Origin of the sequence: Glycomyces harbinensis, from assembly GCF_900101745.1 — a bacterium.
GTDB lineage: Bacteria > Actinomycetota > Actinomycetes > Mycobacteriales > Micromonosporaceae > Glycomyces > Glycomyces harbinensis.
Genome location: NZ_FNAD01000003.1, coordinates 223617 through 338959 on the forward strand (window position 1 = coordinate 223617; position 115343 = coordinate 338959).

At 70.7% G+C, this 115343-nt stretch carries 97 protein-coding genes (2 of these 97 cut by a window edge); 49 read left to right on the forward strand and 48 right to left on the reverse strand.

The genetic code is table 11. The annotated features are described in order from the left end of the window. From BLQ63_RS07180 to rnc, 7 genes are all read left to right on the forward strand, one after another. Window positions 1-234 carry the 3' end of an ATP-dependent DNA helicase RecG gene (locus BLQ63_RS07180; RefSeq protein ID WP_091030907.1) on the forward strand. It extends 1929 nt beyond the left edge of the window, so only the last 234 of its 2163 coding nucleotides appear in the window; the start codon falls outside the window, past its left edge; the stop codon is at window positions 232-234. A 97-nt stretch (window positions 235-331) separates the two neighbouring features. After that, a complete protein-coding gene (rsmD, locus tag BLQ63_RS07185; protein ID WP_091030912.1) occupies window positions 332-889 on the forward strand; it encodes a 16S rRNA (guanine(966)-N(2))-methyltransferase RsmD in 558 nt (185 codons plus the stop codon). Then, the gene (coaD, locus tag BLQ63_RS07190) at window positions 886-1377 is read left to right on the forward strand and encodes a pantetheine-phosphate adenylyltransferase (RefSeq protein WP_091030916.1); all 492 of its coding nucleotides are present in this window, start codon (window positions 886-888) and stop codon (window positions 1375-1377) included. Before rsmD ends, coaD begins: the two co-directional genes overlap by 4 nt. 63 nt (window positions 1378-1440) lie before the next feature. Further along, window positions 1441-1953, forward strand: a complete 513-nt coding sequence (locus BLQ63_RS07195; protein ID WP_091031558.1) for a hypothetical protein — start codon at window positions 1441-1443, stop codon at window positions 1951-1953. 340 nt (window positions 1954-2293) lie between these two features. Next, entirely contained in the window at window positions 2294-2866 is a 573-nt protein-coding gene (locus BLQ63_RS07200) for a YceD family protein (RefSeq protein ID WP_091030918.1), read from the forward strand. 26 nt (window positions 2867-2892) lie between these two features. Beyond that, window positions 2893-3066 (forward strand): 50S ribosomal protein L32, encoded by a 174-nt coding sequence (rpmF, locus tag BLQ63_RS07205; RefSeq protein WP_091030920.1) that lies wholly within the window; start codon window positions 2893-2895, stop codon window positions 3064-3066. A gap of 12 nt (window positions 3067-3078) precedes the next feature. Continuing rightward, complete coding sequence (gene rnc / locus BLQ63_RS07210; RefSeq protein WP_091030924.1) at window positions 3079-3795, forward strand: ribonuclease III; 717 nt, start codon at window positions 3079-3081, stop codon at window positions 3793-3795. A gap of 187 nt (window positions 3796-3982) precedes the next feature. On the opposite strand, the gene mutM is transcribed toward rnc, so the two are convergent. The 3 genes from mutM to BLQ63_RS07225 form a co-directional block, all read right to left on the reverse strand. Beyond that, window positions 3983-4813: a bifunctional DNA-formamidopyrimidine glycosylase/DNA-(apurinic or apyrimidinic site) lyase gene (mutM, locus tag BLQ63_RS07215; RefSeq protein WP_091030927.1), complete on the reverse strand. Its 831-nt coding sequence runs from the start codon at window positions 4811-4813 to the stop codon at window positions 3983-3985. Between the two features lie 64 nt (window positions 4814-4877). Continuing rightward, window positions 4878-5501 carry a helix-turn-helix transcriptional regulator gene (locus tag BLQ63_RS07220; protein ID WP_245680893.1) on the reverse strand — a complete coding sequence of 208 codons (624 nt, stop codon included), beginning with the start codon at window positions 5499-5501 and terminating at the stop codon, window positions 4878-4880. Window positions 5502-5699: 198 nt separating this feature from the next. Next, window positions 5700-6440: a CAP domain-containing protein gene (locus BLQ63_RS07225; RefSeq protein WP_091030933.1), complete on the reverse strand. Its 741-nt coding sequence runs from the start codon at window positions 6438-6440 to the stop codon at window positions 5700-5702. A gap of 350 nt (window positions 6441-6790) precedes the next feature. Here BLQ63_RS07225 and BLQ63_RS07230 point away from each other — a divergent pair, with 350 nt between their 5' ends. From BLQ63_RS07230 to BLQ63_RS07245, 4 genes are all read left to right on the forward strand, one after another. Next, window positions 6791-6979 (forward strand): hypothetical protein, encoded by a 189-nt coding sequence (locus BLQ63_RS07230; RefSeq protein WP_091030936.1) that lies wholly within the window; start codon window positions 6791-6793, stop codon window positions 6977-6979. 210 nt (window positions 6980-7189) lie between these two features. Continuing rightward, complete coding sequence (gene smc, locus BLQ63_RS07235; RefSeq protein ID WP_091030939.1) at window positions 7190-10744, forward strand: chromosome segregation protein SMC; 3555 nt, start codon at window positions 7190-7192, stop codon at window positions 10742-10744. Window positions 10745-10837: 93 nt separating this feature from the next. Next, a complete protein-coding gene (ftsY, locus tag BLQ63_RS07240; protein WP_218125111.1) occupies window positions 10838-11962 on the forward strand; it encodes a signal recognition particle-docking protein FtsY in 1125 nt (374 codons plus the stop codon). Between the two features lie 31 nt (window positions 11963-11993). Beyond that, on the forward strand, window positions 11994-12782 hold the full coding sequence (locus tag BLQ63_RS07245) for a phosphotransferase enzyme family protein (RefSeq protein ID WP_091030943.1): 789 nt from the start codon (window positions 11994-11996) through the stop codon (window positions 12780-12782). Between the two features lie 358 nt (window positions 12783-13140). Here the strand turns inward: BLQ63_RS07245 and BLQ63_RS07250 are convergent, their stop codons facing one another. Both BLQ63_RS07250 and BLQ63_RS29590 read right to left on the reverse strand, forming a co-directional pair. Continuing rightward, window positions 13141-14427, reverse strand: coding sequence for a vanadium-dependent haloperoxidase (locus BLQ63_RS07250; RefSeq protein ID WP_091030947.1), 1287 nt, complete (start codon window positions 14425-14427; stop codon window positions 13141-13143). Between the two features lie 674 nt (window positions 14428-15101). Beyond that, complete coding sequence (locus BLQ63_RS29590) at window positions 15102-16340, reverse strand: transglutaminase domain-containing protein (protein WP_091030950.1); 1239 nt, start codon at window positions 16338-16340, stop codon at window positions 15102-15104. 268 nt (window positions 16341-16608) lie between these two features. Here BLQ63_RS29590 and BLQ63_RS07260 point away from each other — a divergent pair, with 268 nt between their 5' ends. Next, window positions 16609-16833: a hypothetical protein gene (locus BLQ63_RS07260; RefSeq protein ID WP_091030954.1), complete on the forward strand. Its 225-nt coding sequence runs from the start codon at window positions 16609-16611 to the stop codon at window positions 16831-16833. Window positions 16834-16922: 89 nt separating this feature from the next. On the opposite strand, the gene BLQ63_RS07265 is transcribed toward BLQ63_RS07260, so the two are convergent. Beyond that, a complete protein-coding gene (locus tag BLQ63_RS07265; protein WP_218125112.1) occupies window positions 16923-18329 on the reverse strand; it encodes a cellulase family glycosylhydrolase in 1407 nt (468 codons plus the stop codon). A 363-nt stretch (window positions 18330-18692) separates the two neighbouring features. Here BLQ63_RS07265 and BLQ63_RS07270 point away from each other — a divergent pair, with 363 nt between their 5' ends. After that, window positions 18693-21122 carry a glycoside hydrolase family 2 protein gene (locus tag BLQ63_RS07270; RefSeq protein ID WP_091030957.1) on the forward strand — a complete coding sequence of 810 codons (2430 nt, stop codon included), beginning with the start codon at window positions 18693-18695 and terminating at the stop codon, window positions 21120-21122. Between the two features lie 78 nt (window positions 21123-21200). Here BLQ63_RS07270 and BLQ63_RS07275 read toward each other — a convergent pair whose 3' ends face one another. Further along, window positions 21201-22481: a nicotinate-nucleotide--dimethylbenzimidazole phosphoribosyltransferase gene (locus BLQ63_RS07275; RefSeq protein WP_091030960.1), complete on the reverse strand. Its 1281-nt coding sequence runs from the start codon at window positions 22479-22481 to the stop codon at window positions 21201-21203. Window positions 22482-22531: 50 nt separating this feature from the next. Here BLQ63_RS07275 and dapF point away from each other — a divergent pair, with 50 nt between their 5' ends. Beyond that, entirely contained in the window at window positions 22532-23314 is a 783-nt protein-coding gene (gene dapF / locus BLQ63_RS07280) for a diaminopimelate epimerase (protein ID WP_091031568.1), read from the forward strand. 256 nt (window positions 23315-23570) lie between these two features. Here dapF and BLQ63_RS07285 read toward each other — a convergent pair whose 3' ends face one another. Beyond that, window positions 23571-24959: an NAD-dependent malic enzyme gene (locus BLQ63_RS07285; RefSeq protein ID WP_091030964.1), complete on the reverse strand. Its 1389-nt coding sequence runs from the start codon at window positions 24957-24959 to the stop codon at window positions 23571-23573. A 216-nt stretch (window positions 24960-25175) separates the two neighbouring features. Between BLQ63_RS07285 and hflX the strand changes: the two genes are divergently transcribed. Both hflX and BLQ63_RS07295 read left to right on the forward strand, forming a co-directional pair. Then, window positions 25176-26573 (forward strand): GTPase HflX, encoded by a 1398-nt coding sequence (hflX, locus tag BLQ63_RS07290; RefSeq protein WP_177154818.1) that lies wholly within the window; start codon window positions 25176-25178, stop codon window positions 26571-26573. Window positions 26574-26644: 71 nt separating this feature from the next. After that, window positions 26645-28396, forward strand: coding sequence for a hypothetical protein (locus BLQ63_RS07295; RefSeq protein ID WP_143014799.1), 1752 nt, complete (start codon window positions 26645-26647; stop codon window positions 28394-28396). A 77-nt stretch (window positions 28397-28473) separates the two neighbouring features. Here BLQ63_RS07295 and lexA read toward each other — a convergent pair whose 3' ends face one another. Continuing rightward, on the reverse strand, window positions 28474-29130 hold the full coding sequence (lexA, locus tag BLQ63_RS07300) for a transcriptional repressor LexA (protein WP_230600610.1): 657 nt from the start codon (window positions 29128-29130) through the stop codon (window positions 28474-28476). Between the two features lie 402 nt (window positions 29131-29532). Between lexA and nrdR the strand changes: the two genes are divergently transcribed. From nrdR to BLQ63_RS07325, 5 genes are all read left to right on the forward strand, one after another. Continuing rightward, window positions 29533-29997, forward strand: a complete 465-nt coding sequence (gene nrdR / locus BLQ63_RS07305) for a transcriptional regulator NrdR (protein ID WP_091030975.1) — start codon at window positions 29533-29535, stop codon at window positions 29995-29997. Window positions 29998-30056: 59 nt separating this feature from the next. Next, window positions 30057-32939, forward strand: coding sequence for a vitamin B12-dependent ribonucleotide reductase (locus BLQ63_RS07310; protein WP_091030978.1), 2883 nt, complete (start codon window positions 30057-30059; stop codon window positions 32937-32939). 357 nt (window positions 32940-33296) lie between these two features. After that, window positions 33297-34544: an Hsp70 family protein gene (locus BLQ63_RS07315; protein ID WP_091030981.1), complete on the forward strand. Its 1248-nt coding sequence runs from the start codon at window positions 33297-33299 to the stop codon at window positions 34542-34544. Between the two features lie 45 nt (window positions 34545-34589). Beyond that, entirely contained in the window at window positions 34590-35171 is a 582-nt protein-coding gene (locus tag BLQ63_RS07320; protein WP_091030985.1) for a TetR/AcrR family transcriptional regulator, read from the forward strand. 41 nt (window positions 35172-35212) lie between these two features. Beyond that, complete coding sequence (locus tag BLQ63_RS07325) at window positions 35213-36121, forward strand: alpha/beta fold hydrolase (protein WP_091030988.1); 909 nt, start codon at window positions 35213-35215, stop codon at window positions 36119-36121. Between the two features lie 67 nt (window positions 36122-36188). Here the strand turns inward: BLQ63_RS07325 and BLQ63_RS29595 are convergent, their stop codons facing one another. Genes BLQ63_RS29595 through BLQ63_RS07350 form a run of 5 tightly spaced genes read right to left on the reverse strand, consistent with a single transcriptional unit; the run spans window position 36189 to window position 43176 of the window. Then, window positions 36189-37403: an FHA domain-containing protein gene (locus BLQ63_RS29595; RefSeq protein ID WP_091030992.1), complete on the reverse strand. Its 1215-nt coding sequence runs from the start codon at window positions 37401-37403 to the stop codon at window positions 36189-36191. Further along, on the reverse strand, window positions 37400-38467 hold the full coding sequence (locus tag BLQ63_RS07335) for a PP2C family protein-serine/threonine phosphatase (protein WP_091030995.1): 1068 nt from the start codon (window positions 38465-38467) through the stop codon (window positions 37400-37402). The genes BLQ63_RS29595 and BLQ63_RS07335 overlap by 4 nt, the downstream gene beginning before the upstream one ends. Before the next feature lie 12 nt (window positions 38468-38479). Next, a complete protein-coding gene (locus BLQ63_RS07340; protein WP_091030998.1) occupies window positions 38480-40864 on the reverse strand; it encodes a serine/threonine-protein kinase in 2385 nt (794 codons plus the stop codon). Window positions 40865-40873: 9 nt separating this feature from the next. Next, entirely contained in the window at window positions 40874-41830 is a 957-nt protein-coding gene (locus BLQ63_RS07345) for a glutamate ABC transporter substrate-binding protein (protein ID WP_091031002.1), read from the reverse strand. Continuing rightward, the gene (locus BLQ63_RS07350; RefSeq protein WP_091031005.1) at window positions 41827-43176 is read right to left on the reverse strand and encodes a CHASE3 domain-containing protein; all 1350 of its coding nucleotides are present in this window, start codon (window positions 43174-43176) and stop codon (window positions 41827-41829) included. The genes BLQ63_RS07345 and BLQ63_RS07350 overlap by 4 nt, the downstream gene beginning before the upstream one ends. A gap of 173 nt (window positions 43177-43349) precedes the next feature. On the opposite strand from BLQ63_RS07350, the gene BLQ63_RS07355 reads away from it, so the two are divergent. Genes BLQ63_RS07355 through BLQ63_RS07365 form a run of 3 tightly spaced genes read left to right on the forward strand, consistent with a single transcriptional unit; the run spans window position 43350 to window position 45215 of the window. Beyond that, window positions 43350-43805, forward strand: a complete 456-nt coding sequence (locus tag BLQ63_RS07355) for a deaminase (RefSeq protein ID WP_218125114.1) — start codon at window positions 43350-43352, stop codon at window positions 43803-43805. A gap of 10 nt (window positions 43806-43815) precedes the next feature. Beyond that, window positions 43816-44610: a sulfurtransferase gene (locus tag BLQ63_RS07360; RefSeq protein WP_091031012.1), complete on the forward strand. Its 795-nt coding sequence runs from the start codon at window positions 43816-43818 to the stop codon at window positions 44608-44610. Beyond that, window positions 44607-45215 carry a hypothetical protein gene (locus BLQ63_RS07365; protein WP_091031015.1) on the forward strand — a complete coding sequence of 203 codons (609 nt, stop codon included), beginning with the start codon at window positions 44607-44609 and terminating at the stop codon, window positions 45213-45215. Before BLQ63_RS07360 ends, BLQ63_RS07365 begins: the two co-directional genes overlap by 4 nt. A gap of 299 nt (window positions 45216-45514) precedes the next feature. Here BLQ63_RS07365 and BLQ63_RS07370 read toward each other — a convergent pair whose 3' ends face one another. The 5 genes from BLQ63_RS07370 to BLQ63_RS07390 all read right to left on the reverse strand — a co-directional run bounded on the left by BLQ63_RS07370 (window position 45515) and on the right by BLQ63_RS07390 (window position 48839). Beyond that, on the reverse strand, window positions 45515-46201 hold the full coding sequence (locus tag BLQ63_RS07370; protein ID WP_091031018.1) for a metal-dependent transcriptional regulator: 687 nt from the start codon (window positions 46199-46201) through the stop codon (window positions 45515-45517). A 136-nt stretch (window positions 46202-46337) separates the two neighbouring features. Then, on the reverse strand, window positions 46338-47306 hold the full coding sequence (locus BLQ63_RS07375) for a sigma-70 family RNA polymerase sigma factor (RefSeq protein ID WP_091031021.1): 969 nt from the start codon (window positions 47304-47306) through the stop codon (window positions 46338-46340). A gap of 50 nt (window positions 47307-47356) precedes the next feature. Next, window positions 47357-48094: a trimeric intracellular cation channel family protein gene (locus tag BLQ63_RS07380; RefSeq protein WP_245680883.1), complete on the reverse strand. Its 738-nt coding sequence runs from the start codon at window positions 48092-48094 to the stop codon at window positions 47357-47359. Window positions 48095-48160: 66 nt separating this feature from the next. Beyond that, a complete protein-coding gene (locus BLQ63_RS07385; protein WP_091031575.1) occupies window positions 48161-48442 on the reverse strand; it encodes a DUF3039 domain-containing protein in 282 nt (93 codons plus the stop codon). Between the two features lie 91 nt (window positions 48443-48533). Then, on the reverse strand, window positions 48534-48839 hold the full coding sequence (locus BLQ63_RS07390; RefSeq protein ID WP_245680885.1) for a DUF3099 domain-containing protein: 306 nt from the start codon (window positions 48837-48839) through the stop codon (window positions 48534-48536). A gap of 62 nt (window positions 48840-48901) precedes the next feature. On the opposite strand from BLQ63_RS07390, the gene dtd reads away from it, so the two are divergent. After that, the gene (dtd, locus tag BLQ63_RS07395) at window positions 48902-49324 is read left to right on the forward strand and encodes a D-aminoacyl-tRNA deacylase (protein WP_091031023.1); all 423 of its coding nucleotides are present in this window, start codon (window positions 48902-48904) and stop codon (window positions 49322-49324) included. 60 nt (window positions 49325-49384) lie between these two features. Next, window positions 49385-51097, forward strand: a complete 1713-nt coding sequence (locus BLQ63_RS07400; RefSeq protein WP_091031026.1) for a DEAD/DEAH box helicase — start codon at window positions 49385-49387, stop codon at window positions 51095-51097. Between the two features lie 159 nt (window positions 51098-51256). Here BLQ63_RS07400 and BLQ63_RS07405 read toward each other — a convergent pair whose 3' ends face one another. From BLQ63_RS07405 to BLQ63_RS07415, 3 genes are all read right to left on the reverse strand, one after another. Continuing rightward, entirely contained in the window at window positions 51257-51496 is a 240-nt protein-coding gene (locus BLQ63_RS07405) for a DUF7455 domain-containing protein (protein WP_030162469.1), read from the reverse strand. Between the two features lie 310 nt (window positions 51497-51806). Next, window positions 51807-53390 carry an RNA polymerase sigma factor gene (locus BLQ63_RS07410; RefSeq protein ID WP_091031029.1) on the reverse strand — a complete coding sequence of 528 codons (1584 nt, stop codon included), beginning with the start codon at window positions 53388-53390 and terminating at the stop codon, window positions 51807-51809. A 210-nt stretch (window positions 53391-53600) separates the two neighbouring features. Continuing rightward, window positions 53601-54113, reverse strand: a complete 513-nt coding sequence (locus BLQ63_RS07415) for a LytR C-terminal domain-containing protein (RefSeq protein WP_177154819.1) — start codon at window positions 54111-54113, stop codon at window positions 53601-53603. A 353-nt stretch (window positions 54114-54466) separates the two neighbouring features. Between BLQ63_RS07415 and BLQ63_RS07420 the strand changes: the two genes are divergently transcribed. Beyond that, window positions 54467-54763: a DUF4193 domain-containing protein gene (locus tag BLQ63_RS07420; RefSeq protein ID WP_091031036.1), complete on the forward strand. Its 297-nt coding sequence runs from the start codon at window positions 54467-54469 to the stop codon at window positions 54761-54763. 69 nt (window positions 54764-54832) lie between these two features. Here the strand turns inward: BLQ63_RS07420 and BLQ63_RS07425 are convergent, their stop codons facing one another. Continuing rightward, window positions 54833-55333, reverse strand: a complete 501-nt coding sequence (locus BLQ63_RS07425) for a DUF3093 domain-containing protein (RefSeq protein WP_218125115.1) — start codon at window positions 55331-55333, stop codon at window positions 54833-54835. 216 nt (window positions 55334-55549) lie between these two features. On the opposite strand from BLQ63_RS07425, the gene dut reads away from it, so the two are divergent. From dut to BLQ63_RS07445, 4 genes are read left to right on the forward strand one after another with little or no spacing between them, the layout of a single operon-like run. Then, window positions 55550-56041, forward strand: a complete 492-nt coding sequence (gene dut / locus BLQ63_RS07430; protein ID WP_091031042.1) for a dUTP diphosphatase — start codon at window positions 55550-55552, stop codon at window positions 56039-56041. After that, window positions 56034-56777: a DUF3710 domain-containing protein gene (locus BLQ63_RS07435; RefSeq protein WP_177154820.1), complete on the forward strand. Its 744-nt coding sequence runs from the start codon at window positions 56034-56036 to the stop codon at window positions 56775-56777. The genes dut and BLQ63_RS07435 overlap by 8 nt, the downstream gene beginning before the upstream one ends. A 25-nt stretch (window positions 56778-56802) precedes the next feature. Further along, window positions 56803-57180, forward strand: a complete 378-nt coding sequence (locus BLQ63_RS07440) for an OB-fold nucleic acid binding domain-containing protein (RefSeq protein ID WP_218125116.1) — start codon at window positions 56803-56805, stop codon at window positions 57178-57180. Window positions 57181-57213: 33 nt separating this feature from the next. Next, on the forward strand, window positions 57214-57930 hold the full coding sequence (locus BLQ63_RS07445; RefSeq protein ID WP_091031051.1) for a DUF3159 domain-containing protein: 717 nt from the start codon (window positions 57214-57216) through the stop codon (window positions 57928-57930). 59 nt (window positions 57931-57989) lie between these two features. On the opposite strand, the gene BLQ63_RS07450 is transcribed toward BLQ63_RS07445, so the two are convergent. The 4 genes from BLQ63_RS07450 to BLQ63_RS07465 form a co-directional block, all read right to left on the reverse strand. Next, entirely contained in the window at window positions 57990-59135 is a 1146-nt protein-coding gene (locus tag BLQ63_RS07450) for a lytic polysaccharide monooxygenase (protein WP_218125117.1), read from the reverse strand. Window positions 59136-59319: 184 nt separating this feature from the next. Then, window positions 59320-60378, reverse strand: coding sequence for a lytic polysaccharide monooxygenase (locus BLQ63_RS07455; protein WP_177154821.1), 1059 nt, complete (start codon window positions 60376-60378; stop codon window positions 59320-59322). A 96-nt stretch (window positions 60379-60474) separates the two neighbouring features. Next, on the reverse strand, window positions 60475-61140 hold the full coding sequence (locus BLQ63_RS07460; RefSeq protein ID WP_091031056.1) for a potassium channel family protein: 666 nt from the start codon (window positions 61138-61140) through the stop codon (window positions 60475-60477). Beyond that, window positions 61137-61805: an NAD-binding protein gene (locus BLQ63_RS07465; protein WP_091031059.1), complete on the reverse strand. Its 669-nt coding sequence runs from the start codon at window positions 61803-61805 to the stop codon at window positions 61137-61139. Before BLQ63_RS07465 ends, BLQ63_RS07460 begins: the two co-directional genes overlap by 4 nt. 338 nt (window positions 61806-62143) lie before the next feature. On the opposite strand from BLQ63_RS07465, the gene BLQ63_RS07470 reads away from it, so the two are divergent. The 3 genes from BLQ63_RS07470 to BLQ63_RS07480 all read left to right on the forward strand — a co-directional run bounded on the left by BLQ63_RS07470 (window position 62144) and on the right by BLQ63_RS07480 (window position 66569). Then, window positions 62144-64117, forward strand: a complete 1974-nt coding sequence (locus BLQ63_RS07470) for an APC family permease (protein WP_091031063.1) — start codon at window positions 62144-62146, stop codon at window positions 64115-64117. 303 nt (window positions 64118-64420) lie between these two features. Then, window positions 64421-65599, forward strand: coding sequence for a class I SAM-dependent RNA methyltransferase (locus BLQ63_RS07475; RefSeq protein ID WP_091031067.1), 1179 nt, complete (start codon window positions 64421-64423; stop codon window positions 65597-65599). A 199-nt stretch (window positions 65600-65798) separates the two neighbouring features. Continuing rightward, entirely contained in the window at window positions 65799-66569 is a 771-nt protein-coding gene (locus tag BLQ63_RS07480; protein ID WP_091031070.1) for a hypothetical protein, read from the forward strand. A 6-nt stretch (window positions 66570-66575) separates the two neighbouring features. Here BLQ63_RS07480 and BLQ63_RS07485 read toward each other — a convergent pair whose 3' ends face one another. The 6 genes from BLQ63_RS07485 to BLQ63_RS07510 form a co-directional block, all read right to left on the reverse strand. Further along, complete coding sequence (locus BLQ63_RS07485; RefSeq protein WP_091031073.1) at window positions 66576-67760, reverse strand: DUF5685 family protein; 1185 nt, start codon at window positions 67758-67760, stop codon at window positions 66576-66578. 248 nt (window positions 67761-68008) lie between these two features. Then, the gene (locus tag BLQ63_RS07490; RefSeq protein WP_091031077.1) at window positions 68009-69334 is read right to left on the reverse strand and encodes an alginate lyase family protein; all 1326 of its coding nucleotides are present in this window, start codon (window positions 69332-69334) and stop codon (window positions 68009-68011) included. A 178-nt stretch (window positions 69335-69512) separates the two neighbouring features. Beyond that, the gene (locus BLQ63_RS07495; RefSeq protein WP_091031080.1) at window positions 69513-70424 is read right to left on the reverse strand and encodes a glycine betaine ABC transporter substrate-binding protein; all 912 of its coding nucleotides are present in this window, start codon (window positions 70422-70424) and stop codon (window positions 69513-69515) included. A gap of 71 nt (window positions 70425-70495) precedes the next feature. Further along, complete coding sequence (locus BLQ63_RS07500) at window positions 70496-71395, reverse strand: ABC transporter permease (protein WP_091031083.1); 900 nt, start codon at window positions 71393-71395, stop codon at window positions 70496-70498. Further along, the gene (locus BLQ63_RS07505; RefSeq protein WP_177154822.1) at window positions 71392-72447 is read right to left on the reverse strand and encodes a quaternary amine ABC transporter ATP-binding protein; all 1056 of its coding nucleotides are present in this window, start codon (window positions 72445-72447) and stop codon (window positions 71392-71394) included. Before BLQ63_RS07505 ends, BLQ63_RS07500 begins: the two co-directional genes overlap by 4 nt. Window positions 72448-72750: 303 nt before the next feature. Further along, the gene (locus BLQ63_RS07510; RefSeq protein ID WP_091031087.1) at window positions 72751-73650 is read right to left on the reverse strand and encodes an amidohydrolase family protein; all 900 of its coding nucleotides are present in this window, start codon (window positions 73648-73650) and stop codon (window positions 72751-72753) included. A 294-nt stretch (window positions 73651-73944) separates the two neighbouring features. Here BLQ63_RS07510 and dxs point away from each other — a divergent pair, with 294 nt between their 5' ends. After that, window positions 73945-75870, forward strand: coding sequence for a 1-deoxy-D-xylulose-5-phosphate synthase (gene dxs / locus BLQ63_RS07515; protein ID WP_091031090.1), 1926 nt, complete (start codon window positions 73945-73947; stop codon window positions 75868-75870). Window positions 75871-75956: 86 nt separating this feature from the next. On the opposite strand, the gene BLQ63_RS07520 is transcribed toward dxs, so the two are convergent. The 5 genes from BLQ63_RS07520 to BLQ63_RS07540 all read right to left on the reverse strand — a co-directional run bounded on the left by BLQ63_RS07520 (window position 75957) and on the right by BLQ63_RS07540 (window position 84643). After that, on the reverse strand, window positions 75957-78662 hold the full coding sequence (locus BLQ63_RS07520; protein ID WP_143014800.1) for an SCO7613 C-terminal domain-containing membrane protein: 2706 nt from the start codon (window positions 78660-78662) through the stop codon (window positions 75957-75959). Window positions 78663-78914: 252 nt separating this feature from the next. Further along, window positions 78915-79733 (reverse strand): hypothetical protein, encoded by an 819-nt coding sequence (locus BLQ63_RS07525; protein ID WP_091031098.1) that lies wholly within the window; start codon window positions 79731-79733, stop codon window positions 78915-78917. Window positions 79734-79976: 243 nt separating this feature from the next. Continuing rightward, window positions 79977-82061 carry a 3-hydroxyacyl-CoA dehydrogenase NAD-binding domain-containing protein gene (locus tag BLQ63_RS07530; RefSeq protein WP_091031105.1) on the reverse strand — a complete coding sequence of 695 codons (2085 nt, stop codon included), beginning with the start codon at window positions 82059-82061 and terminating at the stop codon, window positions 79977-79979. Next, on the reverse strand, window positions 82061-83248 hold the full coding sequence (locus BLQ63_RS07535; RefSeq protein ID WP_218125118.1) for a thiolase family protein: 1188 nt from the start codon (window positions 83246-83248) through the stop codon (window positions 82061-82063). The genes BLQ63_RS07530 and BLQ63_RS07535 overlap by 1 nt, the downstream gene beginning before the upstream one ends. 177 nt (window positions 83249-83425) lie before the next feature. Continuing rightward, the gene (locus BLQ63_RS07540; RefSeq protein WP_245680886.1) at window positions 83426-84643 is read right to left on the reverse strand and encodes a ribonuclease D; all 1218 of its coding nucleotides are present in this window, start codon (window positions 84641-84643) and stop codon (window positions 83426-83428) included. Window positions 84644-84874: 231 nt separating this feature from the next. On the opposite strand from BLQ63_RS07540, the gene hemE reads away from it, so the two are divergent. The 11 genes from hemE to BLQ63_RS07595 all read left to right on the forward strand — a co-directional run bounded on the left by hemE (window position 84875) and on the right by BLQ63_RS07595 (window position 97982). Further along, the gene (hemE, locus tag BLQ63_RS07545; RefSeq protein WP_218125119.1) at window positions 84875-85924 is read left to right on the forward strand and encodes a uroporphyrinogen decarboxylase; all 1050 of its coding nucleotides are present in this window, start codon (window positions 84875-84877) and stop codon (window positions 85922-85924) included. Beyond that, window positions 85921-87324 carry a protoporphyrinogen oxidase gene (gene hemG / locus BLQ63_RS07550; protein ID WP_245680887.1) on the forward strand — a complete coding sequence of 468 codons (1404 nt, stop codon included), beginning with the start codon at window positions 85921-85923 and terminating at the stop codon, window positions 87322-87324. The genes hemE and hemG overlap by 4 nt, the downstream gene beginning before the upstream one ends. Window positions 87325-87337: 13 nt before the next feature. Beyond that, window positions 87338-88051: a hydrogen peroxide-dependent heme synthase gene (gene hemQ, locus BLQ63_RS07555; protein ID WP_218125120.1), complete on the forward strand. Its 714-nt coding sequence runs from the start codon at window positions 87338-87340 to the stop codon at window positions 88049-88051. 21 nt (window positions 88052-88072) lie between these two features. Further along, window positions 88073-88531 (forward strand): S26 family signal peptidase, encoded by a 459-nt coding sequence (locus BLQ63_RS07560; protein WP_091031117.1) that lies wholly within the window; start codon window positions 88073-88075, stop codon window positions 88529-88531. 201 nt (window positions 88532-88732) lie between these two features. Continuing rightward, window positions 88733-90577 carry a dihydroxy-acid dehydratase gene (gene ilvD / locus BLQ63_RS07565; protein WP_091031121.1) on the forward strand — a complete coding sequence of 615 codons (1845 nt, stop codon included), beginning with the start codon at window positions 88733-88735 and terminating at the stop codon, window positions 90575-90577. A gap of 238 nt (window positions 90578-90815) precedes the next feature. Then, window positions 90816-93545 carry a putative bifunctional diguanylate cyclase/phosphodiesterase gene (locus tag BLQ63_RS07570; protein WP_143014801.1) on the forward strand — a complete coding sequence of 910 codons (2730 nt, stop codon included), beginning with the start codon at window positions 90816-90818 and terminating at the stop codon, window positions 93543-93545. 227 nt (window positions 93546-93772) lie between these two features. After that, window positions 93773-95632, forward strand: coding sequence for an acetolactate synthase large subunit (locus BLQ63_RS07575; protein WP_091031130.1), 1860 nt, complete (start codon window positions 93773-93775; stop codon window positions 95630-95632). A 1-nt stretch (window position 95633) separates the two neighbouring features. Further along, complete coding sequence (gene ilvN, locus BLQ63_RS07580) at window positions 95634-96155, forward strand: acetolactate synthase small subunit (protein ID WP_091031133.1); 522 nt, start codon at window positions 95634-95636, stop codon at window positions 96153-96155. Window positions 96156-96173: 18 nt separating this feature from the next. Continuing rightward, window positions 96174-97184: a ketol-acid reductoisomerase gene (gene ilvC / locus BLQ63_RS07585; protein WP_091031136.1), complete on the forward strand. Its 1011-nt coding sequence runs from the start codon at window positions 96174-96176 to the stop codon at window positions 97182-97184. Between the two features lie 118 nt (window positions 97185-97302). Further along, entirely contained in the window at window positions 97303-97557 is a 255-nt protein-coding gene (locus BLQ63_RS07590; RefSeq protein ID WP_091031138.1) for a type II toxin-antitoxin system VapB family antitoxin, read from the forward strand. Beyond that, window positions 97554-97982 carry a type II toxin-antitoxin system VapC family toxin gene (locus BLQ63_RS07595; protein ID WP_177154824.1) on the forward strand — a complete coding sequence of 143 codons (429 nt, stop codon included), beginning with the start codon at window positions 97554-97556 and terminating at the stop codon, window positions 97980-97982. The genes BLQ63_RS07590 and BLQ63_RS07595 overlap by 4 nt, the downstream gene beginning before the upstream one ends. A gap of 137 nt (window positions 97983-98119) precedes the next feature. Here the strand turns inward: BLQ63_RS07595 and BLQ63_RS07600 are convergent, their stop codons facing one another. From BLQ63_RS07600 to BLQ63_RS07625, 6 genes are read right to left on the reverse strand one after another with little or no spacing between them, the layout of a single operon-like run. Further along, window positions 98120-98545 carry a roadblock/LC7 domain-containing protein gene (locus BLQ63_RS07600; RefSeq protein WP_091031145.1) on the reverse strand — a complete coding sequence of 142 codons (426 nt, stop codon included), beginning with the start codon at window positions 98543-98545 and terminating at the stop codon, window positions 98120-98122. Next, entirely contained in the window at window positions 98542-101100 is a 2559-nt protein-coding gene (locus BLQ63_RS07605) for a sensor histidine kinase (RefSeq protein ID WP_091031148.1), read from the reverse strand. The genes BLQ63_RS07600 and BLQ63_RS07605 overlap by 4 nt, the downstream gene beginning before the upstream one ends. Before the next feature lie 31 nt (window positions 101101-101131). After that, window positions 101132-101842 carry an ABC transporter ATP-binding protein gene (locus BLQ63_RS07610; RefSeq protein ID WP_091031151.1) on the reverse strand — a complete coding sequence of 237 codons (711 nt, stop codon included), beginning with the start codon at window positions 101840-101842 and terminating at the stop codon, window positions 101132-101134. Continuing rightward, a complete protein-coding gene (locus BLQ63_RS07615; protein WP_091031155.1) occupies window positions 101835-103526 on the reverse strand; it encodes a branched-chain amino acid ABC transporter ATP-binding protein/permease in 1692 nt (563 codons plus the stop codon). The genes BLQ63_RS07610 and BLQ63_RS07615 overlap by 8 nt, the downstream gene beginning before the upstream one ends. Further along, window positions 103526-104404: a branched-chain amino acid ABC transporter permease gene (locus tag BLQ63_RS07620; RefSeq protein WP_218125121.1), complete on the reverse strand. Its 879-nt coding sequence runs from the start codon at window positions 104402-104404 to the stop codon at window positions 103526-103528. The genes BLQ63_RS07615 and BLQ63_RS07620 overlap by 1 nt, the downstream gene beginning before the upstream one ends. Window positions 104405-104442: 38 nt before the next feature. Next, window positions 104443-105627 carry an ABC transporter substrate-binding protein gene (locus BLQ63_RS07625; RefSeq protein ID WP_091031159.1) on the reverse strand — a complete coding sequence of 395 codons (1185 nt, stop codon included), beginning with the start codon at window positions 105625-105627 and terminating at the stop codon, window positions 104443-104445. Window positions 105628-105987: 360 nt separating this feature from the next. On the opposite strand from BLQ63_RS07625, the gene miaB reads away from it, so the two are divergent. Together miaB and BLQ63_RS07635 are read left to right on the forward strand one after the other, a co-directional pair. Beyond that, a complete protein-coding gene (miaB, locus tag BLQ63_RS07630) occupies window positions 105988-107493 on the forward strand; it encodes a tRNA (N6-isopentenyl adenosine(37)-C2)-methylthiotransferase MiaB (RefSeq protein WP_091031162.1) in 1506 nt (501 codons plus the stop codon). Between the two features lie 35 nt (window positions 107494-107528). Continuing rightward, complete coding sequence (locus BLQ63_RS07635) at window positions 107529-108335, forward strand: class I SAM-dependent methyltransferase (RefSeq protein ID WP_091031165.1); 807 nt, start codon at window positions 107529-107531, stop codon at window positions 108333-108335. A gap of 132 nt (window positions 108336-108467) precedes the next feature. Here BLQ63_RS07635 and BLQ63_RS07640 read toward each other — a convergent pair whose 3' ends face one another. The 4 genes from BLQ63_RS07640 to BLQ63_RS07655 all read right to left on the reverse strand — a co-directional run bounded on the left by BLQ63_RS07640 (window position 108468) and on the right by BLQ63_RS07655 (window position 114549). Then, on the reverse strand, window positions 108468-110324 hold the full coding sequence (locus BLQ63_RS07640; RefSeq protein WP_091031169.1) for an ABC transporter ATP-binding protein: 1857 nt from the start codon (window positions 110322-110324) through the stop codon (window positions 108468-108470). Continuing rightward, complete coding sequence (locus BLQ63_RS07645; protein WP_091031173.1) at window positions 110321-111988, reverse strand: ABC transporter ATP-binding protein; 1668 nt, start codon at window positions 111986-111988, stop codon at window positions 110321-110323. The genes BLQ63_RS07640 and BLQ63_RS07645 overlap by 4 nt, the downstream gene beginning before the upstream one ends. Window positions 111989-112295: 307 nt before the next feature. Further along, a complete protein-coding gene (locus tag BLQ63_RS07650) occupies window positions 112296-113039 on the reverse strand; it encodes a tyrosine-protein phosphatase (RefSeq protein WP_091031176.1) in 744 nt (247 codons plus the stop codon). Between the two features lie 292 nt (window positions 113040-113331). Continuing rightward, window positions 113332-114549, reverse strand: a complete 1218-nt coding sequence (locus tag BLQ63_RS07655; RefSeq protein ID WP_091031178.1) for a DUF349 domain-containing protein — start codon at window positions 114547-114549, stop codon at window positions 113332-113334. 164 nt (window positions 114550-114713) lie between these two features. On the opposite strand from BLQ63_RS07655, the gene miaA reads away from it, so the two are divergent. Further along, a protein-coding gene (gene miaA, locus BLQ63_RS07660; protein ID WP_091031181.1) for a tRNA (adenosine(37)-N6)-dimethylallyltransferase MiaA crosses the window boundary here: on the forward strand, window positions 114714-115343 show its 5' portion. 339 nt of this gene lie beyond the right edge of the window; the window shows 630 of its 969 coding nt (coding positions 1-630); the start codon lies at window positions 114714-114716; its stop codon lies beyond the right edge, outside the window.

The following is a 115343-nucleotide window of genomic DNA, read 5'->3' on the forward strand; positions in this document are numbered from 1 at the left end:
GAACTCGACCTGGAGCAGCGCCGCGAGGGCGACGTCCTCGGCGCGGCACAGTCGGGCGTGAAATCGCACGTGAAGCTCTTGTCCCTGCTCAAGGACGCCGACATCATCGAAGCCGCCCGCGCCGAGGCCACCGCGCTCATCGACGCCGACCCCGACCTGCGCGGCGAGCCGGCGTTCGCGGCCCTCGTCGACGACCTGGCCTCCGACCGCGGGGAGTACCTGGAGAAGGGCTGACCGGGCCCCGCGGCGAAGGCTTTGCGCGCGAACGCGGACCGATACCGCCGCGGCAAGGCTTCTCCCATGCTGCGGGCGCGGATTACAGTAGTGCCAAATGACTAGGATCATCGCCGGCAGCCTCAAGGGCCGCCGCCTCTCCACGCCGCCGGGGGACCGCACCCGGCCCACGTCGGACCGGGTCCGCGAGGCGCTGTTCAACTCGCTCGCCCCCGGCGGCGACCTCGACGGCCTCCGCTTCGCCGACCTCTACGCCGGTTCCGGAGCGGTCGGACTGGAGGCGCTCTCCCGGGGCGCCTCGGCCGCCCTGTTCGTCGAGTCCCACGTCCTGACCGCGAAGCTCCTGCGCAAGAACATCGCCGACCTCGGCGCGGCCGGCGCCGAAGTGATCTGCGCCCCGGTCGAGAAGGCCCTCCAGAGCGAACCGGCGCTGCCCTTCGACATCGTCTTCGCCGACCCGCCCTATGCGGTCACCGACGCCGAGATCGGCGACCTCCTCGAATCGCTGGTCGCGCAGGGATGGCTCGCACCGGACGCCGACGTGGTGGTCGAACGCGGCGGCAAGGACCCGTCCGTGCCCTGGCCCGCGCAGATCGCAGAAGACCGCGTCCGCCGCTACGGCGGCACGGCACTTTGCTACGGTCACGCCCTGTGAAACCTGAAGCCCGAATCGCCGTCTGCCCAGGGTCATTCGATCCGGTGACGTACGGTCATCTCGACATCTTCGGACGCGCCGCCCAGCTGTACGATGAGGTGTGGGTCGCGGTCTTCCACAACGCTTCCAAGAAGGCGCTGTTCAGCGTCGAGGAACGGGTGGAACTCCTCGGCGAGACCACCGTGGACATGCCGAACGTGCGTATCGCGTCCTTCCAAGGCCTGACCGTCGACTTCTGCCAGAAGCACGGCGCCGGTGTCATCGTCAGGGGCGTCCGTGCGGCCTCGGACTTTGACTACGAACTGCAGATGGCCCAGATGAACTACGGAATGGGAGGCATCGAGACGGTGTTCATCCCGACCAACCCCTTGTACTCCTTCCTGTCCTCTTCGATGGTCAAGGACGTGGCGAAATGGGGCGGCGACATCTCGCCCCATGTGCCTGAAATCGTCCAATCCCGACTGATTGAGCGTTTGCGGCAGGATTAGCCACGTTTCCAACCCTCATCCGGGACAATGTCCCCTATGAATGACATCGACGGGAGCAAATCGGTGGGTGCGCTCGACCGGATAGAAGAGATCATCGCCTACGTGGAGCAGGCCAAGGCCGTGCCCATGTCCCGCGCCTGCAAAGTGGACCGGGCCGAGATGATCGCCATGCTCGAAGAGCTCCAGAACGAACTCCCCGGAGACCTGCGCCGCGCGGAGGCCATGCTCCAGGAGCGCGACAAGATCATCGACGCCGGCGAACGCGAGGCCGAGCGCATCATCACCGAGGGCGAGACCGAGCACGCGCGCCTGGTCTCGCGGCACGAGATCACCGTCTCGGCCGAGCACGAGGGCAACCGCATCGTCGGCGAGGCCCGCGGCGAGGCCCAGCGCCTGCGCGACGAGGTGGACGAGTACGTCGACACGACGCTCGCGAACTTCGAGCAGTTCCTGCACCGGGCCCTCTCGGGCGTCGAGCGCGGACGCGACAAGATGCACACCCTCCGGGAGATCGGCACCTTCGCGCCCTCGCAGCAGGAGCAGTTCGAGGACGAGAAGCCACTCCCGCAGCTTTAGCGGAGGGAGCATGGGCTCAGTCGCAGCTTTAGCTGAGGGAGCATGGGCTCTGCCGCAGCTGTAGCGGAGGGAGCGCGGGCCCGGTCGCAGATCTAGCGGGCGCGGACCGGGAGATGGCGGTCCACCCGCCCAGGGCGGGCAAGCCGTGCTCCCCGCCGAAACTCCCACCCGGGTCCGACATCCCCGCGCCGGTTCCGGCCGCCGTGTCGGCGAAATCACGTCGGCGCGGCGCTCGGACTCGGGCCGCGACCTGGGTTGGAGCCGCCACCAGTGCTGATGTAGCATTACCGGTCGGCCTCGATCGAGGCGCATCTCCCTATCGAAGGACCGCAGTACACCCATGACGAAAGCCGCACTGGATCCCGCCGCGCCGCTGGTGTTCGACACCGCGGAGCTGGGGCGCAGCTCGGGTACGACCATGCACATCGAGCGCGGCGTCCCCGCGCCCGACGCGTTCGGTCTCGCATCGGTGTACGCCGTCCCCGCCTCCTCCAACGTCGACCTCGACCTCGACCTGACCGCGGTCAGCGAAGGCGTCCTCGTCGACGGCGAGGTCGAAGCGGTCGCCGAGGGCGAGTGTGCGAGGTGCCTCGCACCCGTGCAGGACACCCTCAGGGTCCAGGTGCAGGAGCTGTACGCTTATGAAGGCTCCGTCACCGAAGCGACCACCGACGCCGATGAGATCATGCGGCTCGATGGGGATCTGCTCGATCTGGAGCCCGCGGTTCGGGACGCGCTGGTACTGGCAATGCCGGTCACGCCGCTGTGCCGACCCGACTGCCCGGGGCTGTGCGCCGAATGCGGCGTCCCCTGGGACGAACTGCCCGACGACCACGTTCACGAGACCGTGGACCCCCGTTGGGCGGGCTTGGACAAGCTTCGGCTCGCCGACTCCGATGGCGAATCGAAATAGCACGCGTATAGGTATGGAGTTCTGAAGTGGCTGTTCCGAAGCGTCGTATGTCGCGCAGCAACACCCGGCACCGTCGGTCGCAGTGGAAGGCTGCGCCGATCCAGCTGGTCGAGTGCCCGCAGTGCCACGCCAAGAAGCGCGGCCACCAGGTCTGCGAGGTGTGCGGCACGTACAGGGGCCGTCAGGTCCTCGAGGCCTAAGTCCTCCCTCTCATGGGCGACAAGGCTGTACAACATTTCGAAGCGGTGTTCGGGGTCAGGGATATCGACCCCGAACTGCTGCGTCTCGCCCTGACCCACCGGTCGTACGCGTACGAGCACGGCGGACTGCCCACCAATGAGCGCCTGGAGTTCCTCGGGGACTCCGTGCTCAGCCTGGTGATCACCACCGCGCTCTACCGCAACCACCCGGACCTGCCCGAAGGGCAGCTCGCGCGCCTGCGCGCGTCCGTGGTGAACATGAAGGCGCTGGCCGGTGTGGCGCGCCGCATGGGCGCGGGCGGCATCGGCCCGCACCTCCTGCTCGGCAAGGGCGAGGAGAGCTCGGGCGGGCGCGGCAAGAACTCGATCCTGGCCGACGCCGTCGAGGCGCTGCTGGGCGCCGTCTACCTCCAATACGGGGTGGAGATCGCCAAGCGCGTGGTCCACTCGTTCTTCGACTCGCTCATGGAGGCCGCCGCCGGGCAGGGCGCGGCCCTGGACTGGAAGACCAGTCTCCAGGAGTTGACGGCCGACTCCGGTCTCGGTGTGCCCGAGTACCGGATCACCGAGTCCGGGCCCGACCACGCCAAGCAGTTCACGGCCTGGGCCGTGGTGGCCGGCGAGGAGTTCGGCGAGGGCTCCGGCGGTTCCAAGAAGGACGCCGAGCAGATCGCCGCGCAACTCGCCTGGCAAGTGTTGTCCGATCGCCTTGGCGTCAAACAGCGGTGACGATTCACTGATACTTCGCAAGGGGCGGGGGCCGGAGATCCGGTTCCCGCCCTACGCGTATACCGTCCCTATCCCCCACCCACCCGGGGGAAAGGTAGTCTCCACTCTCCCGCGCGGGTCCGACAAGAACCCGCCTCCGCGGCCGCGGTGTCACCCGAAAGCGGGACGCCGCCCCGGTGCGACCGAGTCAGCGCTGGCACTTGGGGCAGTAGTGGGCCGAGCGGTCGCCGATGACCTCGCGCAGGATCGCGGTGCCGCAGCGCTTGCACGGCTGGCCCGCGCGGCCGTAGACCGCCAGTTCCCTCGCGAAGTACCCGGCCTCGCCGCGCGCGTCCACGTACAGCTCGTCGAACGACGTCCCGCCCACCGCCAGCGACTCGGTCAGCACGTCCTTGACGTGCCCCAGCAGCTCCAGGGCCTTGCGCCGCGACAGCGAGTCGCCGCTGCGCCGGCCGCGCAGGCGTGAGCGCCACAGCGCCTCGTCGGCGTAGATGTTCCCGACCCCGCTGATCCATCCCTGGTCCAGCAGGGCCTTCTTGACCTCGATGCGGCGCCGCAGCAGCCGCGTGGCGCTCAGGGCCGCGTCGAACTCGGGCTCGAACACGTCCGGCGCGATGTGCCCCATCGTCTTGGGCACCGCGCCGTCCAGATCGGCCAGCTCCCAGTACCCGAAGGTCCGCTGGTCGATGAACCACAGCTCGCGGTCGTCGGTGAAGCGCATCCGCCCCCGCAGGTGCCGGTGCGCCTCGCGGCCGTCGGTGACGACGTGCAGCTGCCCGCTCATCCCCAGGTGGCAGATGAGCGCGCGGCCGTCGTCGAGGCCGAGCCACATGAACTTGCCCCGGCGCCCTGAGCCGGTGACCTGGAGCCCCGCGAGGCTCCGCTGGAAATCGGCGATGCCGGGGACGTGGCGGCGCACGGTCCTCGGGTTGTAGACCTCGACGGCGCTGATGCGTCCGCCGCGGAAGGCCGCGTCGACCCCGCGGCGGACCGTCTCGACTTCGGGAAGCTCTGGCACGTTTCAAGTATGCCCAGGGGTCGGCCGGGCGCCTCCGCGGCCCGTCGGGACGCCCGGCCGCCCGCTAGCTCAGTTGCGGGTGCTTCTCCCTGACCGTGTCGATGCCGTAGTTGATCGCGAAGGCGATGGCCGCGAGCCGCGAGTTCACGCCGAGCTTGCCGAGCACGTTCTGCACGTGGGAGCGCACGGTGGAGACCGAGACGCCCATCTGGTCGGCCATGTGGCTGGTCGGCTCGCCGCGCACGATGCGGCGCAGCACGTCGTCCTCTCTGGGGGTCAGGTGATGTGCGAGTTCGAGTGCGTCGTCGTCGCCCAGGAGCGGCGCGGGCTGGAGCGCCGCCCGCAGCAGCTGCGGATCGTAGTAGGGCGGGCTCGTGAGCCCGCGGTCGATGGCGTGCAGCAGCTCGCCGGGCATGATGTGGGTGTTGGCTATCCCCGCTGCCGAGACCGAGACGGCCTTGCGCAGGACCGACCCGTCGTCGCGGTCGGTGATGAGGAAGACCGGACGTTTGCAGTCGGTCAGGACCCGGTTGCGGGACACCGCTTCGAGGGCTACCAGGCAGCAGTCGATCTGCGCATCCGCCGACACGAGCGCCCGGGCGCTCCTCGCCTCGACTGGGATGTCACCGCGTCGGTGGAGCAGGGGTCGAATGCTGGCGGAGAAGACCTGATTCGGGTCGTACAGCATGACACGCACGGTTGGCACCTCATCCTTCAGGTTTTTCGCGCCTCCCCAGATGCGCGCCCGTTCAGGCGGCCAACCCAGCATGACTGTTGGTAATCGTTCAGTCCAGCGTTGAGTCGGATGGACGACAGTAAGAGGTCTGCGCCGGGTCTGCCTGCGATAATGCTGGGCCCCTGAAGGATCGGACCCTGCCGCCCGGTGTCAGCCGAAGGCCTGGACCCAGTAGATGGTGCCGTTGCGGTCCGCCGCTCCCACGCCGATGTCGTCGTAGTCGCAGTTGAGGATGTTCGCGCGGTGCCCCTCGGAGTCCATCCACCCCTGCATGACCGACTCCGCGTCGGGGTAGCCGGCGGCGATGTTCTCGCCGACGCCGCCGTCGTAGCCCTGCGCGTTCGCGCGGTCGGTGGGGCTGCGCCCGTCCTGGGACTCGTGGCTGAAGTAGTCGTTCGCGGCCATGTCCTCGGCGTGGAGCAGCGCGGCGGTGTCGAGGCGCGAATCCCGCTCCAGCGCACCGCAGCCGTTCTCGGCGCGGCGGTCGTTGACGAGGTCGAACACGGCCGCCTCGGCGTCGGCGTGCGCTGACCCGCCCCCGCCCGAGTCCCCGCCGCCGCTCCCGCCGTCGTCGCCCCCGCCCTCGTCCTCTTCGGCCGCTTCGGTGGTCTCCTCGGCGGCCTCGGTCGTCGGGGCCTCCTCGGCGTCCTGCGCGCGGATCTCGGCCTCGTCCAGGAGCAGTTCGGGGAGGACCGGCTCCGTGGCGCTGTCGCGCACGGACTCGGGAGTCGTGGCGCCCTCGGTGGAGGCGGCGTTCCCCTCGAGTGGCGAATCGAGCGCCCACAGTGAGGTCGCCGCGGTCGCGAGGACGGAGGTCGCCAGGATCGCCAGAAAGATCCGGCGCCGAGTCTCGGCGAAGTCGCGGTGGTGCCCGCCCTGGAGTCGTCGCATGGAGGTACAGCCTCATCACGTGGGGTTACGTGTGGAATGTTCGGATTTTCCGCGGACATTATCAGGTCCAGGCGCGGTTTGCACGGTCCGATCGGCCGCTTCGGGCGTGACGCACCCCCCGCAGGTGTGACCCCCGTCGAATCCGGTGCGCAAAGCATGTGCAAAGCTTGACGAGAACCGCCGATCAGGCGGATGATGTTGAGAGACGGCCAGTGTTCACGAGCCGTGCTCCACTGGTCCGGCGAGGGGCAATCGGCCCCGGCGGCTAAAAAAATTCACTCAGCAGAATGCGACGTTTTTCATGGTGCGTACGCCAACGCCACCAGACGACGTGATCGCAAGGAGAAACCATGGCGAAAGCCCTCTATGGCCACCTCGGCCAGGCACCGAACAAGCGCCTGCTCGAAGAAGTGGTCCAGCTACGTGCGCGAGTACGGAATCTCGAGACCGAGCTCGCCGAGCTCCGGGCACGAGAGGACGAGATCGAACACGATCAGGTCGAGGAGCTGATGCGGCTGCATGAGCCCGCGCTGACCTAACCGTCTCGCGACAACGGAACATACGCGCGCCAGCTGCCAGACAGCCGGCGCGCATTGCCATGTCCGGGGCCCTTCAACGGGAGGGCCCGCAGCACCGACCGCCCGAGTTCGGCCCCTTCGGGGCCTTTGATCTGCCGGGTTCGGTCACAGCGGCCTTGTAGGCTGGGACGGTCCCGCACCACGCCGACGCACACCAGCCCGGAGCGACCGTTGTACCTCAAGAGCCTCACGCTGAAGGGATTCAAGTCCTTCGCCTCGGCCACGACCCTGCGTTTCGAACCGGGGATCACCTGCGTGGTGGGGCCCAACGGCTCGGGCAAGTCCAATGTCGTCGACGCCATCGCGTGGGTCCTCGGCGAGCAGGGCGCGAAGTCCCTGCGCGGCGGCAAGATGGAGGACGTCATCTTCGCCGGCACCACCGGCCGCCCCGCCCTCGGCCGCGCCGAGGTCACCCTCACCATCGACAACACCGACGGCGCCATCCCCATCGACTACTCCGAAGTCTCGATCACCCGCCGCATGTTCCGCTCCGGCGAAGGCGAATACGAGATCAACGGCGACCGCTGCCGCCTCCTCGACGTCCAGGACCTCCTCTCCGACGCCGGCATCGGCCGCGAGATGCACGTCCTGGTCGGACAGGGCAAACTCGACTCCTACCTGCACGCCCGCCCCGAGGACCGCCGCGCCTTCATCGAAGAGGCCGCCGGCGTCCTCAAACACCGCAAGCGCAAGGAGAAGGCCCTCCGCAAGCTCGAAGGCATGCAGGGCAACCTCGACCGCCTCGCCGACCTCACCGGCGAACTGCGCCGCCAGCTCAAACCCCTCGGACGCCAGGCCGAACTCGCCCGCCGCGCCCAGACCATCCAGATGGACCTGCGCGAGGCCCGCCTGCGCCTGCTCGCCGACGACCTCACCTCCCTGCGCGGCAACATCGCCAAGGACCTCGCCGACGAAGAGGCCCTCAACGAGCGCAAGGCCGTGCTCGCCGACGAGCACGAGCGCCTCACCGCCCAGGTCGGCGGGATCGAGGGCGCCCACGCCGCCGACAAGCCGCGCCTGGCCCGCCTCCAGGAGACCTGGTACCGGCTCCAGGCCGTCGCCGAGCGCCTGCGCTCCACCGCGCAGCTCGCCGCCGAGCGCCGCCGCTACCTCTCCGAAGAGCAGGACGACCGCGCCGGACGCGACCCCGAGGTCATCGAGACCGAGGCCCAGCGCATCCGCGAGCAGGAGATCGAACTGCGCGAGTCCATCGCGGAGGACTCCGAGCGCCTCGCCTCGGCCGTCGAGGCCCGCGAGGAGACCGAGACGGCCCTCACCGACGCCGAGCAGCGCATCGTCACCGCCGTCAAGGCCGCCGCCGAACGGCGCGAAGCCCTCGCCACCCTCCGCGGGCGCGTCGACGCCCTCCGCACCCGCACCGCCGCGGCCGCCGAAGAACTCGAACGCGCCGCCATCGCCCTCGCCGAAGCCCGCGAACGGGCCAAAGCCGCCGCCGAAGCGGTCGCCGAAGCCGAGGCCGAAGGCGAAGCGGTCGAGACCGACACCGAATTCGACGACGCCGTCGCCGCCGCCAAGGCCCGCGTCGCCGCCGCGAAAGCCGAAGCCGACCGGCTCCAGGCCGCCGAACGCGAAGCCGACCGCGAAGCCTCCCAATGGGCCGCCCGCGAAGAAGCCCTCGCCGTCGGCCTGCGCCGCAAGGACGGCGCCGCCGCCCTCCTCGCCCGCGCCGACGCCGTCCCCGGGATGCTCGGCTCCGTGGCCGCCCTCCTCACGGTCGAACCCGGCTACGAAGCCGTCCTCGCCGCCGCCCTCGGCCGCCTCGCGGACGCCATCGCCGTCACCGGCGCCGACAGCGCCGCCCGCGCCCTCCAACTCCTCCGCGACGAAGACGGGGGACAGGCCGGCTTCGTCTACGCGCACAACCTCATCCCGGCCGCCCCCGCAGTAGACGTCCCGCCCGGCCTCAAAGCCGTCGCCGACACCGTCTCGGCCCCCGCCGAACTCGCCGGCACCGTCCGCGCCGTCCTCGCCGGCATGGTCGTCGCCGACGACCTCGACGCCGCCCGCGCACTCGTCGGCGCGCACCCCGGCATCACCGCCGTCACCCGCGACGGCGACGTCCTCGGCGCGACCACCGCCCACGGCGGCTCCGCCAAAGGACAGTCCTACATCGAGATCCAAGCGGCCGTAGACGAGGCCCGCGACCGCAAGATCGCCGCCGAATCCCTCGCCGCCCATCTCGCCGGGCAGCTCGACGCCGCCCGCGAAGCCCACACCGAAGCCGAAGCCGAAGCCGAAGCGGCCCGCGCGGCCCAGCGCCAGGCCGAAGCCGCCCAAGGCGTCGTCCAGCGGCGGCTCGCCGAACTCGGCGCCGCCGCACGCGGCGCCGAAGCCGAAGTCGCCCGCCTCGCCCAGGCCAAGGACCGCGCCCAGGCCGCCCGCGAGACCGACACCGCCGGACTCACCGGCCTCGAAGCGCAGCTCGACGACCTCGAATCCCAACCGGAGATCGAAGAGCCCTCCACCGACGAGCGCGACGTCCTCGCCCGCGAACTCGAGGCCGCCCGCCAGAACGAGATGGAGACCCGCCTCTCCGTCCGCACGGCCGAAGAGCGCGCCTCCGCACTCGCCGGACGCGCCGACGCCCTCGCGCGCCAAGCCCAGTCCGAGCGCGCCTCCCGCGCCCGCGCCGAAGCCCGGCGGGCCGCCCGCGCCCGCGGCGCCGCCGTCGCCGCCCTCGTCGCCGAAGCCGCCGAGAACGCCGGCGTCCAGCTCACCGACTCCCTCGAGACCGCCGCGATCGAACGCGACTCGATCGCCGCCGAGCAGGCCCGCCGCGAGGCCGCCCTCGCCGAACTGCGCACCCGCGCCGGCGCCACCGCCGCCGAACTCGAACGCATCACCTCCGCCGCCCACCGCGACGAGGTCGCCCGCGCCGAGCAGCGCCTGCGCATCGAACAGCTCGAAGAGAAGGCCGGCGACGAGTTCGGCGTCGACATCGAGACCCTCCTGGCCGAATACGGGCCCGACCAGCCCGTGGCGCCCAGCACCGAGGAGATCGCCGCCGCCGAGGAGCAGGGCAGGCCCGAGCCGCAGCCGGCCGAGTTCGACCGCGCCCTCATGGAGAAGCGCGCCGCCCGCGGCGAACGCGAACTCAAACTCCTCGGCAAGGTCAACCCGCTCGCACTCGAGGAGTTCGCGGCGCTCGAGGAGCGCTACAAGTTCCTCAACGAGCAGCTCGAAGACGTCAAGAAGACCCGCGCCGACCTCCACACCGTCGTCAAGGAGGTCGACGACCGCATCCAGCAGGTCTTCGCCGAGGCCTTCGCCGACACCGCCCGCGAGTTCGAGGACGTCTTCCAGACCGTCTTCCCCGGCGGCGAGGGCCGCATCCTCCTCACCGACCCCGACGACCTGCTCAACACCGGCGTCGAGGTCGAGGCCCGCCCGCCCGGCAAGAAGGTCAAGCGGCTCTCGCTGCTGTCGGGCGGCGAGCGGTCCCTGACCGCGCTGGCGCTGCTGTGCGCGATCTTCCGCGCGCGTCCCAGCCCGTTCTACCTGATGGACGAGGTCGAGGCGGCGCTCGACGACGTGAACCTCGGGCGCCTGCTGGACCTGCTGCGGCGGCTCCAGGAGAACTCGCAGCTGCTCATCATCACGCACCAGAAGCGCACCATGGAGATCGGCGACGCGCTCTACGGCGTCACGATGCGCTCGGGTGTCACGCAGGTCATCAGCCAGAAGTTCACCCGCGAAGAGGACTGAGGGCAGCCCAGTAGAGTGGTTCTGCGTGCGCGCAGACTGCCAGGGGTTTTCCTGTGCGCGCGGACAAGCGAAACCATTGCTGGAGGACTACCTGTGGACAACCTGTGGATCTGGCTGGTCGCCGCCGTCGTGGCGATCGCCGTCGTCGTCGGCGTCGTGTTCGCCGTGCGCGGCCGTGGGAAGTCGGCTCCGATCGAGGCGGCCGAGCCGGAGCCGCAGGTGGAGGCCGAGACCGCGACGGCCGAACCGGAGGCCGTCGCACCCGCGGCCGTCGAGACCCCCGAGCCCGTCGCGGGCCGGCTGGTGCGGCTGCGCTCGCGCCTGGCCCGCTCGAACAACGCCCTCGGCAAGGGCCTGCTGGCCCTGCTGGCGAGCGACAAGCTCGACGACGACGTGTGGGACGAGGTCGAGGAGACCCTCCTGACCGCCGATGTGGGCATGGCCGACACGACCGCGGTCGTCCAGCGCCTGCGCGAGCGCGTGAAGGTCCTCGGCACCCGCGACCCCGAGGAGCTGCGCCGCCTGCTCAAGTCCGAGCTCACGGCGGTCCTCGAACCCGACCTCGACCGGTCGATCGCGACGGTCTCGCCGACGGGCGAGGGCCCGGCCGTGATCCTCATGGTCGGCGTCAACGGCTCGGGCAAGACCACGACCTGCGGCCGCGTCGCCCGTGTGCTCATCGCCGAGGACAAGACCGTCATCATGGGCGCGGCCGACACGTTCCGCGCGGCCGCCGCCGAGCAGCTGGAGACCTGGGGCGCCCGCGTGGGCGCGAAGGTCGTCCGCCGAGGCGAGGGCGCCGACCCGGCCTCGGTGGCGTTCGACGCGGTCAAGGCCGGCGCCGAGGAGGGCGCGGACGTCGTCCTGGTGGACACCGCGGGCCGCCTCCAGAACAAGGCCGGGCTGATGGACGAGCTCGGCAAGGTCAAGCGGGTGGTGGAGAAGCAGGGGCCGGTGGCGGAGACGCTGCTGGTGCTCGACGCGACCACCGGGCAGAACGGGCTCCAGCAGGCGAAGGTGTTCGGCGAGGTCGTCCAGGTGACCGGCATCGTGCTCACCAAGCTCGACGGCAGCGCCAAGGGCGGAATCGTCATCGCGGTACAGCGGCAGTTGGGGGTACCGGTTAAGCTGGTCGGACTCGGAGAAGGCCCGGACGACCTGGCCCCGTTCGAGGTCGGAGCGTTCGTCGACGCGATCGTCGACGGCGCCGAGAGCTGACATTGATACCGAACGGGCACAGCGGGGACCGGTGAGCCAAGACGAGATTCCGCTGATCGGCGGCAACACGAGCACGGTCATCCGGCTGGGGGACACGGTCCGCCGGAACACTGGACCGTGGACGCCGGCGGTGCACGCCCTCCTGCGCCATCTCGACGGCGCCGGTTTCGGGGGCGCGCCGAGGGTGCTGGGCATCGACGAGCACGCCCGGGAGGTGCTCTCGTTCGTCGAGGGCGAGCCCGGGAAGTACCCGCTGGCGCCGCACTGGACGACCGACGAGACCATGAGCGCGGTGGCGAAGATGCTGCGCATGTACCACGACGCGCAGTACGGCTTCCGGCCGCCGGCCGGCTCGACGTGGCGGTCCTTCGGGCCGCCGCCGCCGGACACCGAGGTCATCTGCCACCACGACGCCGCGCCGCACAACGTGGTCTGGCGGCCGGACGGGACGCTGTCGCTCATCGACTTCGACCTGGCGAGCCCGGGCGCGCGGATCTACGACGTGGCCTACGCGGCCTGGACCTGGGTGCCGATATTCACCGACCGGGACTCGATCACCCTGGGCTGGAAGAAGCCCGATCGGGCGCGGCGGCTGCGCATGTTCGCGGACGCGTACGGCCTCTCCGACCGCGACCGCCAGCGCTTCATCAAGGTGATCCGCAAGCGGATCGTCGACCACATCGAGGGCATCCGGCGCATGGCCCAGGCGGGCGATCCCGCGTTCGAGCGGATCGTCCAGAAGGGGCACTTGCGTCGTCCCGCGCGGGACCTGCGCCTGCTGGACGCCGAGCGGTACATCCTCGACGAGGCGCTCCGCTGATTGAGCGCTCTACAGGGCCCTTCGGCCTGGGGGCCAAGTGGAACGAAGACTCTCCGACGAGCCGGGAGCCGGAGGTCTCCGTCCACTGGAGCGCTCCCATCGAAGGACGATGCCGCCTCCGCCGAGATTTCAGTGGAGGCCGCGCTTCCATGAGGAGTGCCGAGCTGCGATCGCACGATGGATTTTGAGGGAATTGCAGCAAATTTACCGTGCTAGCGTTTGCCTGTCAATACATTGTTAAGCGTCAATGTTAAGTGGTCGGCGGGAGCCTCGCGCCCTCGCCCCGGACATCAGGTCGGGCGCCCCGACCGGCTGCACACACCGCGGTCGAAGCGCCCGACTCCTCAGGAGTGCGGCATCAGGCGAGCAGGTCGTCCGCTCGGCTCAGGACGTGGGCCGCGACGTTCCGGCTCAGTTCCACGCCCGCGAGGTCCGCGGACCGGGAGTGGATGCCCGACCAGACCCGGGCGTCGATGTTCTCCGTGGTCAGCGGGTGCCAGGTCGTGTAGGTGCGGGTCACGCCGGGCGCGCTCGGGCTGGGGATGGTGAAGGCCTCGCCGGGGCCGTCGCCGACGAGCTGGGTGAGGACCTCCTCGGCCGAGCCCGAATAGGTGTTGTGCCCGCTCGGGTAGTCCGGGTGCGACGGCGTGGTGTGCAGCGGCGCCCAGTCCGGGTCCTGCACGGTGGCCGGGTCGCCGTCCTCGACGGCCCCGGCGATCGCGGTGACCGGACGCCACCACAGGTGCGCGTACTTCGAGTCCGAGGTCGCGATCTGCGTGTCGACCGAGGCGACGTGGAAGAGCGCGACCAGTTCGACCTTGTCGCGCACCGAGCCGTCGTGGTGCTCCAGCGCGGCCCGGACCACCGGGTTGTAGAGCACGAACGAGCTGCCGAGCCAGAACTGGGCGGTGTCGGTCTGCGCCTGGGTGCGGGCGGTGCTGCCCAGGCCGCCGTAGGCGTGGACCTCGTCGAGGTCGGCCCGGTACTGCGGGGTGCCGAGCGCCGGGGGCGCCTCCAGCCGGAACTGGTCGGCGCTGTCGAGCGCGAACGGGACGGCGAACCGGGTGCCGGCCTGCTGCGCGGGGCCGAAGGCGGGCGGGGTCGGCTGCCACACGCCGGGTGCGGCGGCCGGGGGCGTGAACGCCGGGCTCACCGAGGCCGGGTCGAGGCCGTCGCCGGTGCGGTCGGCGAGCAGCGCGTCGGCCCGCTCGACGCCCGCGGCCACGCCCTTGCGCTTCGCACGGCCGTCGGGGACGAGCGCGAGCGCCGTTTCGAGGGCCGCGTCGAGCGCGTCGGCCTGGGTCGGCGCGAGGGCGTAGAGCGCCCGGTGGACCGCGGCGGCGAGGGCGGCCTCGCGGTAGTGCTTCGCGTTGACGCCGTGGGGGACCCGTCGCACCGCGCGGGCGGCGGCGAGCCAGGCGACGGCCCAGGTGCGGCTGTTGGTGACCTGCGTCGAGGCGGGTGCGGCGGTGACGGCGGCGTCGGTCGCGTCGAACCAGTGCAGCACCGCGGCCGAGGCGGCGGTCCCGGAGCCGGCCGAGGCCGGGGCGGCGGTGCCGACGGCCGCGCCGGCCGCGGCGACGGGCGCCGCCGCGAGGACCGCGCGGCGGGACAGGGAGATTCGGGTGTCGTCGGTGGAGGACATGGTGCTCCTTGCGATGCGGTGGGATGAAGGCAGCGGGGAACGGAGGCTCGGGGCGCGCTGTCGAAGCGGCGCTGTCGGAGTGGCGTCGTCGAGGAGGTCCGCGGGGTCGGCGGCGCCCGACGGACCCGCGGTGCGGGTCGGGCGCGGCAGCGCCGCCGGCGAAGCCGGGACGGTTCAGGGGCGCTGGGGGAGACGGGGGCTCGCCGGTCCTGGAGCCGTCGCAGGGGAGGAGCGGTGTGCTCGGACCGGCGGGGGAACGGTCAGCGACAGAGGGCGCTGGCGACGCGCATCTGGTCGACCTCGCGCCGCTGTGCGAGTGCGTTGGCGGGCTTCATGCCTCGACTATATCAGTATTCCTATCGGAATACTAGATATTAATGAAAGGGAATCGCATCGGGTCGTGTCCGCAGGTGAGCGGACCAGGGCGGTCGACAAGCGCGGGCGGGACGACCGCGCGCGAGACGACGGGCCGAGTGGAGCGGGCGGCGAATACGAGTGCCGGTGACGGGAAGACGGCGGGCGGGCGTGGGCGCTTCTCCCACCCAGGGTAGGCAGAGGCTGCTGCCGCTGCCCACGTTCCCTCCCGGGTCCGACAAGAACGCGCTCTTCACCGTTCGAATGTGGCGACTCTCATGCCGCGAGCGGGCTTCCAAGCAGGCCCTCGCGCTCCGGCTTCACGCCGCGGTCCAGCGCAGTTCCCGACTCGGCAAGGGGCCGTAAGGCGTCAGTGCCGCCAGTTCCGCCCGGTGCTCGCCCCGGCCGGTGTCGAGCGCCCGCGTGAAGCGCCGCTCGGCCGCGTTCGGGCCCGGGGCCGCCGCGATCGCGGCGCCGTTCCACACCCCGCCGACCGCGTACGGATGCACCGGACTGATCCGCACCGCCGCCGCCCCGTCCAGGGCCACCACCGCCACCCCGAGGTCCGACAGCCGCGGGTAGGCGTCCTCGGGCTCCCGCAGCAGCAGCTCGGTCGGGAGCACCTGCCCGTCCTGGAACACCGGCACGTACCCCTTCGGGGCCCACGCGACCCCGCTGACCGAGGCGTGCGCGAAGTACGCCGACCACAGGGCCGGGTCCTGGATCGCCGTCCGCGGCCCCACGTGGACCGGCCGCGCCGGATGCTCCCGCGCCTGGAGTTCGGGCAGGCTCAGCGCCCGGCCCTCCTCGTCGACCCAGTACGCCCCGTGCTGGCCGTCGAGCAGGACCCACCGGTCCAGGTCGTCGATCCACGCCTCCGCGACGGCGTGCCCCTGGCCCACCCCGTCGTGGTAGTCCCCGCGGCGCAGCCACACCCGCCGCGCCGGAATCCGCAGCGCGTTCAGGCCCTGCGCCAGCACGATCGAGTACTCCACGCACGAGTACCGCGCGCCGTTCGCGACCTGCTCCAGCACGTCCACCGCGTCGCCCGCGTTGATGCGCGCGTTCGCGTGCCGCCACAGCGCCGACGTCCACGCGAGCAGCCGCCTGGCCGTCTGCCAGGCCCCGCCGGACGGGCGCGGCAGACGCGTCAGCAGCTGCGGCTCCCGGTGGGGCTCGACGCGGTCGAACCGCAGGGGCGCGGCGGGGCCCGGCTCGGGCCACGCGGTGATCCGCAGCGGCGGCGCCGGCACGTTCGCCCGCGCCCGCTCCAGCACCTTCGACCAGTCCGGGTCCCGCCCGAACGCGGCCGACAGCTCCGGCTCGAACAGGTCGGTCTGGTGGAACCCCGCCTCGATCGCCTCGTCCAGGTGCCCGCGCGCGCCCGCGAGGCCGACCTTGTGCGCGGCGATGGACAGCGAAGGCGCCCAGAGGTCCCGCCAGAACTCCGTGTCGGTGCGCAGCGTCTTCTCCAGGTCCAGGAGCGTCCACCACCGGGCGCCGCGCATCGCGTCCTGGGCGACGGTGCGCACGCGCGCGAGTTGCTGGGGTCGGGCCATGCGTATGAGGGTAGAGTCACCGGCGAACGCGGTGCAATCCCCGTTGTGCGCCGGACCCGGGGAGGCTAGAGTGGGCGGCATGATCCTTTAGAAGAGATTCGGCCGCCCAGAGCGCACGGCGTTCCCGCTCGATCGCGAGCGTCGTCGAGTGCCGGGCCCGGCCAATACGACTGAGTGCAGCTTTCGACAAGCACTGCCATGAGACGTCGAGCGACAGCTCCGTTTCGCGCTCACGTCTCTTCACGCTCTACCCGAAAAGGGGATCCGTATGACCGCCGAAGCTCCCAAGACGCATGACCACGAGCACGACCACGCTCACGAGCACGACGAGCCGGCCGAGCCGCTCAACCGCGAGGAGCGTCGGGCCCTGGCCCGAGGCAAGAAGGCCGGCAACAACGGCCACCAGGCGATCGGCTCGAAGAAGTCGAGCGTGCGCTCGCAGATGCCGAAGGGCGGGCCTGGCAAGTTCCAGCTCCCGACCAAGAACGGCTGACCCGACGACCGCACCCGACCTGCGAACATGACGGAGGCCGCCGGACCGAAAGGTCCGGCGGCCTCCGTTCCTCTGCCCCTCAGCAGGTACTAGATCGCCTCGCAGGTCACGGCCGGAGCCGCGGCCGGGGTCGAGGCGATGAACCCGAAGACCTCGCGGGCCTGGCCGCCGGCGACAGTGCCGTTCCAGCCCACGTCCGAGGCCGTCACGCCCGCGCCCGAAGCGGTCAGGGTCGTGTTCCAGCTGCTGGTGATCCGGGTCGACCCGGGCCAGGTCCAGTTGAGCCGCCATCCGTCGAGCGCGCCGTCGGAGGCCGTCACCGTCACCTTGCCCTGCCAGCCCGAGCCCCAGTCGTTGACCACGCCGATCGCCGCCGTGCAGTCGCCCTCGGTCGGGCCGCCGGTGGTCGGGTCGTCGGTCGGCGTCGTCGTCGGGTCGGTCGGGTCCGGGTCGTCGCCGAAGACGCTCGCGCGCTCGGCGGTGTTCCCGATGCCGTTGGCCGACGTGAAGACCCGCTGCCCCCACGTGGTCAGCTGCGACGGGTCGAAGCTCAGCACCTGGTCGAGGTCGCCGCCGGTGTTGCCCGAGTAGGACCAGGCCAGCCAGCCGATGCCCCTCGCCTGCGCCTCCGACTGGATGGTCTCCCAGGCGACCGTCTGGCCCTGGAACGTGTCCCCGTACTCGCCCACGATGAGCGGCAGGCCCATCTCCTCGAACGCGTCGAAGTAGTCGATCACCGTCTGCGGGCTGCTGTACACCGCGTACATGTGGATCGAGAAGAGCGTGTTGCCGTCGGGGTCCGCCGCGGCCACGGCCGGGGCGTTGTCGCGCATGACGTTCTGCCAGTCCTGGCCCCAGTTCGGGGCGTCGACGACGAGCGTGTGCTCGAAGCCGATGTCGCGCATCCGCTCGATCGCGTCGATGGTCGGCTGCGTCCACTGCTGCGGGTTGGTGTTGCCGATCGGCTCGTTGCCGATGTTGATGAGGACGTAGGCCTCTTCGCCGTCCAGGACGCTGTACAGGCCCTCCCAGAAGTCGACGGCCTGGTCGAGGGTGGCCGCCCCGCTCTCCTCGCCGTAGCCGGTGGTGTCGTGGACTTCGAGGACGCAGATCAGCCGCTGCGCCTTGCACTCGTCGACGATCTGCTGGACCCGCGAGGCGGTCGACACGCCCCAGTTGCGCTGGCCGGAGCCGAGCACGACGCGGACGGTGTTGGCGCCCAGGTCGCTGATCTCGCCGTAGCTGGCGAACTCGCCCTCGTACCAGACGTCGGGATGGGAGGTCCCCCGCATGATGAACGGGTTCCCGTTGGCGTCGATGAGCTGCGTCCCGTCGATCGAGAAGCCGCCCTGCTGCTGCGCGCCCGCGGGGATCAGCTGCCAGACGCCCGCGAAGACGATGGCCAGCGTGGCAGCGGCCGCAGTGAGCCACTTGCGCATCCGACGACGCCGTGCCGGGGCGGCGTCGGTGGTGCCGTGTTCCATGTTGATACTCATCTCGTCGTTCGTGAAGGTGAATCGGTTAATCCCGATCTGAAGATAGACAAGCATAAATATCGACAGTCTTCAAGACGTGCGAGTGATATTGGCCTTGCGGACAGCCTGGGAACGCGGCGAGAACGCCGCCGAATGCGACCCCGGGACCCGCGCTGCGGACCCGTATTAAGTTCAAGTCACTTATTCGGTTAAGCGACAGGCGTCCCTCCCGAACGCCGCGACCCTCGCCGACCACGGGACGACGGGCGTTGCGACGGACGCGACGAAACTGGCTACGCTGCCAACGGCCGTGTTCTTCCTCCTCTCCCGGGAGCGCCCCCTCAAGGGCATCGCCACCTCCGGCATCAAGGCATTGGAGTATTTTTGAGCGCCAAGCGAACCCTGCACGAAGGCTGGACCGTCACCGGCGACCCCGACGCGCCGGTGCCCGTCGACGGCATCCTCGCGTCGGTCCCCGGCGAGGTCGTCACCGACCTGCTGGCCGCCGACCTCATCGCCGACCCGTACGTCGACGACGCCGAACGCGAACTGGCCTGGGTCGGCCGCACCGACTGGACCTACCGCACCGCCTTCACCGTCGACGACGCCGACCGGGACGGCGTCGACCTGGTCTTCGACGGACTCGACACCGTCGCCCGCGTCAGCCTCAACGGCGTCGTGCTCGGCGAGACCGCCAACATGCACCGCCGCTACCGCTTCGACGCGCGCGAAGCGGTCCGCCACGGCGCCAACGAACTCGAAGTGGCGTTCACCTCGCCGTACACCTACGCCGAGGCGCAGCGCGACCGCCTCGGCGACCGGCCCAACGCCTACCCCGAACCCGGCAACTTCATCCGCAAGGCCGCCTGCAACTTCGGCTGGGACTGGGGCCCGAACCTCGCCGGCGTCGGCATCTGGCGCCCCGTGCGCCTCGAGACCTGGCGCACCGCCCGCATCGACGAGGTCGTGCCCCGGACCGCCCTCGAAGACGGGACCGGCGTCGTCGCCTTCTCGGTCCGCCTCCAGAAGGCCGCCGACGCCGACGTCGACCTCGTGTGCTCGGTCGGCCCTCACCAGACCACCGTGCGCCTCAACGCCGGCGCCGAGACCGCCGACGTGCGCGTCGAAGTCCCCGACGCCCGGCTCTGGTGGCCGCACGACCGCGGCGCCCAGCCGCTCTACGACGCCGCCGTGACCGTGCGCGACGGCGCCGAGGACCTCGACTCCTGGACCGGCCGCATCGGCTTCCGCACCGCCGAACTCGACACCGCCCCCGACGCCGAAGGCCGCCCCTACACGCTCCGGATCAACGGCGAGCCCGTCTGGGTCAAGGGCGTCAACTGGATCCCCGACGAAGCCCTCTTCAGCCGCATCGACCCGGACCGCGTCGAACGGCGCCTGCGCCAGGCGATCAAGGCCGGCGTCAACTACATCCGCGTCTGGGGCGGCGGCGTCTACGAGTCCGAGGACTTCTACCGCCGCTGCGACGAACTGGGCCTCCTCGTCGGGCAGGACTTCCCGTTCGCCTGCGCCGCATACCCCGAGGAGGAGCCCTTCTGGTCCGAGGTCGAAGCCGAGGCGCGCGACAACCTCGCCCGCCTCGCCCCCCACCCGAGCCTGGTCACCTGGACCGGCAACAACGAGAACATCTGGGGCTGGCACGACTGGGACTGGCGGCAGGACCTCGGCGACCGCACCTGGGGCGCGGGCTACTACCACGACCTCCTGCCGAAACTCGTGGCCGAAGTGGACGGCACCCGGCCCTACTGGCCCGGCAGCCCCTACTCCGGCGCGACCGAACTCCACCCCAACGAGCAGGCCCACGCCTCCGTCCACATCTGGGACGTCTGGAACAACGACGACTACACCCGCTACCGGGACTGGAGGCCCCGCTTCGTCGCCGAATTCGGCTACCAGGCCCCGCCGACCTGGGCCACCGTGCGGCGCATGGTCACCGACGAACCGTTTCAGGCCGATTCGGCCGCGATGCTGTGGCACCAGAAGGCCGCCGACGGCCAGGACAAGCTCCAGCGCGGCCTCGACGCCCACCTGCCGCCCGTGCGCGACTTCGACGACTGGCTCTACTTCACGCAGGTCAACCAGGCCCGCGCGATCCGGCTCGGCATCGAGCACTTCCGCTCGCTCCAGCCCTACTGCACCGGCTCGGTCGTGTGGCAGCTCAACGACTGCTGGCCCGTGACCTCCTGGGCCGCGATCGACGGCGAGGAGCGCCTCAAGCCCCTGTGGTACGCCCTCAGGGACGCCTACGCCAAGCACTCGGTCTCCTTCCAGCCCGACGGCGACGGCGGTTTGAACCTGGTGGCGGTCAACGACACCGCCTACCCCTGGCACGCGGTCGTCGGGTTCTGGAAGTGCGACGTCGAGGGCCGCATCCTCGCCCGGGCGCTCGTCACCCTCCACGTCGACCCGCGCGACGCGCTGACGCTCGAACTGGAGCAGGGGGCGATCCCGGTCGACGGCGAATTCCTGATCACCGGCCCCGAGGACTTCCCGCGGGCGACCTGGTTCTCCAAGGAGGACAAGGACATGGACTGGCCGGAGGCCCGGTTCGAAGCGGTGGCCGAAGTGGTCGACGGCGGCGTCGCGCTCACCGTCACCGCCGCGACCGTGCTGCGCGACCTGTGCGTGTTCCCCGATCGACTCGACCCGGACGCGGTGGTCGACAAGGCCCTTGTGACGCTCCTGCCCGGCGAGCGGGCCACGTTCACGGTGACCAGCGAGGCCATCGCGGCCTCGCCGGACCTGACGCTGGCGCTGACCCGCAGGCCGGTGCTGCGCGCGGTCAACGACTGATGTTCTGACGCGACGAGAACGGCGCGGGCGGCATCTGCCGCCCGCGCCGTCGTCAGTCCTGGCGCCGCTCCGACCCGGTCAGGCCGGTGCGTCCTTCGTCTGCGGGGCCGCGGTCGGTTCGGTTTCGGCCGCGACGGTTTCCGGTGCCGCTTCGGCGGTTTCCGCGGCATCAGTCGCGTCGGCGACGTCGGCCGACTCTGCGGCCTCGGTCGACCCGGCGTCGCCGGCCGCGGTGGTTGCGGCGGGCTCCGTTTCGGCGGCCGACCCGTCGGACTCAGGCTCGGCGTCCGGCCCGGCGGCGTCCGCGTCTGACCCGTCCTCCATCGTCTCCGCGGCTTCGGCCGCCGGTTCCGGCTCGGGCTCCTCCTTGGCGGGCATCGGCAGCGCCTGCGAGAGGCGCAGGCCCTGCTGGATCAGGTCCCAGCCGATGGGGAGTGCGACGGCGTCGGGCAGGTCGAGGTCGAAGCCGAGGTCGTCGGCGAGGCCGCCCTGCTTGGCGAGCTTGGCCACGACCGGGTGCGCGGAGCGGTTCGGGGCGTAGCACCACTTGGGTGCGGCCAGGCCGAAGTCGCGGGCGATCATCATGGCGGCCATGGCGGCCGGGCCGTCGATGAGCATCGGGGTCGACCGGACCGCGGCGGTGAACATCGCGGCGGCCATGGTGCCGATCGCGGCGCCGCCGAGACGCGAGATGAGCGCCTCGGGGCTGCGCTTGAAGCCCCGGTTGAACGCGACGTGGTCGCGCAGCGCGGCGACGCGGCCCATCCACGCCGAGTCGAAGACCGACCCGCCGGGGGCGTGCAGCTGCGGCTGGAACGTGGTGATGTCGTCCTTGGCGATGAACGAGCAGACGGCGACCGAAGCGGTGGTCGCGCCCGCGCCGAGCGCGGAGATCAGGAGCAGGTCCGCGCCCTCGTCGATCGCGCGGTCGGCGGTCTCGCGGCCGAGCCGCAGCGCCGCGTCCAGCTCCGCCTCGTCCAGGAGGGGGCCGTCGACCCCTTCGCTCGCGCCGGTGCGCACCACGGTCACCGGGAGCCCGGAGCGTGTGGCCTGCTCGGCGAGCGGGCCGCGGCCCTGCTCGAGTTCGGTGGCGTGCTCTTCGACGGGCGTGTAGTCGCCCGTGTCCCAGCCCTGCGGGTAGGCCCCGGCGAACAGGAGCATCCGCGGCGAGGAGAACGGTTCGGGGGCTTCGGTCGCCTGCATCCGGGCGGCCCAGCCGACGGCCGGCTGGAGCCGGCCCAGGCCGGCGCCTTCGATGAGGGCGTCCTGGAGCCGCGCGTTCGCCCGCGTGGTCCACACCCCGTTGGGGAACTTCGCTTTCAGCTCGGCGAGGGGCCCGGCGTCGGTCGTCTGTGTCACGGCACAAGGCTAGCGCGGGAGTCGTGGGGCACAATTGCCAAGTGACCACCATCGACTTCGCCAAGGGCCACGGCACCGGCAACGACTTCGTGATCGTGCCCGACCTCAAGGACGCCCTGCCGTTGAAGGACGCCCAGGTGGCGGCGCTGTGCGACCGCCGGTTCGGGATCGGCGGCGACGGGCTGCTGCGCGTGGCGCCCTCCGAGGACCCGGCGGCCGAGTGGTTCATGGACTACCGCAACGGCGACGGCTCGATCGCGGAGATGTGCGGCAACGGGGTGCGGGTGTTCGCCCGCTACCTGCTGGAACAGGGCCTGGCCGAGGGGCCGGAGATCCCCGTCGCGACGCGCGCGGGCATCAAGACCGTGCACGTCGAGGGGGACGAGCTGCGGGTCGACATGGGTCCGGCCGAGTTCGGGCCGACCTCGGAGGCCTCGGTCGAGGGCTTCACCTGGGCCGGGCAGGCCGTGTCGATGGGGAACCCGCACCTGGTGTGCCACCTCGGCGACGAGGCGGAGCTGGAGTCGCTGGAGCTGTTCCACCAGCCGCGGTTCGACGCGGGCGTGTTCCCCGAGGGCGTGAACGTCGAGTTCGTGGTGGGCACCGCGCCGCAGGTGCGGATGCGGGTCCACGAGCGGGGCGTCGGCGAGACGGCCTCATGCGGCACGGGCGCGTGCGCGGTCGGCGCGGTCGCGCTGCGGCACGCCGGGCAGGACACGGGCGTGTGCAAGGTGGACGTTCCGGGAGGGACGCTCACGATCACCGTCACTGACGAGACGCTGTTCCTCGCAGGCCCGGCCGTCATCGTGGCCGAGGGGACCTTCCGCTTCTGAGGCCGCCGGCCTCCGCGCCTCCGCTCCGCCGCAAGGCGGGCATCGCGGGGGCGACTATTGCGAGGACGGCCCGCGTTCGCCTCGATACCATCCACTAACCCCCACCCACCCGGGGGAACGTAGTCCCACTCTCCCGCGGGGGTCCGACAGAACGCCCCGGAGACCACCGGCCTCCGGGGCGTTAATCGCGTCACGTTCGCTACCGCATGACCGGTTCGGCGGCGGCCGAACCGCGCGGCTCGCGCCGTCGCGGCTCCTACCGCATGACCTGCTTGACCGCGGCCGCCACCGCGGGCGCCACGTTCGGGTCGAACACGCTCGGCACGATGTACGTCGCGTTCACCTTCTCCGTGCCGACGCAGTCGGCGATCGCCTTCGCGGCCGCCACCGCCGCGTCGTCGTTCCAGTCGCGCGCCTGGGCGTCGAGCAGCCCCCGGAACACGCCCGGGAAGGCCAGCACGTTGTTGATCTGGTTCGGCTGGTCCGACCGGCCGGTCGCCACGATCGCCGCGTACCGGGCCGCCTCGGTGGGGCTGATCTCCGGGTCCGGGTTCGCGAGCGCGAACACGATCGGGTCCTTCGCCATCTTCGCCACGTCGGAGCCCTTGAGGATGTTCGGGGCGCTCACGCCGATGAACACGTCCGAGCCCTCGACCGCGCCCGACAGGTCGCCCGAGTAGTCGCCCTTGTTGAAGTGCCGGCCGAGCCACTTCCAGGTCTCGTTCTCGCACTCCATGGTCGAGTGCAGCGCCCCGTCGCGGTCGACCGGGATGATGTCGCCGATCCCGGCCTTCTCGAGCAGCCGCATGATCGCGGTGCCGGCCGCGCCGCAGCCGACCACGGTCGCCCGCACGTCCTTGAACTCCTTGCCGACCACGCGCAGCGCGTTCGTCAGCGCCGCGAGCACCACGATCGCGGTGCCGTGCTGGTCGTCGTGGAAGACCGGGATGTCGAGCCGCTCGCGCAGCCGCGCCTCGATCTCGAAGCAGCGCGGCGCGGCGATGTCCTCGAGGTTGATGCCGCCGTACGTCGGCGCGAGCGCCGCGACGATGTTGACGATCTCGTCGGTGTCCTGGGTGTCCAGGCACACCGGCCAGGCGTCGACGTCCCCGAACTTCTTGAACAGGGCCGCCTTGCCCTCCATGACCGGCATCGCGGCGGCGGGCCCGATGTTGCCCAGGCCGAGCACGGCCGAGCCGTCGGTGACCACGGCGACGGTGTTGCGCTTGATGGTCAGGCGCCGCGCGTCGTCGGGGTTCTCGGCGATCGCCATGCAGACGCGGGCGACGCCGGGGGTGTAGGCCATCGAGAGGTCGTCGCGGTTGCGCAGCGGGACCTTCGGGGTGACCTCGATCTTGCCGCCCAGGTGCATGAGGAAGGTCCGGTCGGAGACCTTCTTGACGTCGAAGTCCGGCATGGCGTCGAGGATGTGGGTGACCTGCTCGGCGTGCGAGGCGTCGGAGGTGTCGCAGGTGAGGTCGACGGTCATCCGCTTGTTGTCCGAGGCGACGACGTCGAGCGCGGTGACGATCGCGCCGGCCTGTCCGACGACGGTGGCGAGGCGACCCGCCGCGCCCGGATCGGCCGAGAGGGCCAGCCGGACCGTGATGGAGAACCCGGCGCTGGGAAGACGGGCTGCAGTCATGCCGCTCCTTATGTGTGCACTTCGTCGTGGACGCGTAGTCGGATGTCTTGAATGATGCCACCGCCTCGCGGTCCGCCGACCCGGCCCTGTCCTGCGAATAGGCTCCGCCACTGCGGCCCGGGCCGGGTCGTTCGGAAGTAGGGGCGCGCGCCTCACGATATTCGTTCGCCGTTGTCACACTCGCGTGTCAAGCTTGTGGAGATGCACGAAGAGCACATGAACTTTCACGAGGACTTTCCGTCCGACGCCCCTTCGACGGGCGAACTGGACCTGGAGGCGCGCCAAGCGCTGCGGCGCGTCTCCGGTCTTGCCTCTACCGAACTCGCCGATGTCACCGACGCCGAGTACCGACGGCTGCGCCTCGAGCGCGTCGTCCTGGTCGGCGTGTGGACCGAAGGCTCGATCGACGACGCCGAGAACTCCCTGGCGGAGCTCGCCCAACTGGCCGAGACCGCCGGCTCCGAGGTCGTCGACGGCCTGATCCAGCGCCGCTCCAAGCCCGACGCGGGGACCTTTATCGGTTCCGGCAAGGTCAAGGAGGTCAAGGAGACCGTCGAGGCCCTCGGGGCCGACACGGTCATCGCCGACGGCGAGCTGTCGCCCGGCCAGTTGATCGCCTTGGAGAAGGTGATCAACGTCAAGGTCATCGACCGCACGGCGCTGATCCTCGACATCTTCGCCCAGCACGCGAAGAGCGCCGAGGGCAAGGCCCAGGTCGAGCTCGCGCAGCTCCAGTACCTCCTGCCGCGCCTGCGCGGCTGGGGTGACGCCATGAGCCGCCAGGGCGGTTCGAACGGCGGCGTGGGCCTGCGCGGTCCCGGTGAGACCAAGCTCGAGACCGACCGTCGCCGCATCCGCGCGAAGGTCGCCAAGCTCCGCCGCGAGCTCGCGAAGCTCACGGTCACCCGCGAGACCAAGCGCGACTCGCGCACCCGGAACCGGGTGCCGGGCGTGGCGATCGCCGGGTACACGAACGCCGGCAAGTCGAGCCTGCTCAACGCCCTCACCGGCGCGGGCATCCTCGTCCAGGACGCCCTGTTCGCGACGCTCGACACCTCCACGAGGCGCTCGCGCACCTCGGAGGGCCGGGAGTACACGGTCACCGACACGGTCGGCTTCGTGCGGCACCTGCCGCACCAGCTGGTCGAGGCGTTCCGCTCGACGCTCGAGGAGGTCGCCGAGGCGGACCTCATCGTCCACGTCATCGACGGATCGCACCCCGACCCGCTCGGCCAGGCCGAAGCGGTCCGCGTGGTGCTCGCCGAGGTCGGCGCCGAAGAGGTCCCGGAACTGGTGGTGGTCAACAAGCTCGACCTGGTCGAGCCCGACGACGTGCTCCAGCTGCGCTCGGACTGGCCCGACGCGGTGTTCGTCTCCGCCCGCTCCGGCGAGGGGATTGACAAGCTCCGCGACGCCATCGAGCACGCCATTCCGCAGCCGGACACCACGCTCACCGTCCTCGTTCCCTACGTTCGCGGAGACCTGGTGTCGCGCATGCGGTCTCGAGGTGAGGTCATCTCCACCGAGCACCGCGGGGACGGCACCGTCATCACGGCGCGCGTCGACGAAGCGCTTGCAGGTGAATTGCGAGCATTCGTCCTGGAAACGGACTGAATCGCAGTGGTCCTGAACATGTCTCATGGGGGTCCCTTCGCTGACCCGGCGTGTTCTGCGACACTTGCGTGATGCGAGAGCGCCGTGTGGGTCGAGTGGCCCTGCCTGCGCGGCTCGTCGCCGGGGCGGCTGGTGCTGCCATCCTGGTCACGGCCGCTCCCCCCGCCTATGCCCAGGATGAAGAGGCCGGCGGCGAGCTGCTGTGCAGTCTCCACGGCACCCAGGCCCCGGCGGGCATCGTCGCCGCGCCCGAAGGCGACGGCTGGTGGATCGTCGCCGCGGGCGCCGAGCAGAACGAGACGCTGTCGATCGACCGCGTCGGCGAGGACTGCAACACCCGTCCCGACGACGAGGCGTTCATCGTCCACCAGTCCCGCGACCCGCAGGCGCTGGCGCTCGACACCGAGGGCGGCGAGTACCTGTGGGTCGGCGACATCGGCGAGGCGGCCGACCGCAACTGGATCACCCTCAACCAGATCGACCTGACCGATTTCGACAACAACGCGATCTTCCGGTTCGTGTTCTCGGACGAGCCGCGCGACATCGGGTCGTTCCTGCTCCTGCCCGGCAAGAAGCCGCTGTTCATCAGTTCCGACGAGGGCGAGGCCACGCTGTTCTCGCCCCCGGGCGACAACCAGACCGATGACACCCCGCTCGACGAGGTCGGGACCGTGGCGCTCCCCGAAGGCGGTTCGGTCTCCGGCGCGGCCCTCAACGCGGACGGCACCAAGGTCGCCCTGCGCACCGAGAACGCCGTCTACGAGTGGGCCGTCGACGGCGACGTGCTCGCCGCGCTGGGCGGCGAGCCCCTCACCACGCCGATCGCCGACGGCGGCACCGCCGAAGGCCTCGCCTACGACGCCGACGGCAACTTCATCACGTTGGCCTCCACCGAAGGCGACGACGGCGTCTTCGGCACCGTCACCCGCTACGCCCCGGCGGCCCCCGCCGCCGAAGAGCCCGCCGAGAGCGAGGGCGAGGCGGCCCCCGCCGAAGAGGCCGGCCCGAGCCTGGTGGACCGGATCCTCGACCTCGGCTTCGGCACGATCGTGAAGATCCTGGCGGCCATCGCGATCCTCGGCCTGCTGGTGATGATCATCGGCATCGTGGTCATCCGCAAGTACAAGAAGGCCCAGAACGGCGACGAGGACGACGAGTCCGAGATGGGCTTCGCCGCGGAGGAGTCCGGCTTCGGCAAGGACGAGCCCTTCATCCCCGACGACCCCGTCGACCTCGGTCTCGACGCCGGCCAGCCCGATCCCGACCTCGGCCGGGTGGCCCGCGGCGGCGTCTACGGCGGGGCCGCCAGGCAGGAACCGTCGGGGAACGTCTACGGCGGCGCCGCTCGACCCGTCGATCCGGCTCCGCCGAGCGGCAACGTCTACGGCGCCGCCGCCCGTCCCGTCGATCCGGCTCCGCCGAGCGGCAACGTCTACGGCGGTGCGGCCCGCCCCGAACCACCGGCACCGCCCCCGCCTCCCCGTCCCGAAGCGTCCGGCCAGGTCTTCGGCGGCCGCGAGGAACCCCAGTACGGGGCCTTCGAAGGCGGCGGCCACGGCAGCGTCTACGACAACTCGGGCCCCGGCCAGTCCTTCACGGCCAAGCCCGAACCCTCAGGGAACGTCTACGGGGCCCAGCCCCGCCCCGCCGCACCCGCGGTCCCGCCCGGCGGGAGCCCGCCGAGCGGGAACGTGTACGGCGCCGGGGGATCGCCGCAGGGCTCCGTCTACGGGGCCGGAAACGGCGAACGGACCCCCGAAGCCGATGAGGGCTACTGGGGTCCGCCTGACAACGGTGGCTCCACTTACGGCCGGGGGCGCTAGCGCGGTTCGCGCAGCATCGAGACCTTGTCGAGTCGGCACGGCACCGCGCCGTCCGAGGACGGCACGGCGGCGCCGGTTCAGATCTTCCGGAGGACGGCGACGACTCGGCCGAGGATCTCGGCCTCCGAGGCGTCGATCGGGTCGTACAGTGCGTTGGCCGGGAGGAGCCATGGCTTGCCGTTCTTGCGCTTCCAGGTCTTCACGGTCGCCTCGCCGTCGATCATCGCGGCCACGATCTCGCCGTTCAATGCGTCGGGCTGCTGGCGCACGACGACCCAGTCGCCGTCGGTGATGGCCGCCTCGACCATCGAGTCGCCCTTGACGCGCAGCAGGAAGTGCACGCCCTCGCCGACGAACTCGGCCGGCAGGGGCATGACGTCGTAGTCGCGCTCCTCGGCCAGGATCGGCTGTCCCGCGGCGATCTCGCCGACCATCGGGACGTAGCGGGGACGCGGGTGCTGCGAGCAGGTCTGGACTCCGCCCGGGGTGGACTGCCGGACCCCGACCGCGCGCGGCCGGCCGGCAAGGCGGTTGAGATAGCCCTTCCGCTCCAGCTGCTTCATCTGGTACGCGACGGAAGAGGCTGAGGCGAGCCCGACTTCGGCGCCGATCTCTCGAACGCTCGGCGGATACCCCTTGTTGTTGATGAACTCCTCGATGTACTCGAGGACTTGCTGCTGCCGACGCGTCAGCTTGCGCGTTTTCGGTCGGGCTGTGGTGGTCTCGCTGGCCACAGGAGGCTCCTGTAAGACAAATGGGACGGTATGTCTGATTCCGACAATGTAACTCAGCTGCGGTGTCAAGTCAAACATTCGTGCGATGTCGGCGTGTCGGCGCGCTGGTCGGAATGTGTTTTGCCCCAGGTTCACCCGCACGGGTGAACGAGAATCCGGTGCTCGATGGTTCACTGAAGCCCGTCCCCGAACTCCACCATGATCTTGGCACATCGATCTGCGCTATCCTTGACACAAGATCTTGTGGTTTGTTGTATCGTCTCTCACTAGGTGTTGGGGTTGCTGCACCGACTGGAACCGCGGAAGGCAGACTGTCCTCCCGGCCGGGCGCCACAGCGGCGGCGCCGCTCCCCGGAGAATGTCAGTCCCCGGAGAGACGATGGCTCAAGAAGGAGACTAGCGATGCGATGCCCTTACTGTCGCCATCCCGACAGTCGAGTAGTCGATTCTCGCGAGGCCGAGGACGGCAAGATCATCCGCCGCCGCAGGGTCTGCCAGCAGTGCGAGAAGCGCTTCACCACCGTCGAGGAATCCATCCTCGCCGTCGTGAAACGAAGCGGCGCAACGGAACCCTTCAGCCGCCGCAAGGTCGCCTCCGGCGTCCTCAAGGCCTGCCAGGGCCGCCCGGTCGACGCCGACGACGTGGCCAAACTGGCCCAGGCGGTCGAAGACGAGATCCGCTCGAAGGGCGTCGCCGAAGTACCGAGCAACGAGGTCGGCCTGGCCATCCTCGGACCGCTGCGCCAGCTCGACGAAGTCGCCTATCTGCGCTTCGCGAGCGTCTACCGCAGCTTCGAGTCGCTCGAGGACTTCGAGGCCGCCATCGCGCAGCTCCGCGCCGAGCACGCCGCCCGGGGCACCGAATAGCACCGTCAGAACACCCGTACGATTCCCGAATACCAGGCATGAGGAGACAGGGGCGAGACATGCCGAAGACCGTGAAGGCCGCCGAGGGCGCCGCGAAGACCGTTACGAGGACCAGTGTGAAGAAGCAGCCGACGGGCGGCCTCAAGGTGGAGCGCGTCTTCACCACGGCGGGGACCCACCCGTACGACGAGGTCGCGTGGGAGTCCCGCGACGTCGTCATGACCAACTGGCGCGACGGCTCGATCAACTTCGAGCAGCGCGGCGTCGAGTTCCCCTCCTTCTGGAGCCAGAACGCCACCCAGATCGTGACCTCCAAGTACTTCCGCGGCGCCGTCGGCACCCCGCAGCGCGAGACCGGTCTCAAGCAGGTCATCGACCGCGTCGTGCACCAGTACCACGTCGCCGGCGAGAAGAACGGTTACTTCGCCTCCGCCGAAGACGCCCAGATCTTCGCCGACGAGCTCACCTGGCTCCTGCTCCACCAGTACTTCAGCTTCAACTCCCCGGTCTGGTTCAACGTCGGCACCGCCGCGCCCCAGCAGGTCTCCGCGTGCTTCATCCTCAGCGTGGACGACACCATGGAGTCGATCCTGGACTGGTACAAGGAAGAGGGCATGATCTTCAAGGGCGGCTCCGGAGCGGGCGTCAACCTCTCCAAGATCCGCTCCTCCGCCGAACTGCTCTCCTCCGGCGGCAACGCCTCCGGCCCGATCAGCTTCATGCGCGGCGCCGACGCCTCCGCCGGCACCATCAAGTCCGGCGGCGCCACCCGCCGCGCCGCGAAGATGGTCATCCTCGACGTCGACCACCCCGACATCGAGGCGTTCATCGACACCAAGGCCCGCGAAGAGGACAAGATCCGCGCCCTGCGCGACGCGGGCTTCGACGTCGACCTCGGCGGCGAGGACATGTTCTCGGTCCAGTACCAGAACGCCAACAACTCGGTCCGCGTGACCGACGAGTTCATGGCCGCCGTCGAGAACGGCACCGACTACGCGCTCAAGGGCCGCCAGACCGGCGAGGAGATCAGCCGCCGCGACGCCCGCGAGGTCTTCCGCAAGATGGCCAAGGCCGCCTGGGAGTGCGCCGACCCGGGCATCCAGTACGACGACGTCATCAACGACTGGCACACCAACCCGAACACGGACCGCATCTACGCGTCCAACCCGTGCTCGGAGTACATGAGCCTCAACGACTCCTCGTGCAACCTCGCCAGCCTGAACCTCATGAAGTTCCTCGGCGAGGACGGCTCCTTCGACGTCGAGCGGTTCGTCAAGACCGTCGAGTTCGTCATCACCGCCATGGAGATCTCGATCTCCTTCGCGGACTTCCCCACCGAGAAGATCGCGGAGACCACGAGGAACTTCCGCCAGCTCGGCATCGGGTACTCCAACCTCGGCGCCCTGCTCATGGCCTCGGGCCACGCCTACGACTCCGAAGACGGCCGCGCCCTCGCCGCGGGCATCACCGCGCTCATGACCGGCGTCTCCTACCGCCGCTCGGCCGAGATCGCCGGCGTCGTCGGCCCCTACGCGGGCTACGAGCTCAACGCGGAGCCGCACCAGCGGGTCATGGCCAAGCACGCCGCCGCCGCGAACGAGGTCCGCACCTTCGGCGACGTCGACGCCACGATCCTCGACGCCGCCAAGGCCGAATGGGCCGCCGGCAACGAGATCGGCGCCGTCAACGGCTGGCGCAACGCGCAGGCCTCGGTGCTCGCGCCCACCGGCACCATCTCGTTCATGATGGACTGCGACACCACCGGCATCGAGCCCGACCTGGCGCTCGTGAAGTTCAAGAAGATGGTCGGCGGCGGCTCCATGGAGATCGTCAACCAGACCGTGCCCCGCGCGCTGGCCAACCTGGGCTACGACCAGGAGCAGAGCGGCGCGATCGTCGACTACATCGCCGAGAACGGCCACATCGTCGGCGCCCCGCACCTGGCCGAGGAGCACTACAGCGTGTTCGACTGCGCCATGGGCGAGCGCTCGATCTCGCCGATGGGCCACGTCAACATGATGGCCGCGGTGCAGCCGTTCCTGAGCGGGTCCACGAGCAAGACCGTGAACCTGCCCGAGTCCGCCACCGTCGAGGACATCGAAGAGGTCTACTTCCAGGGCTGGAAGCTCGGCATCAAGGCCCTCGCGGTCTACCGCGACAACTGCAAGGTCGGCCAGCCGCTCTCCGCGAAGAAGAAGGAAGTGGAGCAGGCCGTCGAGGCCGCGGTGGAGCAGGCGATCGCCACGGTCGAGGCCCACGTCCCGGTGCGCCGCAAGCTGCCGAAGAAGCGCCCGAGCCAGACGATCTCGTTCTCCGTGGGCGGCGCCGAGGGCTACATGACCTCCTCGTCCTACCCGGACGACGGCCTCGGCGAGGTCTTCCTCAAGATGTCGAAGCAGGGCTCGACCCTCGCCGGCGTCATGGACGCCCTGTCGGTGTCGATCTCGATCGCCCTCCAGTACGGCGTGCCGCTGGAGAAGTACGTCGAGAAGTTCACCAACATGCGCTTCGAGCCCGCCGGCATGACCGACGACCCGGACATCCGGATGGCCTCCTCGCTGGTGGACTACATCTTCCGCCGCCTGGCCCTGGACTACCTGCCGTACGACGAGCGGGCCGCGATCGGCATCCTGACGACCGCCGAGCGCACCGCCGAGGTCAACGGCGAGGACCCCGCGAAGGTCTCCCAGCCGGAGGTCGACCTGGAGGCGCTGCGCGGCTCCGCCCCGGTGGACGAGGCGCCGGCCGACGACGACGGCGTCGCCGAAGCCGTTGCGGAGCGTGTGCAGATCGAGTCGAAGAAGTCCCGCCTGGACATCCTCAACTCGGCCCAGGCCCGCAGCGCCGACGCGCCGCTGTGCATGAACTGCGGGACCAAGATGCGCCCGGCCGGCTCCTGCTACGCCTGCGAGGGCTGCGGCGCCACCAGCGGTTGCAGCTAGTCAGCGAGCGAGATCAGGGCCCCAGGCGCATCGCGCCTGGGGCCCCGTTTCACTTACCTGCGATCAGATTAACCCCGGCCGTGGGCCGCGCGCGGCGTTTCGGAGAAAAACTCGGAGCCGCCTCGACGACTTCGCAGCGTAACCGCAGCAAAACTAGACAAGACGGGCCGTAGGCGCCCGATGCCACGGTCATAGACTCCCCTCTATGCACAACGTTCCCCTGGCCCCTCCGGGCTCGGCGACGCCGGCGAGCCCTGCGGAGAGCGCGGTGGCGACGCTTGCGGGCCGAGCCGTGCGCACGGCCCCCGCGCCCGCGAGCCGGACGATGAACCCCGCTGCGACGCCGGCGAGCCGGACATGAGCACGGTCCGGATCGACCCCGCCGCCGCGGCGGCGAGCCTCGCCGACTCCACCGGGAGCCCCCTCGCACCCGGCGCCGCCTTCGCGGTCTACCGGCTCGGCAGGTCCTCCTTCCGCGCGGCCGTGGTCCGCCGCGTCGAGGACGAGTACGTGATCCTCGCCGAGCGGGCCGAGCCCATCGGCGGTGCCGAGTTCGACGGACTGCTCCTCGCCTACCTGTCCGGGCGCCACCCCGACGCCGGGGTCCGCCTCTGGGCCCGCATCGACGACCCGTCCGACCCCGCCGACCAGCGCCTGCGCGCGCTGCTGCTCGACAAGGTCGCCCGCGCCCGCGAGCAGTTGTCGGAGCGCGAGTTCACCGTCATCACCGTTCCGGCCGCCGACGTGAAGCTGCCCGTGACGCGCGAGGAGCTCGACGCGAGCATCCAGCAGCTCATCGACACCACCGCCGACCTCCTCGAGGAAGCCCTCGCCGAGGCGGGCGTCGCACCGCAGGAGCTGGCGGGCCTGCTCCTGGCCGGCGGCGCCGCCCGGACGCCGCTGGCGGCCGTGGCGCTGCGCGGCAGGTTCGGCGTCGAGCCGGTGCTCGCCGCGCCGAGCGCCCCGGCGGTCGAGGAGCCGCCGACCGAGCCGATCCCGACGCGCGAGCTGCCCACGATGGCCGAGGAGACCGAGGCGCCCGCCAAGCGGCGCCGCCCGGCCCGTGCCGTCGTCGTCACCGCCGTCGTGCTGGTCCTCCTGGCGGCCGTGGCCGCCTTCGGGACCCGACTCGGCGACCGGGGCACCCCGACGGGCGGAGAGGGCGCAGGGGACGCCTCAGCGGCCTCCGACGCGCCGTCGTCGAACGACCTCTCCCCGTCGCCGGAGCCGAGCGACGCCGCGAGCGAGGAGGGCGAGTCGGCCTCCGGGCCGCCGAGCCCCGGCTCGGGCGGCGAGGAGCCGGACGAGACCGAGCAGGCCGAGTCCGGCGACGAGGAGGACGAGCAGCCCGTCACCGAGGGCGCGACGACCGCGGCCGTGCCCGACATGGTCGGCATGTCGACCGCCGAGGCCCAGGAGGCCGTCGGCGACGCCGGCTTCGCCGCTGCGGAGCAGACGGGGGAGTGGCGCTCGGTCCTGGACTTCTCGCACGAGGACTGCGAGGTGATCGACCAGGACCCCGCGGCCGGCGAGGTCGTGCCGCTGTCGTCGGCGGTGGCCGTGACCTTCTCGTACAGCGGCTCCGAAAGCGAGTGCGACGTCTGACGCGCCGCGCTTCGAATTCAAGCACGATCGTGCTATTTTTAGTCCATGCGCAAAGGCGAGATGACCCGGCAGGCCATCCTCGACGAAGCGGTCCGCATGGCCCGCTTCTCGGGGCTCTCCGGCCTGACCATCGGCTCGCTCGCCGCCGCCGCCGACATGTCCAAGTCCGGCCTGTACGCCCACTTCAAGTCGAAGGAGGCGCTTCAGCTCGCGTGCATGGAGCGCAACGGCGAGCAGTTCATCGACGAGGTGATCCGGCCCGCGCTCGCCAAGCCGCGGGGGATCGCGCGGCTCCAGGCCATCGTGGAGTACTGGATGCAGTGGTACTCGCACCCGGGCGGATGCCTGTTCCTGGCCTCCGCCGCCGAGTTCGACGACCTGCCCGGACCGCTGCACGACCTCATGGTCGGGCAGCAGCGGGACATGCTCGACTCCCTCTCCCGGATCGCCGCCACCGCGGTCGGGCAGGGGGAGTTCCCCGAAGACACCGACGTCTTCCAAGTGGCGCAGGAGGTCTTCGGCATCCTGCTGTCCTACAACTGGATGAGCCGCATCCTGTCCTATCCCGACGCCGCCGACCGCGCTTGGGCGGCGTTCAACCGCGTGATCCTCAGCCGCACCGACTGACGGACCCGGAAGCGTTCACCCGACCAGGAAGGCCGACACCCATGGCGTCCACCGCACCGACCACCGGCTCGAAGAAGAAAAGCACGACCGTTCGTGCTCCTTGGTACGTCCGCTCCGGCTTCGCCGCCGCCGAGCACGTCGCCCCCGGCCCGGCCGCGAAGCTGCTGTGCGAACTGTGGTTCCGGCTCCCGGCCGGCCCCGAGAAGCGCCTCCGGGGCGAGGCCCCGGCCGGGTCGAGCGTCTTCGAGATCGACTGCCTCGGCTCCACCCTGTGGGGCTACGACTGGGCCCCCGACACGCCCGGCGACGCCCCGCTGGTCTACCTCGTCCACGGCTGGGGCGGCTCGACCGGCGACTTCCGGTTCATCGCCGCGAACCTGGTCGCCTCGGGCTTCCGCGTGGTCGCCTTCGACGCCCCCAGCCACGGCAACGCCGGGCCCGGGCCCTGGGGCGAGCGGCACGCCAACGGCGTCCACCTCATCGAGGCCATGAGCGTCGTCCTCGACAAGTTCGGCACGCCCTACGGGGTCGCGGCCCACTCCATGGGCTGCCTGAGCGCCGTCCACGGGATGGTCATGAACGGCGTCGACCTGTCCGCGGTCCGCCTGGCGATGCTCGCGCCGTTCATCGGCGGCGCCGAGGGCTTCCGCGACACGATCGGCGCGATCGTGCCGGTCGGCCCGCGCATCATGAAGGCCCTCCAGCCGCTCGGCGAGGCCAAGTCCGGTGTGCGCCTCGACGACTTCTCCCTGCGCGGCGTCGACGTCGAGTCCCCGGCGCTCATCGTCCACGACAAGGGCGACCGGCCCAACCCCTTCCGCCACGGCCAGGGGATCGCGGAGGCGTGGCCGAACGCCGAGCTCATGGCGACCACCGGCCTGGGCCACCGCAAGATCCTCGTCAGCCCGGCCGTCAACAGCCGCGTGACGCAGTTCTTCAAGGAAATGTGAAAGCCGAAAGCAGAGCAGCGCAAGCGAAAGGGGCCGGGTCAGCAGACCCGGCCCCTTTCTTCACGTCTTAACCCTCGTAGTGGATCGTCAGGCGCGTCCAGGCGCCGATGTTGATGTAGGTGCCGTCGCCCACCGGGAACTCCACGTTCGGCGCCAGCGGCTCGTCCGAGCCGTTGAGGAACGTGCCGTTCGAGGAGCCGACGTCCATGATCGACCACGAGCCGTCGGGCTTGGCGAACAGCTTCGCGTGCTGCGCGCTCACACCCGGGTCGGCCACGTCGCCCGACAGGTCGATGTCAGGGGTGATGCCCCGCTTGGCGCTGTAGCGCCCGATCGACAGGTCGGGCTTGTCGAGCGGGAAGCGGCGCGGCTTCGCGAACGACGGGTACTGCAGCTGCGAGGCCCCGTCCGAGGCCGCGACCTTGTGGAAGTAGCCCTGGTCGGCGGTCACCGCGACGCCCCAGCGGGTGGCGGAGGCCTGCCCGGGGGGCGCGTAGTTCGAGGCGAGGTCGCTCGGCTGCGCGTCCGGCATCGAGAACCCGCCGGTGCCCGACGCGGGCGGCGCGGAGGTCGGGGCGCCGAACGGCGCGGCCGGAACGCCCGGAGGCGGTCCGGGAGGCGCCGACGTCGGAGCGCCGTAGGCCTGCTGCGCGTACGGGTCCTGCTGCCCGTAACCGCCCTGCTGCGGCTGCCCGTAAGGGTCCGCCTGGGGCTGCGCGTAGGGGTCCTGCGGCTGGGACGGCTGACCGTAGGGGTCCTGGCCGTACCCGCCCTGCTGCGGTTGCCCGTAGGGGTCCTGCTGCTGCGGCTGGCCGTACGGGTCCTGCCCGTAACCGCCGGGCTGCTGTTGCTGCTGCCCGTAGGGGTCCTGGCCGTAACCGCCCTGCTGCGGCTGAGCGTACGGGTCGGGCTGCTGCCCGTAGCCCGGCTGCTGCTGCGCGTAGGGGTCCTGCGGCTGGGACGGCTGACCGTAGGGGTCCTGGCCGTACCCGCCCTGCTGCGGTTGCCCGTAGGGGTCCTGCTGCTGCGGCTGGCCGTACGGGTCCTGCCCGTAACCGCCCTGCTGCGGCTGCTGCTGCGCGTACGGGTCCTGGGGCTGCCCGTAAGGGTCGTTCGGCGCGTAGCCCTGGCCGAAGGCCGGGGACTGCGGGGGCTGGCCTTGCTGCCACGCCGGGTTGGGCGTCCCGCACTGTTCGCAGAACTGGGCTTGCGGGAATGCCCCGCAGGCGCACTGGTACCCGCCCGGCTGTGGGGCACCGCCGTAGGTCGGCTGGTAGGTCAAGGTCGTCCCCCTCCAAGCATTTGGGTGTACTCGGCCTCGCTGACGACACCGAGCAGCGGGGCGGGCCCGTCGCCCTGGTTCTGGACACTTGGAGCCGCATGCTCTTGCGCATGCGCGTCTCCCTGGACCGAACCGGGGGATTCGAGTTCCACCACCGCGACACTGATGTTGTCATGCCCGCCGTTGGCGAGCGCTTGTCGTGTCAACGCTACCGCCTTGTCGCCAACACTGCCGTCCGGCAGTGGCAGAAGGTCGTGATCGTCATTGAAATAGCGCGACAGACCATCGCTGCACACTACGACATGTCCGCCTCCCAGATCCACGCGGAGGAGATTCGGATTCAGGGTCGGCGCGTCCGCCCCGAGCCACGCGAGCAGGGCTTTCGCGTACGGATTCTTGTAGCGGTCGTCCGCGGGGTCGACGCCCTGGTACTCCAGGCGGGCCTGGATCGTGTCGTCCACCGTCAGGCACCGGGCCTCCTTCTCGCCGGCCCAGTAGGCCCGGGAGTCGCCCACCCAGCACAGGATCACCTGGTTCCCCTCGATGACCGCCGAGACGTACGTGGAGGACGGCGGCGAGTTCGGGTACTGCTTGCCCACCGCGGCCACCGCCGAGTGGGCCGCGCCCACCCCGCGCCGTGAGGCGTCCTCCGCCGACAGGCCCTCGCCGAGCGCCGAGCGGATCTCCGTGATCGCCGCTTCCACTCCCGCGAGTGACGCCCGCTCGGAGTCCGAGGCCCCCGAGACCCCGTCGCAGACCACGGCGATCTTGCGCCCGTCGTCGGCCACGGCGATCGCGATCGAGTCCTGGTTGTAGTGGTGCCGCTTGCCCACGTCGGTGGCCGCGCCGATCGCCGGGAGCGCGAACGACAGGTGGTCGTCCGAACCGCCCGGGTGCTCCGGGTTCTCCTCGGCCGCAGCTGAAGAGAGCCACGGGGCCGATTCGGCCGGCACTGCGAACTCCTCCAGGTCCCCGCCGCAGTCCTCGCAGTAGCGGCCGAGGTCGGCGGGCAGTCCGCAAGCGGTGCACCGCTTCGCGGCGCCCATGGTGGGTGAGGGCTGCATAGGGCTCCTTCGCTACAGCATCGTGCGGGGGCGGTGGCGGTTGGCCAGGTCGAAGTAGTACACCTGGTCCTCCCTGCGGGTGCAGGCGTGGGCGAGGTCGCGGTAGGCCCGCTCCAGCGCCAGACGCAGCTCCCGCTCCTCGGGCCGGGCCTCGAAGACCCGCGGCTCCTGCGCCGGACCGGTGCGCAGCACCGTCTCCAGCGCGGAGTGGAGGATGCGGGTCGACACCAGGTGGCGGCGCCTCGGTTCGAGCTTGAGCTCGTCGAGCCTCCCGGCCATGTGGTGCAGGTCCAGCAGCGACGGCGGGGCCGTGCGGCTGTGCAGCGCGGTCTGGATTGCCGCGGTCTGCGCGATCCCGTACTGCGCCGAGGTCTTCGGCACCTGGTGGAGCGTCGTGATCGCGTCCGTGGAGTGCCCTTCGAGGTCCAGCAGGCGCGCCCGGCCGTATGCGGCCGAGACGAACCGGTGGTCGCAGACCCAGATCCGCGTGTAGTGCGGCAGTGCGAGGTCGCGGCGCCCGGCCAGTTCGGCGCAGGCCGCCAGCGCCAGGCGCGGGGCCAGCTCTCCGGGGAGGTGGGAGTAGACGGCGTCGAAGTGCGCCGCGGCGGTGTGGAAGTCGGCGGCCAGCAGCGAGATGGTCCCGCGCAGCCAGGTGACCTGCCACGTGTTGCCCTCGCGCTGGGCGAACTGGTCGAGCGCGGCGGCGGCCTGGTTGAGGTCGCCGGCGTTGACGAGGGTCCGCACGCGCCGCAGCTGCACTTCCGGGCTCTGGGCCGGGGCGGCGGCGAGTTCGGCGAGGATGCCGGCGGCGTCGGTGGCCTGGAGCGTGGCGAGGAACGCGGCCATCGGGTCGGCGAGGTCGACCATCGGCGTCGGCAGCGCGTGCGCGACGTCGAAGGGGTCGCCGACGGCGTGGATGTCGTAGTCCACGTCCGGTTCGCCGAAGACCGACTGCTCGCCGCTGAACAGCGTCGAGGGCTCGTGCCTCGGCTCGCCCCGCTGGACGGACTGGACTTCGTGGAGGACGCCGCGCACCTGGGTGCGCATGTCGTCGGCGTCCTGGAAGCGCGAGCGCGGCTCGGTGTGGGTGGCGCGCAGCAGCAGCCGGTGGAAGGACCCGTATTCGGCGAACACGGGCGCTTCGGCGGCCGGCGGGAGCTTGTCGCGGTAGGTGCTGGTGAAGCCCTTGAAGTCGAGGGCGAGCACGGCCATGGAGCGGCCGATGGTGTACAGGTCCGAGGTCACCGACGGGCCGACGGACAGGATCTCGTCGTTGGGCACCGAGTAGCCGGGGGTGCCGTAGATCGCCGACTCCATGTCGTCGACGTGGCGCACGGCGCCGAGGTCGATGAGCTTGAGCCAGGTCTCGACGTGGATCATGTTGTCGGGCTTGAAGTCGCAGAACAGCAGGCCCCGGTCGTGCAGGTAGCTGAACGCGGGCAGCAGCTCGGCGGTGTAGGTGAGGACCTGCTCGAGGGGGAGGGGCCTCCGCTCGCCGTTCTCGTCGACGGCCTCCCTGATGTCGCGCAGGGACTTCCCGGCCAGGTACTCCATGACGATGTACGACTGGAGCTGGCCCGAGCGGGGGTCGGCGGCGGCGACGAAGTCGTGGATGTCGACCACGTTGGGGTGGTCGATGCCGACGAGGAAGCGCCGCTCGTTGATGGCGGCCTCGATCGCGTCCTCGTCGGAGGTGTTGATGAGGCCCTTGATGACGACCCACCGCTGGGTGAGGTCGTCGGCGAAGTTCTGGTCGTTGGCGAGGTAGATCCAGCCGAGGCCGCCGTGGGCGATCGCGCCGAGCACTTCGTAGCGCTCGGAGAGCACGTCGCCGGGCTGGAGCGCGGGCGTGAACCAGTAGCGGGTGCGGCAGTGGGCGCAGTAGCCCTCGACGCGGCCGGTACGTCCGGCCTGGGGCCGTCCGACGGGTTTGCCGCACGAGGAGCAGAAGCGCTTGTGCTCGGGCACCTGCGGGTGCTCCATGACGGCTTCGGCGGGGTCCCTGGGGGGCACCGGCGGCATGTCGGACAGGCCGCCCCTCTGGCGGGCGCTGGTGGTCGTGGAGCGCGTGACGGGGCCGGTGATCGGCTGCGGCAGCGGTGCGGCGGGCGCCCGGTACGGGGCGGGCGGCGGCGAGACCACCGAGCCGATCGGTGCGACCTGCTGGGACTGCGCCGAGTACGCCACCGGCGGCGCGGCGGGGGACATGGGCGGCACGCTGGTGCCGATCGGCGGCGGCGGCGAGGGCGCGAAGCCCGGCTGCGGCGGCACCGCGGGCGGGGTGTTGAGGCGCTTGCGCACGCGGAGCGTGTCGCTCTCCTCGGCGGTCGGCGGCTGCTGCTGGACCTGGCCCGGCTGGTACCGCTGGGTGTGCTCGGGCGGCGGCTGGTCGCTCATGGGCTCCCCTTAATCCCGGTACTTCGGGCCCGGCGGGGCGCCCTCGACGGCGAGCGGCCCCTTGAGCCACTTGTCGTAGGCGGCCTGCCAGGTGCCGTCGGCGATGATGGTCTCGAGCGCGCCGTTGACGAAGCGCGCGAGGTCGGTGTTGCCCTTCTGGAAGGCGATGCCGTAGGGCTCCACGGAGAACGCGTCGCCGACGACCTGGAGCGTGGGGTCCTGGACGGCCATGCCGGCGAGGATGGTGTCGTCGGTGGTGATCGCGTCGACGGTGCCCTGCTGGAGCAGGACCAGGCAGTCGTTGAAGTCCGGCACGGTGACCGCCTGGGCCTCGGACTGCTCGGCGATGGTGCGCACCGAGGTCGAGCCGTTCCCGGTGCACACCAGGTGGTCGGCGGTGAGGTCGGCGAGGCCGGTGATGCCCGAGGCCGTGGGGACGAGCAGGCGCTGCCCCGCGTGGTAGTACTCGGCGGAGAACTCGACCTCGTTCCACCGGTCGCAGTTCATGGTCATGGTGCGCACGATGAGGTCGACCCGGTCCTCGTCGAGCGAGGGGACGCGCTCGTTGGAGGTCATGGGCACCCAGCGGATGTTCGCGTCGGCGCCGAGGACCGCCTCGGCGACCGCGGTGGCGATGTCGATGTCGAAGCCGGCGAGCGCGTTGGTCTCGGGGTCGCGGTAGCCCATGAGGTTCGTGGACTGGCTGATGCCGATGCTGATCTGCTCGCCGTCGTCGAGCTGGGCGCGGGCCTGCTCGGCGGTGACGGCGCCGGGGCTGTAGGACGCGAGCGGGTCGCAGCTCTCGTCGACCGGCGCGGTCTCGATGTCGGGTTCGAAGTCGATGCCCGAGGGCAGCGGCGTGGGCACGTCGATGTTCGGCGGCTCCATGTTGGCCGGCCCGGAGCAGGCGGCGAGGACGAAGCAGGCCGCTGCCGCGGCCGCGAGTCGGATCTGGTGTCGAATCATGCGTAGTACTCCGCCACTCGCAGCTGGATGCCGACCGCGGCGCTGATGAGCGCGGCCAGGGACAGGACCGCGAGTCCGGCGGCGGCGCCCGAGAGCGACCGCTGGGCGTCGGCGGTGGCCTCGGCGAACCGGTCGGCGCTGACCTCGGTCGCGGCGGTCAGTTCCTCGTTGAGGGTCCTGAAGGACGCCCACAGGCTCGTGTCGCTGTCGCCGACGGCCATCGCGACGGCGTCGGTGTAGCGGCCCTCCTGGGCGAGTTTGATGACCTCGTCGTGGCCCGAGCGCCAGGTGTCGGCGGCCTCGCGGGCCGCGTCGACGCGCGCGGAGAGCTCGGGGTCGTCGGCGAAGGCGTCGTCGAGCCGGTCGAGGAGCTGCCCGGGGTCGGCGAGCGCGGTCATGTGCGTCTCGAAGCGCTCGGCGGCGTCGGAGTCCTCGCCGCGGGCGATGAGCACGAGGGATTCCTCGGCGCGCGCCTGCTGGGCGGTGATCTCGGCCTCGGCGAGCAGTTCGAGCGGCACGGCGCCCTCCTCGTGGGACCGGTCGGTGTGCCCGGCCGAGGCGAGGGAGGCGAACGCGAGCCATCCGGCGAAGCCCACGAGCAGCAGCGTGGCGCCCACGAGTCCGAGGTTGAACACGCGGTTGGTCTTGCGCGACAGCCACAGCTGGGCCCATACGAGCGTCGCGAGCGCGGCGACGGCGAGGACCGCGGCGGCCCACGGGAACGCCTCGGCGTCCGAGCGCGACTCGTTGAGCTGCTCGAGCGCGTTGTCCTGCAGGTCGTGCGCCGAGGGCAGCATTTCCTCGCGCATGAGCGTGGAGGCCTGCTCCTGGTAGGTCGCGCCGACCGGTTCGCCGAGCCGGTTGAAGGTCCGGGCGGACTCGACCAGACCGGTGTAGACCGGCAGGCGGGCGTTGAGCTCGGCGATGAGCTCCGTGTCGGCGGGGGTCTTCACCTCACCGGAGGCGGTGGCGATCGCGACGGTGGCGTCGCGCAGGGCCTCGCGGTAGGTGTCGTTCATCTCGTCCGAGGGCGTGCCCGCGGTCAGGTAGGAGGAGGTCGCGGTCGCGTCGGCCTGCGAGAGCGCCTGGTACAGCTGGAGCGCGGCCACCGACAGCCGGCCGGACTGGCCGGTGGTCTCCTCGATGACGGCGGACTTCGCGAGGATCGCGGTCATGCCGGTGACGCCGGCGCCGAGGATGAGCGCGGCCAGGACGGCGAGGATGCCGCGCAGCTGCCCGGGGGTGTACCGCAGCGAGGCCAGGGCGCGGTCGAAGCGCCGTCCCGGAGCGGCTCCGGCGGCCGGTGCGGGCGCTTGCGCCTGCGCTGGAGGGGACTGGACGGACAACTACTGCACCTCACTAGTTTCACGTCCCGCGGGGAACCGCGGCGCCAGCGTCGCGCGCACGTCAACGCGGCTGGAGTGTCGGGGGACTCCCACATGGTATCGGCCCGTGGCAACGAACGCGGACTACCGTCGCGCGGCGGTTCGCGCCGTGTCGGCGACGGTACCGTGGGTGCGTGACGAACGACGAACCGATCTCCACAGTGGATGACGAACGCTGGATGGCCCGAGCCGTGGAGCTGGCCGAACGCTGCCCGCCCTCCGACACCGCCTTCAGCGTCGGGGCCGTGATCGTCGCCGGCGGCGAAATGGTCGGCGAAGGCTGGTCGCGCGCCGAGGACCCCGCCGACCACGCCGAGGAGGTCGCCCTGCGCCGGGCCGGGGCCGCCGCGCGCGGCGCCACCGCCTACTCGTCCATGGAGCCGTGCGGGCGCCGCGCCTCCCGGCCCGACCCGTGCGCGCGCCTGCTCATCGACGCGGGCGTCGCCCGCGTCGTCTACGCCCTCGGCGAGCCCCCGAACTTCGTCGACGCGCCCGGCGGCGACGCGATCCTGCGCGAGAGCGGCGTGGTTGTGGCCGTGATGCCCGAATTCAAGGCGGCGGCCGAACGCCCCAACGCGCACCTCCTATAACCTGGGACGTATGAGGCCACTGATCGACGCAGACCAGGCAGCCGCGCAGGCCGGAGCGGTCCGACTGGACGTCCGATGGACCCTGGGCGGGCCCTCGAGGGAAGCCGACTACGCCGCGGGGCACCTGCCCGGCGCCGCCCGGCTCGACCTCGACCGCGACGTCTGCGGGCCCGCCGGCCCCGTCGGCGGACGCCACCCCCTTCCCGAACCCGAAGCGCTGCAAGCGGTCCTGCGGGCCGCCGGGATCGACGACGACACCACCGTCCTCGTCTACGACGACGGCGACCTCATGGCCGCCGCCCGCACCTGGTGGACCCTGCGCTGGGCGGGCCTGGAGGACGTCCACGTCCTGCGCGGCGGCCTCAAGGCCTGGACCGACGCCGGGCTCCCCCTGGAGACCCAGGCGCCCCAACCCCGAGAGGGCGCCGTCACCGTCAGGCCCGGAAGCCTCCCGGTGCTCGACGCCGAGGACGCCGCCGCCTGGGCCGACGAGCGCGAACTGGTCGACGTCCGCGCCCCCGAGCGCTACCGCGGCGAGTTCGAACCGATGGACCCCGTCGCCGGCCACGTGCCCGGCGCGGTCAACCTCTTCCTCGGCGAAGACGACTTCGCCGACGTCGTCCGCCTGCGCGAACGCTACGCACCGCACGCCGACGCCGCGTTCTACTGCGGCTCGGGCGTGGGCGCCGCCCGCACCGCCCTGGCCGTCACCGCGGCCGGACTGCCGACCCCGCCGGTGTACATCGGCTCGTGGAGCGACTGGGTCTCCCAGGGCCGCGAAGTCGCCCGAGGGGAGGAGCGATGAAGGCCGCTCGCGCACTCCTGCCCGCCCTCATGCTGCTCGCGCTGGCCGCGTGCTCCGACGATGAGGAGCCCGCCGAGGACCCGGCGGACACCGCCGCGAACGAGGCCACCGACGCGGCCGAGGAGACCGGCCCGGTCGAACTGGACCTGGCCGACGCCGAGGGCGCGTGCCCGTTCATCGACTCCGCGCTGCTCAACTCGACCACCGGCGAGGACTTCCGGTTCGCCTCCGGCGGGCCGGGCGAGGACGCCGGCGAGGACACGCCGGCGCAGCTGACCTGCGCGGTCCAGACCGGCGAGGCCGCCTACCCGGACCTGACGCTGTTCGTCATCGGCACCGACGCGAGCGTCGAGGTGTACGAGGAGGAGCTCTCCGACGACACCGAATCGGTCGACGACCTCGGCGAGGCCGCCTACTGGATCGTGCACACCGAGGACACCGGCGCGGGACCGGCCCTGGAGATGGGCTGGTACGACGGCGGCACCATCTTCGAGCTGCGCTACACCACGCCCGAGGGCACCGACCCCGCCGCGGTCGAGGGCCTCGTCGCGGGCTTCACCGACCTGTCCAAGGGGATCGCGACCGCGCACGCCGACGCGGGTTAGGACGGGCCCTGACGCGAACGGCGCCGCCGGGCATCGCCCGGCGGCGCCGTCGTCTCCGCGGAACGCGAGCGCCCTCCCCGCCGGGGGTGCGGGGAGGGCGCTCAGGTGCGGAGTCCAGCTCATCGCGTGCCCGTTTCCGTGATCCCACTGCTGGAAGGCGTGCTTCCATGCGGATTGGAAACGTTTGCAACGCTTTGGACAGCCTACTCTGCGGTAGCCGGTGGGTCAATACTCGAGACGAGAAGCCTTCACGGCCGCAGGTCGGACCGCGGTACCCCTGCGGTGCAAGGGGACCGGTCCTACAGGGCCGGGACGGCGAAGATCTTCGCGGCGTCGTCGACCGACAGCCGGATGGTCGCCTCGCCCGAGGTCACCGCGACCTCGCCGTCGAGGCGGTCGATCGCGACCTCGGCACCCGGGTCCACGCCCGCGTCGTGCAGCGAGGCCAGCAGCTCGGGGTGGGTCTGGGCCGATTCGCACAGGCGCGTCACGCGCACCTTCGAACCGGAGGAGACCACGCTCATCGGGCGCTCGTCGGCCTCGTGGCCGACCGTGACGGCCGCGGCGTCGAGCTCCTTGAGACCGGGGATCGTGTTGCCGTACGGCGACCGGGTGGGGTGCTGCAGCAGCTCGTACACGCGCTTCTCGACCGAGTCGCTCATCACGTGCTCCCACTTGCAGGCCTCGTCATGGGCCTCGGTGTAGGACATGCCGATGACGTCGACGAGCAGCCTCTCGGCGAGCCGGTGCTTGCGCATCACCGCGACCGCCTGGCGGCGGCCCTCCTCGGTGAGCTCCAGATGCCGGTCGCTCTTGACGTTGAGCAGGCCGTGACGCTGCATGCGGCCGACGGTCTGCGAGACCGTCGGTCCGCTCTGCTCCAGGCGTTCGGCGATCCGGGCGCGCAGCGCCGGGACGCCTTCCTCTTCGAGTTCGAGGATCGTCCGGAGGTACATCTCAGTGGTGTCGACGAGGTCCGTGGTCACAGCTTCGTTCCTTCACGTTGTCCGCCCGCAGGGCACCGAGCGGGGTGGATCGAGTAGCCGCCAGACCCCCTGTCCGCCTCAATGGTATACGGCCGTCAGGTCCATTAACCACGCAGAGCCGGGGCGAACACCGCGCTCAGGCCACGTAGTCGGCGAGCCGACCCGCGTAGTCGGGCTGGCGGAGACGGTGCAGCGCGTTCTTCTCGATCTGGCGCACCCGCTCGCGGGAGAGGCCGAAGTCGGCCGACACCTCTTCGAGGGTGCGCTGGCGCCCGTCGTCAATGCCGAAACGCAGACGGAGCACGGTCTGTTCCCGCTCGGGCAGCGAGGCCAGCACGTTCGCGATGTGGCGGCGCAGCAGCGCGTACGACACCGCGTCGTCCCCGGCCCGCTCGCGCGGCAGGTGCGCGACCAGGTCGCCCAGCGCGGTCGAGTCGTCCTCGCCGACCGTCTGGTCCAGGCTCACCGGCTCGCGGTCGTAGGACATGAGCTCCAGCACCTTGCCCGGGGTGACGTCCAGCTCGGCGGCGATCTCCTCGTAGCGGGGCTCGCGCCCCAGCTCGACCATGAGCTCCTGGCGCGCCCGGTTCATCCGCTTGATCTGGTCCACCGTGTGGGCGGGCACCCGGATCGTGCGCGACTGGTCGGTCACGGCCCGGTTGATGGCCTGGCGGATCCACCACGTGGCGTACGTGGAGAACTTGTAGCCCTTCTGGTAGTCGAACTTCTCGACGGCGCGGATGAGCCCGAGGTTGCCCTCCTGGATCAGGTCGAGCAGGCTCATCCCGGCACCGGAGTAGCGCTTGGCGACGGAGACGACCAGGCGCAGGTTCGACTCGAGCATTCGCTGCTTGGCCGCGCGGCCCTCGGCCGCGATCCGGGCCAGGTCCGAGCGGAAGTCGGGGTCGGTGATCTCCGAGATGCGGCACTCGGCCATGAGGCCGGCCTCGATGGCCTTGGCGCACTCGACCTCTTCGGAGGCGGTGAGGAGCCGGTGCTTGCCGATGCCGTTGAGATAGGCGCGAACCGGGTCGCCGGAGTATTCGGTCGCGCGCTGCGCCGGTCGCTGAGCCGGTCGCTGACGGATGCTGTCGACAGGTGCCATCGGTTTCGCCTTTCGCTGCGTGCCCCCCGTGCGGGGGGTGAACCCGCACCTCACCCGGCGGGCACCGGGTGTCGGGTTACCAGCTTGCAGCGGATTTCGAGCTTTGCGATCCCCCGGACGGAAGGGTGGCACGAAGTCGGGAGACAGCGTAAGAATTTCGGTTTAGGGGCCTGCCAGCGATACCTGATGGCCACCATCCGTACAACGAAGACCGCCGCGATCGCGATCAGCATCAGCGTCCAGTGACCGATCTGCGACTCCCACCGCGCGCCCACCGACACGATCAGCGCCCCGATCGCGGACGCCATGGCGTAGAAGTCCTCGCGCAGGACCGCCGGGATCTCCTGGACCAGGACGTCCCGCAGGATGCCCCCGCCGATTCCGGAGAGTACACCGACCGTGCAAGCCGCATAGACCGCGAAACCGTATTCGAGGCCCTTCATGGTCCCGATCACCGTGAACAGCGCCAGACCGGCCGCGTCGAGCACCAGCATCGTCGCCCGCATCCGCGACAGCGCCGGGTGAAAGCGGAAGACGAACAGCGACGCCACGACCGCCACCAGCGGATAGCGCCAGTCGGTGAGCGCGAGCGGCTTGGCGTCGATGAGGATGTCGCGCAGCGCCCCGCCCCCGAGGGCGCACAGCACCCCGATGACGACCACCCCGAACAGGTCCAGCCGCTTGCCGACCGCGGCGCTCGCGCCCGAGGCGGCGAAGACCGCGGTGCCGACCAGTTCGGCGACCAGGCTCACCGCGCCGGGGTCGATGTCCAGAGAAGAAGGCTCCACCCGAGCGTTATAGCAGGTGGAGCCGGATCACACGAGTCATCTCGCCGAAGGTGAGAGGGCGGCCGCCTACTTGCGCATCTTCTCGAAGATGTCCTTGCAGTTCGGGCAGATCGGGAAGCGGTCGGGATCGCGCGTGGGCACCCACATCTTCCCGCACAGCGCCTTCACCGGGATGCCGTCGAGCATGGCGCCCATGAGCTTGTCCTTCGGGACGTAGTGCGAGAATCGCTCCTCGTCGCCGTCCTCGTAGGTGTAGTTCGGGTTGGTCTTGGTCTGCTCTTCGAGCAGGGTCGAGCCGGCTCCGTTCGAACCGGCTCCGGTCGAATCAGATCCGCCGGTGGTGGGCAGCTCGCTCACGTCAACTCACTCCTCAATCGCGGGCAAGAGTCCGTCAATCTTGCCACGCTCCCCAGAATATGCGACCCGCGAGCGTCCGCGACTACTCCGAATCGATCATCCGACGCTCGGGCGCCTCGAGCGTCCGGGCCCGCCGCCGGTGCCTGTCGAACCGGCCCGGCTTCTCCTTCGCCAGACGGTCGTTCGCCAGCAGGACCGCCAGCCACGGCAGCACCGCCATGCCGATCGCGCACAACGGCAGCCACACGACCAGGAACGGCGCGTCGAGCATCACCAGGACCCCGCACAGGATCACGAGCACGATCCTGATCGACATCATCACGATGTACCGGGTCGTCCTGATCCGGCGCTCGTCCTCGATCGACATCACCGCATCGGTGATGCTCACTGCCTTGCCGCGCCGAGTCACCCTTCGAGACTACGCCTGGCCCGTACGGCAGGATCGAACGCATGAGAGCAGTGGTCCAGACCGTCAGCGAAGCCGAAGTCACCGTCCAGGGCACCGCCGTCGGCGCCATCGGCGAAGGACTCCTCGTCCTCCTGGGCGTCACCCACGCCGACGGCGACGGCGAGGTCCGCTGGATCGCCGAGAAGATCTGGCACCTGCGGATCATGCGCGACGAGCGGTCAGCATCCGAACTGGACGCGCCGATCCTCCTCGTCAGCCAGTTCACCCTCTACGCCGACACGCGCAAAGGCCGGCGCCCGTCCTGGAACGCCGCCGCACCCGGCCCCGCGGCCGAGCCGCTCGTCGACGCCGTCGCCGCCCACCTGCGCGGACTCGGCGCCCGAGTCGAGACCGGGAAGTTCGGCGCCATGATGGAAGTGCGCAGTGTCAACGTCGGTCCCAACACGATCCTCCTGGAGCGCTGAACGTGACCCCGCTCGCGGCCTAAAATCAACCGGGTCCACCGTCGTCCGAGAGGAGCCCGCATGATCCCGGCCGCCCCACCCGAAATGCTTCCCTCGCTTCGGGTCTGGCAGCGCAAGGCCATGGTCTCCTACCACCGGGGTCAGACGCGCGACTTCCTGGCCGTCGCCACGCCCGGCGCCGGCAAGACCACCTTCGCCCTGCGCATCGCCTACGACCTGCTCGCCGACGGCACCGTCGACACCGTCACCGTCGTCTGCCCGACCGAGCACCTGAAGACCCAGTGGTCCCTCGCCGCCGCCCGATTCGGCATCCAGCTCGACCCCTCCTTCAAGAACTCGCACGTCCACAACGCCACCGACTACCACGGCGTCGTCGTCACCTACGCCCAGATCGGCGCCGACCCCGCGGTCCACCGCCGCCGCACCCTGGCCCGCCGCACCCTCGTCATCCTCGACGAGATCCACCACGCCGGCGACGCCCGCTCCTGGGGCGAAGGCGTCCAGACCGCCTTCGACGAGGCCGAGCGCCGCCTCGCCCTGACCGGCACGCCCTTCCGCAGCGACGACAACCCCATCCCGTTCATCGACTACGACGAGGACCCCGACGGCACGAGGCGCTCGCGCTCCGACGCCCTGTACGGCTACCGGGACGCGCTGGCCGACGGCGTCGTGCGCCCGGTCATGTTCATGGCCTACTCGGGGGAGACGAAGTGGCGCACCAGCGCCGGCGACGAGCTCGCCGTCCGGCTGGGCCAGCCGCTGACCAAGGACCTCACCAGCCAGGCCTGGCGCACCGCGCTCGACCCGGAGGGGGAGTGGATCAAGCAGGTCATCAGGGCCGCCGACCGGCGCCTCTCGTCGCTGCGCGCGGCCGGGATGCCCGACGCGGGCGGGCTCATCATCGCCTCGGACCAGAACAGCGCCCGCTCCTACGCGGGCATCCTCAAGCGCACGACCGGCAAGAGCGCCACGATCGTCCTGTCGGACGACACGGGCTCCTCGGAGCGGATCGCGAAGTTCGCGGAGTCCGATGAGGAGTGGATGGTGGCCGTCCGGATGGTCTCCGAGGGCGTGGACATCCCGCGCCTGGCCGTGGGCGTCTACGCCACGAACGCGCAGACCCCGCTGTACTTCGCGCAGGCCATCGGCCGCTTCGTGCGCTCGCGCCGGCCCGGCGAGACCGCCTCGGTGTTCCTGCCCTCGGTCATTCCGCTGCTGAGCCTGGCGGAGAACCTGGAGGCCGACCGCGACCACGTCATCAAGCTCAAGTCCGCCGACGAGGACCCCGAGCTGCTGCTGGAGCAGGCGCAGCGGGTGCTCAACGAGGGCACCGAGCTGGGCGGGCAGCACGAGACCCTGGAGTCGAGCGCCGAACTCGATCAGGTGATCTTCGACGGCGGCTCGTTCGGCCTGCCGGTGCAGGCCGGGAGCGCCGAGGAGCAGGAGTACCTGGGCCTGCCCGGGCTCTTGACGCAGGAGCAGGTGCACCTGCTGCTCCAGAAGCGCCAGCGCGAGCAGATGGCCAAGCAGAAGAGCGGGACGCGCACCGACGTCGCCGAGCGCCCGGCGGCCGAGCCGGCGATGACGAACGCGCAGAAGCGGCTCAAGCTCCGCAAGCAGCTGAACGCGCTCGTCGGCGCCCGCTCGTTCTCCACGAACGAGCCGCACGGGAAGATCCACGCGAAGCTGCGGTCCTCCTGCGGGGGCCCTCCGAGCGCGCAGGCGACCATCGAGCAGTTGGAGGAGCGGATCGCGACGATCCGCTCCTGGTGAGCACCTGAAGACCGAAGGGCGGCCGGGATACCCGGCCGCCCTTCGGTCCGCACCGCCGAGGCGGCGCCATTCATCGCTTCACGAGAACGTGCTTCACGAAACGTGCGAGGGCCCGAGCGGTCTCCCGCTCGGGCCCTCGTTCCTAAGTCTTCGTGGGCGTCAGTTCTGTGAGGCCATGAGGTCGGTGCCCCGCCACTCGAATTCGGGGTCTGCCGTGAAGTCGATGGCGATCGGCACGAGCTTCTCGGCGAACTGGTTCGCGTGGTGGCCGCAGAAGACGAGGTCGCCGCCTTCGGCCAGGGTCACGCGAAGTTTCGCCGCGGCGCTACACCGATCGCAGCGCTCGCCCGCGATCGGACGTTCCTCCGTCTGGGGCGGGGGCGTCAGGGTGGATGTCATACCAGGTCCTCCGCTGCGTTCGGTCGCTGTGTCTCTGCGACACAGATGGTTACTTACGTCGAACCGTTGATCGGCTCGTTCCGTTCAACGCCTGCACTGTACTACCTCTTCCCGACACTTCCCGACTGAGACTCGGCTCACTCGTTGGGTCGGTCGCGATAGTTGTTCCACACCGTAGCCCACGGAACGGTGATCGACAACCCGGCGTGGCTTTCGGATACCCACCCGTTCGGGTGATACACCCCCGCTCGCGGGCGTGCTCGACCAACCAGTTCGCAAGCGCGGGCGCCGAAAAGCGAGCTTCGCGCCGCTAGTCGAGGTAGTCGCGCAGGACCTGAGAGCGGGACGGGTGTCGCAATTTGGACATCGTCTTCGACTCGATCTGGCGGATCCGCTCGCGGGTGACGCCGTAGACCTGTCCGATCTCGTCCAGGGTCCGCGGCTGGCCGTCGGTGAGGCCGAAGCGCAGTCGCACGACGCCGGCCTCGCGCTCGGAGAGGGTCTGCAGCACCTGCTGGAGCTGGCCCTGGAGGAGCGAGAAGGAGACGGCGTCGACGGCCACAATGGCCTCGGAGTCCTCGATGAAGTCGCCGAGCTGGCTGTCGCCCTCGTCGCCGATGGTCTGGTCGAGGCTGATCGGCTCGCGCGCGTACTGCTGGATCTCGAGGACCTTCTCCGGGGAGATGTCCATCTCCTTGGCCAGCTCGTCGGGGCTGGGCTCGCGGCCGAGGTCCTGAAGAAGCTCACGCTGTATGCGGCCGAGCTTGTTGATGACCTCCACCATGTGGACTGGTATACGGATGGTCCTCGCCTGGTCGGCCATGGCCCTGGTGATGGCCTGGCGGATCCACCAGGTGGCGTACGTGGAGAACTTGTAGCCCTTGGTGTAGTCGAACTTCTCGACGGCGCGGATGAGCCCGAGGTTGCCCTCCTGGATCAGGTCCAGGAACGCCATGCCGCGGCCGGTGTAGCGCTTCGCGAGCGAGACGACGAGGCGGAGGTTCGCCTCCAGGAGGTGGTCCTTGGCGCGGTCGCCGTCGCGGATGATCCACTCGAGGTCCCGGCGCATCTGCGTGGGGATCTCGCCGCCGCCCTCTTTGAGCTGCTTGAGGCGCTCGACGGCGTACAGGCCGGCCTCGATGCGCTTGGCGAGTTCGACTTCCTGGGCCGCGTTGAGGAGCGGCACCTTGCCGATCTGCTTGAGGTAGGCGCGGACGGAGTCGGCCGAGGCGGTCATCTCGGCGTCCTTGCGGGCCTGCTTGAGCGCTTCGGAGTCCTCCTCGTCCCACTCGAAGCCGTCTTCCTCGTCGCCGTCCTCGCCGTCCTTCTTGGACTTGCGGCCGGCGGTCGCCTTCTTCGCGGCCTTCTTGCGGGTGGCCTTCTTGGCGGGGGCCGCGGCCGCGGCTTCGGCGAGGGCGTCCTCGTCGGCGGCGGCCAGGGCGGCCTCGTCGGGCTCCTCGCCGTCGGCGGGCTTCGCGGCGGCCTTCTTGACGGCCTTCTTGGCGACGGCCTTCTTCGCGGTCTTCTTGGCCGCCTTCTTGACCGGGGTCTCGTCCTCGGCGCCGTCGCCGGCGGAGGGGACGGCCTTCTTGGCGGTCGTCTTCTTCACCGCGGTCTTCTTGGCGGCCTTGGCGGTGGTGGTGCGCGAGGAGGTGGCGGTGCGGGCGGCGGGGACGCGCTTGCGCGTGGAGGGGGAACCGTCCACGACCACGGTGACGTCGGCCTCGGCGAGCGCGCGGAGGACCTTCTTGCCTTCGGCGGGGGAGGCCTGAACCGACTCGAGGACCTGAGCGACTGTCGCGGACGTCAGCTGCCCGTTGCTCTCTCGGGCCAGAGCGAGCAGCGAGTCGGTCAAGGAATTGACGTCTGTGCCGGTGGGACGTGCGTCAGTCACGAGCAACCTTCCGAGGCAATGGCGGGCACGGCGCAGCCGGGCTCCATGGCGGGTGAGCGTTGGATATTGGGTCGGCAGCCCAGGTCGGCACACGACCGGGCAGGCGTGAATTGTAGCGCCGAAAATCGCTATCGGCCCGTCCGTGGTGCTGTTTCGAGCTGTGTTTCCGCATTTTCAGTTTCAGTGTCGCGAGCCGGGGGCGGCGGCTGCCTATTCTACCGTGCAGGTGCCCTCGGGTGCCTCGATGCTGCCGCTCTGCGCGAAAGACTGGCGTGCGTCGGAGGTGGAGCGGACCTCCGCGAACTCGTCTCCGAGGATGATCGTGATGGGCTTGTCCCAGTCGAGTGAGAACTCCTGTCGGCCGCCGAGGAAGTACGCGTGGACGTGCACTCCGGCCGCGAACTGCGCGGGCCCGAAGAATACGACCGCGGGCTCGTCGACCTTCTCGTCGGTGTCGCCCACATCGGTGACGATGAATCCGCGGTCCTCGAGTTGCGCGGCGGCCTGCTCGCCCAGTCCGGTGCGGTCGGTGCCGTTGAGGACGACCACTTCGATCTCCGAGGGGTCGGGAATGGGCGCGGTCTTGATCTCGACGGCGCCGGGCTCGCAGTCGGAACTCGCCGACAGTTGCGAGTCGTTGCGAATCGCCCACACGGTGATCAGCCCCGCGACCAGTGCCAATGCGCACAATACCGTCAAAGCGCGGATACGAGCGATACGCACGGCTGCCTCCCCGAAATCTCCAGAACAGAGCGAACTGATGTCTGGCTCTTAGACGAGCCGACGCCCCGCAAACGTTGCCATGGAGAGGCTATCGTGCGCGAGACGTCTCCGTGGGCGAGAGGCGGTACACTCGCGGCCCTCGCCACGGAAGTGTTCTTCGCCACAATAGGGATGAAAAAGCGAGGGGCATCGTGTATAGGAATGGACTGCACGCGGTAAGGTACGCCGCCTGCAGGGACGGAACCGAACCCGCCAGGAACCCGAGCCGAGCCGCTGTGTCACCCAAGCACTCCAGCGGCACCCGTCGCGCTAGGTTCCGGAACCACAGAAGCAACCAATGGGAGTGGAAAACGATGGCAACCGACTACGACGCCCCGCGCCGGGACAAGGAAGAGAACACCGGCCCCGACGGCATCGAGGCCCTCGCCAAGGGCCGGACCGATCAATCGGGGTCGGTGGACGTCGACGAAGCCGAGGTGGCCGAGAACTTCGAGCTGCCCGGCGCCGACCTCGGCGACGAGGAGCTTTCGGTCAAGGTCCTGCCGATGCAGCAGGACGAGTTCCGATGCTCCAGCTGCTTCCTGGTCCACCACCGCAGCCAGTTCGCCAAGGAGAAGAACGGGCAGCCCATCTGCAAGGACTGCGCGTAGGCACTGAACGAACCCCTCAGACGGCGCACGGCTCGCGGGTCCGCCCGCGGGCCGTCTCGCTGTCCGGGGTCAGCCCCGCGGGCCGCTGGGGGACGCTGAGCGGCCTTCGAGCGCTGGCGCCAGGGCGTCCCGGAGCCGCTCGGGGCGCCGGGAGGCGATGACCCACGACGGGGTCGGATCCTCGGGGTCGTCCAGGACGATCCGCAAGCCGCGGTTGATCCACGGCCGCTGGACGACGAACGTCAGCGGGTGCAGGGCGACGCCCAGGGCGTCGGAGTACGCGACCGGCTCCAGGACCTCGATCTCGGCGACCGCCGACATCGGCAGCATCGCGTCGTCGACGTGGAGCCACACCTCGCCGTCGGCCTCGACCACGCTCACCCGCAGGCGGCTCAGCCACCACGCGCCCACGACGGGCGCGACCAGGATCACCAGACTCGCGGTCACCCGCCACCAGCGCATGTCGCCCAGGTTGGACAGGGCCGCGGCGATCACCGCAATGACGATCACGGCCAGCCATCCCGCCAATGGCAGCGTCATGCGCTCGGCGTACCGTTCCCCACTCCTCATATCTGAGACCATAACCCCGGCTCGGCGAACGCATACCGGGCCGTACGGCGACAGTGACGGTGGAAGCCGGGGCGGAGCCGTAAATTTGCGGGCTCGGCGAACGCATACCGAGCCGCGCGGTCACCGTGACGGTGGAAGCCGGGGCGAAGCCGTAAATTTGCAGAGTCTCGGCGAGGCCCATCGGCTCGCCCGTGCGAGTGAGAGGAACCATCGACGATGAGCACCGACGCCAACGGCGCTGAAGTCCCGGTCGCCATCCGGCGGCTCGACCCCGGCCTGCCGCTGCCCGCGTACGCCCACCCCGGCGACGCCGGCGCCGACCTCTACGCCGCCGAAGGCGTCGAGCTCGCCCCCGGCCAGCGGGCGCTCGTGGGCACCGGCGTGGCCGTGGCGATCCCCGACGGGCACGTCGGCTACACCAATCCGCGCTCGGGACTGGCCCACCGGCTCGGCGTCACCATCGTCAACGCCCCCGGCACGATCGACGCCGGATACCGCGGCGAGATCAAGATCAACCTCGTGAACCTCGACCCGGAGCGGACCGCCGTCATCGAACGCGGAGACCGTGTCGCACAATTGGTAGTCCAACCGGTTGTGCGAGCCCGTTTCACCGAGGTCGACGACCTCGCGCCGACGCAGCGCGGCGCGAGCGGCCACGGTTCCACCGGCGGGCACCGCCGACTTGCAGAGGAGAGCGAACGTGTTTAAGCGGCGACGGTCGTCGAAGAAGCAGCGTCCCGCCGAGGGCGCGGTCCTCGACTCTTTGGCCGAGAGCGGCGAAGAGTACGAGCACGAGGTCACCGAGGGCCCCTACGACGTCGCCGACGCCCCCGAGGACGACATCCGGCGCATCGACCTGGGAGCGATCCGCCTGCCCGTCCCCAAGGGCGTGGGCTTCCAGGCGCAGACCGACGCCAAGGGCAACATCAGCCAGGTCCTGCTGACCACCGGCTCCTCCGCGCTCCAACTGCTCGTGCGCGCCGCGCCCCGCAGCGAGGGCATCTGGCCCGAGTTCCGCCAGGAGCTCACCGCCCAGGTCACCGGCCAGGGCGGGCAGGTCGAAGAGGTCGAGGGCCGCTGGGGCACCGAGCTCATCGCCAAGGTCGCCTCCAAGAAGGGCACCAACTCGGTGCGCTTCTGCGGCCTCGACGGCCCCCGCTGGTTCGTGCAGGCCACCTTCCAGGGCCAGCGCGCCCTCGACGAGTCGGCCGCCCCCGAACTCGACGAGGCGCTGCGCAACCTCGTCATCGACCGCGGATCGACCGCGATGCCGGTGCGCGAGCCCCTGCCGCTGAAGCTCCCGCCGAAGATGGCCGAGGAGGCCGCCGCCCGCATCGCCCAGCGCAAGGCCGAGGGCGGCGACGGCAACCGCGCCATCATCGCGGCCGGGGACACCCCCAAGCCGCAGGTGCGCCGCAAACCCTCGCCGCGTCCCAAGCGGTAAGCGCCGACGCGACATGGCGCGGGCGGTGCGCGAGGCCGGAACGGGCTCCCGGCGTCTCCAGGGCTGGCTCAGGCGCCTCGCCGTGCCCTCCCAGGAGCTGTTCGCCGAGGAGATCCGGCGCGAGTCGGATCTGGGCGCGGCGCCGATCGACCAGGTGCGGGCCCGCGAGCTCGCCGTGGTCGCCGGCCGCCTCAAGACCGTGGTGCTGCGCACCGACGGGCGCTCGCCCTCGGTGGAGGCCGAGTTGTTCGACGGCACCGGTCAGGTCGCATTGGTCTGGATGGGCCGACGGCGTATCGTGGGCCTGGAGGCCGGTACCAGGCTCGTCGCTCGCGGCCGCGTGGCCCAGCTGGGCGACGGACGCCTCGTCATCTACAACCCGACCTACGAACTGCGCCCCTGAGCGCGGACCAGCCGACGAACTGGAAGGCCCGCATTGAGCACCGAGACGCCGACACGCAAGCCGGACCCCGATCCCGGCGAGGCCAGGGACGACGACGAGCTGCCGCCGTTCACCGAGCAGCTCTCGCAGCAGCTCGGCGGCGTCAAGGGCGTGGTCGAGGCCGCCGTGCCGATCACCCTGTTCGTGGTGCTCAACCCGATCCTGCCCGATCAGATGGGGCCGCTCAGCGGCCTCCAGTGGGCGATCATCTTCTCCGCCGCCAGCGCGCTGGGGATCGCGGCCTGGCGCGCGATGCGCAAGGAGCCGATCCGCCACGCGCTCAACGGCCTGTTCGGCATCGCGCTGGGCGCATTCCTGGCCTGGCGCTCGACGGACGCGCGCGACTTCTACCTGCCCGGGATCATCCAGGGCGCGATCTACGGCGTGCTGCTCATCGTCTCGGCGCTCATCCGCCACCCGATCATCGGCTGGATCTACGCCGTGGTCGCCCAGGGCGGCAAGAAGGAGTGGCGGGACAACAAGCCGCTGGTCGACGTCCTCAGCCGGATCACGATCCTGTGGGGGATCGTGTTCATCGCCAAGAACGCCCTGCGGATCTGGCTGTGGCGCATCGACGCCGAGAACGCGCTGGGCCTGGTGACCCTCTTCGGCGGGTGGCCGGTCACGATCGCGCTGACGGCGCTGACGATCTGGGCGGTGCGACGCCGCATGCGGACCGTCGAAGCGGACGCCGAGACGGCGCCCGCTTAAGGACTTGTAGCGGGAAGCGGCGCGGAGCCTCGGCTCCGCGTCGCTTCCGTGTCCGCCGGCTAACTCGGGAGGCACTCGAACGCGGGTGCTCCGCCGACCGATCCGGAGACGTTGAATCCGAACTCGATCGAGCCGCCGACCGCGATCGACTGGTTCCAGCCCGCCGGCTCGGCCATCTCCATGTCGCCCATGGTCGAATGCTCGGCGTTCCAGATGTTCGCCACCGTCACCCCGGTGCTCGCCCACTTCCAGTGGAGCATCCAGTTGTGGATGGCCTGGCTGCCGGTGTTGGCGACCTTCACGGTGACCGTGGCCCCCGAGCCCCAGCTGTTGACCGTGGCGGTCGCGGCGCACGCGTAGCCGTTGCCGGGTCCGCCTGTGGTGGGCTCGTCGGTCGGGTCGTCGCTGGTCGGGTCGTCCGTGGGCTCGCCCGGCGTCGTGGTCGGGTCGCCGCTGGGCTGGCCCGAGCCGAACCAGACGTCGGAGCACGCGTAGAACGTCTGGTCCTGGTGGCTGGCCTGCCAGATCATGTACACGACGTGGTGGCCGGTGCGGTTGGGCGCGGCGACGGGGATGTCGACGAGGGTGCCGCCGCCGGTGGGCGGGGTGCGCCCGACGCCGGGGTCGATGTCGCCGGTGTCTCTCACGAGTTCGAGGTCCGCCCAGTCGAGTGCGTCCGTCTGGGCGTTGTACCCCTGCCTGGTGACGTAGATGCGGTAGTAGTCGGCGCCGTGGTTGGCCTGGTCCCAGTTGGTGAACGTGAAGTTCGCGTTCACCTGGGTGGTCTTCCACGGGCCCGGCGTGTCGAGGGCCGCGTACCGGGTGCCGCCCGTCTGGCCGCCGCTGCACAGCTGGTTGTCGGGGACGGCGGCCTGGTGGTTGCCGCCGACCTGCTCGCGGTAGAGGCCGTTCCAGTTCCACATGGCGTTGGTGTCGTTCTGCCATGCGGCCCAGCACATCGGGTCCTCGGTGGCCATGTCCGGGTTCTGGAAGTCCGAGCCCCAGCGCTCCCAGCAGCTGTAGTGGCGCGAGGGCTGGGCGATGGAGGTGCCGTGGCTGGAGGCGGGCTGGATGAACAGCACTGCCGCCGTGCCGGCCGCGAACAGCGCGGCGACGAGGACGATGAGGCTGCGGACGCTCATGCGGCGGGCGCCGCGCCGGGGCGGGTCGAGCCGGTGGAGGCCGAAGCGTTTGACATTGATCATGATAGCGCTCCCAACACATAGGAACATTGAGTTATTTCAATATAACCTGGATAGAGCGCGCTAGTGAACATCGGCGGCGTTATTTTCAATACCCGACCAATCGAACTCCTCGCAGGTGCCCGCCGCGGGAACGCGAACGCGGTCCCGGCTGCCGGTGCCGGGACCGCGTTCCGAGGGGATCCGCCTAGGAGGCGAGGCAGTCCATCTCGGGCATCGAACTGAGCGCGCCGTTGACGTTGAAGCCGAACGAGATCGTGTTGCCCGGTTCGATGGTCTGGTTCCATCCGACGGGTTCGAACATCTCAGAGGTGCCCATGTTGGAGTACTCGGCGTTCCAGGTGTTGCTCACCGTGACGTTCGAGTTCGCCAGCCAGGCCCAGTGGAGCATCCACGCGTGGACGGTCCGGGTGCCGGTGTTCGCCACGGTGACCGTGACGGTGGCGCCCGAGCCCCAGCTGTTGACCGAGGTCGTCGCCGCGCAGCTCAGGTCGGCCGGGGGATCGGTCGGGTCCGTGGGCGGGTCCGTCGGGTCGGTGGGGGGATCGGTCGGGTCGGTCGGCTCCTCGCTGGGGCCGCCCTCGCCGAACCACACGTCCGAGCAGGAGTAGAAGGCCTGGTCGATGTGGCTGGCCTGCCAGACCACGTAGACGATGTGCCGTCCGGTGCGCCCGGGGGCGCTCACGGGGATGTCGACGGCCTCGCCGGGCTCGTAGACGCCGGTGGAGACGACCCGTTCGAGGTCGGCCCAGTCGAGCGAGTCGGTGGTGGCGTCGTAGCCCTGCCTGGACACGTACACCCAGTAGTAGTCGCCGCCGTGGACGGCGGTGTCCTCGTAGTGGAGGTTGAAGTTGTTCTCGAGCGGCGTCGTGTGCCAGGCGCCGGCGGCGTCGAGGGAGTTGTAGCGGCCGCCTTCGGCCCGTCCGCCCGAGCAGAGCTGGTTGTCGGGGATGCGCGTCTCGTGCTGGCCCGCCATCCCCTCGCGCAGGAGCCCGTTCCAGTTCCACATGGTGTTGGGGTTGGCCTGCCAGGCCTGCTGGCACATGGGGTCGGTGTCGCCCATGTCGGGGTTGAGGTGGTCGTCGCCCCAGCGCTCCCAGCAGCTGTACTGCCGGGACGGGGGGCTCGTGGCGGTGCCGTGGCCGGCGGCCGGCTGGATGAAGAAGAACGCCGAGGCGCCCGCGGCCGCTATCGCGGCGAGGAGGACGATCGCGTTTCTGACGCGATGTCGGGACTTCGTGAACATGGAAGCGCTCCCAATTCGAAAGAAATTGATACGCATCAATGTATCGTGATCGGGTCCGCCTGTAAAGTCCGGATGCGCCCTTTCGCCCCGCGACCCTCAGCGGCGCTTGCCCAGGATCACCGAGCGCGTGGCCTCCTCGGCGTCCTCATGGCACACGAACACGAGCTCGTCGCCCGATTCGAGGGTGTCGTCGGGCGTCGGGGCGATGACGCGCCGGCCCCGGATGATCGCCACCAGCGCGCAGTCGTGCGGCAGCGGCACCTCGGCGACCCGCTTGCCCACGTGCGGGGCCTCCAGCGGCAGCGTGATCTCCACCAGGTTCGCCTGGGACTGGCGGAAGGTCAGCAGGCGCACCAGGTCGCCGACGCTCACGGCCTCCTCCACGAGCGCGGCCAGCAGCCGCGGCTTGGAGACCGAGACGTCCACGCCCCACTCCTCGTTGAACAGCCACTCGTTCTCGGCCCGGTTGACCCGCGCGACCACCCGCGGCACCGCGAACTCGGTCTTCGACAACAGGCTCACCACCAGGTTCACCTTGTCGTCGCCGGTCGCCGCGACCGCCACGTCGCAGCCCTCCAGGTGCGCCTGGCGCAGGTTCTCCAGCTCGCACGCGTCCGCGAGCAGCCATTCGGCGTCCGGGACCCGCTCGGGCCGCATCGAATCGGGGTCCCGCTCGATCAGGAGCACCTGATGGCCGTTGCCGACCAGCTCGGCGGCGATCGACCGGCCCACGTTCCCGGCCCCTGCGATGGCGACCCTCATGCGGCACCTCCCTGCGGGGCGGCGCCCGCGATCTGCCGGATCTTCGCCCGGTCCCCGTCGGCCACCAGCATGTACACCTGGTCGCCGTCCTGGAGCACCGTCGACGCCGTCGGCAGCGTCGCGCGCCCGAACCGCGTCACGTACGCGACCCGGTGCCCGGTGGCCTGCTCCAGCGCCGACAGCGCGAGCCCGTACCAGCCCTCGTCGCACGACACCTCGACCATCGACAGCGACGCCGTCGGGTCCCGCCACAGCGGCTCCTGGTCCTCGGGCAGCAGATGGCGCATGAGCCGGTCTGCCGTCCACCGCACCGTCGCCACCGTCGGAATGCCCAACCGCTCGTAGACCGTGGCCCGCTGCGGATCGTAGATGCGCGCGATGACCTTCGGGACGCCGTAGTTCTCGCGCGCCACCCGCGCCGCGATGATGTTCGAGTTGTCGCCCGAGGACACCGAGACGAACGCGTCGGCGCGGTTGATCCCCGCCTTCGCCAGGACCTCTCGGTCGAAGCCGACCCCGCGCACGGTCGTCTCGTCGAAATCGGGGCCGAGCCGCCGGAACGCCTTCGGGTTCTGGTCGATGATCCCGACCGTGTGCCCGCGCTCGGCCAGGCTGCGCGCCAGGGACGAACCCACGCGCCCGCACCCCATGATCACCACGTGCACTCGGATCCACCCCATTCCCAACGCCGACGACGTGACCATACCGCGCGGGCCGCCGCCCCGCTCCCGACGCATCGACTCCCCTCCGCGGCGAAGACCGTCCGCCCCACCGGGACGCAGAGCGGACCGCCTCCGGCCATCGACCCCCGGCCACAAAGGAGCGCCCACGGGCCACGGACGCCACCCCCTCCCCTCCCGACGCACCCGCCTCGGCGCCGTCACCGCCGAAGCGGCCGTGAAGAACTGACCGCCCGAAGCCGGTCCGCGGCCGGGGCCGACCGCCACCGGCCCCTGCCGCGACATGCCGCCCGCCGCGTCGGACCGGGCGATACGCTACGGCCGTGACCCGGTCCCTGTCCGTCTTCAAACGGCTGCTCGTCGGCGAGCCGTTCGCCTCAGGGCACCGCCGGCCCTCGCTGACGCTCTCCAAGCGCTACGCCATCCCCCTGCTCGCGGTCAATCCGATCTCCTCCGTCGCCTACGCCCCCGAGCAGGTCTTCCTCGTCCTCGGCGCCGCCGGCACCGCCGCCTACGCCTTCTCCATCTGGACCGGACTGGCCGTCGCCGTCGTCATGGCCGCCGTCATCGCCTCCTACCGCTACACCGTCCAGGCCTACCCGGGCGGCGGCGGCGACTACCGGGTCGTCGCCGCGAACTTCGGGCCCCGCGCCGGACGCCTCGCCGCCGCCGCGCTCGTCCTCGACTACATCCTCACCGTCGCCGTATCGGTCGCCGCCGCCGTCGCGGCCCTCGACGCGCTCTGGCCCGCCCTCCACCCCTGGCGCGAATGGATCGCCGTCGCCGCCATCGCACTCCTCGCCGCCTACAACCTCCGCGGCCTGCGCGTCTCAGGACGCCTCGCCGCCGCCGTCACCGTCGCGTTCGTCGCCGGCATGGCCGCACTCCTCATCGTCGGCCTCACCCGCATCGCCGCCGGCGACGACCTCATCGCCGCCTCCGCCGACCACGAGACCGCCGACCCCCGCGAATGGACCTCCGCCGCACTGCTCGTCCTGTGCGCCAGGGCCTTCGCCGCCGGATCCGTCGCCGTCACCGGCATCGAGACGTTCACGACCCGCGTCCGCTTCTTCCGCCCCCCGCGCGGACGCAACGCCGCCGCCGCGATCACCACCGTCGGCGGCACCACCCTCGTCCTCTTCATCGGCATCGTCGTCCTCGCCCACCTCACCGGCGCACAGTCCTCCGCGCGGCCCGGCCCCGCCGACTACCTCGCCCACCCGCTCATCGCCCAGCTCACCGAGACCGCCTTCGACGCCTCGCCCGCCGCCCTGTGGCCGATCATGCTCGCCACCGCCGGCGTCCTGCTCCTCGCCGCCAACACCGCGTTCGTCGGCTTCCCGCAGCTCGCCTCCGTCTTCGCCGGCGACTCGCTCCTGCCGCGCCAGCTCCACAAGCGCGGCGACCGCCTCGTCTACTCCAACGGCATCCTCATCCTCGCCGTCGCCGCCGCACTCCTGGTCCTGCTCTTCGGGGGCGGCGCCCACGACCTCATGGACCTGTACATCGTCGGCGTCTTCCTCTCGATGGTCCTGGCCCACGCCGCGATGGTCCGCCACTGGCGCGGCGTGCTCGACGTCGAACGCGACCCCGCCCGCCGGGCCCGGGCGCACCGCGCCCGCGCCACCGCGCTGGCCGCGGCGCTCGCGTGCGGGGCCGTGCTCGCGATCGTGGTCGTGGCCGACTCCGGGGCGGGCGGGTGGGTCGCGGTGCTCATCATCGGCGGCTGCTACCTGCTGATGCTGTTCATCTCGCGCCACTACACGGCCGTGCGCGAGGAGATCGAGCTGCCGCCGGGGAAGCCGCGCCTGCCCGCGCGCAGCCACGCGGTCGTGCTCACCTCCCGCGTGAACCTGCCGCTGGTGCGAATGCTGGCCTACGCCAGGGCCGCGAGGCCGGACACGATCACGGCGCTGACGGTGAACGTGGACGCGGCGGCGTCGCGCCAGCTCCTCGCCGAATGGGAGCGGCGGGGCTTCAAGGTGCCGCTGACGGTGGTCGACTCGCCGTACCGGGAGATCACGGGGCCGATCGTGGACTACGTGAAGGAGCTGCGCCGCGACGGCCCGCGCGACGTGGTCACGGTGTACCTGCCGGAGTTCGTGGTCGGCCAGGGGCGCCAGAAGGGCCGGGTGCGGCGCGTGTACTTCAACTGGGCGGCCAATCTGCTGCACAACCAGACGACCAAGGCGATCCGCCGGCAGCTGAAGTACGAGCCGGGCGTGATGATCTGCATCGTGCCGTGGATCCTCGGCGAGAGCACCGAACCGCCCCCGCTGCGCCGCATCCACCGCTGAGCACCGCCGGTCGGGGCAGCGCCTCGTCGACCGGAGCCTTGCATGAGCCCGCCGCTGCGAGGCCGTGAGCTGCGCTCACTGTCGGTCCGACCGGATACGGTCGCTCTGGGGCCCCGGACCGCGATGTCACACCTGCGTGGTAAGTCGCGATCCGGCCCGGAGCGGGCCGTATCCTGGCGTGCGGCCCGAAAAGGCCGGGCCGGGCCCGCCGAACACCGCACCGCCCGAACCCCGCATCACCTGAACACCGCACCACCCGAACACCGAACTGCCCGAACGCCGAGTGCTTGAGGATGAGGACGAATGATCGTCACCGTTGGAGACGTCGCCGCGGGAGGCCACTGCGTGGCCCGCGTCGACGGCGAGGTCTACTTCGTCCGCCACGCCCTGCCCGGCGAGACCGTCCGCATCGAGATCAACGAGCGCAAGAAGCGCTTCGCGTTCGCCGACGCCGTCGAGGTCATCGAGGCCTCGCCCGACCGCGTCGAGCCGCCCTGCGCCTTCGCGGGCCCCGGCAAGTGCGGCGGCTGCGACTTCCAGCACGCCACCCCCGAGTCCCAGCGCCGCCTCAAGGCGAAGGTCCTGTTCGACCAGCTCACCCGCATCGGCGGCATGGACCCGAAACTCCTCGAGGACGTCGAGGTCGAAGAGCTGCCGTGGAGTGAGGGCGCGCTCGGCTGGCGCACCAGGATGCAGTACGCGGTCGACCCGTCCGGGCGGCCGGGCCTGCGCGCCCACAAGTCGCACGACATCATCCCGATCGACAAGTGCTCCATCGCCACCGAGCGCATCCGCGAATCCGACGTGCTCACCCTGAAGTGGGACGGCATGGGCGCCGTGGGCGTCGTCGACGCCGACGACGACCAGCTCGCGGTCTACACCCAGCTGCGCCGCACCGCCCGCCCGCACCACAAGAGCGGCCCCAAGCAGGTCCACCAGACCGTCGACGGGCACGAGTTCGAGATCGGCTTCGACGGCTTCTGGCAGGTCCACCCCGCCGCCGCGCCCGCGTTCCTGGCCTGCGCGCTGGAATTCCTCCAGCCGCGCGAAGGCGAGTCCGCGTGGGACCTGTACGCCGGCGCCGGACTGTTCGCCTCGGGCCTGTCCGAGGCCGTCGGCGAGACCGGCCGCGTGGTCGCGATCGAGAACGCGGCCTCCTCGCGCACCGCCGCGAACCTCGCCGCGTTCAAGAACGCCGGGGCGATCGAAGGCGACGTGGCGGCGATCGTGCCCGACCTCGGCTCGGTCGACCTCGTGGTCCTGGACCCGCCGCGCAGCGGCGCGGGCCCGGAGGTCGTGGTCGCGCTCGGCGAGGCCCGGCCGCGGGCGATCTGCTACGTGGCCTGCGACGCGGGCGCGCTGGCGCGGGACGCGAGCGACCTCGCGATCGAGGGCTACGAGCTCAAGCGCCTCCGCGCCTTCGACGCGTTCCCGATGACCCAGCACTTCGAGACCATCGCCCTGTTCGAACCGGTCGACTGACGCCGCGCGACGAGCACGAAGACCCGCTTTGCGGGACAACGAATGGCTTTGCGGTGAAATGTCCCCCAGGGGGACCCCTATTCTTAACCCTACGTCCGGAGTGCGACACTTTCAGTGTCGCTCCGATGTGACCGATGTTCGCGTCCGCGCGATGCGGTAGCGTGATGCGGCACCTTACCGCCCCGCTCGGAGCCGATCGATGACCAACTCTCCCTATGCATCCGGACCCGCCGACCCCGGCCGGGCGCCGCAGCCCGCCGGGCCGCCGCCCGGTCCCGCCGCGCAGCCCGGCCGGCCGGCGCCGCTCTCGTTCCAGTACCAGCCGCACAACCCCTACGCGACCTTCGGCACCCCGACCGGCCCGGTCCTGCCGCCCCCGCCCACGTTCGCCGAGCGCTGGGGCATCACCGCGAGCAAAGAGCGCCCCCGGCAGGTCACCTGGATCCTCCAACTCCTGTGGATCCACCTGGCCGCCACCGTGGTCCTGCTCCTCATGTCGCTGACCACCGCGATCTTCGCGTTCGCGGTCTTCTCGTTCCTGCTCGTCGGCGGCCTCGTCTTCGGACTGGTCGTCGCCGCCGCCTGCCTCGTCCTCATCTGGGCCGTCGCGAAGGAAGAGCTGGGCCGCTTCGGGTTCCAGGACCCGCGCAAGAGCATCTACATCGGACTCGGCGTCCTCGGCCTGAACGGCCTCCTCGGGGCCTTCAGCATCCTGAAGGTCATCCCCGGCGCCGTCCAGATCCTCACCGTGCTCCTGATCCTCGCCCTGCTCTACACGAAGCCGGTGCGCGCGTGGCTGAACGACCGCCCCGGCAACTGGCCGCGCAAGATCCCCGACCAGCACCCGAACGCGCAGCAGCAGGCGCCGCAGCAGCCCGTGTGGCGCGACGTCCCGCCGCCCGCCGCCCCGCAGCCGCCCGCCGCCGACGGCCAGGGCCCCGCCGCGACCGGATGGCCGCCGCGCCCCTGACGGGCCTCAGTCGCAGCTGCAGGGGCAGTCGCAACCGCCGCAGCAGCCGTCGCCGTCCGAGTCCCCGCCGCACTGACAGCACTGGCAGCAGTCGCAGCAGTTGCAGCAATCGCAGCACTCCCGGCAGCAGCCCTCGCGAGGCCGCCCCGACCACGGGCCCTCGTAGTGCTCCGAGCAGCACAGCTGGCACGTGCACGCCAGCGCCGCGAAGCTGCACAGGCCCGCCCAGAAGCCGCGCTGGCGCCCGCGGTAGCGCTCGTCGTCGCGGTAGTCGCGCCGCCGGTCGCGTCGGTCGCGCCTGCGGTCGCGGCGCTCGTCGGGCCGGTGGTACGTCGCGCAGGTCGTGCCGAAGGTCTTCGACACCGCATGGCGCGCATAGCGGTCCAGTAGGAGGTCCGTCATCGCCTGGTCCAGCAGCGAAGCGGACGCCAAGGCGGCCTTGAGGTCCGCGAGCGCGCCGCGCACCGCGGGACGCGCGCCCTCGACGCCGACGCCGGTGGCGGCCAGCGGGTTCCACGCCCCGCGCCGCGCGTCCTCGTCGAAGTCCTCGGCGGCGTCGAGCAGGTGCGCCATGCGCCCGAACGCGGTCCCGGCGGCGCGCAGCGCCTCGGCGTTCTCGGGCCTGCCGCCGAGCCCGGCCGCGTGCGCGAACAGCGCGGCGGTGACCGCCTCGGTCGGCGCGGTGACCTCCGTCAACGGGGTGCCGGGGCCGCAGGAGGCCTCGATCTCCCGCTGCCGCTCGATGACGGCGACGAGCGGGTCGACGTCCAGTCCGATCGTGCCGCCGATCGCGGAGGCCTTGGCGCGCAGCCGGTTCGCGGTCATCCCGGCCAGGCCCCGCGCGCCGGGGCGGGCGGCGATGCCGTCGCCGTCCTCGACGTGGTCGCGGATCTTCGCCGATGCGAGCAGGAGCGAGGCGGTCGCGGCCAGGCGCGGCCCGCCGCCGGTGGCGATCTGCTGGCGCCGCATCCCGCGCAGCGCGCACGGCCCGGCGTTGCGGCCGTCGGCCTCGTCGCCCAGTTGGGCCTCGACCAGGACCGAAAGGGCCAGGGCGTCATAGTTCGTGGTCAAGCGGGCGAAATGCCCGGCGTCGTCGCGCAGTTCGAGGCACAAACCGCAGAAATGCCCCATCCAGCGGGGCTTGAGTGCATCGGGGGTGCGGGAGGGGCAGGGCGCGAGGATGCCGAACAACTGGTCTCCTACCTCGTCGGCGGCGCGCCGGGGAGCGGGGCGCCTGTCGGGGGCGTCGATGTCCCGCGTGATTCTAGTGAGCAGACGCAACGCGACCGCCGAGCGCGGGTCGGCGGTCGCGTGCGGGAGGCCTGAAGGGTTCAGGGTGCTCACGGGCGGGCGGCCCGCGGAGCGTCCGAAAATATTAGCACATCTGCATGAATCCGGTGGTGTGTTCGGACCGGAACCGGATCGGTCCGGCCCGTCCGTCAGCCCAGCGGCTTCAGATTGCCGGGCATCTCGTCCCAGGTCAGGCGCACGTGTGCGAGGGTCCCGAAGCCGAGCGTGTCGAACCCGCCCGAAGCCGTGCCGTAGTCCCCGCCGCCGCCCTCGGGGCTGTTCGCGCCGCACATGTTCGCCACGTTCGGCAGCGCGAAGCCCTTGCGGGCGGTGTAGTGGTGGAAGACCATCTCCCACACCGGCCGGGCCTGCCCGCGTCCGCCCGCGCCCATCACGGTGTGCTCCTGGTAGGCGCAGTTCTGGCCGGTGCCCCAGCTGTACTTGGTGAACGGCAGGTCGTTGTTGCCGAGGTTGTAGCGCGCCACGTACTCCGCGGCCTTCGCGAACGCGTTTCCGTTGGCCCCGTACAGGTCGACGCCCTGGTTCCAGGCCATCTCCATGAACGTCGCCATGAGCCCGATGCCCATGATCGAGTGCCCCTGGTCGCGGCCCGACTCCTGCCACTGCGCGAACCCGTTGCCGTGGACGAACGGGATCGCGTTCTCGATGGAGCCGTTGCCCTCGCCGTTCCAGAAGTAGTCGATCGCCTCGTTCGTGATCGACGAGTCGTCGCAGATGATGCCGATGGCGAGCTTGCTCGCCATGTTGCACAGGTCCCAGTTGGCCCAGTAGTTCGTGATGCACGCGTCGTTGTGGTTGGTGAGGAACGAGTTGTTCATCGGCAGGAAGATGCTCGTCATCATGTCCTGGAACGCACCCAGGTTGAACCCCGGGACACCGCGGACGATGTCGGCGGCCGCGCAGAACTGGTACCCGTAGATCCCGGCGGCCAGGAACCGGTCGGCGTTGCCCTGGACGCTCTCCAGTGTGGAGGACCAGCCGTTGAGGATCTGGACGGCCTTGTCGCGGTGCGCGGTCGAGCCGCTGACCCTCCAGCGCAGGGCGTTCTGGTACGCGGCGTGGATGTCGTTGTACAGCTGCGGGTAGTTCTGGCCGGTGCCGCCGCGGATGATGACCGCCGTGGGCCGCGCGGCCCAGGTGCTCTGGGCGCGGCCGTTGGCGATGAGCCGGTTCCAGCCCGAGAGCCACGGGTCCAGGCCCGCGTTGACCTTGGCGGCCATGCGGTCGAAGTCGGCCTGGGTGTGGAGCATCCCGGGATGGACGGCCAGTGCGCCGACGTCCTCGGTGGCCTCCTCTTGGGCGCCGGCCGCTCGGAGGCCGCCGATGCCCGCGGCGGCGAGGCCGCCCGCGGCGACCGCGCCCTGGAACAGGCGCCGCCGCTTGAGGTTCGGTCCGCTCGAGGCGGTGCCGATCCCCGCCGGTGCGGCGGGGCGTGTGGACTTGTTACCTGACATGGTGCTCCTATGCGCCATGCGGTGCGCGATGCCGGGGAATGCCACCGCTTGCTGCGGCGAACGGTCCGAGGGACCGGCGCCGATTGAAATATTAACTTATAGATCAACAAATATCAATACTATCGAACGTCGTCGCGCCCGGTGCGGGACCGGCGGACCCGGCCCCGCACCGCGGCCCCTAAGCGATGAGGGACTTGAAGTCGTTCGCCTCGAGCCAGGCGGACACGCCGGCCTGGACGTCGCCCTCGTGCTCGGCGAAGACCGTGTTCTCCAGGTCCGCGAGCTGCTCGTCGCTCATCGCGAACGTCGCCAGCGCACCCGCCACATCGGCGAACTCCTCGCTGAAGCCCAAGCGCGCCAAGGTGTTGATCGTCTCGGCCTCGCCCAGGGTCAGCTCGGGGTCCTCGAGGTTCTTCAGCTCGTACTTCGCGTACGCCCAGTGCGGCTGCCACAGGGTCACCACGATCGGCTCCTCGGCCGCGATGGCGCTGTCGAGCTCCGTCAGCATCGCCGTGGTCGACGAGGTCTCCAGCTCCAGGTCGGTGATCCCGTAGGTGGGGATGGCGCTGTTCTGCACGGCCTCGGTCAGGCCCGCGCTGGCCTCGATGCCCACGATGCGGCCGCCGAAGAGGTCGGCGTTGGCGTTGAGCTCCGTCAGCGAGTTGACGTCCACATAGGCCGGAACGGCGACGGTGAGCACGGCGCCCTCGTTCCAGGTGCCGAGCTGCTCGAGCTGGTCCCCGTACGTGTCCATGTAGGACTGGTGCGTGATCGGCAGCCAGCCGTCGAGGAACACGTCGAGGTCGCCCGAGGACAGGCCCTCGAACAGCGGCCCGACCTCGGTGAACTCCTGGGTGGTCACGGTGTAGCCGGAGGCCTCCAGGGCCTGGCGCCACATCTCGGTGGCGACGACGGCCTCGTCCCAGTTGATGTAGCCGATGACGATCTCGCCCTCGCCTTCGGGCAGGCCGAAGTCGACGCCTTCCGCGCCGGTCTCACCGGGCTCCTCCTCGACGGAGCATCCCGCGAGGGCCAGCGAGGTGACCGCGCCGGTGGTGATGGCGCCCTTCATGATCGAACGTCGTTGCATCGTTCCTTCTTTCCGGCGCACTGGGAGGCGCGCCAATCGATCCGGTCCGGGGTGTTCGGACGTGCGGGGGACTAGCGGGCGAGCTTCGCGGCCCTGGCGACCGGCGTGCGGTCGGACAGGCCCTGCGTGACGCGGTCGAGCAGGATCGCGAGGAGGACCACCGCGAGTCCGGCGTTGAACCCGGCGGCGATGTCCAGGCGCCCCAGGGACCCGGAGATGACCGAGCCGAGGCCGCCGCCGCCGACCAGTCCGGCGATGACCACCATGGACAGTGCCAGCATGATGACCTGGTTGAGCCCGGCCATGATCGTCGGCAGGGCCAGCGGCAGCTTGATGCGGGCGAGGATGCGCGCGGGCGAGGCCCCGAAGGCCTGTCCGGCCTCGACGACCTCGCGGTCGACCTGGCGCAGGCCCAGTTCGGTGAGGCGCACGCCCGGGGGCATCGCGAAGATGATGGTGGCGATGATGCCGGGCACGACGCCGACGCTGAAGAGCATCACCACGGGGATGAGGTAGACGAAGGCCGGGAGCGTCTGCATGAAGTCCAGCACCGGCCGCGCCACGGCCGAGACCGCCCGGCTCTCGGCGGCGGCGATCCCGAGCGGGATCGCCAGCAGGATCGCGATCGCGGCGGAGACGAGGACCATCGAGAGCGTCTGCATCGTCTGCTCCCAGTACGGGGTCCAGGCGACGACGAACATGCCGATCCCGATGCCGACGCCGAGCTTCCAGCCCCTCGCGGCCCACGCGGCCGCGGCGAACAGCAGCACCATGATGCCCGAGGGCAGCCACAGGAGCCCGTCGGCGAGGTTGGCGTAGAGGAATTCGAGGCCGGTGTCGACGGCGTCGAAGCCGGCGGCCCACGCGTCGCGGGCCCAGCGGATGAACGTCTCCATCCAGTCGCCGAACGGCATGTCGGGCAGCGGCTTCCAGACGTACGTCCAGAGCCAGTCGCGGAGGTAGTCGATCATGCGGGCTGACGCTCCTGTTCGGCCTCGCCGGCGCCCGTGTCGGGCTCGGGCGACAGCGACTTGATGATGGACCTGGTGGTGACCACGCCGAGCGGGTCGGCGTTGTCGTCCACGACCAGCAGCGGCGCCTTGGAGCTGAGGATCGGCTCGTACAGCTCGTTGACGTGCACGTCGGACTCCACCGTGGTGAACTCGCTGGTGTCGCCGGTGCCGCACGGCTCCATGACCGCCTCGGCGGTGAGCACGCGACTGCGGTCGACGTCGGCGGTGAACTCGGCGACGTACTCGTCGGCCGGGCGCAGGAGGAGGTCCTCCGCGGTGCCGAGCTGCTTGACCTCGCCGTCGCAGATGGCGATCCGGTCGCCGATGCGCATGGCCTCGTTGAGGTCGTGGGTGATGAAGACGATGGTCTTGGCCAGTTTGGACTGGAGCTCGAGCAGCTGGTCCTGCATCTCCTGGCGGATGAGCGGGTCCAACGCGCTGAAGGCCTCGTCCATGAGCAGGATCTCGGTGTCGGCGGCGAGGGCCCGGGCGAGGCCGACGCGCTGCTTCATGCCGCCCGAGAGCTGGGCGGGGAGCTTGTCCTCGTGGCCCGACAGGCCCACGAGTTCGACGGCCTCCCTGGCGCGCTCCAGCCGCTCGGTCTTGTTCAGGCCCTTGATCTCCAGGCCGAACGCGACGTTCTCGACCACGGTGCGGTGGGGCAGCAGCGCGAAGTGCTGGAAGACCATGCTGATCTTCTCGCGGCGCAGGCGCCGCAGCTCGCGCGGCGAGAGGGAGCCGAGTTCGACCCCGTCGATCTCGATCCGTCCCGACGTGGGTTTGATGAGGCCGTTGAGCATCCTGATGAGGGTCGACTTGCCGGAGCCGGACAGTCCCATGACCACGAAGATCTCGCCGGGCTCGATCGACCAGTTGTGGTCGATGACCGCGGCGGTGACGCCCTTGGCGTTCAACTGGTCACGGGGCACGCCGGCCTTGAGCTGGCTCACGGCGCCTCGGGCTCCCTTGCCGAAGACCTTGTACAGGGATTCCACTGCTATCGCAGACATAGAGTCCTTTCACGCCCCTCCAGTCGACGTGCGGGCCGGGGGCGGGTGCAGTCGCTGTGCAGGGCTTCCGTTGGGGGCGGCAACCGTTGAAACAATAGTCAACAGTTGTACTTTTTCAACCCGATCACTGGGTGAGAAGGTCGACACGGGAGGTACGGAAGTGGTGTCTTAGCAGGTAAAGGGCTTATCGTATCGTGTCGAATTGCCTGCCGTTCGATTGTCTACAAACAGACATTCCGAAGAACTGACGCACGGCGTTGACCGATTCGTGGCCGATCCGTGACCGTTCGATCCGTTCGACTCCTACAGGCGCGACGCCTTCGCCGTCGCGGTCATGGCCGCCAGGTCCGCGTCGCTCAGTCCCAGGGAGCGCGCCCGCTCGTACTCGCCCGCGATCGTCGTCCCCATCCGCATCGGCGAGTCCGTCCCCAGCACCACCGCGATGCCCGCCTCCAGGAACCGCGGCAGCGGGTGCGCCTCGATCGCGGGCACCATGCCCAGCACCACCGCCGAGGTCAGGCAGACCTCCACCGTCACGCCCCGCGCGGCCAGCAGCCGCATGATCCCCGGATCGCTCGCCGCCCCCACGGCGTGCCCGATCCGCCCGATCTGCTCGATCTCCGCCAGCGACCCGAGGTTCGAGGCGTTGAACGCCCCCGCCGGCACCGTCACGCCCAGGCCCGCCGCGCCGGCCGCCTCGGCCACCACCCGGCCCCGCGTCCAGTCCGCTTCGGCCGCATACGGAACGTAGATGATCTCGATGCCCGCCAGGCCCGCCGCCGCCGCGTCCCCGAACGCGTCGCACAGCTCCCGCAGCATCGGGTCCCACAGGTTCATGCTCAGGATCGCGCCCGCGTCGAAGCCCGGGAACTCCTCGGCCACGCTCGAGCGCGCCGCCTCGAAGCGCTCCATGAACTGCGGGTACACCACCGACTCCTGCGGCAGGCGCAGCTCGGTGTAGACCGCGCCGCCGCGCGCGGCGGCGGCCAGGGCGTCCTCCAGGATGCCCTCGTAGACCTCCGGGTCCACCGCGTCGAGGTCGAAGCGCGGCACCGCCGACATCCGCTGGAGCCGGGCCAGCCCCGGGGGCGCCACGGTCTGCACGCTCTGGCGCCGGTCGGCCCAGTCGACCGGTGAGGAGCTCAACACCTGATCAAGGCGCGCGGGCCATTCCGTGTTCTGGTGCAGGTCGATGAGGTCCATGTTGGGATGATCACATTTCGATCACGAACCGGCCGGGCAATCGCACGGCGTGTCCCTTTCGGGGACTGACTGCTTTCCGACACTCACGCCTGCTGTCCCTCCTTCGGATGAACTTACCGTGCTTCCGACCAGAACCGATGCGATCGGGTGCTCCCGTTCGCACCACCCGCGCGAACCGTGACGGCCCGACCGCCGATGACTCCCTGATCACGGCCCGGACGCCCCCATGAGACACCTCCCATCCCCGCTCGCGGAGGTACCGTCAGGCTTGCGTCACAGTTAGACTTCCCCCTTATGAACCCGCACGACGAACCCGAGATGGGCCCGCTGCTGTCCGGCATCGGCAGACTGGCCGATTTCAAATCGCTCGACGACGCCGAGCTCCCCGGCTTGGCCGAGGAGATCCGCGAATTCCTCGTCGGCGCCGTCGCCCGCACCGGCGGGCACATCGGCCCCAACCTCGGGGTCGTCGAGCTCACCATGGCGATCCACCGGGTCTTCGACTCGCCGCACGACCAGATCGTGTTCGACACCGGACACCAGTCGTACGTCCACAAAGCACTCACCGGCCGCGCCGGTCAGTTCGCCGGACTGCGCGGTCGCGGGGGCCTCACCGGCTACCCGAGCCAGGCCGAGTCCCCCCACGACCTGGTCGAGAACTCCCACGCCTCCACCTCCCTGTCCTACGCCGACGGCCTCGCCAAGGCCCACGCCCTGACCGGCTCGGACCGCCACGTCGTCGCCGTCGTCGGCGACGGCGCCCTCACCGGCGGCATGTGCTGGGAGGCCCTCAACAACATCGCGGCCCGCGACGACCTCAAACTCGTCATCGTCGTCAACGACAACGGCCGCTCCTACGCGCCCACCGTCGGCGGCCTCGCCAAGCGCCTCTCCGGCCTGCGCCTCAACCCCGGCTACGAGCCGACGCTCAAGAAGATCCAGGAGCTCGTCGAGCGCATCCCCGTCTTCGGCCGCGCCGCCTACGCGGGCCTGCACGCCGCCAAGACCGGCCTCAAGGACGCCCTCGCCCCCCAGGGCATGTTCTCCGACCTCGGCATCAAGTACGTCGGCCCCGTCGACGGCCACGACATCGCCGAGCTCACCGAGGCGCTCGACCGCGCCAAGGGCTTCGGCGGGCCCGTGATCGTCCACGCCCTCACCGAGAAGGGCCACGGCTGGGCGCCCGCCCGCGCCGACGAGGCCGAGCAGATGCACGCCCCCTCGGCCGCGTTCGACCCGATCACCGGCGAGCCCGTCGCCGCCTCCAAGCGCCGCTGGACCGGCGTGTTCGCCGACGAGCTGGTCGCCCAGGCGTCCCTGCGGCCCGAACTGGTCGCGATCACCGCCGCGATGCCCGGCCCCACCGGGGTCGACAAGCTCATGGCGCGCCACCCCGAGCGCGTGTTCGACGTCGGCATCGCCGAGCAGCACGCCGTCACCTCCGCCGCCGGGCTCGCCATGAACGGCCTGCACCCGGTCGTGGCCGTCTACTCCACCTTCATGAACCGGGCCTTCGACCAGACCGTGCTCGACGTCGCCATGCACCGCCTGCCGGTCACGTTCGTGCTCGACCGGGCCGGCATCACCGGCCCCGACGGGCCCAGCCACTACGGGATCTGGGACACCTCGATCTTCCGGGTCGTCCCCGGCCTGCGGATCGCCGCGCCGCGCGACGCCGCGAGCCTGCGCGAGGAGTTCGCCGAGGCGCTCGCGATCGACGACGGCCCCACGATGCTGCGCTTCCCGACCGGTGCGATCCCCGAGCACGACCTCGCCGCGGTCGACGTCCACGAAGGACTCGACGTGCTCGTCAAGCACGAGGACGACGAGCTGCTCATCGTCGCGTGCGGCTCGTTCGCGGCCGTCGCCGTCGAGGTGTCGGCCCTGCTGGCCGAGCGGGGCATCCGGGCGACCGTGGTCGACCCGCGCTGGATCTCGCCGGTGCCCGACCCGCTGGTGAAGCTCGCGGGCCAGTACCCGCTGGTGGCCACTCTCGAGGACGGCATCCGGACCGGCGGCTTCGGCGACGCGCTCGCGCAGTCGCTGCGCGACGCGGGCGAGGACGTGCCGCTGGTGGACTTCGGGGTCGAGCGGGGCTGGCACCCGCACGGGACCCGCGCCCAGCTCCTGGCCGATCTCGGCCTCACGGCGGACGCGATCGCCGACCGCCTCGCCGCCGAGGTGCACCGCCGCGGCGAAGCCGAGGCGCACCACCACTGACGGACAGCGGCGCGGCGGGCCCTGTAGGACCCGCCGCGCCCGGTGCTGTCGTATAGACGCCCGCAGTCAGCGGACGGGTTGCACGCCTACCGCATGGACTTCAATCCGTCGCGGATCCGCGCGAGATCGCGCCGGCGCTTCTCGAAGGTCGCACCCGCGAGGATGAGGATCGCGCCGCCGATCGCGGGCGGGATCCACACCGGGATCAGGTGCCACAGCAGGGCCAGCTCGTTGATCGTGACGACCGCCAGCGCGATCGAGCCGAGCACGAGCGGGGCCTGCCAGCGCCGGTACAGCCCGGCGAGGATGACCGCGATGGCGGCCGCGCCGAGGCCGACCCGGCGGGCGACCTCGTCGTTGCCCCCGATGACCGCGAGCAGGCTCGGCGCGAGCACGAAGACCACGGGCAGCGCCAGGGCCGCCCACGACCCGGTCTGCGGGCGGCGCTCCAGCCGCCACAGACCGATCACGAACAGCACGGCCCCGGGCGGGGCCGTGAACCACTCCAGGGTCGTGACGCTCTGCGCGGCCAGGAGCGCCCACCACCCGAGCGTGCCGGTGCACAGGGCCGCGATCGTGTAGCCCCACTTGCGGACCGGCGCCATGATGGCGGCTCCGGTGAGCGCGAGCGTGTAGATCCCGAACTGGGCGGGCAGGAACATCCGCGCGTCCGAACTGGACAGCAGCGACTCGATCCAGTCGAAGAGTCCGCCGGCGGTGATCGAGATGCCCGCGAGCACGTGGGCGAGGACCGCGGCGAGCACCCGGTCGGGGCGGCTGCGCCTGGGGGCGCCGACCGCGACGACGAGCATGACCGCGGCGGTGACCGTGAGCCAGAACGGGATCCAGCCGGGCCCCGGGTCGAGCGTCTCGCTGGCGGAGGCGGTGAGCCCGGCGGCGGGCGCCCACACGACGACCGCGACCCAGCCCGCGCAGCGCCCGGTGAGCGTCCGGGAGGCGAAGGCCGCCGCGAGCCCGATGAGGGCGCACAGGAGGAACCCGATCGTGGGGACCGCGTCGTAGCGCGCCGGGTCCTCGTGCCACAGCAGGACCGCACCCGAGACGACCGCGAACGTCACGGCGAGCGCGGCGAGGTCGAGGCGGTGTCCGAGCGGCACCAGGATCGAGGCGGCGGCCAGGGCCGCCAGCACGACCGGGACCTCCCACGTGAACAGTTCGCCGGGGTCGGAGCCCTGGAGGGTCCACAGGCCGTTGAGGGTGATGAACGCGGCCGCGGCGGCGGTCCCGGCCGCGATCAGGTAGGACGCGGTGGCGAGCGCGGCCCGCATCGGCTCGCGCACCAGCGGCGCGACCAGGCGCGCGGCGAGGAACGCGCCGAAGTGGGCGCTGAGGTCGGGTGCGTCGAAGGTCGCCATGGCGAACGCGGCCAGCGCCGTGAGCCCGGCCGCCAGTGCGGTGATGAGCGACCAGCGGTGGTGCTTGGAGCGCATGAGGGACAGCGAGACGATTGCGGCCGCCAGGAGCGTGAGCGAGGAGACGGCGAACGCGTCCGAGTACGAGCGGACCGCGAGGACCAGCGCGGCCACCACGAGCGACCCGGCGGCCGAGGCGGCGACGAGCATGGTGTTCAGGGAGACGCCCAGGTGCCGGGCGAAGTACACGCCGACGAGGTTCGCGGCCGCGAGCACGGCGACCGCGGCGGCCACGGGCGGCATCACGGGGTCGTCGAGTCCGAAGGCGGCGCGCAGGCCCGCCGAGAAGGCGGCGACGACGGCGGCGCAGGTGAGCAGGCGCGACGCCCATTTGTCGGAGCCGGCGAACTGGCCGGGGCGGTTCCCGGTGATCCAGGCGGCGGCGCCCAGGGCGAGGGCGACGGTGAGCATGAGGACGACGGCCAGGCCCAGGTCGCTCGCGGCGGCGTACGAGGCCCCGACGAGCGCGAGCGGCAGGAGCGCCCAGCTCGTGGCGCTGAGCTTCGCGGCGGCGCGGTAGACCGTGAGCACGGCGAGCACCGCGGCGGTCCACGCCCCGATGGTCTCCGGTCCGAAGTCCGCGCCCGGCGGCCGGTACAGGTAGTACCCGGCCAGGGTCGTGCACCACAGGGCGAGCGCGCCGAGGGCCCCGAACGTCTCGGCCGTGGCCCAGAGCTTGAAGCGCTTGCACGCGAACGGGATGGCCAGAAGCAGGACGGTGACGCCGCCGAGGATCGCGGCGCGGCCGCCGTTGCCGAGGTTGCGCCAGGCCACGGCGGTGAAGATGATGATCGCGGCGGCCACGAGCAGGCCGCCGAGGCTCAGGAGGACGGTCTGGACGGTCTTGTTGCCGACCTCGCCGCGGTCCCGGGCGGGCGCGGGGTACCCGACCGGCGGGACCCCGGCCGGAGGCGTGTGCGGCGGCTGCGCGGCGGCCGGGTGCGGGGGCGTGCCCTGCGGCGAGGGCAGGGGCGCGGGTGCGGCCTGGGGCGACGTGCCGGGCGCGGGCGGGGACGGCGGGCCTGCGGGCGTCGTGTTGGGCGGCACCGGCGGGCCCGCCGGCGGCGTCGCCGCGGCGGGCGCCGGAGAGGGTGCCGGAGAGGGTGCCGGGGAGGGCGAGGTGTGGGCCCGGCGTTCGGCCTCGGCGAGGTGGCGGGCGGCCGCCTCGCGGAGTCCGTCGATCACGCCGCGCCGCTCGGCTTCGACGGCGGTCCGGCTCTGGAGTGTGGCGGGCATGGCCGCGAGGATCACGTCGAGCTCGCTGAGCCGCGCGAGGAGCGGCTCCGGCCCGCGGCCGCACGCACCGCATCGCTCGGCCGTGGAGGGGCTTCCGCAGCGTGGGCAGTTGTACGTTGTCATGTGCACAGTGTGGTGGGCCTGTCAAATAGCGGTTCGGGCAAAACGGACGCGTTTTGTACGCGGTCCACAACGTTCCGCATACGCGTCCGAGCATACGGACCGGAATTCTTCAGGTTTCCTCCAAACGGCGCAGTGCACACCGGACAAGCCCGGTCATCCCATGACCGGGCTTTTCTCCGCCGAAGCGGAGACGGGAACGGGCCCCGCATCGGGGGATGCGGGGCCCGTTCCGTCGGGAGGAGGAAAAGTCTTCTAGGCTTCGGCCTCGTAGGCGTCGATGACGTCCTCGGCGAGACCCTCCCACTGGGCGTACGCGTCGGGGAACGCCGACACCTGCACGGCCTGGGCCGCCGAGGCGATCGACATGTCCTGCCAGCCGTCGATGTCCTCGAGGGTGCCGTAGAACTTGCTCGCGGAGGTCGAGACGTCCATGAGCTCCTCGACCGAGCCCCAGCCCATCGAGGTGCGCTGCTGGAAGATGCCGACGGAGTCGTGGTCGGAGTAGGTGACGTCGGAGTCGGTGTACTCGAAGCTCTCCGGGACGGCCTCGGAGGCGGCGTTGTACATCTTCGCCTCCTGCATCGCCGTGGCGAGCGCGACGGCCCAGCCCTGCTCGTCGAAGCCCATCTCCTTGCCGGCCTCGATGATCGTGACGGCGTTGGCCTCCTGCTCGTCGTCGAGGTCGCTGACGTCGATGTCGACCGGGCCCTCGGGCTCGGCCGCGGGCTCGGGTGCCGGGGCGGGGGCCTCGGTGGTCTCCACGGGCGCCGGGGCTTCGGTCGTCTCGGGGGCGGCCGGGGCGGTGGTCTGGGGGACCGGCTCTTCGGTGGTCTCGTCGGCGGTCTCCGCCGCGGCCTCGGCCGGAGCCGGGGCCTCGGTGTTGCTGATGGCCCAGGCGGCGGTGGCGCCCGAGCCGGTGAACACCGCGGCCGCGACGGCGATGACCGCCAGGCGGCGCACGCGGTGGTGCTCCTTGAAGCCTTCGAGGGTGTTGGTCAGCCGCTGGGTGACCGCGGCGGCGGCGCTCCGGACCGTGCCGGTCACGCCTTCGATGATCCTGCTGATCTGCACCGGGCAACCGTAGGGACTGGAATTCGCAGGTCAAACCCGCTCGAGCCCTCATTTTCCAAAGTGACCGCGAGGTTCCTAGCCGGTAAGCTAGTGCCACGGCATTTGACCGGTACCGACCCTATCGAGCAGTGTGTACGGGCACATCCTCGCTGCCGCCCGACCCCCTCCGGACACGGGACGAGCCCGGCCTCATCCGTTCGGACGAGACCGGGCTCCGCGCAAAGATAACGTGACCGCGGTTACCTAACCGTGGGCCCCGAAGGGCTTACCGGACACCTCGGTCGAAATCCCCGCCCGGTCCAGGTACGGCGTCAGCCCGCCCAGCCAGAACGGGAACCCCGCGCCCATGATCATCGCCAGGTCGACCTGCTTCGGCGAGGGCACCACGCCCTCGTCCAGCATCAACCGCACCTCCTCGGCCAGGCCCCGCAGCACCCGCTGCTTGACCTCCTCGGCCGACGCCGGCTGGTTCCCCAGCTCGACCAGGGCCTTCGCCTCGTCCGTCAGCTTCCCCCTGCCCTTGGCCGACGCGTCGAACACCGGGAAGTCGGCCTCGGCGAGGCGCCGCAGGTTCTCCGACGCCGGGAAGCGCGGACCCAGGTCCTCGTTCAGGTGCTGGCACAGGTGCCACGACACCTGCAGGCCCACGAGCTCCAGCAGCGCGAACGGCCGCATCGGCAGCCCCAGCTCGTCGAGCGCCACATCGGCGGTCTCGATCGGGGTGCCCGCGTCCACCACGCCCGTGACCTCGGCGAGCATCCGCCCCAGGAGCCGGTTGACGATGAACGCCGGACGGTCGGCCGAACCCACCGCGGTCTTCTTCAGCTTCTTCGCCACCGCGTACGCCGTCGCCAGCGTCTCGTCGTCGGTCTTCTCGGTCGCGATGACCTCCACCAGCGGCATCACGGCCACCGGGTTGAAGAAGTGCATCCCCACCAGGCGCTCGGGGTGCTTCAGCTGCGAGCCCATCGCCGTGATCGACAGCCCCGAGGTGTTCGTGACCAGCAGGCACTCCGGGGAGATGATCGACTCGACCTCCGCGAACACGGCCTGCTTGACCTTCAGCTCCTCGAAGACCGCCTCGATCACCAGGTCGCAGTCGGCGTACACCGACTTGTCGGCGCTGGCCGAGACGAGCGCCCGCAGCTTCGCGGCCTTGAGCTTGGAGACGCGGCCCTTGGACGCGAGCTTGTCGATCTCGGAGCGCACGTAGGCGAGGCCCCGCTCGGCCCGCTCGGCGTCGAGGTCGGTCATGACCACCGGCACCTCCAGGCGCCGGGCGAACATGAGCGCGATCTGCCCGGCCATGAGGCCGGCCCCGACCACGCCGACCTTGCCGACGTCCTTGGCCAGGCCCGGGCTCGGCGCGCCCTCGGGGCGCTTGCCCAGCGCGCGCACCAGGTTGAACGCGTAGATGCTCGCCTGGAACTGCGGTCCGGCCTCGAGGTCGGCGAGGGCCTCGTCTTCGGCCAGCGAGCCCTCCTCGAACGAGGCGGTCTGCGCGAGCTCCAGCAGGTCCACGGCCCGCACGGCCGCGGCCGAGGCGTTGTGGACCTTCTCGTTCACGAGGTGGCGGACGCCGGCGATGACCTGCGGCCACGCCTCGCGGTCGACCTCGGGGCGCTCCACCGTCAGCTCGCCGGTGGCGACCTTGACGGCCCACTCCAGGGACTCCTCGATGAAGTCCGCGGCGTCGAACTGCGCGTCGGCGATGCCCAGCGGCACCAGGTCGGTCCCGCGCAGCATCTTGTTCTGGTTCAGCGGGTTCCCGACGACGACCTGCGCGGCCTTCTCGATCCCGATGAGGTTGGGGAGGATCTGCGAGCCGCCCCAGCCGGGGATGAGCCCGATCGAGACCTCGGGCAGGCCCAGGCCCATCGCGGTCGAGGACACGGTGCGGTAGTGGCAGTGGAGCGCGAGCTCGAAGCCGCCGCCCAGAGCGGTGCCGTTGACGAACGCGAACGTCGGCACCGCGGAGGACCTGAGCCGCTTGTAGAGCGCGTGCCCGGCCTGCGCCAGGGCCAGGCCCTGCTCGCGGGACTCCAGGCTCGGCATGAGCTTGATGTCGGCGCCGGCCAGGAAGATGAACGGCTTCCCGGTGACGGCCACGAGCTTGACGTCCTCGGCGGCCTCGACCTCGTCGAGCGCGCGCCACAGGGCCTTGAGCCCGCCAGGCCCGAAGGAGCTGGGCTTGGTGTGGTCGTAGCCGTTGTCGAGCGTGATGAGCGCGGCCCTGCCGCCGAGCCCGCGCGGCTCCATGTAGCGGACGTGGGCCTCGGTGACGACCTCTTCCTCGAAATCGGGAAGGTCGAGCGGCGTCGCGTACATTACTTGGCCCCCTTGAAGTTCGGGTTCTCCCAGATGACCGTGCCGCCCTGGCCGAGGCCGACGCACATGGTGGTGATGCCGTAGCGGACCTCGGGGTGCTCGGCGAACTCGCGGGCGAGCTGGGTCATGAGGCGCACGCCCGAGGCCGCGAGCGGGTGGCCCATGGCGATCGCGCCGCCCCACGGGTTCACCCGCGGGTCGTCGTCGGCGATCTTGAAGTGGTCGAGGAACGCGAGCACCTGGACGGCGAAGGCCTCGTTGATCTCGAACAGGCCGATGTCGTCGATGGTCAGGCCGGCGCGCGCGAGGGCCTTCTCCGTGGACGGGATCGGCCCGACGCCCATGGTCTCGGGGTCGACGCCCGCGAACGCGAAGCCGACCATCGTCATGGCGACCGGCAGGCCGAGTTCGGCGGCGGTCTCGGCGTCGGCCAGCAGGCACGCGGTGGCGCCGTCGGTGTTCGGCGAGGAGGTGCCGGCGGTGACGCGCCCGTGCGGCCGGAACGGCGTGCGCAGGTTCGCGAGCCCCTCCATGCTGGTGCTCGGCCGCGGCAGCTCGTCGCGGGTGGCGACGGTCCAGCCCTCGTCGGAGCGGGCGGCCATCGTCGTGACGTCCGCGGACAGCTGCTCGGCGGCGGCGGCGTAGCGCTGCTGGGTGCGCACCGCGTAGGCGTCGGCGCGCTCCTTGGTGATCGACGGGTACAGGTCGTGCAGGTTCTCCGCCGTGACGCCCATCTGAAGGGCGTCGGGGTCGACCAGGCGCTCGGCGATGATGCGCGGGTTGGGGTCGACGCCCTCGCCCATCGGGTGGTTGGACATCGACTCCACGCCGCCGGCGATGGCGATGTCGTACTGGCGGGACGCGATCGCGGAGGACACGCTGGTCACCGCGGTCATGGCGCCCGCGCACATGCGGTCGATGGAATAGCCCGGGACGGAGCGGGGGAGTCCGGCCAGCAGTGCGGCCGTGCGTCCGAGTGTGAGGCCCTGGTCGCCGATCTGCGTGGTGGCCGCGAGGGCCACCTCGTCGATCCGCTCAGGCGGCAGCCCCGGGTTGCGGCGCAGCAGCGACCTGATGGCGCGGATGATCAAGTCGTCCGCTCTGGTGTCCTCGAAGAGTTTGCCCGCCTTGCCGAACGGGGTCCGTACCCCGTCGACGAAGACGACATCGCGGATGGTGTCGTTCACGCCAGCCCCTCCTTTGGGTATGCAACGTCACAACGAATGTTACCCGCTAGTAAGTTCGATGTCACGGCGCACCCAGCCTAATGTCAGGGCGGCCTGAAACGGTGCATCCGCGCAGGTGACGGCCCCCCGGAGGCGACCGACTCGGACAACGGCTTCGCGCCGTCGCCCTTTCGCGTTCTAGGAGTCCTTGAGCGCTTCGGCGAGGCCTTCGGCCAGGAGGCCTATCTGCCACTCGCGCGCGCCGCCCTCGGCCAGGACCGTGCGCACGTGCTGCTCGGTGACCTTCTTCGGCGGCTCCCACGCCAGCCCCCGCACCAGCGCCGGGCTGATGAGGTTCTCCGCCGGCAGCCGGTGCTTGCCCGCGGTCTCCGAGACCACCTCGCGGGCCGCCGACAACCGCTCGGCCGCGACCGGGTCCCGGTCGGCCCAGCGGTGCGTCGCCGGCGGGCCGTCCTGCGGCGGCGTCGTCGACGGCAGCTCATCGCCCGGCAGCGTCCGCGCCTCGGCCAGCGCCGCCAGCCACAGACGCGCGTTCGAACGCCCGCCGCGCCTGCGGAAGCCCGCCAGGCTCATCAGCTCGGCGAAGTCGGTCGGGTCGGCGGTCGCCGCCTCCACGATCGCCGCGTCCGGCAGGACCTTCCCGGGCGCGCGGTCGAGCTTGCGCGCCAGCTCGTCCCGGGCCTCCCACACCGCGCGCACGCGGGCGAGGGCCTTGGCCCCGCGCACCTTGTGTATCCCGCTGGTGCGCCGCCACGGCTCCTTGCGCGGCTTGGGCGGACCGGCGGTGCGCACGTGCTCGAACTCGGCCTCGGCCCACGCCGACTTGCCCTGCTTGGCCAGTTCGGCCGCGAGCTTGCCGCGCAGTTCGGTGAGGAGTTCGACGTCGAGGGCGGCGTAGACGAGCCAGTCGTGGGGGAGCGGGCGCGAGGACCAGTCGGCCGCCGAGTGCTGCTTCTCCAGCCGGTACCCGAGCAGCTGCTCGGTGATCGAGGCGAGCCCGACCTTCTCGAAGTCGCACAGCCGCGCCGCCAGCTCGGTGTCGAACAGCTTCGCGGGGCGCAGCTCCAGCTCCTCCAGGCACGGCAGGTCCTGGCTCGCGGCGTGCAGGATCCACTCGGGTCCGGTGAGCGCCCGCCGCAGCGGGGCGAGGTCGTCGATCGGGATGGGGTCGACCAGGAACGATCCCGAGCCGGCCCGGCGCAGCTGGATCAGATAGGCCCGGCCCGAGTAGCGGAAGCCCGACGCGCGCTCGGTGTCGATGGCGATGGGCCCGGACCCGGCCTCCAGGCGTTCGGCCGCCTCGGCCAGATCCGCGGAGGTCTGAATGAGCGGGGGCATGCCTTCGCGCGGCTCGGTGAGGAGTTCGGCTTCGGGTTCGGGCTGGGGATCGGTCACCTGTTCACCGTACGGCCAGGTAACCTACGCGCGCTACTGCCCCGCCGCACAGGAGACCGATTTCCACCCGATAGTGGCTGGATCACCCGATTTATCCTCCATGATGGACGCCGCGTCCGCGAGCGGCCTGCCACAGCGACCGCCCGAGTGCGGGCCACATCGCACTCGCCGCTGCGGGCGGGGCCCCCGGCGGCGTGGAAAGATGGCGTTGTGTCCAATGCAGCAGCTTCCTTGAGCCAGTCACCGTTCCTCGCGGCCTGCCGCGGCGAGGAGCCCAGCCGCACCCCCGTCTGGTTCATGCGCCAGGCCGGGCGCTCCCTCCCCGAGTACAAGGAGGCCCGCGCGGGCACCTCGATGCTGGAGGCCTGCCGCACCCCCGAGCTCGTCGCCGAGATCACGATGCAGCCGGTGCGCCGCTACGGCGTCGACGCCGCGATCTTCTTCTCCGACATCGTCGTGCCGATCGCCGCGATCGGCGTCGACATCGAGATCGTCCCCGGCACCGGCCCCGTCGTCGCCGAACCGTTCCGCACCGAGGACGACGTCAAGCGCCTGCGCAACCTCGACCCGTGCGACGTCACCTACATCACCGAGGCGATCGGCCTGCTCGTCAAGGACCTCGGCGACACGCCCCTCATCGGCTTCGCCGGCGCCCCGTTCACCCTCGCCTCCTACCTCATCGAGGGCGGGCCCTCCCGCGACCACGCGAAGACCAAGGCGCTCATGCACTCCGCCCCCGAGGTCTGGCACGGCATCGCCTCGCGCCTCGCCGCCATCTGCGGCGAGTTCCTGCGCGTCCAGGTCGAGGCCGGCGCCCAGGCCGTGCAGCTGTTCGACTCCTGGGCCGGAGCGCTCTCCGAGGCCGACTACCGCCGCTTCGCCCTGCCGCACTCGACCGCCGCGCTCGCGGGCGTCGCGCAGTCGGTGCCGCGCATCCACTTCGGCGTCGGCACCGGGCACCTGCTCGAGGCGATGACCGAGACCGGCGCGGAAGTCTCCGGCGTCGACTTCCGCATCCCGCTCGACCAGGCCGCGAAGCGCCTGCCCGACAAGGTCCTCCAGGGCAACCTCGACCCGGCCCTGATCCTCGCCGACGACGCGGCGCTCCTGGCCGAGACCGACGCCGTGCTCGACGCCGCGCAGAGCGCCAAGGGCCACATCTTCAACCTCGGCCACGGGGTCCTGCCGGACTCCGACCCCGAGAAGCTCAAGCTCGTCGTCGACCGCGTTCACGAGCGGACCGGTCACGAGCGGACCGGCGGCGAGGCCGCCCGCCGATGAGCCCGATGACCCCCGCCCGCGTCACGGGCACTCCCGGCCGCACCCGGGTCCTGGTCGTGGGCGGCGGCATCACCGGCGTCGCCGCCGCGCACCGCCTGCGCGAGCGCCTCGGCCCCGACGCCGAGATCATCATCGCCGAGCAGTCGATGCGCCTGGGCGGGAAGATCCGCACCGTCGAATTCGCCGGGCGCCCCGTCGAGACGGGCGCCGAATCGCTCCTGGCCGCGCGGCCCGAGGCCATCGGCCTCGCCCGCGACGTGGGCCTGGGCGACGCCATCGTCCACCCGGCGGCGCTCAAGCCCGCCCTGAGCCTCGGCGGCGAACTCGTCGACTTCCCGGCCGGGCACATGATGGGCATCCCCGGGGACCCCGCCGACGTGGCGGCGATCGCGAACGCCAAGGAGCGCCCCGACAACGGCATGGCGATCCTCGAGCCCGGCGCCGACATGTCCGTCGGCGCCCTGGTGCGCGAACGCCTCGGCGACGAGGTCCTCGACCGGCTCGTCGCCCCGATGCTCGCCGGGGTCTACGCCGGCGACGTCGACCGGCTCTCGGTGCGCGCGGTCATGCCGCAGCTCGCGGCCGCACTCGAACGCCATGCGCGCCTGACCGAAGCGGTGGCCGAGATCAAGCGGCCGTCCACGGGCAAGCCCGTCTTCGCGACCATCGACGGCGGCCTCGACCGTCTGGTGACCGCGACCTCGGCCGCCTCCCGCGCCGAGATCCGCCTGGGCATGACCGTCCGCGAACTGCGCCAGACCCCCGAGGGCTGGGAGGTCATCGCCGGGCCCGTGCCCGACCCGATCAAGATCACGGCCGACGCCCTGGTGATCGCGGTGCCCGCCTCGCCCGCGGCCGATCTGCTCAGGTCCGTCGAACCCCAGGCCGCCGCCGCGCTCTCGGGCGTCGCCTACGCCTCGGTCGCCTTGGCCGCCTTCGCGTTCGACAAGGTCGAGCTGCCCCAGCGCTCCGGGTTCCTCACGCCCGCCTCCGAGGGCAAGACCGTCAAGGCCGCCACCTTCGCCTCCCAGAAATGGCCCCGCCTGGGACGCCGCCGCCAGATCGTGCGCGTCTCCATGGGCCGCCTCGGGGAGGAGGCGCTCCTCCAGTACGACGACGCGACCCTCGCCAAGACCGCCCTGCGCGAACTCGGCGAGCACCTCGGGCAGCGCCTGCCCGAGCCGGTCGAGCAGCGCGTCGACCGCTGGGGCGGGGCGCTGCCGCAGTACGCGCCCGGCCATCTCACCCGGGTGGCCGCCGCCCGCGAGGCCCTCGCCTCGCACCGCCGCATCGCCATCGCGGGCGCGGCGGTCGACGGGGTCGGCATCGCCGCCTGCGTCGCCTCGGGGCAGGCCGCCGCCGAGGACATCGCCGAACAGATCATCGCCGACTCGAAATAAGAAGGGCCGCAACGTGACTGAACCGCAATCGAATAACCCGAACGCGCAGCGCATCAAGGAGCTGAACGACACCATCCGCTACACCCTGTGGTCGGTGTTCCGCGTCGAGGAGGCCATGCCGGCGATTCGCCAGGACCTCGCCAGCGACATGGAGGCGTTCTTCGCGAAGCACTGCGGCGACCAGGGCGTGACGGTCCGCGGCACCTACGACCTCACCGGGATGCGCGCCGACGCCGACCTGATGGTGTGGTGGCACGCCGACTCCTCCGACCGGCTCCAGAAGGCCTATTCGGACTTCCGCCGCTCCGCGCTCGGTCGCCACCTCGCGCCGGTCTGGTCGAACATGGCGCTGCACCGCCCGGCCGAGTTCAACCGCAGCCACCTCCCGGCCTTCCTCACCGAGGACCCGAAGGGCTACGTGTCCGTGTACCCGTTCGTGCGCTCGTACGACTGGTACCTGCTGCCCGACGAGGAGCGCCGCGACCTGCTGCGCGAGCACGGGCAGATGGCCCGCGACTTCCCGGACGTGCGGGCCAACACCGTTCCGGCGTTCTCGCTCGGCGACTACGAGTGGATCCTCGCCTTCGAGGCCGACGAACTGCACCGGATCGTGGACCTCATGCGCGAACTGCGCGCCTCCCGCGCGAGGCTCTATGTGCGCGAGGAGATCCCGTTCTACACCGGCAAGCGCCGCTCGATCACCGACATCATCAACGACCTGCCGTAGTGGACGACGGAGGCGGCATCGATGACCTCTTCTGACTGGCTCACGCCGGTCGTGCTGATCCTCGCCGCGGCGCTCATGGTCGAGTCCGTGCGCCAGCTGCGGCGGCGCTGGGTGCTCGTCAAGGTCGAGGGCGCCTCGATGGAGCCGGCCCTGCGCGACGGCGACGAGGTGCTCGCGAAGCGGACGCGCCGCGTCGCCGTCGGCGACATCGTCGTCGTGGCCGCCCCGGACCCCGAGCTCGGCTGGGCCGAAGCCCCCTCGGCGAAGCCCGCGAGCCGCACATCGGCTCGGCGGGCGAAGGCCCCGTGGTGGGTCAAGCGGATCGCCGCCGGCCCCGGCGATCCGATGCCCGGTTCGACCGGGACGGTCCCGCCCGGCCACTACTTCCTGCTCGGCGACAACCCCGCGGGAGCGGACTCGCGCCGCCACGGCCCGGTCCCGGCCCGGCTGGTGCTCGGCACCATGATTCGCAAGTTCTAGTCGCGTTCCGGCCGTGCCACACCCCGCGGGTACGGTTGCGCCCCACGGATTCACGGCTCGCAAGCGTCGCCGAGGCCGGGTCCCTCAGGGTCGACGTTTCGGGAATATCGCGACATCGGCCGTTTCATGTTCGACTCGACTTAGGGAATCCTAAGGTGCGGGCGGATCATCTCGCCATTCGGGACGTGGCAGACTTGATCCATGCCAGCGCTTCGATCACGCACTTCCACCCATGGCCGCCAGATGGCCGGCGCCCGCGCGCTGTGGCGCGCCACCGGCATGACCGACTCCGATTTCGGCAAGCCGATCGTGGCCATCGCCAACTCCTACACGCAGTTCGTCCCCGGACACGTGCACCTCAAGGACCTCGGCGAGATCGTCGCCGAGTCGATCAGGGAGGCCGGCGGCGTCTCCAAGGAGTTCCACACCATCGCCGTCGACGACGGCATCGCGATGGGCCACGGGGGCATGCTCTACTCGCTGCCCAGCCGCGAGATCATCGCCGACTCCGTCGAGTACATGGTCAACGCGCACTGCGCCGACGCGCTCGTGTGCATCTCCAACTGCGACAAGATCACCCCGGGCATGCTCATGGCCGCCCTGCGCCTGAACATCCCCGTCGTCTTCGTCTCCGGCGGCCCGATGGAGGCCGGCAAGACCGTCGACTCCGACGGGATCGTCACCCAGAAGCTCGACCTCGTCGACCCGATGGTCGCCGCCGCGAACGACGACGTCTCGGACGCGCAGCTCCTGACGATGGAGCAGGACGCCTGCCCGACCTGCGGCTCGTGTTCGGGCATGTTCACCGCCAACTCGATGAACTGCCTCACCGAGGCCCTGGGCCTGTCCCTGCCCGGCAACGGCTCGACCCTCGCCACCCACGAGGCGCGCCGCGCGCTCTTCGAGGAGGCCGGGCGCACCATCATGGACCTGGCGCGCCGCTACTACGAGCGCGACGACGCCTCGGCCCTGCCGCGCAGCATCGCCACCCGCGAGGCCTTCGAGAACGCGATGTCGCTCGACGTCGCCATGGGCGGCTCCACCAACACGATCCTGCACCTGCTCGCGGCCGCCCGCGAGGCCGAGATGGAGTTCGACGTCGCCGACATCGACGCGATCTCGCGCCGCGTCCCGTGCCTGTCGAAGGTCGCCCCCAACTCGCCCAAGTACCACATGGAGGACGTCCACCGCGCCGGCGGCATCCCCGCGATCCTCGGCGAGATGTACCGCGGCGGCCTGCTCCACGACACCGTCCACGCCGTCCACTCGCCCTCGGTGGCCGATTGGCTCGGCAAGTGGGACATCCGCGCCGAGAACCCCGCGCCCGAGGCGATCGAGCTGTTCCACGCCGCGCCCGGCAACGTCCGCACCACCAAGGCGTTCTCGACCGCGAACCGCTGGAAGAGCCTGGACACCGACGCCGAGGACGGCTGCATCCGCTCGGTCGAGCACGCCTACACCAAGGACGGCGGCCTGGCCGTCCTGTTCGGCAACCTCGCCGTCGACGGCTGCGTCGTCAAGACCGCGGGCGTGCCCGAGGAGAACTGGACCTTCACCGGTCCCGCGCACGTCTTCGAGTCGCAGGACGACGCGGTCGCCGGCATCCTCGACAAGTCCGTCGTCGCGGGCGAGGTCGTCGTCATCCGCTACGAGGGCCCCAAGGGCGGCCCCGGCATGCAGGAGATGCTCTACCCGACCTCGTTCCTCAAGGGACGCGGCCTGGGCCGCAAGTGCGCGCTCATCACCGACGGCCGCTTCTCGGGCGGCACCTCGGGCCTGTCCATCGGGCACATCAGCCCCGAAGCCGCCGGCGAGGGCCTCATCGCCCTGGTCGAGAACGGCGACGTCATCGAGATCGACATCCCGGGCCGCAGGCTCGAGCTCAAGGTCGACGACGCGGTCCTGGCCCAGCGCCGTGTGGCCCAGGAGAAGCGCGAGCAGCCGTACACCCCGGTCGCCCGCGACCGCGTGGTCTCGCGCGCCCTCCAGGCGTACGCCGCGATGGCCACGCCGGCCAGCGACGGCGCCGTCCGCAGGGTGCCCTAGCACGTCATAACGAGCCGAATCGAGCGGCGGGGTCCTCCGGGGCCCCGCCGCTCGCGTTTTCCCGGCGGGCTGAAAGCGCCTCCATCGCCTGGCCAGTGCCGCATCCTCCGCCGCCTTCGCGCGCATGAACTGGGGGAGCGCCCTCCCGCCGCCGAGCACATACGGAGGGCCCGATACCGAATGACAACCTCATGCGGCATTCTGTAAAGCACGAGTCTTCCTAGGATTGGGCCAGTGGATGACGCCAACCCCCCGCCGCGTCCGGCAGCTGCTGTCATGGACCGCCGCCACCGCAGTCTGGTGCTCAGTGCTCGCCGCGGCCGTCGTGGTCGGACTCGACACCTCGCTGCGGACCATCACGCCCGCCACCGCCGCCGCGGTCGGCTCCGTCGGCGCCGCGTGCGCCGGATCGCTCATGTGGCACGCCGCCTGGCGCATCCAGTCCGGACGCCGCGTCACCTACCAGCTCATGGCCGCGGGCATCCAGACCACCGCCGCCGGGTTCGCCGCCGCCTGCTGGCTCCCCGAGCCCGCCGCCACCGCCGTCGCGGGCTGCGGCTTCTCCGCGTCCGTCATCCTCTGGGCCCTCGCGCTCCTGCGCCTGCCCGACAGCGGATGGGCGCCCCAGGCCGTGCAGCGCCGCCTGGTCGACGGCGCCTTCGTGGGCCTGTGCGCGCTCTTCGGACTCTGGCTCCTGGTCGCGCGATTCCTGTTCCAGGAGTTCCGCGGCGGCCACCTCGGCGACGGCGACCTCGCCATCGTCATCCCCGGGATGATGGGCGTCGTCATGCTCGGCGTCGGGTTCACCACCTCCTTCCGCCTCCAGCGCTGGCGCCGGCGCCACGCCTTCGCCTACATCGCCGTGTTCGCCGTCCACTTCACCGGCCTCTCGACCTTCGTCTCCTGGCAGTGGGACCGCCCCGCCGACCGCGTCCTGTGGTGGTCGGTCGCCTGGATCGCCACCTGCGTGGCACTCCTCGGCGTGACCTACCTGGCGCGCAACCAGAAGCCCGCCCCGATCGACAAGCCCAACTACCCGGGCGTCCACTACACCGTCATGGCCGGCGCCGCCGCCTTCGCGACTTCGGCCGTGCTCATCCACGGCGCCAGCGAGGGCCCCCTCCCGCTCGACGCGACCCTCCTGGGCCTCGCCGCCGCCGCGACCCTCGGCGCGCGGCTCATCCTCACCTACCTCGACGTCCGCCGCGTCGCCACCGAGGCCGACTCCCGCCAGCGCCGGCTCAACGCCATCGTCGGCGTCGCCTCCGACACGGTCCTCGTCCTCGACCCCGACCTCACCGTCACCTGGCATCCCGAGGACTCCGCGTGGCGGCCCGCCACCGACGCGGGCGACCTCCTCGGCGCGTCCTTCCTCGAGCTGGTCCACATCGACGACCGGCGCGGCGCCAAGGAAGACCTCCGCAGCCTCCTCGACGGCCTCGGGCACGCCGGCCAGGTCTCCCTGAACGTCCGGATCCGCGACGCCTCGCGGCGCTGGCGCCACACCGAGACCGTCGTCTCGGACCTGCGCGGCCGACCGCAGGTAAGGGGCCTGGTGGCCCGTATAGAGGACGTCGGCGCGCGCCGCAGCCTGGAGACCGAACTCGCGCGTTTGGCCTACACGGACCCGCTCACGGGGCTGGCGAACCGTCGTGCGCTCCTCCAGAGCCTGGAGGACGGCGTCGCGGCCGAGGAGCACCAGACCGCGCTGCTCCTGCTCGACCTCGACGGGTTCAAGAACGTCAACGACACGCGCGGCCACGACTTCGGCGACGAACTGCTCGTGGAGGTCTCGCGCCGCATCAAGGAGCTCCTGCGGCCCACCGACGTCGGCGCCCGCCTCGGCGGCGACGAGTTCGCGATACTGCTGCGCGCCAACTGGTCCGAAGCCGTCGGCACCGCGAAGGTCCTCGTCGAGCGGCTCGCCGAGCCGTACGAGTTCCACGACTACTCGACCGTGTTCGTCACCGGCTCGGTCGGGATCGCCACGGCCGCAGAGGGACTCGACGACCCCGAGATACTGCTGCGCAACGCCGACCTGGCCCTGCGGGCCGCCAAGCAGGCCGGGAAGAACCGCTACGCGACCTACGACGCCGACTTCGACCGCAAGGTGCGCCGCAGGAACGAGCTCACCCAGGAGCTGCGCGGCGCGATCGACCGCGACGAGCTGCGCCTGGTCTACCAGCCGGTGTTCTGCGTCTCCGACCGCACCATCGTCGGCGCCGAGGCGCTGCTGCGCTGGAACCACCCGCGCCTGGGCCACGTGAGCCCCGGCGAGTTCATCCCCGCCGCCACCGAGTCCGGCCTCACCCAGGACCTCGCGGTGTGGACGGTGAACCGGGCCGCCGAGCAGCTCGCGCAGTGGCACTCCGCGAGCATCAAGGCCTGGATCTCGGTGAACGTCTCGGTCAAGGAGCTCCACACCCACCTGTTCGCCACCGAGGTGAACACCGCGCTCATCGCCGCGGGCGTGCCCGCGAAGCGCCTCGTGCTCGAGGTCACCGAGCACGACTTCTCCCACCAGATGAACACCCTCATCGCCCAGCTCGGGGCCCTGCGCGGCGCCGGCGTGCGGATCGCCTTGGACGACTTCGGATCCGGGTACTCCTCGCTCGGGCAGCTCGACCGGCTCCCGGTCGACATCCTGAAGATCGACCGCGACCTCATCGCCAAGGACGACGGCGGCGTCGGCCCCCTCGCGGCGGTCACCGTCGAGCTCGGGCGCCTGCTCGGCATGGAGGTCATCGCCGAGGGCGTGGAGACCGACGCCCAGCTCAACGCCATGATCGCGGCCCGGGCGCCGCTCGTGCAGGGCTACCTGCTCGCCAAGCCGATGGACCCGGACGACCTGACGCGCTGGCTCACCGAGGAGCCGAGGGCGCTCGCGTCCGCGCCGATCGTCGTCCCGGCCGCCGAGGCCGAGCCGGCCGACACGCCCGAAGACGTCCCGGAGTCTGAGAAAAGTTGACTCACGGGCCGGAATCGTGCATTCTGGGGAGCGTGCCGAAGCAGAACTACGACTCCAAAGCGACCGAGGCCCTTGCCGCCCGGCCGCTCGTCGTAGTACTTATCTAGCGCACCGTCGTTCTCCGACGGTGCGCTCGCCCCGTGCGTCTAGCACGCGGGCGATTTTTTCTGCCCGGGGAACGACGCCACATGTCGAACCAGCCACATCTCCCAATTTGGACGAAGGACATGAGCACACCAGTGAAGGCACCGAAGCCAGGGCCGCAGGCTGCCAAAGCTCAGCCCGCCAGGCCGAAGGCACCCAGGCCGGCTCCTCCGATCGGCACTCCCGCCGCCGCGCCGGTCCTCACCGGCGCGCAGGCCGTCGTCCGCGCGCTCGAAGAGCTCGAGGTCGAGGCCGTCTTCGGCATCCCCGGGGGCGCGATCCTCCCCGCCTACGACCCCCTCCTGGACTCCGAGCAGGTGCGCCACGTCCTCGTCCGCCACGAGCAGGGCGCCGGCCACGCCGCCCAGGGCTACGCCCTCGCCACCGGCAGAGTCGGCGTGTGCATGGCGACCTCCGGCCCCGGCGCGACCAACCTGGTGACCCCGATCGCCGACGCGCACATGGACTCGGTCCCGATCGTGGCCATCACCGGCCAGGTCGCCTCCTCGGCGATCGGCACGGACGCCTTCCAGGAGGCCGACATCTGCGGCATCACGATGCCGATCACCAAGCACTCGTACCTGATCACCGACGCCGCGGACATCCCGCGCGTCATGGCCGAGGCCTTCCACGTGGCCTCGACCGGCCGCCCCGGCCCGGTCCTGGTCGACATCCCCAAGGACATCCTCAACGCCCGCGCGCCCTTCGTGTGGCCGCCCAGAATGGACCTGCCCGGCTACCGTCCCACGACGCAGCCGCACGGCAAGCAGATCCGCGAGGCCGCCGCGCTCATCGCCGAGGCCAAGCGCCCCGTGCTCTACGTCGGCGGCGGCGTCGTCAAGTCCGGCGCGCACGCCGAGCTGCTGGAACTCGCCGAGCTGACCGGCGCGCCCGTCATCACCACGCTGATGGCCCGCGGCGCCTTCCCCGACTCGCACCCGCAGCACCTGGGCATGCCCGGGATGCACGGCACGGTCCCGGCGGTGCACGCGCTCCAGAAGTCGGACCTCCTGGTCTCCCTGGGCGCCCGCTTCGACGACCGCGTCACCGGCAAGCTCGACTCCTTCGCGCCCGACGCCAAGGTCGTGCACGTCGACATCGACCCGGCCGAGATCGGCAAGAACCGCGAGGCCGACGTCCCGATCGTGGGCGACTGCAAGGCCGCCATCTCCGCGATGATCGAGGCCTACGGCGACCCGGGCAAGGACCGCCTGAAGACCTGGTGGGAGACCCTCGACGACCTGCGCGGCCGGTATCCCCTGGGCTACACCGACATCGACGACGGCCTGACCGCCCCGCAGTACGTGATCGAGCGGCTCGGCGCCCTGGCGCCCGAGGACACGATCTGGACCACCGGCGTGGGCCAGCACCAGATGTGGGCCTCGCAGTTCATCAAGTACGAGGCCCCCGGCACGTTCCTCAACTCGGGCGGCCTGGGCACCATGGGCTTCGCCGTCCCGGCGGCCATGGGCGCCAAGCTCGGCCAGATGGACCGCACCGTGTGGGCGATCGACGGCGACGGCTGCTTCCAGATGACCAACCAGGAGCTGGCGACCTGCGCGATCGAGGGCATCCCGATCAAGGTCGCGGTCATCAACAACGGCAACCTGGGCATGGTCCGCCAGTGGCAGACCCTGTTCTACGACAAGCGGTACTCGCAGACGAACCTGTCGACCCACCACTCCGAGGGGTCGCCGCGCATCCCGGACTTCGTGAAGCTCGCCGAGGCCCTCGGCTGCGTCGGCCTGCGGGCCGAGACCGTCGACGAGGTCGACGCGATCATCGAGCAGGCCAACGCGATCAACGACCGCCCCGTCGTGGTCGACTTCACCGTCGGCCCCGACGCGATGGTCTGGCCGATGGTCCCGGCCGGGGTCTCCAACGACGAGATCCTCTACGCGCGCGACGTGCGCCCGACCTTCGACGACGAGGAGCAGATCTAACATGTCGACGCACACGCTGTCAGTCCTCGTCGAGAACAAGCCGGGCGTCCTCGCCCGCGTGGCCGCCCTGTTCTCCAGGCGCGGCTTCAACATCGACTCCCTCGCCGTCGGCGAGACCGAGCACCCCGGTGTCAGCCGCATCACCATCGTGGTGGGCGTCGAGGCGGGTTCGCTGGAGCAGGTCACCAAGCAGCTCAACAAGCTCATCCATGTTCTGAAGATCGTGGAACTGGAAGCGGGCTCCTCCGTGCAGCGCGAACTGCTGCTGGTGAAGGTCCGCGCCGACGCCGCCACCCGCGGCCAGGTGATCGCCGCCGCCGAGCTGTTCAAGGCCCGCTCGGTCGACGTCACACCCGACACGGTCACCTTCGAGGTCACCGGGAACTCCGACAAGATCGAGGCGTTCCTGGAAGTCCTGGAGCCGTTCGGGATCAAGGAGCTCGTCCAGTCGGGGACGGTCGCGCTGGGGCGCGGCGCCAAGTCGATGGCGTCGCTGTCGCGCTACGTCTCACCGAATAGTTGATTAAGGAAGAAGCAACGCATGTCCGCTGAAGTGTTCTACGACGACGACGCCGACCTCGCCCTGATCCAGGGCAAGAAGGTCGCCGTCCTCGGCTACGGCTCGCAGGGCCACGCCCACTCGCTGAGCCTGCGCGACTCCGGCGTCGAGGTCGCGGTCGGCCTCCAGGAGGGCTCGAAGTCGCGTCCGAAGGCCGAGGAGGCGGGCCTGAAGGTGCTCACCCCGGCCGCCGCGGCCGAGTGGGCCGACGTCATCATGATCCTCGTTCCGGACACCGTGCAGGCCAAGCTGTACGCCGACGAGATCGCCCCGAACCTGACCGCCGGGAACAGCCTGTTCTTCGGCCACGGCTTCAACATCCGCTACGACCTGATCCAGGCCCCGGCCGACGTGAACGTCGCCATGGTCGCCCCGAAGGGCCCGGGCCACATGGTCCGCCGCCAGTTCGTGGACGGCAAGGGCGTCCCCGCGCTCGTCGCGGTGGAGCAGGACCCGTCGGGCGACACCCAGGCGGTGGCGCTGTCCTACGCGAAGGCGATCGGCGGCACCCGCGCGGGCGTCCTGAAGACCACCTTCAAGGAGGAGACCGAGACCGACCTGTTCGGCGAGCAGGTCGTGCTCTGCGGCGGGACCGCCGAGCTCATCCGCGCCGGCTTCGAGACCCTGGTGGAGGCCGGCTACGCGCCGGAGGCCGCCTACTTCGAGTGCCTGCACGAGCTCAAGCTGATCGTGGACATGATCTACGAAGGCGGCCTGACGAACATGTGGTACTCGGTGTCGGACACCGCCGAGTACGGCGGCGTCTCGCGCGGCTCGCGGATCATCAACGACGACACGCGCAAGGAGATGAAGCGCATCCTGGGCGAGATCCAGGACGGCACCTTCGCGAAGGAGTGGGTCGCGGAGTCCGAGAAGCGCGAGAACTTCAAGAAGCTCCAGGCCGTGCAGACCGACAACCAGCTCGAAGAGGTCGGCAAGAAGATGCGCGACCTCATGCCCTGGGTCCAGCGCAAGATCACCGAGACCGCCTAGAACGACACATAGCTGAAGGCGGGGCCGCGACGCGGCCCCGCCTTCAGCTATGCCTGTCGGGCGACTCGGCGCGGAAAGCAGATTCTAGATTTCTATACTTGTTGCTAGAATGGTAGACATGGCACTGAGCATCAAGAGTCCGGCGGCCGATCAACTCGCTCGCGAGCTCGTCGCGGCGACCGGCGAATCCCTGACCGAAGCCGTGGAGACCGCGATCCGCGAACGGCTGGAGCGGCAGACGCAAGGCGCGCGCTCCCGGCGCATCCGCCACCGGCTCGACGCGCTGCGGGCCGAGCTGCGGCAGCTGCCGATCGTCGACGACCGTGCCGCCGATGAGATCCTCGGATACGACGAGAACGGCCTCCCCTCGTGACCGATGCCGACTTCCTCGTCGTGGACACCTCAGCCGCCGTCGCCGTCTTGAGCGACGAGCCCGGTGCCGACTGGCTGGCCGACGTGCTCGCGCAGACGACCGCGGCGGTCATGCCCGCGGCGACCTATCTTGAGCTCGGCATGGTCCTGGAGTCTCGTTTCGGTCCGCGCGAGACCGGTATCGCCGCTCGGTTCGTTCGCGACGCGGAGATCGACGTCGTCGATGCGACGGCCAAGTCGGCCGAACGGGCACTCGAATCATGGCGCCGGTTCGGCAAGGGACGGCACTCAGCGAAACTGAACTTCGGCGACTGCATCGTCTACGGAGTCGCCGCTGAACTCGGCTGGCCGATCCTCTGCGTCGGAGACGACTTCGCCCAGACCGACATCGCCGTCCTCCGGCCGTCGCCCGGCGGCGCCGCGTAGCCGCGAACTCGAATCTGCCGTCAAGACTCGGTGCGACCGCGCTTCTGCTCAAGAGCAGAGCCGCCCGACCGACAGGTCGGGAGTCCCGGGCAGACCGGAACGGCCGGGGACCGCAATGCGGTTCCCGGCCGTTCTCGCTATCGCGTTAACTGGGACGCGCGGGCCTGGGCTCGCAGTACTTCCCGGGCGGCCGGTGTGAGGGCCGGGCCGACCTGGTTGATCAGGTTCGCCAGTTCGTGGCCGACCTGGCCGATGTCGCAGTGCAGACCGGCCAGCGCCAGGATGCTGGCGCCGCTGGACACCGACATGGAGAACATGTAACCGCCGTTCATCTCCGTCAGATTGCTGATGACCGGGTCCGCCTGCAGCGAGCGCGCCGCGCCCGCCAGCAGGCTGGTCAGTCCCGAGGCGATGGCCGCCAGCCGGTCCGCCTCGTCCCTCGGCAGCGTGTCGTTCGAGGCGATCAGCAGACCGTCGGCGGCGACGGCGATGACATGGGCCACGTGGGGCACTCGACCGACGAAGTCGGTGAGCAGGAAATCCAGATGAGAGCTGCTGGTCATGGACTTGTCCTAGTGTCGTTGGTGGGGCTGGACTTCTGCCTGCTGCCGGAAAGCCCGCGCGCGTAGGCAGAGTAGGTAGCTCCGATCGTCCTGGCGTCGCGCTGGATCGGAGCGCCGGTGCGACCGGGAGTGGGTTCGACCGCACCGGGGACCAGATTAGACATCGGGTCACGCTTCGGCAATCCTCCCACCGTGCGCGCCATGGACATCGGGTCCGCCATCGGCATCGCGCTGCCAGCACGCAGCGATGGGTCGGCGGACAGATACCGTACGTCGAGTGTAAGCGCAGGAACGCGCTCCGTGCTCGGCCCGGCCGCGGATTCCAGTGCCGTCAGCGGACGCAGGGGCTCCGCGGTGCTCGACAGCGCCCTCGGCTCCGGCCGCACCGCCGGCGGCGGGGGCGGAACCGGCTCGTCGATGCCGTTGCGCTGCTTCGGAAGACGAAGCGTGGGCGAATCCTCCACTGAAGCCTCCTGTGCCGCGGCCTTCTGGTCGAACAGCGGTGCGTTGCGCCTGCGGATGAGCGGCTCCTCCTCCACCGGCGTCCCGCCGGGGAAGGCCGCGATCGGCTTCGCCGGCCGCGAGGGCTTGCCGAACGCGAGGATCGAACCGGGGACCGCGATCTCGGCGACGGTGCCGCCGCCGAGCGACGGCCGCAGCTCCACCTCGATCCCGTGCCTGGAGGCCAAGTGCCCCACCACGGTCAGGCCCATGGCCTGCATGGCGTCCAGGTCGACCGCGGCGTGGGCGCGCAGCCGCTCGTTCAACTGCGACATCCGCATCGGGTCGATGCCGATGCCGCGGTCGCGCACCTCGATCACCGCCCGCCCGGTCAGGACCCGGGCCATGACCTCGGCGGTGCTCTCGGAGTAGCGCGTCGCGTTGTCCATCAGTTCGGCCAGGAGCTGCACGACGTCGTCGACGACCTCGGCCCTGACCCAGGCCCCCTCGTCGGCGGCCAGCTCGATGCGCGTGTAGTACTCGATGCGGCTCTGCGCCGCGGTGAGCACGTCGCCGAGCTTCGCGTCGTTGGTCCGCACCTTCGCGGCCGAGGCCCCGCCGAGCACCAGCAGCGAGTCGTTGGCGCGCGAGACCAGCGAGATCAGGTGGTCGAGCCGGAACAGCCGCGACAGGCGGTCGGGGTCCTGCTCGTTGCGCTCGGCCTCGTCGAGCTCGGCCGTGAGCCGGCCGGTCAGCGAGTTGCCCCGCCGCGCCAGCCGCACGAAGATCGAGCCGATGTGGAACCGCAGCACGGCCTGCTGGGCCGCGACGCGGATCGCCTCGCGGTGGACGATGTTGAACGCCTCACCGACTTCGGAGAGCTCGTTGTCGCCCTTGGTCTGGAGCGGGGGAGTGGTGCGGGCCGCGAACTCGGCCGCGGACAGGCCGCCGAGTCCCTCCTGCTCGTCGACGTGGCGGACCGCGTTCGGCAGGTCCACCATCGCGATGCGGCGGGCCGAGTCGGACAGGTCCCGCAGGCCGCGGGTGACCGAGCGGCCGATACCGAAGCCGATGAGGACCGCGATCGCCAGCGCCAGCACGGTGGCGGCGCCCTCGATCAGGAGCCGCTGGACCACCGCTTCCCGGATGTCCCCGGCGATGTCGACCGTCGCGTCGACCGACTCGTCGACCAGCGTGGCCGTCGCGGCGTGCCTCGCGTCGTAGGCGAGCATGAGCGAGTCGTGCTGGATCTCCTGCTCGTCGTCGGAGCGCGCGCTGGAGACCTGGCTGTCGAGCCGGTTCGCCGGACGCGCCGGGGCCGCGCCGAGGCCGCCGACCTCGAACACCGCGGCGTTCGGGTCGGATTCGGCCACCAGGCGCCGGTATTCGACGAGCGCCGCCTCGCGGGACGTGGCGAGCCGCATGAACGGCCGGTAGTCCTCGGCCAGCGGTTCGCCGTCTTCGAGGCCCAGCACCAGGATCTGCATCTGGGCCGAGTTCTCGTCGATCTCGTGCAGGAGGCTCGCGGTGCGCAGGTGGCGGCTGAGCTCGGCCGTGTCGGCCGCGTCGACGGCCCGGTCGAGCACCGCGGACAGGCGCGTCACGAGTGAGTTGTAGACCGTCAGGTGGACTTCGGCGACGGTGCTGCCGTGGATCGACTCGCGCGCCGTGACCAGTCGGTCCAGCGGCTTGTCGACCCGCAGCAGCAGGTCGGTGAACGTGGAGTCCATGTCGGTGGTCGACCTGGCCTCCTCGAGGAGCGCCAGCTGCTCGTCCGTGGCCGCTTCGGCGGCCTCGAACGACGACATGAGCGTCTCGGGGTCGCTCAGGCCGGTGTTCTCCTGGAACACCAGCATGGCGGCCGCGAGGCGCTCGCGCTGGACTGCGTGGATGGTGTCTGCCGCGATGCCGGTGAGCTCGACGACCTCGGCGGTCGCGGTGACGGCCTGGGCTTCTGTGGCGGACTCGTAGAGCCGCACGCCGACCATGCCCGCGAGCGCGAGCGCCGGGATGAGCAGCATGACGGTCAGCTTTGTCCGGATCTTCACCGACGACCAGCCGCGGCGGCCTTTGCCGCCGCTCACCGGTGCGGGACCGGAGTTCTCCTCCGTCATCGGGGGGTTCCTCAGCTTTCCGTGAAGGGTGTCATTCGATGCCCAGGTACGCCTCGACGACCTTGGGATGTTTCAGCAGTTCGACGGCGGGCCCCGAGTGGGCGAGGGCGCCGGTCTCCAGGACGTGGCCGGTGTCGGCGACGCGCAGCGCCCGGCGGGCGTTCTGCTCGACGAGCACTACGGTCACGCCTTGGGCGCGGATCTTCTCGATGACCGTGAAGACCTCGTCGACCATCTTGGGGGACAACCCCATCGACGGTTCGTCAAGCAGTATGACGCGTGGGCGCGCGATCATCGCGCGGGCGATCGCGAGCATCTGCTGCTCTCCGCCCGACAGCGCGCTGGCGGGGAGGGCCCGCCGTTCGGCGAGCACGGGGAAGAGCCTGTACATGTCGGATTCGGCGACGGCGTGGCGGCGCCGGCGCTGGGCGCCGAGCCGCAGGTTCTCGGCGACCGTGAGGCTGCCGAGGATCTGCCGCCCCTCGGGCACGAGGATGAGTCCGGCGCCCACCCTGCGGTGGATCGGCCAGCGGCTGATGTCCTTGCCGTCCAGGCGGATCACGCCTTTCTTGGGTCGGACGAGCCCGGAGACGGCGCCGAGCACGGAGCTCTTTCCGGCGCCGTTGGCGCCGATGAGGGTGACCAGGCCGCCCTCGGGGACTTCGAAGGAGACGTCGCGGACCGCGTCGATCCGTCCGTAGGAGACGTGGACCGCCTCGACTGTCAATACTGGACTAAGCATATTCGGGTTCCCCCGTCTCGTCGGCCCCCAGGTAGGCCTCGATCACCGCGGGGTCGGAGATGACCTCGCGGGGTTCGCCTTCGGCGATGACCTCGCCGAAGTTCATGACCACCAGGCGGGTGCAGGTGTCGACGACCATCTTGACGTTGTGCTCGATGAGCAGCACCGTGATCCCGTCCTCGGCGAGCGAGCGGATGAGCTCGGCGAGTTCGGCGGCCTCGACGTGGTTCATCCCGGCGGCCGGCTCGTCGAGCACCAGCAGTGTCGGGTGGGCGGCCAGTGCGCGGGCGATCTCGAGTCGCCGCTGGTCGCCGTAGGAGAGCGTCGCGGGACGCAGGCCCGCCTTGTCGGCCAGGCCGACCCGTCGCAGCTGCGCCCAGGCGAGCCTGGTCGCGCGCCGCTCGTCGCGGCGCGCCGAGGGCAGCCACACGAGCCGGCGGCCGTAGGTGCCGCGGCTGACCACGTGGGTGCCGACCAGGACGTTGTCGAGGACGGTGAGCCGGCCGAACAGCTTGGAGTGCTGGAAGGTCCGCGAGACGCCGGCCTGCGCGTAGCGGTGCGCGCCGCCCCTCGAGCCGAGCGCGACGCCGAGCACGTCGCCCTCGCCGGCGGTCGGCGGTTCGAGTCCGGTGAGCATGTTGATGAGGGTGGTCTTGCCCGCGCCGTTGGGGCCGATGACGCCGAGCACTTCGCCTGAGGCGAGGTCGATGTCGACGTCCCGGACGGCCTGGACGGCGCCGTAGGACTTGCCCAGTCCCCGCACTCGGGCCACGGTGGACCCGGGTTCGGGAAGCGGGCGCAGGTCGTCGACCGCGGTGTCCTGGGGCGGGGTGGGCGTGCGGCGGGGCCGCAGTCGGGCGGCGAGGCTGGAGAGCCCGCCGGGCAGGTAGAGGACGACGGCGAGCAGGAGCACGCCGGTCAGCAGCGGATGGATCCACCCGGCGTCGAAGCCGAGCGCTTCCTGCAGTTCCGGTACGGCCGTGAGGAACCCGGCGCCGAGGAGCGGGCCGAAGAAGATCAGGTAGCCGCCGAGGACCGCGGTGACGAGGCCGTCGACGGTCATGCTGAAGTCGAAGGCGCCCGGGGTGATGCGGCCGAAGAAGTACGTGAACAGGACCCCGTAGACCCCGGCGATCGCGCCCGAGGCCATGAACGAGGTCATGCGGGTGCGCACGACGTCGACGCCCATGGACCCGGCGGCGAGCTCGTCCTCGCGGACGGCCGCGAAGGCGCGGCCGGTTCGCGAGGGCCCGAGCCGCCAGAACAGGTACGTCAGGACGGCGAGGATCAGCCACACCAGGTCGATCGTCGCCCACTTCTCGAGGCGGAGGCCGAGTGCGCCGTTGGTCCACTCGGCGTTGGTCATGAAGACCCGCACCATCTCCCCGAACGCGAGCGTCGCGATGGCGAGGAAGACCCCTCGCAGCCGCAGCACCGGCAGTCCGAGCAGGAGCGCGGCGGCGGCGCCGACGGCCGCGCCGACCGGCAGTCCGATGAGCACCGGTGAGAGCGAGCCGAACAGCGGCTGGTCCGGGACGAACAGCGTGGACGTGTACGCGGCCAGGGACGCGAACCCGGCCTGTCCCAGGCTGAGCTGCCCGGCCATGAGCACGACGTGGAACGAGTAGGCCAGGATCGCGCCGAGCGCGATGGTCGTGATGAGGGTGTCGTAGCCCGCGAGCATCAGACCTCCCTGACTTTGACGGCGCCGAACAGGCCCCGCGGACGCAGGACCAGGATGACGAAGAGGAGGGCGAAGGGCACCAGGCCCTTCCAGGTGGAGTCGAAGTAGCTCACCGTCATCGCCTCGGCGATGCCGAGGATCAGTCCGGCGGCCATGGCCCCCCACAGGGACCCGAGGCCGCCGACGATGATGACGGCGAAGCCGATGAGCTCGATGGAGGCCCCGAGGTCGCGGTCGGCCTGGCCGAGGTTGAGCGCCAGCAGCGCCCCGGCCACGGTCCCCAGCGCGGACGAGAGCGCGTAGGTACCGGAGGTGACCAAGCCGGCGTTGACGCCCAGGACCTTTGCGGCCCTGGGATTCTCGGCCACGGCCCGCATGGCCCGCCCCATCGGTGTGGATGAGACGAGCCATGCGAGTCCGAGCATGAGCACCAGTGCCAGTCCGAGCGTCACCAGCTGCATCAGCGTGACCGAGATCCCGCCGAACTCGAAGAGCCGGTTGGGGAAGTACCCGCTGGGGAAGCTCCGCGGCTCGGTGCCGTACCGGGCCTGGAGCGCCGCGATGAGGATGCCGCCGAACGCGACCGAGGAGATCAGTCCGGCGAAGTGCTCGTCGTCGCGGCCGGCGAGCGGCCGGAACGCGACGCGCTCCAGCAGCACGCCGGCGAGAGCGCCGACCGCGGCCACGGCCGGGACCAGCGCCCACAACGGCAGGCCGAGCCGGGTGGCCAGCTCGATGCCGACGAAGGCGCCGCCGGTGAAGATCGCCGGGTGGGCGAGGTTCAACTGGCGCAGGATCCCGAACACCAGCGTGAAGCCGATGGCGAAGAGCGCGTAGATCGAGCCGGCGAAGACGCCGTTGGCTAGCTGCTGCAGCATGTCATGGTTCTCTGAGCGGAGGTCTCGTTGCGGGTGTTCTAGCCCTCGAGGAGCTTGAACTGGCCGTTCTCGACGATCTGGACGACGGGCTCCTGACTGACCTCGCCGCTCTCGTCGAGCGAGATGGTGCCGAGGATGGAGTCGTATTCCAGGATCTGGCCGAGGTTGTCCTTGATCGCCTCGCGGTTCGCGTCGCAGTCGGCGCGGATGGCCTGGTCGATCATGTACGCGGCGGTGTAGGCCTGCGCGGCGAACTGGTCGGGCGCGCGGTCGTACTTCTCGGTGTAGTTCGTGATGAACTCGGCGTTGCCGGTGGTGTCGGAGGCGGCGCTCCAGGCTCCGCCGACGATGAGGCCCTCGGCGGCGTCCGCCAGCAGGCCCACCAGGACGGGGGAGTTGAAGGCGTTGCCGCCGATGATCGGCGCGGTGATGTCGAGGCTGCGGGCCTGCGTGACGAGCGGGACGGTGGCGCCGGGGAGGGCGGAGAGGATGACGGCGTCGACGTCGTCGCGTTCCTTGACCTTGGTCAGCTGCGCGGCGAAGTCGGTGTCGGTGGTCTCGAAGCTCTCTTCGACGACGACCTCGATGCCCTCGTCGGTGAGGACGTCGGTGATCGTGTTGTAAGCGGAGGCGGTGAACTCGTCGGCGCTGTCGTACAGGACGGCGACCTTCTCGATGCCGAGGGTCTCCTTGGCGGCCGGGATGCTGGCGGCGAGTGCGACCTCCTCGGGGAGGGAGTTCCTGAAGATGTAGTCGCCCAGGTCGGGAATGCCCTCGGCGGTGGTGGAGATGCCCAGGGCCGGAACGCCGGCGCTCTCGGCGTCCGGGAAGGTCGTGAAGGCCATGTTCGAGAGCGTGGGGCCGACGATGACGCTGACCTTGTCGCGGTTGATGACCTTCTCGAAGGCGATGACCGAGTCCTCGACGCTCGTCTTGTCGTCCTCGACGATGAGCTCGTAGGTGATGCCGCCGGCGGCGTTCAGCTCCTCGAAGGCCAGCTGGATGCCCTCTTGCTGGTAGCCGCCCGCGAAGGCGGCGGCCTCGGTGAGGCTCAGGACCGCGCCGACCTTGACGGTCTCGTCGATCTCGCAGTCCGCGCCGGTGCCGGTGCCGACGAGCGAGTCGTCGCTCGAAGTGCTCTCGGTGCCTTCTGAGACGCAGGCCGCGGAGGCGGCAAGAAGGGCTGCGGCCATGGCTGCGCCGGAGATTCTCTTGAAACGCATGTGATTCCTAGGGGTCTTTCGTCAGATGGGAGGTCTGGGGGACGGGCCGTCGCATGGGGGGTTAGCCGATGACGGCACGGGGTCACACTATCGGGACGATTCGAGGCGGACAAGACTTAGTCTGAGTTTCTTTCGGAAAGACTCGTGAATCATTGGTTTCCAGTAAGCGTCAGACATCCTGGGGCACAACGTGTTTGCAGGCCAGAGCACCCATGATCGATCACATAGAACGTTCCGGCAGTCCTCGGCTCGTTCCGGTACGAGATATTCACTGAAAACACGCTGCGTAGACCGACCGTGTGCGCTCGGCAGCGGATCCGGCCCTCAACGTGTGACCGGGCTCGCGTCTATCCTGGGAGGGTGGCTCAGCTAGGTGTGAAGACGTACCAGGTCAAGACGTACGGGTGTCAGATGAACGTGCACGACTCCGAGCGGATCGGGGGCCTGCTCGAAGAGGCCGGCTACGTGCCCGCCTCCGGAGACGACGCGCCCGACCTCGTCGTGTTCAACACCTGCGCGGTGCGCGAGAACGCCGACAACAAGCTCTACGGCAACCTCAGCCACCTCGCGCCGGCCAAGTCCGCGAACCCCGACATGCAGATCGCCGTCGGCGGCTGCCTGGCGCAGAAGGACCGCGGCGAGATCGTCAAGCGCGCCCCGTGGGTCGACGCGGTCTTCGGCACCCACAACATCGGCTCGCTCCCGGCCCTGCTCGACCGCGCCCGCCACAACAAGGCGGCCGAGGTCGAGATCCTGGAGTCCCTCGAGACCTTCCCCTCGGCCCTGCCGACCAAGCGCGACTCGACCTACTCGGGCTGGGTCTCGATCTCGGTGGGCTGCAACAACACCTGCACGTTCTGCATCGTGCCCTCGCTTCGCGGCAAGGAGAAGGACCGCCGCCCCGGCGAGATCCTCGCCGAGGTGCAGGCCCTGGTCGACGAGGGCGTCTCCGAGGTGACCCTGCTGGGCCAGAACGTCAACACCTACGGCGTCGAGTTCGGCGACAAGCTCGCCTTCGGCAAGCTCCTGCGCGCCTGCGGCGCGATCGAGGGCCTCGAGCGCGTCCGCTTCACCAGCCCGCACCCGAAGAACTTCACCGAGGACGTCATCGCCGCCATGGCCGAGACGCCCAACGTCTGCCACCAGCTGCACATGCCCCTCCAGTCCGGCTCGGACCGCGTGCTCAAGGAGATGCGCCGGTCCTACCGCTCCGGCAAGTACCTGGAGATCATCGACAAGGTCCGCGAGGCCATGCCCGACGCGGCCATCACCACCGACATCATCGTGGGCTTCCCCGGCGAGACCGAGGAGGACTTCCAGGCGACCCTCGACGTGGTCGAGAAGTCCCGCTTCTCCAGCGCCTTCACGTTCCAGTACTCGATCCGCCCGGGCACGCCCGCGGCGACCATGGCCGACCAGATCCCCAAGGCCGTCGTCCAGGAGCGGTACGAGCGCCTGGTCGCCCTGCAGGAGCGCGTGTCCTGGGAGGAGAACCGCAAACTCGAGGGCACCGAGGTCGAAATCCTGGTCACCGTCGGCGACGGCCGCAAGGACAAGGCGACCGGCCGGCTCTCGGGCCGCGCCAGGGACGGGCGCCTGACCCACTTCACCGTCACCCCCAGCGACACCGACCCGACCGGCAACGCCGAGGGCGTCCGCCCCGGCGACGTCGTCACCACCGTCGTCACCTACGGCGCCCCGCACCACCTGGTCGCCGACGGCGGAGTCCTGACCCACCGCAGGACCCGGGCCGGCGACGCCTGGGCGGCGGGCAGGGCCACCAAGCTCCCCGGCGTCAGCCTCGGCATGCCCTCCATCGGCAGGAAGCCCCTCCCCAAGGCCGAGACCCCGGGCTGCGCCTGCTGAGGACCCGCGTCCGCCGCCCGTGCCAGAATCGGGCGATGGAACAGGAATCCGACGTTCAAGCGCAGCGCGATCTCATGTACGGGGAACTCGATCTCAGTTCCCTGGCGATCTTCTCGGGATCGTTCATCAACTACGGGTACTGGGACGCGATCGACCCGGGCCGCGAGATCACCGTCGCGGAGCGGACCGCCAGCCAGGCCGAGCTCTACCGGCGGGTCGTCGCGCTCCTCTCCCCGCCGCCCGGGGGCGAACTGCTCGAACTCGGGTCGGGCGTCGGCGTCGGCGCGGTGCTCGTCGCCCGCGAGTTCGCGGCCGTCGTGTCGGGGCTCGACCGATCGAAGGCGCAGCTGCAACGCGCCGCCGACACCAACGCCGAGGCCCTCGACATCCTGTCGGGCCGCCTCTCCTTCCACCAGGGCTCGGTCACCGACCTCCCCTGGCCCGGCGAGTCCTTCGACGGCGTCTACGCCGTCGAGATGCTCCAGCACGTCGACGACCTCGCGGCCGTCGCGCGCGAGGCCCACCGGGTCCTGCGACCCGGCGCCCGCTTCGCGACCGCGACCTTCTTCGCGCCCGACGACGCCGGCGAGACACCCGTCGCCGACCTCATCGAGACCGTCGCCTCCGGCGTCGACGTCGTCCGCCCGATCGGCGACTTCACCGCCGACCTGGAGGCCGCGGGCTTCACCGACGTCACCGCGACCTCGATCGGCGACCACGTGTGGCGCCAGTTCGACCAGTGGGTCGCCCAGACCGAGTACCGCGATTCCTGGGGCCGCAACTGGCTGCGCTGCTACGAGAACGGCTGGATCGACTACTACGCGGTCTCGGCGAGGCGGTAGGTCGGAAGAAGCACCTCGCGCCGATCGCGAAGAACGCGATCCACACCGGGATGCGGGTGGTTCCCAGCGCATACGGGCCGGGGCGGGCGCCGCCTCGTGCCGCCCGCCCCGCCCCCGTGCCTTCGCGCCCGCTCAGACGAGCGAGTCCTCCCACTGGCGGTGGAGGGTCGCGTACTCGCCGCCGTGGTCGATGAGCTCCGACGGGTGTCCGTCCTCGATGATGCGGCCGTGCTCCAGGACCAGCACGCGGTCGGCGATCTCCACCGTCGACAGGCGGTGCGCGATGATGATCGCGGTCCGGTCGGCCAGGATCGTGCGCAGGGCCCGCTGCACCAGCCGCTCCGACGGGATGTCCAGCGAGGACGTGGCCTCGTCGAGGATCAGCACTCTCGGGTCGGCCAGGAACGCCCTCGCGAAGACCACCAGCTGGCGCTGGCCCGCCGAGAGCCGCCCGCCGCGCTTGCGCACGTGGGTGTCGTAGCCCTCGGGCAGCGCCTCGATGAACTCGTGGGCGCCGACCACCTTGGCCGCCTCCACGATCCGCTCCCGCGTCGAACCGGGCAGACCCAGCTCGATGTTCTCCGCGATCGTGCCGTTGAACAGGAAGTTCTCCTGCGTGATCATCACGATGTTCCCGCGCAGGTCGGCCTCGGCGAGGTCGCGCAGGTCGACGCCGTCGAGCGAGACCGTGCCCGACTTCGGGTCGTAGAAGCGGCTCACGAGCTTCGCGATCGTGGTCTTGCCCGCGCCCGTCGCACCCACCAGGGCCATGGTCTGGCCCCCCGGGATGCGCAGGTCCAGCCCCGGCAGCACCACCTGGTCGTCGCGGTACTGGAACCGCACGTTGTCGAAGCGCAGCTCGCCGCGCGGCGACGCGATCGAGCGCGGCTCCTCGGGCTCGGCCACCTCGATCGGCTCGTCGAGGACCCCGGAGATCTTCTCCAGCGCCGACGTCGCCGACTGGAGCACGTTGTAGAACTGCACCAGCTCGTTGAGCGGGTCGAAGAACCGCTTCATGTACAGCAGGAACGCCGCGAGCACGCCGAGCTCGGTGTTGCCCTGCATGACCTGCCAGCCGCCGAACAGCAGCACCACGACGGTGGCGAGGTGCCCGATGCCGCGCATCCCGCCGGACATGAACGCGTTCTGCTGGTGCCCGGCTGCCTGCGCGAACCGGTTGTCGGTGTTGAGCCCGGCGAACAGCTCCTTGTCGCGCTCCTCGCGCCGGTACGCCTGGACCGCGCGCACCCCGCCCATCGACTCCACGAAGTAGACGATGAGCAGCGCCACGGTCTCCCTCGCGCGCCGGTAGGCGAGCGTGGAGACGCGGTTGAACCAGCGGCCCAGCATGAGCATGAGCGGGAACGTCAGCAGCGCGACCGCCGCCAGCCGCGCGTCGATCACCAGCATGACCACGGTGATCGTGACGACGTTGAGCGCGGCGAGGACCAGGTCGTCCACGCCGTTCTCGGTCATCTCCCGGATCGACTCCATGTCCGAGCTCTGCCGGGCCGTCACGCGACCGGACGTGAACCGCTCGTGGAATGACACCGACAAGGCCTGGAACTTGCGGAACACCCTGCCGCGCAGGGCGAACAGCATCGCGTTGCCGACCTTCGCCGACTGCGCGACGTAGAGGCGCACGCACACGTACTTGAGGACCGAGACCACCGCGAACGTGATCCCGATGCCGATGAGCACGGAGTAGTCCCCGCGCTCGCTGATGGCCGGGATCGCGTTGTCGATGCCGAACATGACCAGCAGCGGCGTGGCCATGCTGGTGAAGTTCTGCACCAGGAGGATCCCGCACAGGAACGCGATCGCCTTCTTGTGCGGGCGGATCATCCAGCCGAGCAGGCGCCGGGACTGGGACCGCAGCTCCTTGATCGACTCGGCGTCGTCGTCTTCGGCGCTGGTCCGGTCGGCCTCGGCCGACTCGGCCCGGCCCCGCCAGTGCGCGTGCTTGTCGTGCTTCTCGTTCGTGCTCACGCCGCCACCTCCTCGGATTCGGCTGAGAGCACGTCGACGTACTCGGGACTGGTGGACATCAGCTCGGAGTGCTTCCCGAAGGCCGCGATGCGGCCCTCGTGCAGCAGCGCCACCCGGTCGGCGAGCGCCACCGTGGAGGGCCGGTGCACCACGACGAGCGCGGTCGTGTCGCGCAGGACCTGCGCCAGGGCGCGCTCGACCAGCTCCTCGGTGTGCACGTCGAGCGCCGAGAGCGGGTCGTCGAGCACGAGCACCGCGGGCTTGACGACCACGGCGCGGGCGAGCGCGAGGCGCTGGCGCTGGCCGCCGGACAGGGACAGGCCCTGCTCGCCGATGCGGGTGTCGAGCCCGTAGGGCAGGTCGTACACGAACTCGGCCTGGGCGACGCGGAGCGCCTCCTCCAGGTCGTGCCGGTCGGCGTCGGGTCGGCCGAGGGCCAGGTTCTCGCGGACGCTCATCGAGAACAGCGTCGCCTCCTCGAACGCGGTGGTGACCACCGAGCGGAGGTTCTTCAGCCTGAGGTCGCGGATGTCGACGCCGTCGAGGAGGATGCGGCCGCCGGTCGGGTCGTTGAGGCGCGAGGGCAGCGACACGAGCGTGGTCTTGCCCGAGCCGGTCTTGCCCGCGATCGCGACGGTCTCGCCCGGGCGCACCGTCAGGTCGACGCCCCGCAGGATGTCGCGCGAGTCGTCCTCGAAGCCGAAGCGCACGTCCTCGAAGACGAGTTCGCCGCGTACGGCCCCGCGGTCGACCGCCGTCGCCCCGGGCCGGTCCTTGATGGCCGGTTCGGTGTCGAAGACCTCGTACACGCGGTCGGCGGCCGTCATGGCCTCGTTGCCGTGGGCCATGACCCAGCCGCTGGCCTCGATCGGCCACAGGAGCGCCAGCTGCAGCATGATGAACGCGGTCAGGTCGCCGACCGACAGCTGCCCTTCGGCGACCATGATCGAGCCGAGCACGAGGACCGCGCCGATGGCCGCGGTGGCGATGGCGTCGTACCCCGACCAGGACCGGGAGGCGACGAGGCTCTTGCGGATGCCGCGGTCGCGCAGCTCGGCGGCCTCCTTCTCGAAGCGGGCGGCCATGAGCGGCCCCCGCCCGAGCGCCTTGATGGCCCGGATGCCCAGGGCCGCCTCTTCGGCGGCGCTGGAGACCTCGCCGGACTGGTCCTGCTCGGCCCGCGCCATCGGCAGGTAGTTCCTGAAGAACCCGCGGCCGATGAGGAACAGCGGCACCGCGGAGGTCGCGACGATGAGCGCCAGGCGCCAGTCGATGAACAGCAGCTGGGCCATGATGAGGACGATCATGCCGACCGAGGTGATCGCGAAGACCAGGCCGCCGGCGAAGAACCGCCGGATCATGCCGAGGTCGGAGGTGACCCTGGCGAGGAGCTGGCCGGTCTGCCAGCGGTCGTGGAAGCCGGTGTGCAGCACCTGGAGGTGCTCGTACAGGCCCGCGCGCATGTCGGCCTCGATCGACATCGCGGTCGTGGTCTGCATGTAGCGCCGGGCCAGGTTGAGGATCGCGTCGGCCGCGCCGAGCGCGGCGATGACGGCGACGATGACCGCGAGGCCGCGCATGTCGCCGTCGGTTATCGGGCCGTCGATGGCCCGGCCGACCAGGGGCGGGATGGCCAGGCCCGAGACGATGTTCAGCAGGACCATCGTCCACAGCAGCCCCAGCCGGTAACGGTAGGGGTGGAGGTACTTCTTGATCCGCCACAGGTTCGTCAGCGCCGTCTGACGGGGCGGGGGAGTGTCCGAATCTGAGTCTTCTGGAGTTTTCAACCGCTCTGAGCCCACCGGACCAAACTACGAGCAGGGTGTGACATCCGGCAACTGATATTCCACCTGCCGACCGGTAAGTAATCCCATGACCGTAATCGAATTCGTTGGGCCCCTTGGTAATCGCCGAAAAATATTCGCCGCGCCGCCGGGTCCCAACCTGCGGGACGCGGCGGCGCGCGGGCGATCACTCCAGCAACTGCGACCGCAGCGCCTCGGACCGGTCGAAACCGGTCGCCGCGACGTACGCGGGCATCGAACCGAACCGGGACTTCATCTCCTGGAGCGTCTCCAGCATCGCCTCGGCCGGCGTGGTCAGGCCGCCCTCGTTCGCGGGCTTGCCCATGTTGGCGTCCCGCCAGGCGCGCCAGCGCCGGATGCCGACCATCGACAGCTCGTAGTCGGCCGCGATGTCCTCCTCGGAGACGCCCAGGACCGACAGGAGCGCGGCCGCGACCAGACCGGTCCGGTCCTTCCCGGCCATGCAGTGGAACAGCACCGGCTCGCCGGTCGCGATCACGTCGAGCGAGTCGCGGATGGCCTTGTACCCGGCCTCGTACATGCCCGAGTAGCGCTGGCGCAGGAACCGGACGACCTCCTCGTGCGAGGCGGAGGCGTCGATCCCGAGGTCGATGTCCTCCCACGTCACGTGGAGCAGCTCGAAGTGGTGGAACTCGACCCCGTCGACGTCGGGGAACCGCCCGGCCTGCTCCAGTTCCGGCCCCCGGCGGAGGTCGATGACGTGCCGGACGCCCAGCCGGTTCACCAGCAGGTCGCGGTCGGCCTCGGTCACCATGCCGAGGTTGTCGGAGCGGAACACCTGGCCGGTCTTGACCTTCGCGCCGCCGGCGGCGTCCCAGCCGCCGATGTCGCGGAGGTTGAAGATCTTATCGGCGTGGATGAACTGCTGGGGGAGGGTTTCGACTGTCATGCGGCTGCCTTCCTCTCGGGGGTGATGGACGATCAGCGGTGAGACGACGAACGGCGCGGACCGAAGCGGTCCACGCCGTTGTAGCCCGTTCCATTATCCCGATGGTCCGGCGAACGCCTTCATGCGTCGCAACGAACCCCCGGACAACGGGAGCTTTCGTCTACTTCGAGCTTTCAGCGAGCTGAAACCCCCGGCTGGCGCCGGGGCTCCGCCAACTGCAACAGTGCTACTTGGGTTGCCTGCGGCAACCCCCGGCTGGCGCCGGGGTTCCTTCCGCAAGCTCCAGGCTGCGCTACCTGGTTCCTTCCGCAAGCTCCAGGAACTGCTTCTTGCTCGCCAGGTCCTGCTCGGCCTTCTTGATCCGGCCCGCGTTCCCGTCGGCCTTGGCCCGCTCCAGCTTCTCCTCGGCCTCGGCGACCTGCTGGCGCATCTGGAGCAGCAGCGGGTTCTTCTCGACCGGGACCTTGCGCCAGGCGGTGTCCAGCGCGTCGCGGAGCTTGTCCTCGACGTTGCGCAGGCGCCGCTGGAGCTTCGCCTGGTTCTTGCGCGGCACCGCGCCGATGTCGTGCCAGCCGGCCTGCAGGTCGCGGAACGCGTTCTGCGCGGCCTTCGGGTCGGCCTCGATGTCCAGCGCCTCGGCCTGCTTGAGCAGCTCTTCCTTCGCGGCCTGGTTGGCGTCCAGCTCCGCGTCGCGGGCCGAGAACACCTCCGAGCGCGCGTTGAAGAACACGTCCTGCGCCGCGCGGAACCGCTTCCAGGCCTTCTGCTCGGCGTCCGGCGCCAGTCGCCCGGCGTCCTTCCACTCGGCCATGAGGCTCTTGAGGTGGTCGGCGGTCGGTCCCCAGTCGGTCGAGGTCGACAGCGCCTCGGCCTGCTGGATGAGCTCTTCCTTCTTCTGCCCGATCACCTTGCGCTCGGCGTCGAGCTGCGAGAAGTACGCGCCGCGGTGGCGCGTGAAGGTGTCGCGCGCGGCCGAGAACCGGCGCCACAGCTTCTGGTCGGTCTTCCGGTCGACCCCGTGGATCGACTTCCACTCCTCGATGATCTCGCTGAAGCGCTGGCCCGAGGCCTTCCAATGGCTGTCGCGGGCCGCGAGCTCCTCCGCCTCGGCCACGAGGGCCTCCTTGGCGGCGACGGCCTCGGCGCGCTCGGCGTCCTTGGCGGCCTTGAACTCGTCCAGCTTCTCGTCGGCGTGCTTGGACAGCCCGTCCAGGCGGTTCGCCAGTCCGTCGACGTCGCCGACCACGGCCGCGGTGTCCAGGCCCTCGCGGAGCTTGCGCAGCTGCGAGGCCGCCTGCTCCACGTCGGCCGACTCCGAATTCAGGCGCGCGGCGATGAGATCGACTTCGACGACCAGATCGGCGTACTTCCTGGCGAAGTGCGCGAGACCCTCATCGGTGGAGCCGGCCTGCCAGGAGCCGACCGCGCGCTCGCCGGACGAGGTCTTCACATAGACCGTGCCGTCGGCGTCGATGCGGCCGAAGCTGGTCCAGTCTCCGAGGTCACTCATCGCGGTAATCTCAAATCCTTCACACGAACTAAGGGACGTACTTCCCGTACCTTACGGTGGTCAGCGGGTCGCCGCCAGCCGGGTGGGGCCGCACGAACCGAGGGGGATATCCAGTTGAGCCATCCCAAGCCACAGCTCGCGAACTCCGCCGAGACTGCCGACTTATGGCTCGCGAACTCCGCCGGGAGGCGGGTGGCGGCAACCCCACCCTACAGCCGCCGGTGATCGCCGTCGTAGGCCCCACCGCGGCCGGGAAGACCGCGCTTTCCGTCGCACTGGCGAAGACCCTGGACGGCGAGGTGGTCAACGCCGACTCGATGCAGCTGTACCGGGGGATGGACATCGGGACCGCGAAGATCACCGACGAGGAGAAGGACGGCGTCCCCCACCACGTGTTCGACGTCCTCGACGTTACCGAGCCGGCCGACGTCGCCAGCTACCAGCGACTCGCCCGCGAGGCGATCGCCGACATCCGCTCGCGCGGCGGGCGCCCGGTCCTCGTGGGCGGTTCGGGCCTGTACGTCCAGGCCGCCCTCGACGAGATGGACTTCCCCGGCACCGACCCGGCGATCCGCGCCCGCCTCGAGGCCGACCTCGAACGCGACGGCGGCGCCGCGCTGTGGGAGCGCCTGAAGGCCCTCGACCCCGAGGCCGCGAAGGCGATCCTCCCCTCGAACGGGCGCCGCGTCGTGCGCGCCCTCGAGGTCGTGGAGCTCACCGGCTCCTTCACCGCGAGCCTGCCCGAGCCCAAGGCCCACATCGAGGCGGTCCGCATCGGCGTCGACCTCGACACC

Bases quoted from the DNA above. Each gene is read 5' to 3' on its own strand.
- BLQ63_RS07455 (WP_177154821.1), bottom strand. From the start codon at position 60,378: ATGTTCACGAAGTCCCGACATCGCGTCAGAAACGCGATCGTCCTCCTC.
- BLQ63_RS07220 (WP_245680893.1), bottom strand. From the start codon at position 5,501: ATGCTGTACGACCCGAATCAGGTCTTCTCCGCCAGCATTCGACCCCTG.
- BLQ63_RS07400 (WP_091031026.1), top strand. From the start codon at position 49,385: ATGATCCCGGCCGCCCCACCCGAAATGCTTCCCTCGCTTCGGGTCTGG.
- BLQ63_RS07325 (WP_091030988.1), top strand. From the start codon at position 35,213: ATGGCGTCCACCGCACCGACCACCGGCTCGAAGAAGAAAAGCACGACC.
- BLQ63_RS07365 (WP_091031015.1), top strand. From the start codon at position 44,607: ATGAAGGCCGCTCGCGCACTCCTGCCCGCCCTCATGCTGCTCGCGCTG.
- BLQ63_RS29590 (WP_091030950.1), bottom strand. From the start codon at position 16,340: ATGGCCCGACCCCAGCAACTCGCGCGCGTGCGCACCGTCGCCCAGGAC.
- BLQ63_RS07225 (WP_091030933.1), bottom strand. From the start codon at position 6,440: ATGCGACGACTCCAGGGCGGGCACCACCGCGACTTCGCCGAGACTCGG.
- BLQ63_RS07615 (WP_091031155.1), bottom strand. From the start codon at position 103,526: ATGCTCGCGGGCTACGACACCCTCATCACGACCATCGCGCTCGGCGCG.
- rnc (WP_091030924.1), top strand. From the start codon at position 3,079: ATGGGCGACAAGGCTGTACAACATTTCGAAGCGGTGTTCGGGGTCAGG.
- BLQ63_RS07295 (WP_143014799.1), top strand. From the start codon at position 26,645: ATGCGAGAGCGCCGTGTGGGTCGAGTGGCCCTGCCTGCGCGGCTCGTC.
- BLQ63_RS07425 (WP_218125115.1), bottom strand. From the start codon at position 55,333: ATGAGGAGTGGGGAACGGTACGCCGAGCGCATGACGCTGCCATTGGCG.
- BLQ63_RS07375 (WP_091031021.1), bottom strand. From the start codon at position 47,306: ATGGCACCTGTCGACAGCATCCGTCAGCGACCGGCTCAGCGACCGGCG.
- BLQ63_RS07335 (WP_091030995.1), bottom strand. From the start codon at position 38,467: ATGCAGCCCTCACCCACCATGGGCGCCGCGAAGCGGTGCACCGCTTGC.
- BLQ63_RS07645 (WP_091031173.1), bottom strand. From the start codon at position 111,988: ATGGTCCTGCTGAACATCGTCTCGGGCCTGGCCATCCCGCCCCTGGTC.
- BLQ63_RS07345 (WP_091031002.1), bottom strand. From the start codon at position 41,830: ATGATTCGACACCAGATCCGACTCGCGGCCGCGGCAGCGGCCTGCTTC.
- BLQ63_RS07405 (WP_030162469.1), bottom strand. From the start codon at position 51,496: ATGACATCCACCCTGACGCCCCCGCCCCAGACGGAGGAACGTCCGATC.
- BLQ63_RS07590 (WP_091031138.1), top strand. From the start codon at position 97,303: ATGGCACTGAGCATCAAGAGTCCGGCGGCCGATCAACTCGCTCGCGAG.
- BLQ63_RS07480 (WP_091031070.1), top strand. From the start codon at position 65,799: ATGACCAACTCTCCCTATGCATCCGGACCCGCCGACCCCGGCCGGGCG.
- BLQ63_RS07575 (WP_091031130.1), top strand. From the start codon at position 93,773: ATGAGCACACCAGTGAAGGCACCGAAGCCAGGGCCGCAGGCTGCCAAA.
- BLQ63_RS07320 (WP_091030985.1), top strand. From the start codon at position 34,590: ATGCGCAAAGGCGAGATGACCCGGCAGGCCATCCTCGACGAAGCGGTC.
- BLQ63_RS07285 (WP_091030964.1), bottom strand. From the start codon at position 24,959: ATGACTGCAGCCCGTCTTCCCAGCGCCGGGTTCTCCATCACGGTCCGG.
- BLQ63_RS07655 (WP_091031178.1), bottom strand. From the start codon at position 114,549: ATGAGTGACCTCGGAGACTGGACCAGCTTCGGCCGCATCGACGCCGAC.
- ilvN (WP_091031133.1), top strand. From the start codon at position 95,634: ATGTCGACGCACACGCTGTCAGTCCTCGTCGAGAACAAGCCGGGCGTC.
- rsmD (WP_091030912.1), top strand. From the start codon at position 332: ATGACTAGGATCATCGCCGGCAGCCTCAAGGGCCGCCGCCTCTCCACG.
- BLQ63_RS07570 (WP_143014801.1), top strand. From the start codon at position 90,816: ATGACGCCAACCCCCCGCCGCGTCCGGCAGCTGCTGTCATGGACCGCC.
- BLQ63_RS07530 (WP_091031105.1), bottom strand. From the start codon at position 82,061: ATGTACGCGACGCCGCTCGACCTTCCCGATTTCGAGGAAGAGGTCGTC.
- BLQ63_RS07505 (WP_177154822.1), bottom strand. From the start codon at position 72,447: ATGTCTGCGATAGCAGTGGAATCCCTGTACAAGGTCTTCGGCAAGGGA.
- BLQ63_RS07360 (WP_091031012.1), top strand. From the start codon at position 43,816: ATGAGGCCACTGATCGACGCAGACCAGGCAGCCGCGCAGGCCGGAGCG.
- BLQ63_RS07250 (WP_091030947.1), bottom strand. From the start codon at position 14,427: ATGTCCTCCACCGACGACACCCGAATCTCCCTGTCCCGCCGCGCGGTC.
- nrdR (WP_091030975.1), top strand. From the start codon at position 29,533: ATGCGATGCCCTTACTGTCGCCATCCCGACAGTCGAGTAGTCGATTCT.
- BLQ63_RS07265 (WP_218125112.1), bottom strand. From the start codon at position 18,329: ATGAGTATCAACATGGAACACGGCACCACCGACGCCGCCCCGGCACGG.
- ilvC (WP_091031136.1), top strand. From the start codon at position 96,174: ATGTCCGCTGAAGTGTTCTACGACGACGACGCCGACCTCGCCCTGATC.
- BLQ63_RS07340 (WP_091030998.1), bottom strand. From the start codon at position 40,864: ATGAGCGACCAGCCGCCGCCCGAGCACACCCAGCGGTACCAGCCGGGC.
- BLQ63_RS07260 (WP_091030954.1), top strand. From the start codon at position 16,609: ATGACCGCCGAAGCTCCCAAGACGCATGACCACGAGCACGACCACGCT.
- BLQ63_RS07460 (WP_091031056.1), bottom strand. From the start codon at position 61,140: ATGAGGGTCGCCATCGCAGGGGCCGGGAACGTGGGCCGGTCGATCGCC.
- BLQ63_RS07625 (WP_091031159.1), bottom strand. From the start codon at position 105,627: ATGCGTTTCAAGAGAATCTCCGGCGCAGCCATGGCCGCAGCCCTTCTT.
- BLQ63_RS07450 (WP_218125117.1), bottom strand. From the start codon at position 59,135: ATGATCAATGTCAAACGCTTCGGCCTCCACCGGCTCGACCCGCCCCGG.
- BLQ63_RS07510 (WP_091031087.1), bottom strand. From the start codon at position 73,650: ATGGACCTCATCGACCTGCACCAGAACACGGAATGGCCCGCGCGCCTT.
- ilvD (WP_091031121.1), top strand. From the start codon at position 88,733: ATGCCAGCGCTTCGATCACGCACTTCCACCCATGGCCGCCAGATGGCC.
- BLQ63_RS07650 (WP_091031176.1), bottom strand. From the start codon at position 113,039: ATGACAGTCGAAACCCTCCCCCAGCAGTTCATCCACGCCGATAAGATC.
- BLQ63_RS07310 (WP_091030978.1), top strand. From the start codon at position 30,057: ATGCCGAAGACCGTGAAGGCCGCCGAGGGCGCCGCGAAGACCGTTACG.
- BLQ63_RS07635 (WP_091031165.1), top strand. From the start codon at position 107,529: ATGGAACAGGAATCCGACGTTCAAGCGCAGCGCGATCTCATGTACGGG.
- BLQ63_RS07475 (WP_091031067.1), top strand. From the start codon at position 64,421: ATGATCGTCACCGTTGGAGACGTCGCCGCGGGAGGCCACTGCGTGGCC.
- BLQ63_RS07605 (WP_091031148.1), bottom strand. From the start codon at position 101,100: ATGACGGAGGAGAACTCCGGTCCCGCACCGGTGAGCGGCGGCAAAGGC.
- dtd (WP_091031023.1), top strand. From the start codon at position 48,902: ATGAGAGCAGTGGTCCAGACCGTCAGCGAAGCCGAAGTCACCGTCCAG.
- BLQ63_RS07495 (WP_091031080.1), bottom strand. From the start codon at position 70,424: ATGCAACGACGTTCGATCATGAAGGGCGCCATCACCACCGGCGCGGTC.
- dxs (WP_091031090.1), top strand. From the start codon at position 73,945: ATGAACCCGCACGACGAACCCGAGATGGGCCCGCTGCTGTCCGGCATC.
- BLQ63_RS07315 (WP_091030981.1), top strand. From the start codon at position 33,297: ATGAGCACGGTCCGGATCGACCCCGCCGCCGCGGCGGCGAGCCTCGCC.
- BLQ63_RS07600 (WP_091031145.1), bottom strand. From the start codon at position 98,545: ATGACCAGCAGCTCTCATCTGGATTTCCTGCTCACCGACTTCGTCGGT.
- BLQ63_RS07490 (WP_091031077.1), bottom strand. From the start codon at position 69,334: ATGTCAGGTAACAAGTCCACACGCCCCGCCGCACCGGCGGGGATCGGC.
- BLQ63_RS07230 (WP_091030936.1), top strand. From the start codon at position 6,791: ATGGCGAAAGCCCTCTATGGCCACCTCGGCCAGGCACCGAACAAGCGC.
- hflX (WP_177154818.1), top strand. From the start codon at position 25,176: ATGAACTTTCACGAGGACTTTCCGTCCGACGCCCCTTCGACGGGCGAA.
- dut (WP_091031042.1), top strand. From the start codon at position 55,550: ATGAGCACCGACGCCAACGGCGCTGAAGTCCCGGTCGCCATCCGGCGG.
- BLQ63_RS07610 (WP_091031151.1), bottom strand. From the start codon at position 101,842: ATGCTTAGTCCAGTATTGACAGTCGAGGCGGTCCACGTCTCCTACGGA.
- BLQ63_RS07560 (WP_091031117.1), top strand. From the start codon at position 88,073: ATGACCTCTTCTGACTGGCTCACGCCGGTCGTGCTGATCCTCGCCGCG.
- BLQ63_RS07520 (WP_143014800.1), bottom strand. From the start codon at position 78,662: ATGACAACGTACAACTGCCCACGCTGCGGAAGCCCCTCCACGGCCGAG.
- BLQ63_RS07420 (WP_091031036.1), top strand. From the start codon at position 54,467: ATGGCAACCGACTACGACGCCCCGCGCCGGGACAAGGAAGAGAACACC.
- BLQ63_RS07500 (WP_091031083.1), bottom strand. From the start codon at position 71,395: ATGATCGACTACCTCCGCGACTGGCTCTGGACGTACGTCTGGAAGCCG.
- BLQ63_RS07620 (WP_218125121.1), bottom strand. From the start codon at position 104,404: ATGCTGCAGCAGCTAGCCAACGGCGTCTTCGCCGGCTCGATCTACGCG.
- BLQ63_RS07200 (WP_091030918.1), top strand. From the start codon at position 2,294: ATGACGAAAGCCGCACTGGATCCCGCCGCGCCGCTGGTGTTCGACACC.
- hemG (WP_245680887.1), top strand. From the start codon at position 85,921: ATGAGCCCGATGACCCCCGCCCGCGTCACGGGCACTCCCGGCCGCACC.